A 115343-nucleotide genomic window follows, 5' to 3' on the forward strand; every position below is an offset into this window, starting at 1 on the left:
GCAGGTATCCCAGCCAAGATCGTTGGCGAAGCTGGGTGCGATCAACCTGCAGTCAGTATGAACCATATGTTGGGGCCAAAAGGCTGAAGGTTTTTGTCACTACGATTTTGACGGTTAAGTGACATGAAATGCGTAAGAACAAACAAAGGCCTGACTGAGTATCAGTCAGGCCTTTGTTTTTATTGGTTATGTCAGATCTCTAGGCCAACATGACCATTGGGTTTTCCAAGTTCTCGACGATGGATTGAAGAAGTTGTGCACCCAAGGCACCGTCTATTACACGATGGTCGACCGACAATGTCACAGACATTACCGTTGCAACGGCGAGTTCCCCGTCCTTGCCAACGATTGGCTTTTTAACGCCCGCACCTACCGCAAGGATTGCACCATGAGGTGGGTTGATAACTGCATCAAAGTTATCGATTCCAAACATACCTAAGTTCGAGATGGCAAAGCTGCCCCCCTGATACTCATGAGGTGCCAATTTACGATCTCGTGCGCGACCTGCGAGGTCTTTCATTTCAGCAGATAGTGCTGAAAGGGACTTCATGTCAGCATCTTTCAAAACTGGGGTGAACAGCCCACCTTCGATGGCTACTGCGACTGCTACATCAGAAGGTTTTAGTTTTAGGACGCGATCTCCGGCCCAAACAGAATTGGCATCAGGCACGGATTGAAGCGCTAAAGCGCAGGCTTTGATGATGAAATCATTGACGCTCAGCTTGACGCCGCGTCCCTGCAGTTGAGCATTTAGATCGCCTCGGAATTTTAGCAGAGCATCCAATTGGATATCACGACGCAGATAGAAATGCGGAACTTGCTGTTTTGCTTCGGTCAAACGTGCGGCAATTGTTTTGCGCATACCGTTCAGTGAAATCTCTTCGTATTCACGGTCGGCATACATGCGTGCAACCACATCTGCAGACGGGCCCGCAGAAACGGTAGGTGCCGCAGACGCCGCCGCCGGCGTTGAAACTGCTTGAACTGCATCCGCAACAGGAGTCGGTGCGGTGGCCGAAGCTCCTTCAACATCGGCTTTAACGATCCGACCGTGTGGTCCGCTGCCCTGAAGCTGCGCGAGATCGAGCCCCTTTTGGGCAGCAATACGGCGTGCAAGAGGAGAGGCAAAGATCCGGTTCCCGTCACGCGAGACCGGAGCAGCGGATGCCTCGGCACTTGTCGCAGGAACAGTTTGGGTGGCTGTTTCAGCTACGGCCGCTGGTAAAGTCACCACAGGGGCAGGGGCGGCAGAAATGTCGTCGGCGCTTTCGCCGTCTTCCAAGAGCACGGCGATTGCAGTGTTGACTTTGACTCCTTCGGAACCCTCGGCGATCAGGATCTTTCCAATCACGCCTTCATCAACGGCTTCGAATTCCATCGTCGCTTTGTCGGTTTCGATTTCGGCCAACAGATCACCTGAAGACACAGTGTCGCCCTCTTTGACCAGCCATTTTGCAAGAGTGCCTTCTTCCATCGTAGGGGACAGAGCCGGCATCAGTATTTCGGTAGGCATTTGATAAACTCCTTACCGGTATGTGACTTGCTTCACGGCTGCGATCACATCATCGGTGGTCACCAGCGCGAGCTTTTCTAGGTTTGCGGCATAAGGCATAGGAACGTCCTTGCCGGTGCAATTGATGACGGGTGCGTCAAGGTAATCGAACGCTTCCTGCATCACAACCGATGAGATGTAGCTGCCGACAGACCCTTGGGGCCAACCTTCCTCCACAGTAACCAGCCGGTTTGTTTTCATCACCGATTTGATGATTGAACCTGTGTCCATTGGGCGCAAAGTCCGAAGGTCGATGACCTCAGCACTGACACCATCTTCGGCTAACTTGTCCGCAGCTTCCAACGCGTACTGCATACCAATCCCGAAAGACACGATGGTCACGTCTGTGCCTTCACGCCAGATACGCGCTTTGCCAAACGGGACAGTGAAATCGTCCATTGCTGGCACGTCAAAGCTGCGGCCATACAAAATTTCGTTTTCCAGAAAGATTACCGGGTTCGGGTCGCGGATGGCTGATTTCAAAAGGCCTTTGGCATCGGATGCAGAATAGGGCATCGCAACTTTCAGACCGGGGATCTGCATGTACCAAGCTGCATAATCCTGGCTGTGCTGAGCCCCAACGCGCGCCGCAGCACCGTTCGGTCCACGGAACACCATAGGCGCGCCCATCTGACCACCGGACATATAGAGCGTCTTAGCTGCCGAGTTGATGATGTGGTCAATCGCTTGCATCGCAAAGTTGAAAGTCATGAATTCAACGATTGGCTTCAGCCCGCCAAAGGCCGCTCCAACTGCAATACCGGCAAAACCATGTTCTGTAATAGGGGTGTCAATCACCCGCTTAGAACCAAATTCATCAAGCAAGCCTTGGGAGACCTTGTAGGCGCCTTGGTATTCCGCAACCTCTTCACCCATCAGGTAGACGTCTTCGTCTCCTCGCATTTCTTCGGCCATCGCATCGCGCAAAGCTTCACGAACAGTTTGCTGCTTCATTGATGTGCCTTCGGGCCAATCTGGTGTCAGGTCAACCTGAGGTGCAGCTGGTGCAGCAGCAACCGTTGACGCGGCACTGGTTGGAGCAGGGGCGGTTGCAGGAGCCGGTGCAGCGGCGACATCACCCACCTCTTCGCCTTCTTCGACCATGATGGCGATAGCAGTGTTCACTTTCACGCCTTCGGTGCCCTCTGCAATCAAGATCTTGCCGACGATGCCTTCATCAACGGCCTCGAATTCCATCGTTGCTTTGTCAGTTTCGATCTCGGCCAGAATATCACCCGAGGATACGGTATCGCCTTCTTTGACCAACCATTTGGCCAATGTGCCTTCCTCCATGGTCGGCGACAGGGCGGGCATAAGGATTTCAATTGCCATGTCTAATCTTCCCCTCAGGCGTAAATATCAGTCCAGAGCTCATCAACGTGAGGCACTGGGCTTTCTTTGGCGAAATCAGCGGCGGCGTTTACCACATCTTTGATTTCCTTATCGATGGCCTTGAGGTCATCTTCGGTCGCGTGTTTGCCAGTCAGAAGCAATTCGCGCACCTGTTCGATCGGATCGCGCTCTTCGCGCATCTTTTGAACTTCTTCGCGGGTTCTGTACTTGGCGGGATCTGACATCGAGTGGCCACGATACCGATAGGTTTTGATTTCCAGAATATACGGGCCTTTGCCTGAACGGCAGTGTGCGACGGCTTTTTCACCAGCCTCTTTAACCGCGAGAACACTCATCCCATCAACTGCTTCGCCGGGAATGCCAAAGGCTTCTCCGCGGGTGAAAATGTCTGGGGTCGAGGTAGAACGCGATTGTGCGGTGCCCATGGCGTATTGATTGTTCTCGATGACGAAAATAACCGGCAGATCCCAAATCGCCGCCATGTTAAAGGCTTCATAGACTTGGCCCTGGTTTGCGGCGCCGTCCCCGAAATAGGTAAAGGTGACACGCCCGTTGCCTTTGTATTTGTCGGCAAAAGCCAACCCGGCCCCGAGTGGGACCTGTGCACCCACAATGCCATGACCGCCATAGAAATGCTTCTCTTTGGAGAACATATGCATCGAGCCGCCCTTGCCTTTAGACAGGCCGCCTTCGCGACCAGTCAGTTCGGCCATGACGCCACCTGCATCCATGCCGCAAGCCAGCATGTGGCCGTGGTCACGGTAAGAGGTGATCCGTTTGTCGCCTTCTTCGGCTGCAGCCTCAAGACCAACAACAACGGCTTCTTGTCCGATGTATAGGTGACAGAACCCTCCGATCAGGCCCATGCCATACAGTTGCCCCGCCTTTTCTTCGAATCGACGGATTAACAGCATTTCCCGATAGTAAGTGGTCAGCTCTTCGGCAGAAACATTTGGTTTCTTTGTACTTTTTCGCGCGGCCATCGTGGCGATCTCCCCCTTGCGGCAAGATAGTTTAGCGTTAAACTATCTTTTAAAGCATTTGGGGCGATCTGGCGAGAGCTATTATGACGCGGGGGAAATTCGCCGTTTCTGCTTAGCGAATGACAATCTCGTCCGAGCGAAGCAATCCCAAGACTGAACGCGCTTGCTGATCCAAGAGGTCCAGATCCAGATAGGTATCTGAAAGGCGCCTGGTCAGATTTTCGGATTCTTTGATTTCGGCGGTCAGCGCTTCAAGATCTCGGGACAGAACGTCTTTTTCAGCTGTGATCTCGACACGGCGGAACAGGCCAAAATCCCCCTGCACAGCGGCAAATGTAAAATAAACGCCAAGTGCAAATGCAGAGGCGAAAAACAAGAGAGAGCCGATATTGGGTCGATTAGAACGGGACACGGGGAAACCTGCCTATTTCACTGCCTTACATGCACCCTTTGCGGGCGTCTCTATTCACAATGACACATACGATTCGTTTTGTGAATCCCCAAATCTGGGGATCAAAAACTGCTGTATTGTTTGCGTTTCAAACGCCCCAAGATCAATCAGGACGTCCGAGGATCATTTAGCGAGTGAATTAGCTAAGTGCAGCAACTCCGGGTAGGGTTTTGCCTTCCATCCATTCCAAAAAGGCGCCGCCAGCGGTTGAAATGTACGTGAAATCCGCCGCCGCCCCTGATGCGTTAAGGGCTGCGACTGTGTCGCCTCCGCCGGCAACTGATACAATTTGCCCTGATCGCGTCAAAGCGGCCGCTTTCAAAGCAGCTGCATTTGTAGCAGCGTCAAAAGGTTCCAGCTCAAATGCCCCCAGTGGTCCGTTCCAGATGAGAGTTTTGCTGCTCTCAAGGACCCGGCTGATCTCGGCAATACTTTCAGGGCCCGCATCCAGGATCATGCCTTCATCAGGGCAGTGGTCAGCATCTACAATCAAATGCGGAGCATGAGATTCGAACTTTTCTGCAACGACGATGTCTTTTGGAAGAATGATCTTGCAATTCAGCGCGTCGGCTTTAGCCATGATTTCAAGCGCGGTTTCTTTCATGATACGTTCGGCCAACGATTTCCCGATGTTCATCCCTTTGGCTGCCAAGAATGTATTGGCCATGCCGCCGCCAATGATCAGGTAATCCACTTTTTCGATCAGATTCCCCAGAAGCTCCAGTTTTGAGGAAACTTTGGCGCCGCCAACGACGGCTGTCACAGGGCGGTTGGGAGCACCCAATGCTGTTTCCAGGGCTTCAAGTTCCGCTTGCATCAGGCGGCCTGCGCAGGCCGGTAACAGGCGCGCAATCGCTTCCGTTGAACTGTGTGCACGGTGGGCTGCCGAAAAGGCATCGTTGCAGTAAATTTCACCCAACTTTGCCATGCCCTCTGCCAAGTCTGGATCGTTCTTAGTTTCGGCCGCGTGAAATCGTGTGTTTTCCAACAACAAAACTTCGCCCGGCTGTAGCGCATCAGCCGCCGCCTGAGCACCGGCCCCCACACAATCAGCTGCAAACAGAACCCGCGTTTCAAACGCGCGCTCCAGCGTTGGAATCAGTTGGTTCAGCGAGAGATTCTCGCGGCGTTCACCACCTGGACGGCCAAAATGAGCAAGAAGAATAGGCTTGCCGCCAGCTGCGAGAATATCGCGAACGGAGGGAGCAATCCGGCGAATGCGGGTGGAATCAGTCACAACGCCGTCGACGATCGGCACGTTGATGTCCACACGCACAAGCACGCGCTTACCGTTTAGATCCATATCGTCCAGTGTCTTCCAGCTCATGACCTATAACTCTCCTGAAATACAAGGTTTACGCATTTCTCTAAAGGAAAGTGCGTCCGGGTCAATGGCGTGCCTTGTCGATCCGGTCCCCACTGATTAGTTTCCGCTCAAGTAAATTCACAGGAGAGCCTCATGGCCGAGATCAAAGATCCCGAAAACACCATCATCATCGAACTGAAAGACGGCAACGTTGTTATTGAATTGTTGCCCGATGTCGCGCCTCAGCACAGTGCGCGTATGAAAGAACTGGCCCGTGGCGGCGAATACGATAACGTGGCCTTCCACCGCGTGATCGATGGGTTCATGGCGCAGACTGGTGATGTTGCCAACGGCGACATGGAAGACGACTTTAACCTGCGCATGGCAGGTACCGGCGGATCTTCCTTGCCAAATGTCCCTGCTGAATTTTCCAAGCTGCCACATGATCGTGGAACCATCGGTGCTGCGCGTTCTGCAAGCCCAGACAGCGCGAATTCACAGTTCTTTATCAACTTCAAAGACAACAGTTTCTTGAACGGTCAATACACTGTCTATGGCCGTGTGATCGAAGGCATGGAACATGTTGATGCGATCCAGCGTGGCGAGCCACCCGCGAATCCTGACCGCATGATCAGCGTCAAAGTTGCTGCAGATGCGTAAGCTGGCAGCAGCCGTTGCTTTGATGGCAAGCCCCGCGCTTGCCATCATTGGCAGCACACCCGCGCTCGCAACCGGTCTTAAAATCGAAGTTGAAGGGGAGGCCAATGGCATCATCACTATCGACCTTCTTGAAGACATAGCGCCCAAGCATGCTGAACAAATCGCAGCTCTGGCGAGTGAAGGCAAATACGATGGTGTGGTGTTTCACCGCGTGATCGATGGCTTCATGGCGCAAACCGGTGATGTTGAGTTTGGTAAACTGGGTGGCGATATGCGCCGTGCTGGTACAGGGGGATCTGATCGATCGGATCTCGCGGCAGAGTTTTCAGACGTGCCTTACGAACGTGGCATTGTCGGGATGGCGCGGTCGCAAAACCCAAACAGCGCCAATTCCCAGTTCTTCATTATGTTTGCACCGGGGCATTTCCTGAACGGTCAATACACTGTCGTTGGAAAAGTGACAGGTGGCATGGATGTCGTGGACAAGATCAAGTTGGGCACAGGCCAGAACGGATCCGTTGTTGGGCAGCCAGACGTCATGAAGAAGGTCACAGTGACCGAATAATCCTGTATCTGGCGCCTATTTTACTTATCCGGGCGCCGGATCCCTTTCAAAAGCAACGATACTCCCGGCTGACTTTCGCCGGGCTTTTTAGTGCCAACGCGTGCGCAATCAGCCCTCACCTTCCAAACTGCACAAGACAATTGAAAAAGCGCACGTGGTGGGGTTCACAACGCGCGCTTTCAAAATCTTGTGGTCTGCGAAGGGGCTTAGGCGCCTTCTGGCTTTGCGGCCGGAGCAGCTGCAGCAGGGTTTGCTGCGGGTTTGGTCGAACGACCCGGGTTCAGCGGATCATCTTGGCGCTGGACGGAACCCTCAAAGTGGGCACCGCTTTCGATCGCGATAGTTTTGTGAATGATGTCGCCTTCGACGCGCGCAGTCGACGTCAGGCGCACTTTCAAGCCACGTACGCGACCGACGATACGGCCGTTGATCACTACGTCATCAGCGGTCACTTCGCCTTTGATCGTGGCGGTTTCTCCAATGGTCAGCAGATGAGCGCGAATATCGCCTTCTACTGTGCCTTCGACCTGAATGTCGCCCGTGGTCTTAAGGTTCCCTGTGATATGCAGGTCAGACGACAGAACCGATGCCGGTGGCTTGGGCTTTGGGGCAGAAGCTTTGAAATCGCTCGGAGATGTCTTGGTTGGAGCAGCAGGGGCGGCAGGCTTGGTCGCCTCAGGTGCTTTTGGTGCGGGCTCGTTGATTTTGCTCTTAGAAAACATTGCGTGCAGCCTTGATATAGATCATGGGGTTTACGGGTCTTCCATTGACCCGCACTTCGTAATGGAGGTGCGTGCCGGTTGACCGTCCGGTACTGCCCATATCAGAGATATGATCCCCGCGCGAGACCCTTTGGCCGACCTTTACGCGGATCCTGGTATTATGGGCATAAAGTGTCTCAATGCCAAAGGCGTGTTTGATTTTGATTAAACGTCCGAATCCGGACTGCCAACCCGCATGCGAGACGACGCCATCAGCAGTGGCGAAGATATCGGTACCATGCGCACCAGCAAAGTCGGACCCGTTGTGCATCCGACGTCCACCGGTTTTGGGATCACGACGATACCCAAAGCCGCTTGTGTACCGAACAGCAGAGCGGACAGGGCTTGCAAAAGGCGCCTTTTCCGCAGCAATTCGGTATAGGTTCAGCTGATCCATTTGTTGTAACAATTTATTCGCACGCGCTTCGTCAGCTGAAGGTTCCTCACCGCGCGTGCTGAAGGATAAAGGGGTCAACGGACCCCCCTGACCGCTATATCCGCGCCGAACCTGTTCCAAGATCCGATCGGTTGGCATGCCCGCGCTGCGGAACATCTTATCCAGTGGTTGAACCGAAATGGTCATTGCTTCTTCTAGCTGGCGAAAGATCTGATCATTTTGCTCTTTCATCAGGGCGATATGTTGTTCAAGCGTCGCACGGTCGTCTAGCGCAGCTTGCGCGTCCGTCTGAATTTGATCCCGCTCTTCGGCGGTTTTGGCCAATGCCTCGGCCATGAAATCCATCTGTATCGGGTCAACAGAAACGGACCCATTGTTGGCAAGGTCGCTTTCAGTCTGCTCCGTCAGCTGCGTCAATGATTGGCGTGCGGCTTCGCGCTGCTTCATAGTGCTGCGCAGGGTCGTTTGGATAACCTCGATTCCCGTCTCAAGCTCACGTCGCAACGTTTCTGAGGCTAGCAAATCCGATTGCATCACCGAAATCTGCGACAGGGCAGCATTGAAACGTTGCTGCGCCGCCAGCGCTTCGACGGCCCGGCTGTCACGTTCAAGCGACAGAGCGTTCAAACGCTCTTGGTAGGTGGCTTGATCCCGTTTGGCTTGCTCTCGAAAGTTACCAGAGCCTATGCTGTCCATGAGCAGGATCGCGGTTGAAACGATGCTCCAAGCGACAACTCCAGCAACACCCGCAAAGGCCAACAGCTGGGTTTCAGGTTTGAGCCGGATAAATCGGGTGTCATTGTCCGATTTAAGAAAAACGCGACGCTCTGGAAAAAGCTTCTCCAGGGTCCCGTGTATTTTTATTGCAAGACGTGTTCGCACGCGTCCACCCTTTGTTTCCCCATTCAAGACCACAGGGCAAAGGCCTGTTGGTCCTGAGGCGTGTGAATACCTGTGAGGGGGCGATTGGGCAAGTTTGTTAACAAGATCGGCAGGGTTAGCCGCATTTTGTAACATCAACCGGCGAAAAATCGCCGATCTAGCCAGCTCACAAACATTGAGAGACAGGCTCAGGGATTTTCTTTTTCCAAAGCCTCGGTCAACGGCCAATAAAAATCCGGGGGGATTCCGGCCTCAGCGCGCTTTTCCTCGTTGAAAGGAGGTTTCAGTGCCCCGTGAAAGTAGCGCCGAACAAGGTCATGAAAGGCGTCTTTGGGATCGATGTTGTCGCGTCCGCACAAAAAGTGGAACCATTTAGACCCATAGGCAACGTGACCAACCTCTTCGGCATAAATGATTTCCAGAGCTTCAATTGCTTTGGGCAATTTAGCGCTTCTAAACACATTGATCATCCCTGGGGTTACATCCAAACCACGCGCTTCGAGGACCATTGGAACAACGGCTAAACGTCCCAGCAGATCCTCGGCGGTGTCTTCGGCTGCGCGCCACATGCCTGCATGCGCGGGCAGGGCTCCGTAGAAACTGCCCAAATCTTCCAAACATCCGCAAACCAGATTGAAATGACGAGATTCTTCTTCGGCGCATTTGACCCAGTCGTCGTAGAACCCCATCGGCATTGGCACATGACCAAACCGCGCGATGATATCCCAATGCAGGTCGACGGCGTTCAGTTCGATATGTGCGACCGCATGTAAAAGAGCGATCCGACCAGCGTCTGATCCAGGACGCCGGCGCGGTACGTCACGCGGCGATAGAAGCTCGGGCTTGTCTGGTCGCTTAGGGTGCATCGGAGGCGCAGCAGTCCCGATTTCAATGTTTGGTCCTTCACCCGCTCTGAAGTCTCGCCAAGCTTTGGCATATTTTCGAGACAGATCTGTTTTCGCCTGACCGTCTGCCGTCTGCAGAACATCGACGGCCATTTGTGCAAGGGTCAGTGTCATAGGGCTTTTGCCGCTTCTAGAACCTCTTCAACGTGACCGGGTACTTTGACTTTACGCCAGATTCGCAGAATCTTTCCATCGCTGCCAATCAGAAACGTCGATCGTTCTATGCCCCAGTGCTTTTTGCCATAGAGGTTTTTTTCCTTCCACACGTCATAGTCTTCACATGTGGTGCCATTTTCGTCCGAAAGAAGCGGCGTTGTAAGTTGGTGTTTCGTTATAAACTTCTCGTGTTTGGCGACCGTATCTTTGGAAATTCCGAAAACCTGAACGCCAAGGTCGGCAAAGGCTTGCAAAGCATGTGAAAAGCCAATGGATTCCTTGGTACAGCCCGGGGTATCATCGCGAGGATAGAAAAACAGGACAACGGCACTTCCACGCAGGTCCGATAAATTTACGTCGCTGCCCCCGTCACGTGGCAGGGAAAAATCAGGGGCGAGATCGGAAATTTCGAGCATGAATAAACTCCGGCAAGGATTCAGATGTTGGTGCGCGCATCATAGGTTGCGGTTGAAAAGTTGAAAGAGACCCAAGACAATTCCTTGGCAAAGACCAAGGCAAACGGTGCAACGCCAGTGGTTCGCAAGCGATCTCGGGTGCGTTCAAGTAGCCTATGGGTTCTGCGAGGGACATTGGCACTGATTGTGTTGATGGCGCTGAGCGTCGCCATGGCTGTGGGTCAAAAAATTCATGCCCCTGAATGGCTCCGTCAACAAGTTGAAACGCGAATCGAACAGAACCTCGGAGGTATGGATCTGTCCTTTGGTGAGGTCAGCGTGATCGTCAATAAAGGGTGGCGTCCACGTGTGCGTCTGGAAAACCTGAATTTAAAGGATTCAGAAGGCCGCCAAGTCATACAGCTCAGAGATGTCGAAGCGACGATTGCCGTGCTGCCTTTGCTTTCGGGACAAATCCAACCTGAACGCGTCCAAATGAATGGGGCGTTCATCACGCTGCGCCGTGGGGAGAACGGCAACCTTACGCTAGCCTTTGATAACTTCGATCGCCCCGTCAACAGTGCGCCGAATATGGCTGAGCTGATCGAGGAATGGGATCGTGTTTTTCTCCGTCCGCAGTTTGCGTCGCTTTCCTCCCTAGAGCTAAATGGCATAAATCTGAATTACGAGGATTTGCGACACAAAAGAGCGTGGACGCTGGATGGAGGGCGCATTCAAGTCACTCTGGGAGAAGACAGTTTGCGTCTGGCAACAGGGTTCACCCTTTTGAGTGGTGGGGATACCGTCAGTGCAATTGAGGCGAATTATTCAAGTAAGCTTGGTCAACCCGACGCGTTTTTCGGCGTGTCCGTAACGGATTTACCTGCTGCAGATATTGCGCTCCAAACCCCTGCGTTGGCTTGGATGCAGGTTCTGCGCGCCCCTATTTCCGGGGCTTTGCGCGGCAGCGTGGATGAGGCCGGCACCCTAGGCCCGATATCTGCAACGTTGCAGATTGCAGCTGGGGTGTTGCAGCCAAATGAAAAAACAAAACCAATCCCATTTAACGGGGCACGCACATATTTCACATTTGACCCGCTCAAAAACGAACTGGACTTCAATGAGCTCTCTGTCGATAGCGCTTGGGGAAGCGCAAACGCCGAAGGGAAGGCGTACCTGGATGGGGTTGAGCAAGGTCAGTTGGAAAACCTTGTCGGGCAATTTCAATTTGCAAGCCTGAGTGTAAACCCCGCCGGGTTGTTCAAAGACCCAATCTCACTGGATCGGGTTGATGTCGATTTCCAGATGAAACTGAATCCGTTTCGGTTCCAAGTTGGCCAAATGAACATCGTGGATCAGGATCAGACACTCCGACTTTCTGGGCTGTTGGCCGCGAAACCCGCTGGGTGGCTGTTAGATGTTGATGGTGCGCTAGATCGCACAACACCCGCTCATATTTTGTCCTACTGGCCACCATCTTTGGCGGTAAAACCGCGATTATGGGTTCAGAAGAACTTGATGGAGGGAGAAGCAACCAACGCAGATCTCGCTTTGCGGATACGACCCGGTGTTGAACCTAAACTTTTTGGGAATTTTGATTTCTCTAATGCTAAGGTCAGGTTTGCAAAGACTTTACCCCCTGTTGTCGGTGGTCGTGGGCAAGCCAGTTTAACGGGGAAACGGTTCGCTTTACTTGCCCACGCGGGCACGATTGTCACCGATCATGGCGACACGATTGATGCGACCGGAACATCATTCATCATTCCTAACATTACTATCCCCAAGGCTGCGCCAGGAATCGCCCGGATCATAGGATCGGGCAGTGTGGCTTCGTTTTTGTCCCTCTTGGACCGACCACCATTGAATGTAATGAAAGAGGCCAACCTTCCGGTTGATTTGGCCAAAGGGCAGGTGAATGTCAGCGGGACCTTGGCTTTGCCTCTCAAAGATCGCGTCACGATTGATGACATGGAGTTTCATCTGACGGGTGATGTTTCAAACGTGCACAGTTCAGTACTGGTGCCGGGCGTTGATATCAGTGCGCCTTTGTTGCAGGTCTCCGGAAATCAGACAGGTCTTACATTGTCAGGGGACGGTTTTTTCGGGGCTGTTCCGTTAACCGCCAGTTGGCATCAGCCTATCGGAAAAGTTCGTGGTCAGCGCAGCCGCCTGACCGGGGAAATCGAGGTGTCTCAACGTTTGTTGCAGCAGCTTGAAACGGGCCTACCGCCTGAAATGGTTTCCGGCACCGGAAAGGCTCAACTCACGCTCGAACTGGGGGGGAAGCAGCCGACGACCCTGTCTGTTCTCTCTGATCTCCAAGGGGTTCGGCTCGCACTACCTGATCTGAATTGGGTGAAACCTCCGAACGTCAAAGGGAGTTTGGATCTGAAAGCAACGCTGGGTAAGACAGGCGTGATCGAGACGATCTCAATTGCGGGGAATGGGTTACGAGCCAATGGATCCTTAACGTTTGACGAATCCAGCGGGTTGAAACGTGCGCGCTTCAGAACTTTTGAACTAGGCCAGTCTGTCGCGGTACCAGTTGAACTTATTGGGCAAGGCAAAGGGAATGCCCCGCAGATTCGCATTCTGGGCGGGGTGATCGATTTACGAAAATTACCCGAGACATCAGGGGCCGGTGCTGGCGTTTCGAGCGGCCAGACGTCGGAAAAAATGGATGTGAAACTGGATCGCCTCCAGGTCACCGACTCGATTGCGCTGACGGCTTTCACAGGGCAGTTTTCAGCCAAGGGGGCTCTGTCCGGAAACTTTACAGCACAATTGAATGGTCAAACATCCTTGCAGGGGCAGGTATTGGCTCGCAAGTCAGGGACGGGTGTATTCCTGCAATCCGACGATGCTGGAGGTATTTTACGCGCGTCAGGCATTATGGATCAGGCATTCGGAGGCGATTTTAAACTATCGCTTGAGCCTCTCAAAGGCGCAGGTTTCTACGATGGGCGCTTGAAAATTAACAAAACCAGAATTCGGGATGCACCCGCGATGGCGGCTCTGTTCAATGCGATCAGTGTCGTTGGGCTGGTCGATCAAATGGCGGGACAGGGCATACTTTTCTCTGAAATTGATGGTAAAATGCGTATCAGCCCCAATTCCATTCGTATCCTGGAGGGCAGCGCGGTGGGTCCGTCAATCGGGCTGTCTGTAGATGGATCTGTTGATACTGAGCGTAAGCGTCTAAATCTGCGCGGCGTGGTCTCTCCGATCTATTTGCTGAATGCCATTGGCAGCGTTCTGACCCGCAAGGGCGAAGGCGTAATCGGATTCAATTATACCCTGACAGGCCCGATGGACCGGCCTGATGTTTGGGTCAATCCGCTGTCTGGTTTGGCTCCGGGTTTCTTGCGCAATCTCTTGCGAGCCCCATCAGATTTACCGCCTATTTCGCCAGCACCGGCGCCTACAAAGGGCCCTTCGTCTAGCCCTAAGTCGAGCCCAGGTGGGAACCGCTGAGGGCGATAAGGAGTGGCATTCATATGCCAGCCACATTATAGCGCCGTGCATGAAACTCAGTGATTTTGATTTTGATCTTCCAGAAGATCTGATTGCCACACGTCCGGCGTCTCCGCGTTCGTCGGCGCGCTTACTTGTGGCCGACGTAGGGCAGATAACGGATGCCCATGTATTCGATCTGACGGAATGGCTGCGCCCTGGCGACCGTTTGGTTCTAAATGACACAAAAGTTCTGCCAGCGCGGCTTAGCGGTAAGCGTCATCGCGATAGCGCACAGGGACCGGTGTCCGCCGCGATCGAAGTTACGTTGCTTGATCCCAAAGCAAGCGGCACCTGGACCGCTTTGTTAAAACCACTGAAGAAAATAAAAATTGGTGAAAGCATCATCTTCACCGATCAGTTTTCAGCCGTTCTAGAAGATGTGATCGAAGGGCAGGGCGTATTAAGGTTTAATCTGACTGGGTCAGATTTTGACGGCGCGCTGAGCGAGGCGGGCGCGATGCCCTTGCCTCCGTATATTGCGGCAAAGCGCAAAGCTGATGCACAGGACAAAACGGATTACCAAACTGTTTGGGCCCGCCACGCGGGGGCCGTTGCTGCGCCAACGGCGTCCCTGCATTTTGATGACACTCTATTGTCTAAGCTGACTTCAAAAGGCGTGGAGTTTACACATGTAACGCTACACGTCGGTGCAGGGACCTTCCTACCAGTCAAGGTTGAGGATGTCACAACCCATAAAATGCACGCCGAATGGGGCCATGTCAGTGAGCAGGCGGCAGCCGAGATAAACGAAACCAAGGCTGCCGGTGGGCGTGTTATTCCAGTCGGGACAACCGCCTTGCGCTTGATCGAAAGCGCCGCACGCTCTGGTCGGATCCAAGCTTGGGACGGAGAGACCGATATCTTTATCTACCCTGGGTTTGAATTTCACGTCACCGATGCATTGATGACCAATTTCCACCTGCCAAAATCCACCCTGTTGATGCTTGTTTCAGCCCTGATGGGCAAAGGCCAAATGGACGAGATTTATGCTCACGCGGTAAATTCCCGCTACCGGTTTTTCTCTTATGGGGATGCGTCGCTTTTGTTCCCATCTTAGCCGTTTCCACGAAATCCGACTCTGCAAATGTCGTAGACAAGCGCGCTAGTTCGGGTGTCTGATGACACTTGGAGTTTCAACGCTGTCGGATAATACGGAGACGCCCGATGCTGCAGGTTTTGTCAAACGCTTGGGCTCTATTGCTTGGCATGGGGTTATTGATGGTCGGAAACGGCCTTCAAGGCACTTTGATTGGTGTTCGGGGAGAGATCGAAGGCTTTTCGACCTTTGAAATGTCGGTCGTCATGTCTGGATACTTCATTGGTTTTCTGGGGGGATCGCGGCTTGCCCCTGATATGATCCGACGTGTGGGCCATGTCCGCGTGTTTGCTGCATTAGCGTCGTTCATCTCGGCGGTCATGATCATGTACCCGGCTCTGACAGAACCAGTTGCGTGGTTTATCGGGCGTGTGATGATCGGGTTTTGTTTCTCTGGGGTGTATGTCACGGCTGAGAGCTGGCTCAACAATGCTGCAGACAACGAAAACCGTGGTCAGGCGTTGTCCCTGTATATGATTGTTCAAATGATCGGAATCATCAGTGCGCAAGGCCTGATTCTTGTCGGAGACCCTGCCGGTTATGAAACATTTGTAATTGCGTCGATCCTTGTTTCGATCTCATTCGCGCCCATTCTGTTGTCAATTTCCCCCACACCGGCATTTGAAACAGCCAAACCCATGACGCTTCGCAAAATTCTCCAAACGTCTCCCTTGGGTTGCATCGGGATGTTCTTGCTAGGGGGAGTTTTCTCCGCACAATTCGGAATGGGCGCGGTTTATGGTGCAAAAGTTGGCCTCAATCTGCCACAAATTTCCGTCTTTGTAGCCGCTTTCTATGTTGGTGCTTTGTTGGCGCAATACCCTCTGGGCTGGATCTCAGATCGGATGGATCGTCGGACATTAATCTTGTTAGTGGCTTCTGCGGGCGGGGGCGGGTCAATGTTGGGCATGATCTTTGGAACCGAATTTATTTTGCTCCTCGTTTCGGCTTGCATTATTGGCGGGATGAGTAACCCGTTGTATTCATTGCTTATTGCATACACGAATGACTATTTGGATCATGACGATATGGCCGCTGCATCGGGTGGATTGGTTTTCATCAACGGGTTGGGCGCAATTGCTGGTCCGTTGATTACCGGGTGGCTGATGGGTGAGAATGTATTTGGGCCATCAGGCTATTTCTTGTTCATGGGGATCTTATTGTTCACGCTGGCGGCCTATGCGGTGTATCGCAAAACGCAACGTGCAGCGATCCCAGTGGAAGAGACCAGCCCGATTATGCCGATGTACCCTTCGGCGACGCAAGTTGCCGTAGAGGTTGCTCAGGAAGTTGCAATCGAGGCCGATTTGGAGGAGCAAAACTCGCAAGATGTCGCATAGCGAACAGAATTATGTCGCCTGTGTTGCAAGATGTTACTGTAATTTTTTTGTAAAAGAATCTTTAATACCCATGTGCTTGGGGAAAACAAATGGAGAAAGACCCATGGTCGGTCCCGAAGAGGTTTTAAGTTTCTGGCTGGATGAAGTTGGTCCGGACGGGTGGTATAAACAGGATGAGGCGCTAGATGCTGAAATCCGAAAACGCTTCCTAAGCACATGGGAAGCGGCTTGCGAAGGCAAGTTTTCGTTATGGTTGACATACCCTAGCGGTGCTCTGGCTTACACGATCCTAACAGATCAATTTCCGCGCAATATGTTCCGCAGCGATGGCAAGGCTTTTTCCACAGATCGCGCTGCTTTGTCTGCAGCCAAGGCGGCCATCGACAAAAAATGGGACTTGCGAATTGACGAACCGGCGCGTCAGTTCTTTTACCTTCCGCTAATGCATTCCGAAAATCTCTGCGATCAAGAGCGGTGTGTTCGACTGATGTGCAAAAGGATGTCCAAATCGAGTGAATCGAATTTGCTGCACGCGCGCGCGCATCGCGAAGTTATCCGTCAGTTTGGCCGTTTCCCATATCGGAACGAAGCGCTGCGACGGGAAACAACTGCATGCGAAATGACGTTTGTTACGCAGGGCGGTTACGGTGAAACAGTACGCAGCCTACAAGCTGCTGTGGGTTAACTCACTGGTGTGCATCCCCTAAAATCAGAAATGCTGCGGGCTGCTGTGTCCGCAGCGGTCTCAATTGTATAGTCGATCAGCTTTTCCGGTGCATCTACAAGGGCGGTGATTTTGTCCTGTGCGGCGTCAATCTTCGCTTCGATAACTGTCACCCTGTTCATGAGGCCTTGCGCAGCGGCAGAGGTCAGCTCTGATCCACTGGACTTAAGGGCAGCAAGATCTTGACGTAATCCGGCTAACTCCTCGCGGGTGGCTTTGACCTCGTCGCGTAATGGGGTCACGCGCTGTAATGTAAGGGCAAAGTTCTCCGTCATTGCATCTACAGCCGCTGTCGTTTTCCAGGCTAAGAATAAACATAATGCAACAAGAATGAGTGTTGCGTTGAGCAAGGCCAAGGCAAGGTCTTTAAGGGTTTTCGTCATAATGAACCTCTGAAATTTTGGTGTGCTCTCTTAGTGAGTGAGCATCAGAATTGCGTTTTTTGTTTCAGTTGTAGCCATTCAAGTAGAGCGGGTATAGGCTGGAAGAAAGCCGAATTTAGCATTGTAACCTTGCGTCGCATTTGTCGCGGAAGGTCTCTGTTGATGTGTGTGTGAAATTAGTTTAACGGTAAACTAGTTTTGAAACGACCTGCGTCGAGGGGATAACATGGCTTCGAAATCTTTTGATCTGATCGTTGTTGGCGCGGGGCCAGGCGGCTACGTCGCCGCAATTCGTGGCGCACAATTGGGTTTGTCTGTCGCCGTGGTTGAACGCGAGCATCTTGGCGGAATTTGTCTGAACTGGGGCTGTATCCCGACCAAGGCTCTGTTGCGGTCATCCGAAGTGTTTCACTTGATGGAACGCGCTAAGGATTTTGGCCTTAAGGCTGACAACATCGGGTATGATCTGAATGCAGTTGTAAAACGCTCGCGCGGTGTTGCGGCGCAATTGTCAGGCGGCATTGGACATTTGTTGAAAAAGAACAAAGTCACTGTTGTGATGGGCGAGGCAACGCTGCCCGCCCAAGGGCGAGTGTCGGTGAAGTCTGACAAGGGGACAGAGGAACTGGTAGGCAAGAATATCATTCTGGCGACCGGTGCACGCGCGCGTGAATTGCCTGGCCTAGAAGCGGACGGAGATTTGGTTTGGACCTACAAACATGCGCTTGATCCTGTGCGGATGCCCAAAAAGTTGTTGGTGATTGGGTCGGGTGCGATTGGTATCGAATTCGCCAGTTTTTATAATACGCTTGGGGCGGACACCACCGTGGTCGAAGTTATGGATCGGGTGCTGCCGGTTGAAGATGCTGAGATCAGCGCGTTCGCGAAAAAGGCGTTTACCAAGCAGGGTATGAAGATCATGGAAAAAGCCATGGTCAAGCAATTGGATCGCGGCAACGGTAAAGTCACCGCACATATCGAAACCAACGGCAAAATTGAAAAGCAAGAGTTTGACACCGTGATCTCCGCAGTTGGGATCGTTGGAAATGTCGAAGGTCTGGGTTTAGAGGCACTGGGTGTCACTATTGATCGTACCCATGTCGTGACCGATGAATTCTGTCGTACGGGTATCGAAGGTCTCTATGCGATTGGCGATATCGCGGGTGCGCCTTGGTTGGCTCATAAAGCCAGCCACGAAGGGGTCATGGTCGCCGATTTGATTGCTGGTAAGCACGCGCACCCCGTTAAACCAGAAAGCATCGCAGGCTGTACCTATTGCCATCCGCAAGTCGCGAGCGTTGGGTACTCCGAAGCAAAAGCCAAAGAGCTTGGCTATGATATCAAAGTGGGTCGTTTTCCGTTTATGGGGAATGGCAAAGCCATCGCTTTGGGAGAACCTGACGGGCTGGTCAAAACGATCTTTGATGCCAAGACCGGAGAGTTGCTGGGCGCGCATATGATCGGTGCTGAAGTGACCGAGATGATCCAAGGGTATGTGGTCGGTCGTCAGTTGGAAACAACTGAGGAAGACCTGATGAACACAGTCTTCCCGCACCCAACCCTATCGGAAATGATGCACGAAAGCGTCTTGGACGCCTACGACCGGGTCATTCATATGTAAGACCTAATTTTTCGTTCTGTGTATTGGGCCTTCGCCAGTTTGTGCAGAGGCCCATTTTCGTTTGAACGAGTCCGACAAAGGCCCCGTGCGTTTTGTTCGTCCGTCTTAGATGGCTTCTACGACACCACCTGCACGCCGCCAGTGATCGAGACCTCCGATGTTGTGCACATTCTGATACCCGAGCTTTTTGAGAATACGCTTACCAGCCATGCTGCGCACCCCCGATGCACAATAGAGCGCGATACACGCGTTGGCGTGCAGATCTGTGATGAATTCCGGGTTCTTGGGGTCCGCTTTTTTCTGTAAGCATGACAAGGGGATATGCAAGGCACCCCTCGCCAATCCCGACGTCCGAACTTCGGCCAAATCACGTACATCAACTACGGTAATTGTTCCGTTTCTATGCTTTTCGATCACATCCGCCGCGTCGAGTCCTGTGCCAAAAAGGGCTTTCAGGTTAAACATGTAAGTATCCTGTTTCGCTGTCTGGTGTCCTTGTATGAAATTAACATTCGAGTAATGGAATGTAAATAAACGCAAGCAAAATGTAAAAGTTCACACTTTGTTCACTCTTTTGGCTTGGAGACTCGGCGCCTCTGTCCTATTTCATAGATAACCGGAACCGAGGGCATCATGGCTGAACTGAAAAACATCGAGGTGCGCGGCGCGCGCGAGCATAACCTCAAAGGGATCGACGTGGATATTCCGCGCGATCAGCTGGTGGTGATCACCGGCCTTTCTGGTTCAGGCAAGTCATCGCTGGCGTTTGATACGATCTATGCCGAAGGGCAAAGACGCTATGTTGAATCGCTTAGTGCTTATGCCCGCCAATTCCTTGATATGATGGAAAAACCTGATGTGGATCACATCAGTGGTCTGAGCCCGGCGATTTCGATTGAACAGAAAACCACCTCGAAGAACCCGCGCTCGACCGTCGGGACCGTGACCGAGATCTACGACTATATGCGTCTGCTCTTTGCACGATCTGGAACGCCGTATTCGCCTGCAACCGGCAAGCCGATTGAGGCACAGCAGGTTCAGGACATGGTGGATCGCATCATGACGATGGAGGAGGGCACCCGCGGCTATTTGCTGGCCCCCATCGTTCGCGATCGCAAAGGTGAATACCGCAAAGAGTTTCTCGAGCTGCGTAAACAAGGATTTCAGCGGGTCAAAGTCGATGGCGCGTTCTATGAACTGGACGAACCCCCAACGCTGGACAAAAAATTTCGGCATGACATCGACGTTGTCGTGGACCGGTTGGTGGTACGCGAAGGGATGGAGACGCGTCTGGCTGATAGCTTGCGGACAGCTCTGGATCTGGCTGATGGTATCGCAATTCTGGAAACAGCGCCGCGTGAGGGGGATTCAGAGCGGATTACGTTCAGCGAGAATTTCGCCTGTCCTGTCAGCGGATTCACCATTCCGGAAATTGAACCCCGATTGTTTTCGTTTAACGCACCGTTTGGCGCGTGCCCCGATTGCGATGGGCTGGGGGTCGAACTGTTCTTTGACGAACGCCTTGTTGTGCCTGATCAATCGCTCAAGGTTTATGACGGGGCGCTTGCACCTTGGCGTAAGGGGAAATCTCCATATTTTCTGCAAACCATCGAAGCTATCGCCAAACACTATGAATTTGACAAGAACACGGCTTGGAAAGACCTGCCTGCCCACGTGAAACAGGTTTTCCTATATGGCTCTGGTGAGGAAGAGATTGATTTCCGCTATGACGAAGGTGGGCGCGTCTATCAGGTCAGTCGCGTGTTCGAAGGTGTCATTCCCAATATGGAGCGCCGCTATCGTGAAACGGATTCGAATTGGATCCGCGAAGAATTTGAGCGTTACCAAAACAACCGGTCCTGTGGTGCCTGCGGGGGCTATCGACTGCGGGAAGAGGCGCTAGCGGTCAAGATTGCCCAAATGCATGTGGGGCAGGTGGTTCAGATGTCGATCCGCGAGGCCCTGGCCTGGATCGAAGATGCGCCAAATCACCTGAGCAAACAAAAGAACGAAATCGCGCGCGCAATCTTGAAAGAAATCCGCGAACGGTTGGGATTCCTGAACAATGTTGGACTGGAATACTTAACACTGTCGCGAAATAGCGGGACCTTGTCTGGTGGGGAAAGCCAGCGGATCCGTCTGGCCAGCCAAATTGGATCGGGTTTGACCGGTGTTTTGTACGTCTTGGATGAACCTTCGATTGGTTTGCATCAACGTGACAATGACCGCTTGCTGGGCACGCTGAAGAATCTACGCGATCAGGGCAATACGGTGATCGTCGTCGAACACGATGAAGAGGCGATCCGCGAAGCCGACTATGTCTTTGACATTGGGCCGGGGGCAGGTGTGCATGGGGGGCAGGTGGTAAGCCATGGTACTCCGGAACATGTCACTGCCGACCCTGCATCTATTACAGGGCAATACCTTTCTGGTACCCGCGAGATTTCTGTGCCTGTCAAACGGCGCAAGGGGAACAAGAAAAAGCTAAAGGTTGTCAAAGCGAACGGGAATAACCTTAAGAACGTCACCGCTGAATTCCCACTTGGAAAATTTGTTTGCGTGACGGGGGTTTCTGGCGGTGGGAAATCCACGCTAACGATTGAGACATTGTTCAAAACGGCTTCGATGCGATTGAACGGCGCGCGCCAAACTCCTGCGCCGTGTGAAACGATTAAGGGTCTTGAGCACCTGGATAAAGTTATCGATATCGATCAGCGCGCAATTGGACGTACGCCGCGTTCAAACCCAGCGACTTATACTGGGGCCTTCACACCCATCCGAGATTGGTTTGCGGGTCTGCCCGAGGCAAAAACCCGAGGATATAAGCCGGGCCGTTTTTCATTTAACGTCAAAGGTGGCCGGTGCGAGGCTTGTCAGGGCGATGGTGTGATCAAGATTGAGATGCACTTTTTGCCTGACGTCTACGTCACATGCGAGACGTGCAAAGGTGCGCGCTACAATCGTGAAACACTGGAAGTGACCTTTAAAGGCAAGAGTATTGCTGACGTTCTGGATATGACAGTTGAAGATGCACAAGAGTTCTTCAAGGCGGTACCATCAATCCGGGACAAGATGGATGCGTTAATGCGTGTTGGACTTGGCTACATCAAGGTTGGGCAGCAAGCGACGACATTGTCAGGCGGTGAGGCGCAGCGTGTAAAATTGTCTAAAGAACTGGCCAAACGTTCGACTGGGAGAACACTCTATATTCTTGATGAACCGACCACGGGACTTCATTTTGAAGATGTCCGTAAGCTGTTGGAAGTTCTTCATGAATTGGTGGATCAGGGAAATACGGTTGTTGTCATCGAACACAATTTGGATGTGGTGAAAACAGCAGATCATATCATTGATATCGGCCCCGAAGGTGGCGATGGCGGTGGTATGATTGTCGTCGAAGGGACACCTGAAAAGGTTGCAGAATGCGCGGGCAGTCACACGGGCCAGTATCTGAAACCGATGCTGAAACAGAAACGTGTTGCTGCCGAATGAGAACTCGTGGGGGGGGCAACCCCCACGTTGATGCTGTGAAGCGGGTTGGGACCGCGAATTACCGAACTTTCGTTTCAGATAGGCACAGAGACATAAGCTCTGCAAAGCTATCTGCGTCCAGTGTGTCAAACCGACCAGAGAGGTCTTCGATACGGGTTGCGCGTTCTGTTCCCACAACCGGGTCAGCGAACAGGTGAAACTTATCTGATATGTCTGCATCACTCAGCGGCAAGTCTGTGTCTCCTCGGGGTGTTCGCGGGTCTGCGGTCAAGCGTCTGCCATCTGTCAATTCCAGCGTCACTTCGGCCCAGCGTTTGCCAACACTGATCGCTGTGAAGTGATCATCGTCAATCAATGTTGTTGCTTTGCTCAGGCGCAAAATGTCGGGATCCGTCAAAGTGGCGGTGTCTAGCTCAGATACACCCACCTGGCCGCGTACAATCATCGTCGCCACAGGAAATGCGATAGAATAAGCGAATTCATCCGGAGATGTAGGTGTATGGCCGGCCAAGCGTGTTGCATTATGGAATGTACGGATCTCGACCTTGGCAACCTGATCATGTGTTAGGTTGTGTGTCGCAATCAAATCTGCGGCGGCGTCTAATGCAGGGTGGGCCCAGCGACAACACGGATACGGCTTGTAATGCGTGTCTTCAACCAACCGCCAGCCACTTCCCAGATCCTCCCAGAACTGGCGTGCCTCGGGTCCCTCGCAAGTGAGTGCAGGTGCGCCTGTAAAGCCAAACAGTGCCAAATAACCACCTGTAACACCGGACGGCGCCCCCCAGCCAACACCATCTCGAACCATGGTCGGGTGGTCGATACAACGCATCATTTGACTGCGCGGCCCATGATATTCACTGATACCTGCAGCCTGTCGGATCTGTTCGGCAGAGCCCCCCAGCTGTTGTGCTACGGCTGCGCCAACTCCTACTGCCGTCCATGCGCCAGAGGTATGGTAATCGGCGCAGGTGGCATGTTGTGCCAGCCCTGCGCGATAACTTACCTCATATGCCGCCGCGAGCGTGACAGCAAAGCTGCGCCCATCAACCGGTTTACCCAAAGAAGCATTTGCATCCGCAACAGCCATCAGTGCTGGAAAGATTGCAGACCCTGCGTGGCCTTTGCAGGGAGAGGTCCCGTCATGCGCGTCTATGCTATCGACCGTAGATGCGCCGGCCATGGCTGCGCCAGCTGGGCTGACGCTCGCGCCATGCATCAGGATGCGGGCAGGTCCCGCCTGGGTCACCCCAAACATTGCCTGCGCCCCCTTTCGAGCGATATCTGCCAACGGTGTGGTGGACCCAACTGCTGCGACCCCCATCGTATCGGTAAAACTGCGACGCAATACTTTCAGCACGGCCTCGGGCAAAGCATCATAGGTCAACTCGGCGGTAAAGTCGTGAAAGCGAAGGGGCATTCGGGCATTCTCCAATCAGGTCAAGTCAGACTAGGCTGATCACCCTTTAGAAACTGCCGGTTTGCGACATCAAACGACGCAATTCGCCCGGACACCTTGGATTGTCTTGGGCTGCTTATCGTTGGGCAAAAGACTGAATTTGCAAGTGCGACGCGCCAGCATTGGCGCGTCGCATTCTTAGTTCTTACTCGCGCCCGCGTTTTTCAAAGCGTGGCAACATGGCTGAGAAATCCATGCCCAATCCATCTTCGTTTTCAACAAACTGAGCATAAAGTGCCTGTGCCAAAGCACCCATTGGGGTGTCAGCATCAGCGCTTTCAGCTGCTTGCTGGCTCAGTCGCAGATCTTTCAACATCAGATCAGCGGCAAACCCGGGCTGATAATCATTATCCGCTGGCGATTGCGGCCCCACACCGGGTGCAGGACAGTAGGCGTTCATGGTCCAGCTGTAGCCCGATGATGTGGAAACGACATCAAACATCTTCTGACGGTCCAGACCCAGTTTGTCTGCAAGGGCAAATGCCTCACATGTGGCGATCATGGTGACTCCCAAGATCATATTGTTACAGATCTTGGCGGCTTGCCCGGCACCGGCATCTCCACAATGCACAGCTTTTTGACCCATGATATCGAACAATGGGTCCGCTTTGCCGAACGCCTCAGCTGACCCGCCAGCCATAAACGTCAACGTGCCACCAGACGCGCCGCCAATGCCGCCTGAAACAGGGGCATCGACAAACAACACCCCAGCTGCTTGTGTGTCTGCATCAACAGCACGGGCGCTATCGACGTCTACGGTTGAACAGTCAATCAACACGGCACCCTTAGACATCGCTGGAATGACATCGGCTGCAACAGCGCGCAGAATGTTGCCTTTGGGCAGCATGGTGATAACTGCATCCGCACCTGCGGCTGCTTCGGCCCCAGAGGACACCATTGTTACACCGTCGATGTTGACTTCTGCCATGTCGAACCCAACGACGTCATGGCCTGCTTTGGCAAGATTAGCCGCCATTGGGCCGCCCATGTTACCCAATCCGATGAACCCGATTTTCATGGCTTTCTCCTCTTCAAATGTCAGTGCGTCTGCGCCAAGAGGCTGCAGCATTTTTGACACCGCAACAGTTGGCACTGATATTCCTGCAAACTGCCATTTGGGTGTCCGATCCTTGTCGATGATCTGGGCGCGGATGCCTTCCAGAAAATCACCGTGCTCCATGGCACGATAAGTAAAGCGATACTCCAACTCCAACGCTTTGCGGATACTCAGAGATGGGCCGCGCAAACGATGTATCATCTCAACGGTGCAAGCCATTGAAATCGGGCTGTTGCGGTTGATTGCTTTCAGAGTCTTTTGTGCAAATTCACTTTCATCGCCAGTAAGGCTGTTCTGAATATCACCCAGAGTTTCACCTGCAAAGTGTCGATCAATATCGATCTGAGCCGCACGCAAGGGACCGGGCTCAGGGTCCTGAGCATGCGTTGCGATATGCGCGGGGTCGCCCGAGGCTTCGAGCAGTTCGATTAGATCAGCCCATTGCTCTTGCGGGATATACGTATCGGCAAACCCAGCGAGGATTGCATCATCTGGCCCAAGGCGACCCGCAGTAATGCCCAGATATTCTCCCAAACGACCGGGGGCTAATGCAAGGATGAGCGTGCCACCCACGTCGGGGACAAGGCCGATGCCGCATTCCGGCATAGCGATTTTTGAGCTTTCGCAAACCACTCGATGTGATCCGTGGCAACCTATGCCTACGCCACCACCCATCGTGAAACCCTGCAAGAAGCTGATAACAGGCTTTGGGTATTCAAACAAAAACGCATTCATTCGATATTCGTCGCGCCAAAACGTGCGGCCAAAATCGAAATTCCCGGCAGTGCCAGTTTCATACAGTTCGGCAATATCGCCGCCGGCACAAAACGCTTTGTCGCCCTCGGCATCCAAGATGATCAGGTCTACGGCGTCGTCTTCGCGCCAATTCCGCAAGGCCGTGTCGATTGCCATGCACATGTCATAGCTCATCGCGTTCAAGGCATGGGGGCGGGTTAGGGTGATCCGGCCCGCGCGGCCGGTAACCCTAATGTCGATATCGCTCATGTCAGCTCCGTTACCGATTGGTCAGCATGTGGCGCGCCACGATCACGCGCATGATTTCGTTGGTACCTTCCAAAATTTGGTGAACCCGCAAATCACGTACGATTTTTTCGATGCCATAATCCGCCAGATAGCCATAGCCACCATGCAGCTGCAAACACCCGTTGGCGACCTCAAATGACACATCAGTGACCATCAGTTTAGCCATCGCGCAGAACTTTGACGCATCGTGCGCCCCATTATCCAGCTTCCAAGCGGCTTGGCGGAGGAACGTGCGCGCCGCTTGCAGTTTGGTTTCATATTCGGCCAGACGAAACTGAAGTCCTTGGAATTGGTCGATGGTCTTACCAAATGCCTTACGCTCTGACATATAGTCCATCGTCAGATTGAGCGCAGTCTGTGCGCCACCCAAAGCCCCGGCGGAAATGTTCAGGCGACCACCGTCCAAGCCAGCCATCGCATACGAGAAACCGCGCCCTTCTTCACCGATCAGATTGTCAGCGGGGACTTTGCAATCATCAAACTGAACCTGTGCTGTTGGTTGTGCTTTCCAGCCCATCTTATCTTCGAGCCCGCCGAAACTAAGACCCTCGGCACCATCTTCAACAACAACGGTTGAAATCCCTTTGGGTCCATCCTCGCCGGTGCGAACCATTGTTATATAGGCATCGGAATAGCCACCACCCGAGATGAACGCTTTTGTTCCGTTCAGCTTATAGCCTTCGTTGTCGCGCTCAGCACGCGTGCGCAAGGCGGATGCGTCAGACCCGCTGCCGGGTTCGGTCAAGCAATACGAAAACACTTTGTTCATGGTGCAGAGGTCAGGCAGCCATTTCTGCTTTGTTTCTTCACTGCCGAATTTGTCGATCATGCCGCCGCACATGTTGTGGATCGACAGAAACGAGCCAACGGCGGGGCAGGACATCGCTAGGGCCTCGAACACCATTGTCGCGTCCAAACGAGAGAGACCAGAGCCACCGTATTCTTCGGAAACGTACAAGCCGCCAAACCCGAGTTCCCCAATTTGAGGCCAAAGTTCCTTTGGAATCGTGCCTTGAGATTCCCAAGTTTGCGCGTGCGGGGCGATGTTTTCTTGTCCAAAGGCGTGTGCCATATCGAAAATGGCGCTCTGTTCCTCTGTCAGTGCGAAATCCATGCCTGTCTCCCTCCCGGCGTGATGAATTGAACGAGTGTTTATTTCGTAATCCTTACAGAAGTTTTGCAAGATCAGAAAGAGGCCGGGTTAGAGATCTGCTTGGAATTCGTCGATCAAATGTCGCACCACCGCGCGGCCGGGGTCTTCACCGTTGGTCACGGCGTTTGCATGAACCTGTCTTTGGCGACGAGCAGAGGTGCCAGTCTCTGCGATTTGTTTCAAGCGGCCGATTTCATTAACGGTGCCCAGCATTTCCATATCTTCAGAAAGCATCTGTTCCAACTCTTCCAAGAGAGTGACCATGGGTTTGATCGACCGGTCCCCGAAATCAATCAACCCCTCGCGCACGCCATAGCGTTGCGCGCGCCACCGGTTTTCGCCAACTAGAAACCGGTCATACTGCCGCCAGCGAAGGTTGCCTTCTTTCAGTCGGCATAACATACGCAGCAGCGCTTGGTTGAGCGCGGCCAGAGCGAGCGCGTCTTCCAACCGGGGTTGCACGTCCATGATGCGGGTTTCAAGCGTCGGGAACTGGTGCGAGGGGCGTAAATCCCACCAGATCTTAGTCGTGTCCTCAATCACCCCCAGCTCAATCAGCGCGCCAGTCGTGCGTTCATATTCAGCCCAGCTGCTGAAGTTTGGTGGCAGACCCGTACGGGGTAGATTGTCGAATACGGTCAGACGATAGGAGGACAGGCCGGTGTCTTCTCCGTTCCAGAAGGGAGAGGAGGTTGAAAGCGCCAAGAGATGAGGCAGGAAGTAGCTCAGTTGCGGCATCAGATCGGCGCGCAAGGCTTGATCCTCAATCCCGACGTGCACATGCATGCCGCAGATCAGCATGCGACGCGCGACGCCACCAAGGGCATGTTGCAACGCGTCATACCGGCTTTTCCGGGTGTGATGCTGGTCTTTCCAGTCGGCGAAAGGGTGGCAAGACACGGCAATCGGAGCCAGATTATGGTCTGCTGCATGGCTGGAAACACAGGCGCGCAGGCGCTTTAGATCATCACGCGCGCTGGAGATTGTGGTATGAACGCGCGTCCCCACCTCGATTTGACACTGCAGGAATTCGGGGCTGACCTGACCTTGGAAGTCAGCTTGGCAGGCTTGGATAAGCGCCTCGGGGGCGATGGCCAGGTTCAGTGAATCCTGATCGACCAGCAAATATTCCTCTTCAATGCCGAGTGTAAATTCCTGCTGCATTGCGGTCTCCTGTCTTGTGAAACCAGTGAAACCCGAATGGATCGTTTTGCCAATGGGGCAGTTTCGCGCTGTTGGGGTTGGAACAGCGCGCGAAGGCCGTTATTCAACCTTGGTGAGTGTGAGATGAAAAGGTGTCGGGCCGTGAAGAAACGAAAATTTCCTAAGATCAACGCTTTGCTTGATCCGCTAGACGTTAAGATCATTGATCGCTCAGAAGAGATTGCTGAAAAAGAACGCCTTGTTGCGTTTGAACGGCGAGGGGGTTTAGAAAAACCTGCCTATGCGCTCAGTCCCGGAATGGAGGGGTTCGACATTTCCGGCTTGGTGCGGGAATATGAAACCCACAAAGCTGCGTTGGCTGCGCTACACGACCCTGCACAGAACACCACCGGCTACCGCTCGAACAACGGGTATTATGACACTCCGGATGCCGAGGCGTTGTATCTGATGATCCGCAGGTTCCAGCCCAAACATGTGATCGAGGTGGGGTGTGGGAATTCGACCCGTATTACCCGCCAAGCCATTCGCGACGGCGCGCTAGAAACCAAGATCACGGCGATTGACCCTTATCCACGCGCTGACATCGCCCATGTAGTGGATGACTTTGAGCAGAAGCGCTTGGAAGATGTGGACCCAACCCTGTTTGATACTCTTGGGCCTGGGGATGTGTTGTTTATTGATTCAAGCCATCAGGTCCGCATGAGCAATGATGTAGCGCATCTGTTCTGTCGGATCATTCCGCGATTGGCACCGGGGGTGGTGATCCATGTGCACGACGTCTTTTTGCCCTATGAATATCCGAACCGGTTTTTCCACGATTGCCCGTCGTGGGGCGAACAATATGTCTTGCATACTTTGATCCAGACCAGCGGCTATCAGCTTCTCTGGCCTGGATATTATCTGCAACAAGAACGCCCCGATGCAATCAAGGCGCTTCCGTTTTTAGCAGCTGGTCGGGCTCAGAGTTTTTGGATCCGCAAGACCTGATTAAAGCAGGCGTACCTTGGTGCCGACTTTGACCAAAGGATAGAGCTCTTCAACGTGTTGATTGTACAATCCAATACAGCCTGAAGAGCTCTGCCGTCCGATTTTGCGCGTGTCATGGGTACCATGTACCAGATACGCGGGCCAGCTGAGGTACATTGCGCGTGTACCCAGTGGGTTCCCTTCGCCACCGTCCATGCGCAACGGGAGCGATGGGTCGCGTTCGCGCATCGAAGCGGTCGGGGTCCAGCTGGGATTTTCTGCTTTGCGCACGACTTTTGTATAGCCGCGTTTTGTCAACTCTTCGCTCATAGGCACAGAAGAAGGGTACAGGCGATAGGTTACCCCGTCTCCATCCCAATAATGCACGGCACGGCTGGTGATGTCAGCCAACAGGCAGCCCACACCCAACTCATCAAAATGATCCTGCCAATGCTGTTGTTTGAACGACGAGGCATTCCGACGAACCGCTGGTTGATCCGAGATTGGAGCCTCGACCTGCGGAAATGCATCGGTGCTTTGAGCTGATAGCAATGTGGGCGCGGCCAGAGTGCTTGCAACACCCAAGAGCGCACTGCGGCGGGTCATGATGGACCGAGACATGAGGGTTCTCCGAATTCTGCTCAGACGTTTCGACTTAACTAGGAATGATGGGGTGTGAAAACCAGCCCCTCTTGGTCGAAATTCCAAGGCTTCACGCGTTTGTGTGTGTAGTTTCTGAGAGGCTTGATTTGTACGAAACTCGCGTTGTTTTGTACGAATTACGCGCTCGAGTTGATTGATTTGACGCGCGAGTATTGGAATGTGTTTGAAGCTATCGCGCCATAACCGGCAACATCCGCCGAAGAGGCCAAACCCGACCTTTTTTAGATTGGACACCTGATGATACGTGGCCGGCAACCAAAGCGATTATGTTCGCTCATCAGAAATCTCTAACGAACGGACATCCGAGCGCAATCAGATCCAATGGGCACTAAGAAAAACGGCCCGGCAATATTGCCGGGCCGTTTCTATTTATAACAAAAAAAGGGGCTTATTCCATAACAGGGATAGAGAATTCGCCGCCTTCTTTGATGCCGCTGGGCCAGCGCGCAGTGATAGTTTTGGTGCGTGTGTAGAATTTAAACGCATCGGGACCGTGCTGGTTCAAATCACCAAAGGCCGATTTCTTCCAGCCACCAAAGGTGTGATAGGCCAACGGAACCGGGATCGGTACGTTGATGCCGACCATGCCGATGTTGATCCGGTTGGCAAAGTCACGCGCGGTGTCGCCATCACGAGTGTAGATCGCGGTGCCGTTGCCGTACTCGTGATCCATCGCAAGACCAATGGCTTCTTCGTAGGTTTGCGCGCGTACCGTGGACAGAACCGGACCAAAGATCTCTTTCTTGTAGATATCCATGTCGGGAGTCACGTTGTCGAACAAGTGCGCGCCGACAAAGAACCCTTCCTCATAGCCCTGCAGGCTGAAATCACGTCCATCAACCACCAGCTTGGCACCTTGGTCGATGCCAGTCTGCACCAGTGCTTCGATGTTTGATTTAGCAGCGGCGGTAACAACCGGACCGTAATCAACGTCTGTACCGGCGGTGTAGGGGCCAACTTTAAGCGCCTCAACACGGGGGATCAGCTTTTCGATCAGCTTGTCAGCGGTTTCTTCACCAACGGGAACAGCAACCGAAATCGCCATGCAGCGTTCGCCGGCTGCACCGTAACCGGCCCCAACCAGCGCATCAGCCGCCTGATCCAGATCGGCGTCGGGCATGATGATCATGTGGTTTTTGGCGCCGCCAAAACACTGAACACGCTTACCTTGGGCACAACCTGTACCGTAGATGTATTCCGCAATAGGGGTCGATCCAACAAAGCCAACCGATTGAATGGTGTCGTCATATAGGATCGCGTCAACGGCTTCTTTGTCACCGTTCACCACTTGCAAAATGCCTTTGGGCAGACCGGCTTCTTCGAACAGTTCAGCCAGCATCAAGGGAACAGACGGCGCGCGCTCGGATGGCTTAAGGATAAAGGCGTTGCCGCAGGCAATCGCAGGGGCAAACATCCACATTGGGATCATAGCTGGGAAGTTGAACGGGGTGATACCCGCAGTCACACCCAGGGCCTGACGCATGGAATACATGTCGATGCCGGGGCCAGCGCTGTCGGTGAATTCACCTTTCAGCATCTGGGGGGCTGCGATGCAATATTCGACAACTTCGAGACCGCGCTGCACGTCACCGGCTGCGTCTGGAAGGGTTTTACCGTGCTCGCGGCTCAGAGCCTCGGCCAGTTTGTCCATGTCGCGGTTCAGTAGCGAAACCAGCTTCATCAAAACACGGGCGCGACGCTGCGGGTTGGTTGCAGCCCACGCGGGCTGAGCAGCAGCTGCGACAGCAACCGCTTTGTCCATCTCTTCCTTGCTGGCCAGCGGGCACTTGGCCTGAACTTCGCCGGTGGCGGGGTTAAAGACGTCGGAAAAACGACCCGACGTCCCTTTGACGTGCTCGCCGTTGATGTAGTGCGTCAGTTCCTGCATGGGACATCTCCTCTGAATGTTGCGGGAACAATAGGCTTGCAAAAATAACCTGAAAAGAGGCAAGATTTCAAAAGTGTTTTGCAAAGATGCATGAGGGGCAAGGATGGAACCACATTGGGACGATATGAAGGTCTTTTTGGCAGTCGCCCGCGAGGAAAGCCTCTCGGGAGCGGGTCGGATACTGAAACTGGACCCGGCAACGGTTGGGCGGCGTATCGCAAGACTGGAAAGCGCTCTAAGTGCCCCATTGTTTGTGAAATCTCCCCAAGGATATGCGCTGACCAGCGCTGGTGAGCGTCTGCTTACACATGGTGAACAAGCCGAAGACGCAATGCGCGCTGCGGCCGAAGACATCTCTGGGTCGGCGGATACACTGTCCGGACAAATCCGGATCGGGGCACCGGATGGCTGCGCCAATTATCTATTGCCGCAGGTGTGTTCGCAGATCTGCGATGAAAACCCGGATCTGGATATTCAGATTCTAGCTTTGCCAAGGATGATTAACTTGTCGCGGCGCGAGGCAGATATGGCTGTAACCGTGAGCGCACCAACGGCGGGGCAGCTCTTGGTGCAGAAGATCACGGACTATAAACTGCACCTTGTCGGAACTCGCCGGTATTTAAGACGACACGATGAGATTCTTAAGGTTGAGGACCTCAAGAGCCACCGAATGATCGGCTATATTCCCGATATGATTTTTGATCAGGAGTTAGATTATCTGAAAGATATAGGCGTCCCGAGGGTCTCCTTGTCGTCGAACTCAGTCTCGGTACAGTTGCGGCATGCCACTAACGGGGCAGGGATCTGTATGGCCCATGATTTCACGCTGCCCTATAATCCTCGACTGCGCAAAATCCTGACGGATGTTGTGAGCCTGACCCGAAGCTTTTATCTCGTGCGTCATCAAGGAGATCAGAAAAGCGACCGCTTGAACCGATTTGCACATGCGTTGAACGAAGGCCTCCGCGACGAGGTGGCGCGGTTGGAGGGGTTGTCTTGACATATCAGCTTGTTGCGGCAAGGCTTTGAGATACGAAAGATTATTGCTGAGGTGGTACTATGCTCGTTCAGACGATCCTGAAATCAAAATCCAGTTCCAATGTTGTGACGGTTTCGTCCTCTGCAACTGTTTCAGAGGCGGCTAAACTGCTGTCTGAGATGAAAATCGGGACAGTTGTTGTTTCTGAAGATGGGGAAACGGCCACAGGGATCTTGTCTGAGCGTGACATCGTGCGGGAATTGGCCAATTCAGGTAGCGGTTGCTTGTCGCAGTGTGTGAGCGATTACATGACCACTGAATTGGTTACCTGCACCAGCCAAGCAAGTGTTGAGAATGTTCTGACCCAAATGACCGAGGGCCGTTTTCGCCATATGCCAGTGGTGGAAGATGGGAAATTGGTTGGGATTGTCACGTTGGGGGATGCGGTCAAGGCACAGCTCAAAGAGCTGGCAATGGAGAAGAATGCCCTTGAGGGAATGATCATGGGGCATTGATATCCGGCACTTGAACCTGCTGCGCACATGTGTTTGCGTGCGCAGCATAAAGCTCAAAGTGGGAGGATCTCATGCGTATCGGTCTGTATCCTGGAACATTCGACCCAATTACATTGGGGCATGTAGACATAATTCGCCGCGCTGCCGCGCTCGTAGATAAGTTGGTGATCGGTGTAGCGATCAACCGTGACAAGGGACCGTTGTTCACACTTGAAGAGCGCGTTGCGATGCTCGAGGCGGAATGCGCGAAACTGTCTGAGCAAACAGGTACTGAAATTGTCGCGCATCCTTTCGAAAACTTGCTGATAAATTGCGCTCATGATGTTGGTGCGCAAATTATTGTGCGAGGCCTGCGGGCGGTGGCTGATTTCGAATACGAATACCAGATGGTTGGAATGAATCGATCGTTGGACGATTCGGTCGAAACCGTGTTCTTGATGGCCGAGGCACGTCATCAGGCGATCGCGTCTAAGTTGGTCAAAGAAATCGCCCGGCTTGGCGGAGACGTTTCAAAATTTGTGACACCGCAAGTACGCGAAGCATTGATTGAACGTTTGGCACGCTAAGGAGTGGTTATAGTGCACGCACTTTTGGTGCGGGCACTAATGTGTCCCCTTGGATTGTCGAACCTGCTATCTGAAAGTGCTTGTCGAAGCAGCGCGTTAGCGCCAAAAGGCGAGCCACTGCAGAAACTCAAAGAGTTTCTTGCCTAAGAACAAGACGTGTTCATCCCCAACCAACATCAAATCGAAAATGAGCGCTGATACGATGAACAGTCCGAGCCCAATGGCGATTTGATTTGTCATGTTGACCTCGGTTCAAAGAAAACGCCCGCTCAGATAACCTGAGCGGGCGTTAAATCTCAAGGGATTAGGTTGGTTAACCCAATTTACCCATTGCAACAGCTACGTCCGCCATCCGGACAGAAAAGCCCCATTCGTTGTCATACCAGGCCAAAACGCGCACCAGACGATCACCCACAATGCGGGTTTGATCGGGTGCGAAAATCGAACTTTCGGGGGAGTGGTTGAAATCGGTGGACACCAATGGCGCGGGCTCATAGCCCAGAACACCTTTCATCGGGCCTTCGGCAGCCGCGCGCATCGCGTCGTTGATCTGTTCTACGGTGACGTCTTTGCTGGCACGGAAAGTCAGGTCTACCGCAGAAACGTTTGGCGTAGGAACGCGAATGGCGGAACCGTCCAGGCGACCTTTGAGGTTTGGCAAAACCTCGCCCAATGCTTTCGCAGCACCGGTTGAAGTCGGGATCATCGACATCGCAGCGGCGCGCGCGCGATACAGGTCCTTGTGACGGCGGTCCAGCGTTGGCTGATCGCCGGTGTAGGCGTGGATAGTCGTCATGATGCCATGCTCGATACCAACGGTGTCATCAAGAACTTTGGCAAGCGGGGCCAGACAGTTCGTTGTGCACGATCCATTGGAAACCATACGGTCAGCAGCCGTCAGTTCGCCGGTATTGACGCCATAGACGATGGTCTTATCGACGTTTTTGCCGGGAGCCGACAAAAGGACTTTTTTGGCGCCACGCTCGAAATGGGCGTTTGCTTTGGTGCCGTCGTTGAATTTGCCGGTGCATTCCAGAACAACGTCACAGCCGTCCCAGTCCAGCTCGTTCATGTCATATGTCGAAAACATTTGCATGTCGCCGCGACCCAAGTTCATGGTGCCGTCGCCGATGGTCACATCACCTGGAAAACGACCATGGACACTATCGTACTTGATCAGATGGGCGGCGGTTTCCAGCGGGCCAGTCGCGTTCACCTTGATCACTTCGATATCGTCACGGCCCGAAGCCGCAATGTGAGAAAGGGTGCAACGGCCAATACGGCCAAAACCGTTGATGCCAACCTTGATGGTCATGGTACGACTCCGAAAGACAATAAAATCATTTGCCATATAGACCCGCGCACCTCATGCAGAAAGGGTAAAAAGGGCGTAAATTTGGTAAGTTAGCGCAAACTTCGGTCGGTTGCGCTAACGATTGAGGAATGACAGGGGCCGTGTGGGGTGCTACCTAGGGAAAGTCGAGAATAAGGGTGCGTAAATGAGTGGTCTTCTGGCGCTTTTGGATGATGTGGCGGGGATCGCCAAGGTAGCTGCTGCTTCTATTGATGATGTAGCGGCACAGGCTGTTAAAGCAGGGGCCAAAGCCGCTGGGGCTGTAATTGATGATGCAGCGGTGACGCCCAAATATTTACACGGCTTCGCAGCGCACCGAGAGTTGCCCGTTATCTGGCGGATTGCCAAAGGGTCGTTCAAAAACAAGCTTCTGTTTCTATTGCCAGCAGCGTTGTTGTTGTCCAGTTTTGCGCCTTGGCTGATTTCCCCTCTTTTAATGCTTGGGGGGGCCTATCTGTGTTTTGAGGGTGCGGAAAAGATATATCACGTCTTAGCGCCTCATGATGAACATCATGTCTTTCCAGAAGATGCACCGGGGGACCCGGCCCATTTGGAAGAGGCTAAAGCATCCGGTGCTATCAAGACTGATTTCATTTTGTCAGCTGAGATCATGACTATCGCGCTCGCAGCGATTCCTCCATCGAACATCTGGATGCAGGCGGCGACGCTGGCGTTGGTGGGTATCGGAATTACTGTCGCGGTGTATGGAGCCGTGGCGTTGATCGTAAAGGCCGACGATGTAGGGCTTTATGCGGCTCAGAACGGCAACTTTGCTCTCACGCGCAGTCTTGGGCGTGGGTTGGTTCGGGCAATGCCGGGTTTTATGAAACTGCTGACGATCGTCGGCACGGCTGCGATGCTGTGGGTTGGTGGGTCGATCATCATCCACGGGTTCGAGGTCATGGGCTTTGGAACATTGGGCCATCTGATTCATGATTGGGCCGCTGCTGTGGGACACATGGTTCCGGAAAGCTATAGCGGTTTTGTTGAATGGGCGGCCAAGGCCACGATGGATGGCGTGTTTGGCCTTACTCTGGGGATGCTTTTGATCCCGGTGGCCACCAAGGTGATCGCGCCCATTGTTGGGCTCTTTACGGGTAAATCTGCCCAGCACTGAACTGGTTTCTGACGTGAGGTTACGACTGGCTGATCTGTATAGGGCCGATAGTGTTGAGAAAATCGACATTCGGAGCACGATAGATGAGCGACCTAACCCTTGATACAATTCTAAAGGGCGCAAGCAGTTCGCCCGATGGCATCACCTTTGCGGTTTCCGAAAACTGGAAGCAGGGGCGCACGGCCTTTGGGGGGTATTCTGCCTCGTTGCTATTGGCAGGGGCACGGCAGGCCGCCGATGAATTGCCCCCGATGCGATCTGTCTTGATCAATTTTACTGGCCCAATCAGTAGCCCCCCATTGGTGAGCACACGCATCTTGCGTCAGGGGCGCAACGTGGTGACGGTACAAGCGGACGCCCATTGCGAAGGCAAGCTCTGTGCGCAGGGTACTTTTTCGTTTGGGGTCGCGCAGGACAGCCACGTGAGCCAATCCCTGCCGGCGCCACAGGCACAGGAACCAGAGGCAACCGAGGACTTCTTACCGCCCAACATTCAGCTGCCGATTAATTTTTTCAAGAACTTTGATGTGAAACTGATCGAAGGGGAACGCCCCTTTACCGGAGCAGATCGCGGATACGTGCGGGCCTGGGCGCGTCACAAAGATCCAGCAATTTGGGGCCAGCCCGAGGGATTGATGAGCATCGCTGATGTGTTGCCGCCCGCCGTGTTTTCCAAGGCCAAAAAGATCGGCCCGAATTCATCCATGACATGGATCTGCAATTTCATGACCGAAGAGCTGACCACCCGTGATGGCTGGTGGATGCTCGAGAACGCACTGAGCGTTGCAAGCAATGGCTTTAGTTCTCAGGTGATGCGGGTGTGGAATACGGACGGAGACCTTGTGATCGAAGGTATGCAATCCGTCGTGATCTTTGTCTAAAATCTGAGTGAATGCCTGCCCCGGATGATGACCGGGGCAGGCTGAGTCACTTAGCCCAAAAGGTCTTTGACCTTGGCGACGGTTGCTTCCACCGTAATGCCGAACTTTTCGTACAGTTCGTTTGCGGGCGCGGATGCGCCAAAGCTGTTCATGCCAATAAATCCGGCTTTCGCTTCGCGGCCGCGCTCGCCGAGCAACCAGCGATCCCATCCACCTTCGCGAACGGCGGCTTCGATACCCACGCGAACCGGACCCGCAGGCAGAACCCGCTTGCGATAGGATTCGTCCTGAGCGGCGAACAGTTCCATACACGGCATGGAGACAACACGGGTGCCGATACCTTCGGCTTCCAACGCTTCTTTGGCCTGCATGGCGATTTCGACTTCGGATCCTGTTGCGATCAAGATCGCTTGACGCTTTCCGGTCGCTTCGGCCAGAACATATGCACCCTGAGCGGTCAGGTTCTTTGTCTTATGTTCGGTTCGTACTGTTGGCAGACCCTGACGGGTCAGTGACAATACAGAAGGTGTTTCAGACGTGGTCAGCGCCAATTCCCAAGCTTCGGCCGTTTCAACGGTGTCGGCTGGGCGGAACACCCAAGTGTTGGGCGTCGCGCGTGAAATCGCCAAATGCTCAACAGGCTGGTGTGTTGGGCCATCTTCACCCAAACCAATCGAATCGTGGGTCATTACAAACACTGTCGGGATCTTCATCAGAGCGGCCAAGCGCATTGCTGGGCGCGCATAATCGGTGAAGCACATGAAAGTGCCGCCATAGGGGCGAATGCCACCGTGCAGGGCCATGCCGTTCATTGCGGCAGCCATACCATGTTCACGGATGCCCCAGTGAACGTAACGGCCTTTGCGGTTCTCGGGCAGGAACACGCCCATATCTGCGCTTTTGGTGTTGTTAGATCCGGTCAAGTCAGCCGAACCGCCAACGGTTTCGGTCATGATTGGATTCACAACATTCAGAACCTTTTCCGAGCTGGCACGGGTGGCCAGTTTCGGTTGGGTTTCTGAGGTGTCTTTCTTAAACGCGCGAATTGCGCTGGCGAGTTTCTTGGGGGCCTCAAACGCATAGGCGCGGTTGAATTCACCTTGCTTACGCTCAGAGAGTTGGGCGAAGCGTTCTTTCCAGGCTGCGTGATCTTCGGCGCCGCGCGACCCGATTGTTTCCCATGCGGATTTGACATCTGCGGGGATTTCAAATGGGCCGTGGTTCCAGCCATAGGCTTCTTTGGCGGCCAGCAATTGCTCGGGGTTTGTCAACGCGCCGTGACCCTTGGAGGTGTCCTGTGCAGCGTGGCCCAGAGCGATGTGCGTTTTACAGGCGATCATCGATGGTTTGTTCGATGACTTGGCTTGCGTGATTGCAGAGTCGATTGCTTTGGGATCATGTCCATCGATTTCGATGACGTTCCAACCTGAGGCGGCAAAACGACGAACCTGATCGGTACGGTCAGCAATATCTACGGTGCCATCGATGGTGATGTTGTTGTTGTCCCAGAAAACGATCAGTTTGCTCAGCTCGTGACGGCCTGCAAGGCCAATCGCTTCTTGGCTGACGCCCTCCATCAGGCAACCGTCACCTGCGATTACGTAAGTATAGTGATCAACAACGCGTTTGCCGTAGTGCGCGCGCTGGATCTCTTCGGCCATGGCGAAACCAACGGCGTTGGAAATTCCCTGACCCAGAGGACCAGTTGTGGTTTCAATCCCCGAAGCCAGGAAGTTTTCTGGGTGTCCGGCAGTTTTCGCGCCGCTTTGGCGGAAGTTTTTGATCTCTTCCAGCGTGATATCGGCGTTACCTGTGAGGTGAAGCAGGGAATAGATCAGCATTGAGCCGTGGCCCGCAGACAGGATGAACCGGTCGCGATCAGGCCAGCTTGGCGCGGATGCATCAAATTTGAGGTGCTTTTCGAACAGCACAGTCGCAACATCTGCCATGCCCATGGGCATACCGGAGTGACCGGAATTGGCAGCGGCGATGGCGTCAAGGGTCAGGGCTCGGATGGCAGTGGCTTTGGACCAATGATCAGGGTTTGCAGTACGCAGCGCGTTGAGATCCACGGGTTTTGTTCCTTTGGAGTTCGGGCGAGTTTGCCGCTCAATACCACTCGGCCCCCAAAGATCAAGCAGAACCGGGCGAAACTTTGTTAGTGTACATCAGGAGCGGGCTCCAAGTGCTTGAAAGCAAAGGGGGGGTATTTTACGCTCTGTTTCGTTAGACTACAGCTAACCAGTGCCATGCCTGATTCGGGCAGGTCTGTTCCGAAGGTGAGCAGAACCATGGCCAAAAATTAAGAACGGCAGAAACTGAGGTGAGGGGCATGAGCCAGATCGAGGAATTACAAAGCCGTATTACCGTCGCGATGGAACGCATCGGCGTCGGGATCACGGCAATGTCCGAACGCAGTGCAGGCAGTGCTGCGGCGGACGCGGAATTGAGCCTTGAGCTCGAAGAAGAGAAACTAGCAAACGCACAGCTGCAAGAACGGTTGAAATCGATCAAGGCGAAGCACACCGCTGAGATTGAGGCGCTACAGGCTGGGTCTGTTGCCGGCGAAGGGCAGGCGGACCTGCAATCCGAACTGGACGCACTGAAGGCACAGCTGGCGGATACCGGTGAAGTTGATGGTTTGAAGTCTGAATTGGCCGAAGCAACAGCTAAGCTGATGGCTGCCGAAGCGGCAAAAACCGAATTGACCAAGGCCAAATCCGAGCTTGAAGCCGGAGACGAAAGCCAGTTGCTCAAAGCCGAGATCGATAGCTTAAAGGCACAATTAGATGCGGCTGGTGACACAGATGAGTTGCGGGCCCAAATTGAAACGCTAAAAGCAGAGGCGGCGAATACTGAAGAGCTGGATACCCTCAAAGAACAGCTTGAAGAAATAAAAGAACAGGCTGGAAATACAGAAGAAATTGATGGCTTGCACGTCGAGGTTGCAGCGCTGAAAGCAGAATTGAAAAACTCTGAGCGGCTGGACGATCTGAAATCCGAACTTGAGATGTTGCGTGCCGAACGGGTGAGCCAATCCGAGGCGACTGCGCGTTTGGATATGGATTTGCAGCGGTTGCGCAAATCCAACGATCAAATGCGTCAGGCGAACAATGACCTGCGAGAGGCCAACGAAGCCAATGTCGGAGACCCGAACTTGATCAACCAAGCCATGTTGGCCGAACTTGAAGCTCTGCGCGCGGCTCGCGCCACGGATGCGGCAGAAGCCCATGCAGTTCTGGCCAAGCTTGAGCCTTTGCTGGCGCAGGCCAACCTTGCGGAAGGGGAGGACGAATGATGCCCGAAGTGACCATCCACATTGGCGGTCGTGGATTCGAAGTGTCTTGCCAGGAAGGCGAGGAAAGCTATCTGCACTCAGCAGCCAAGATGCTGGATGATGAGGCACAGGTTCTGTCTGATCAAATCGGGCGGATGCCCGAAGCCCGGATGTTGTTGATGGCCGGGTTGATGCTGGCGGATAAAACCGCTGCCGTAGAAGACAAAATCAAAGAAGTTGAGGCCACATTGGCTGAGCGAGAGGCAGAGCTGGCGCAATTGCGGAGCATGCCGGCCCCAGAACCTGAGCGGGTTGAGGTTGCCGTCGTGCCCCCTTCGGTGACGGACACGCTTGCTGAATTGGCTGCACGTGCCGAAGCAATGGCCGCTGAGGTTGAAGAAAAATCCGCTGACTGAGAAATCAGTATCTAAAACGTAAAACGCCGGGTGCTGAACCCGGCGTTTGTGATTCTGGATCCACCGTCGGCTTTAGCCGTTGGCTTCTCGGATCTTGTTTGCGGCGTCTTTGTCATAGGAAACACCATTGTCATCAAACATGGTGTCCAACTCTCCGGACAGGGTCATTTCAGTAATGATGTCACAGCCACCGACGAATTCGCCTTTGATGTAAAGCTGTGGAATGGTGGGCCAGTCTGAATAGTCCTTGATACCTTGGCGGATTTCTTCGTCGGCCAAACAGTTCACATCAGAATAATCTACGCCCATGTAGTTCAGGACGCCAGCAACGCGCGAAGAAAACCCGCACTGCGGCATTTCTTTGGTGCCTTTCATGAAAAGCACTACGTCGCTGCCTTTGACGGTTTCGTCGATGCGGGTGTTTGCGTCAGTCATTTTGCGCTTCCTTGTGCAGGGCCTCCTCGTCGATAAGGAGGTTGTTGTCATAGCCGCCGAGTGAGGCGTTTGTTTTCTTTTTCTAAGCGAAGGTTTTTCGCATGCGCCGCCGCGACAGGGTTGGGGTCATGTTCTGTGCCCCGCATATTCTGCTTACTTGGCTGAGTATCGATCAATCGGCGTTTGGAGTTTCGTTTCAAATAGGCTTCAAGCATCGCAGCGACAACTATTAAAAGAATAATTCCACCACCGATAAGATATGCCCAATTTGTTGTTGTCATTCGGGGGCCTTGGTTGTGAGCGCAAGGGCATGCAGGTCGCCATTCGACCCGTCCATCTTGCCTTTTAGGGCTGCATAGACTGCGCGTTGCTGCTGAACCCGGTTTTTGCCGCGAAAACTTTCGTCAATAACCATTGCCGCCATGTGGACGCCATCGTTGCCACCGACCTGGATCTCTGCGTCTGGAAAGGACTCGCGCAGCAGGTCTTCGATTTCGTGGGCGGTCATGGGCATGTGGTTTGATCCTCGTGATGGTGTTGGTGAAAATGTAGGGCGGCAAGCGCAGGGGCGCAAGGGGCGCGACCGGACTTGCAAGTGACCCTCGCAATCTGGAAAAGGTATGCGAGGGCTGAGTTTCTAAAAAACGAGTGGATCAGGCGACGGCTGCGGCAAAGCTGGAACGGAAGATGCCCGCCAATTCTGCCAGTGGAGCTTCGGAGCCACCAATTTTTACGTTCTCGCCTGTGAAACGGCCAACGGATGTGACAGTTACACCGTCTTGGCCCGCTGCGATCATCAGTGCTTCGGCTTGATCAAAGTTACAGGCCACAAGATAGCGGGCCTGATCTTCGCCAAATACGAAGTCGGTCGAGCCATCGTCCAGTTGCACCCCAACACCGGCGGATTCAGCCAGCTCAAACGCGGCCAATGCCAGTCCACCATCACTGATGTCTGTGCAAGCTTTGATCAACTCGCGGTTTGCCCGAACGAAATCGCCATTGCGTTTTTCAGCCTCCAGATCGACCGCAGGCGCATCGCCTTCTTCACGGTTGAAGACTTCGGCAAGCAAAGCGGATTGCCCCAGATGCCCCTCGGTCGTGCCGATGATCATCGCCACGTGGCCTTCGCGAACTTCGTTGCCAATGATGTCATCGCTATGGGCCAACAGGCCAACGGCGCCGATTGTAGGCGTTGGCAGAATGCCCTGACCGTCGGTTTCATTGTAGAGCGATACATTGCCCGACACGATCGGCATATCCAAAGCAGAACAGGCCGCGCCGATCCCTTTGATCGCGCCCACAAGTTGACCCATGATCTCGGGCTTTTCTGGGTTGCCGAAGTTCAGGTTATCGGTCGAAGCCAAAGGCGTCGCGCCTACGGCTGTCAGGTTGCGGTATGCTTCGGCAACAGCTTGTTTGCCGCCTTCGACCGGGTTTGCACGCACATAGCGCGGTGTCACGTCTGAGGTAAACGCCAGCACCTTGTCCGTGCCATGAACGCGGACCATGCCAGCGCCCAAACCGGGGGTGCGGGTGCTGTCAGCCATGACCATGGTGTCATACTGCTCATAGACCCATTGTTTGCCGGCGTAATTGGGTGACGCAAGCAAGGCTCGCAGGCCATCGATGGGATCGATCTGAGGTACATCTGCCAAAGGTTCAGCAGCTGGTGTTTCAATCCATGGACGGTCGTATTCAGGGGCTGTCGACGAGAGCTTCGACAGAACCAGATCAGCTTTGACTTCGCCATTGTGGGTGATCAAGAAGCGGTCTTCGGCGATGGTTTCGCCAACGATTGCGAAATCGAGATCCCATTTTTCAAATACTGCACGGGCTTCGGCTTCAAGCTCGGGCTTGAGAACCATCAGCATGCGTTCCTGACTTTCAGAAAGCATCATTTCGTAAGCCGTCATGTTTTCTTCACGCTGTGGTACATCTTCGAGCTTCAGCTTTACGCCTAGTCCGCCTTTGTCGCCCATTTCTACAGCCGAGCATGTGAGACCTGCAGCGCCCATATCCTGGATCGAGATCACAGCACCTGTCTGCATCAGCTCAAGTGTCGCTTCCATCAGGCGTTTTTCAGTGAAGGGATCACCGACCTGTACCGTTGGACGTTTTTCTTCGATTGTATCGTCGAATTCAGCGGAAGCCATGGTTGCGCCACCTACGCCGTCGCGTCCAGTTTTAGCGCCGAGATATACAACGGGCATACCAACACCGGAGGCGGCAGAATAGAAAATCTTATCGGTATCAGCCAGACCAGCGGCAAAAGCATTGACCAGGCAATTGCCGTTGTAGGCCGGGTGAAAGCGAACTTCGCCGCCAACACAGGGAACGCCAAAGCAGTTGCCGTACCCACCGACGCCTTCGACGACGCCGTTGACCAATTGACGGGTTTTGTGGTGTTCGGGTTCACCAAAGCTCAGCGCGTTCATTGATGCAATCGGGCGCGCGCCCATAGTGAACACGTCACGCAAAATGCCGCCAACACCAGTCGCTGCACCTTGATAGGGTTCGATGTATGAGGGGTGGTTGTGGCTTTCCATCTTGAAAACAACCGCCTGACCATCGCCGATATCAACGATGCCTGCGTTTTCGCCGGGGCCACAGATGACCTGAGGGCCTTCGGTGGGTAGTGTGCGAAGCCACTTTTTCGATGACTTGTAGGAACAATGCTCGTTCCACATGGCTGAAAAGATACCCAGCTCGGTGAACGTAGGTTCGCGACCGATGATTTCGAGGACCATTTCGTATTCGTCGGGCTTGAGCCCGTGATTGGCAATCAGTTCGGGCGTGATGGCTGGCTCTTGCATCGGATATCCTGTCCCCAAGGTGTGCGATATTTCGCGCCTTTTAGGGCATGGGATGCGCCGTGGAAAGGGTCAAGAGCGCGCAACCCGCCTGACAACGTTAGAAACGCTGACCAACATAGACATAAAGTTGTTCTTCTTTAAGATTGTTGCGGCTGTAATCCACTGAAAAATCAACCGGGAATTTTTTTGAAACACGATAGCGGATGCCAAGCCCGGCCGCACTGTGGGTTCCATTCGCCGAAAGCTGACTAAGTGTTGGGCCGACTTGACCAGCGCCGGCAAAGGCAACGGCGCCAAAGCGATCGGTAAAACGATGGCGGTATTCGATTTGGGCGGCTGCTGATCTTGCATCAAAGAACTGCATGGCTGAGAAGCCGCGAAATCCGTCAATTGTTCCCAGTCCGCATTGATCAAAAAAGGGCGTGCTGGAGGACGCGCCACAGGCAGATACAATCGCAGCAATGACGCCTTTTTTCGAAATGGAATGAAAATGAGCATAGGTCATATAACCTGTGGTGTAATCGCTTGCGATACCAGAAAGCGAATAGCCATTGGCGACTTCTATATGCAGGCTGGATCCCTTTGTTGGGTAAAGTGTGTCATCGCGTTTGTCCAAATCCATAAACAGACCCAGTGTCGCGATTTCAGTATTAAGGAACTGATCGAGCGGCGGGGGAATAGGCGGCAGCCCATTGACCGACGGAGTGATGACGGTGTCTAAATACCGCAGAGACGCGCCAAAAGACATCTCACTGCTGATACCATACGCGAAGCTGAGTCGGGCGAGCGTTCCTTTTTGACCAATCGGCAGTTTTCCAACAGACGTATACAGATCATACCGCGCATCTGCTTTTGCAAACATGGACTCGATAAGCCAGCGATTGTTGTCAAAGGCAAAATTTGCCGCAAGACCATATCCAGTTGACCCATTATCCGACCGTAATCCCGCAAGCCCGATCATCGAGGGTTTGGAGGTTTCATCTAGGTTGAAGAGATACCCTGCACCTAAAACAAGACCTGCGCCGATTGTTGGATTCGAAAAGGGGATAGGGGCGACAACGACAGACCCATTGCGAAACCCAATAGCTTCTTCGTTTTGAATGGTATCGATTTGGTCCATATGGTTTTCAGTGACTGTCGGGCCAGCGGCTGCCGGTTCGGCAGACATCAATGCAAACAGGCACGTTAGGCTGGCAAGATGCACGGCTGGTTTGGCAAGGCTCTTTGAAAACATATTTCTACTCGTTTTTCCCCGCCATCGAAAACCGATGGCGGGTCGTTGGGTTTAGATCCTATCGAAAGCCGAATTAGCCTTCGGGTTTGATCTGTTGGTTTACAGCTTCGCCTGCGGCAGCCCCGATTGTTGCTTTTTGTTCTTCGGTCAGATGCTCGGCGTCATCCAGACCAGGGATTGCAACACGGACTTCGCGACGGGCAAAGTCGATACCGTTCTCTTTGAAGTTCGCCTTAACGCGATTGTAGATCTCTTTACGGATCGTGAATTGAGTACCGGGTTTAGCCATGAACTTACCTCGGATGATCATGCCAACATCATCAAAGTCAAAGACACCCTGGCTTTTGAACGGCTCGAGGAAGCCCTCGTTGAATAAGGGGTCAGCCATCATGTCAGCACCAATCCGTTTGAAGATCTTCTTAACCTTGTTGGGGTCGGTGTCAAAAGGCACGGTAAACTTGAGCTTCATAATCACCCAATCGCGGCTGTAGTTAGTGAGCTTTGGCACCTCGCCATAGGGGATTGTGTGAACAGGGCCCCGGTGGTGGCGCAGTTGCATTGAGCGGATCGAAATCTTTTCAACGGTCCCTGTGGTACCACCAACGTCGACATATTCACCGACACGGAAGGCATCATCGATCAGGAAGAAGACACCTGAAACGATATCGGTCACCAGTTTTTGGGCGCCAAAACCAATCGCTAGGCCAAGGATACCGGCACCGGCCAAGAGCGGCGTGATGTCGATGCCAAGTGCCCCAAGGGCCAAGAGTCCGAATATGGTGGCAATTGCAACCTGTGCAGATATGCGAACCAAAGGAAGAACTGTGGCAAGACGTGATCCACCGGCGCCACCTCCTTCGCCAGCCGCATCATCTGGACCTGCTGCCGCTGTTTGCTCTTTAGCAAGGCGACGGTTGACCCAGAGCGCAACAAGTTCATTCAGAATATAGCCGATGGCAATGATCATCAGGAATTCAATTATAGCGCCGCCAAAGTCGGCACCGCCACCTGCCGCTGCGACGCTGCGCAGGTCCAAATTCCAAGCGTCTGAAATCTGGAGGATAACAAAGATTCCAGCCAGAACCCTACCGATCCGAATGTAGCTGCGTTTGGTTGAACGGTAGGCTTTTTCTGCAATGCTCCCTTCGCCGATCATCGGGGGAAGAAGGTGGCGAACCATGCCGCGGATCAATGTATCCAAAGCCGGCGCCATCAAGAGCCAGAACATAGTGGTGTAATGTGGGGCCTTACCCAACAGCGCCAAGGTTTCTGGGGTTCCTGCGTAGACGATGACTTCGACCAGCAACCACATGATCACTGAAACACCAATAGCCATGTAGGGGTAAATATTGGCAACGCGGACATCAAATTCAGAACGGTCAGGGTCCGTGCCAAGCATCATATCGGTCAGGCCTTCACGCGCGCGCCATGCGATAACGATGACATAGAGATGCACAAACGTGTTCAACCAGAACCCAAGGCGCGTTTCGCCCATCGGCAACCCGTTGGCCACGTTGAACCCAACAATAAACAGGGTGAAACCGCCGAGCAGGAACAACCCAATCAGGTTGCGGTGCAGATATTTTGCCCAGTGATCCGAAATATTAACCAAGCGCAGATCAGAACGGGCAGGGGCGAGGACAAACCGCGAAATCGCTGCCCCTAGGCGTGGTATCCAGATCAGGTAAAATACGAAAGGTCCGGCAAAAGAGAGTGCCTCTGGCGACAATATCTGTCGGCCAACAGTGCGTAGCACCACATAGAACACGACAAGCCCAAGCAGCTCGCGGCAAAAACGGCGGAACAGAAAAGTAACTGTTGCCCAAAGACTTTCGCCTTCTTCGCCGGTTTCCGGGCGTTGCCAGCGCTTGATGACAAGCATGGTCAAACGCTCAGCTGCAAGACCGGCGAGCAAGGCCAGCAATACAAATCCGAACATTTTCAACATACCGCCGGATTCGAAGCGGTTACTAAAGTTTTCGAGAACCAGACCTTGTCCGGAAATAAGCTCAGGAACTTTGCTAAGAACGCTCCCCCAGCCGACAAGAACCGCCATCCCGGTGTCTTGAATTTTGGTTACGAGGCTTTTTTCGGTAGTAGGTGCCTGTTGGGCCTGAGCGACGGCATCAAGGCGATCCAGCAAGAGCGATCGGACTTGATCATCTGACATCCGGGCGACCATATCGTCGACCATCTCTGGTGTCAGGTCCTCTGGAATGACAACCGCAGAAGGCGCGGAATCGCCCCCCCCAGTGGGAAGGCCTGCGAGTTGAGCTTGTGCTGGCAGGGTTAAAAGTACTGTTGCAACAAGTGCAGCCAGTACCCGTTTTAGGTGAAACATAAAAATGTCCTCGAAAATCAAATATTCATCGAGGTGAGTGTACTCAACCTAAAGAGAATTTCCTAGAAATTTTGGGCGTTTTGGCGCGCAATGCCATCACCGGTTGAAAGCAGCCGCAAAAAAAAAGGCCGAGCACTAAGCTCGGCCGAAGTCCAACAGGGAGGTGAAAGTGATGAGCGTTTAAGCATCATCGCCTTCGAATGTCGATTTAGGTGGCAGAGTGTGTTTGCACAAGAAATAATACACTGCGCCTGGGTAATTTCCGATATGCCCTACGTGCATACCTAGAGTTTTCCCATCTGCCTCAATTGTTTGCGGTGTGAGATGATCTCTTCTTGGACAAACTCTTTGAATGCCGCAATTCGCTGCGAATGTCGCAACTCCTCTGGAAACGCGAGAAAGACGGGCACATCTGCGGATTCGATTTGAGGCAAGACGTGAACCAAATCGGGAAAATCCTGAGTTACGTAATCAGGCAGAACTCCTATGCCAAGGTTGTGCAGGACGCCCTGCAATACGCCAAAATAATTGTTGACCGTCAAAAGCGATGAAGGGTTGAACGTCATTAGATTTTGAACAAGCAAAGCACTTGCACCAACTTGCGCCGCTGATGGGTTTTGACAAATAAGTCGGTGCGAAGAGATGTCGCTGAGCTCGGTCGGCATGCCATTACTTTCGATATAGCTGCGCGACGCGTAAAGCTGCATTTGAACGGTCATCAGGCGTTTGCGGATAAGGTCTGCCTGGCTTGGTTCTTTCATTCGGATAGCCACGTCCGCTTCGCGCATGGGCAAGTCAAGCACGCGTTCCTCGAGCATCAGGTCGACTTTGAGATCGGGATACTTCTCGTACAGGTGCGGCAAGCGAGGGGCTAGCCAGAGCGTTCCAAAGCCAAAGGTTGTTGTGACGCGCAGTTCACCGAATACTTCTTCTTTACTGTCTCGGATGCGTGCCGCCGCTGCGTCCAGTCGTTTGGACATGGCGCTGGTCGCATCAAAAAGCAATTCACCTTGTTCGGTCAGAATCAATCCACGCGCATGACGGTGGAACAAGGTTGAATTCAATGACTCTTCGAGAGCGCGGATTTGACGGCTGACAGCAGATTGTGACAGATTTAACTTGTCACCGGCATGCGTCAGGCTGCCAGCGTCAGCCACCGCATGAAAAATTCTCAATTTGTCCCAGTCCATTGGCATCTCTTTCCGATCTAGAGCCGACGACCTATATCAAAGGGAAGTTGGTCTCCACAATCAACCTTCTTGCGGGGTTGGGATAAAAATATACCTATACAGGTCAGCATTTATGACCTAATATGATTTCAACGCAAACAAATCTGACGAGGGGAGACGTCTGATGAGTCAGCCAAAAATCTCGCTGAACGACCGTTTCGATCTGACCAAAAGCCCGATTCTACTGAATGGTACCCAAGCGCTTGTGCGCCTGATGTTGATGCAAAAAGCACGTGATGTTGCCGATGGGCATAATACTGCGGGTTTGGTCACCGGATACAGAGGGTCACCATTGGGTGCAGTGGATCAACAGATGACCCGGGCGGCAAAATCACTAGCGGATGCCGATGTGCAGTTTCAATTTGGTTTGAACGAAGACTTGGCTGCGACCGCGTTGTGGGGTGCACAACAGGCTGAGTTACGTGGCGACGGTAAGTTCGACGGTGTGTTTGGACTTTGGTACGGCAAAGGTCCCGGTGTGGATCGGTCGGGCGATGTTATCAGGCATGCGAACATGGCTGGTACGTCGGCTTTGGGTGGCGTTGTCATGGCTATGGGCGACGACCATACTGGCGAAAGCTCGACTGTTTTGCATCAATCAGAATGGGCATTGATGGATGCCTATATGCCGATCGTCAGCCCTGCTGGTGTGCAGGAAATTCTGGATTACGGAACATATGCCTTTGCCCTGTCTCGGTTTTCCGGTTTGTGGGTTGGCCTGAAGACGATGAAAGACACGATTGAGGTGACCTCGGTCGTGGATGGTGATCCTAATCGGATGCAGCTGGTGAAGCCTGAATATGATATGCCAGAAGGTGGTTTGAATATACGTCTGGTGGATGATCGCACACCGCAAGAGGCGCGGATCATTGATCACAAGCGGTTCGCGGCGGAAGCCTTTAGTCATGCTAACAAGATGGACAAACGGGTCTGGGGAAAACCCGGGGCCAAGATCGGGTTTGTTGCAGCTGGCAAGAATTGGCTGGATCTTGCGCATGCCATGTCTTTGCTGAACATCGATGAAGCCGAGGCAGAACGGCTGGGGATCACCACGTATAAAGTGGGGCAGGTTTTCCCGCTTGATATGAAGGGTTTTCATGATTGGGCCGAAGATCTGGATCTGATCGTTGTCGTCGAAGAAAAACGCAAGCTAATCGAAGTGCAAATCAAAGAGGCCATTTTTGACGACCGCCGAGGGCGTCGGGTCTGGGGCTGGCACAAAGGTGGCGGTGCTGGGTCGATGCATGGGGAAGAGTTGTTCCCAACCCGCGGCGCGCTTGATCCGATTATGATTGCTGAAAAGCTAGGCCAAATTCTCATTGAAGAAGGGCACGAAACCGATGGTGTGCGCGTCGGGCTGGCTGCTTTGGATGATGCCCGCCGGGCTGATAACGCTCAGGAGATTGCCGCGCGGTTGCCTTACTTCTGCTCTGGGTGTCCGCACAATACGGGAACCAAGGTTCCAGACGGCAGCCGGGCCTACGCCGGGATCGGGTGCCATTTCATGGTTCAGTGGATGGACCGGGAAACGCTTGGTTATACCCACATGGGTGGCGAAGGCGCGAACTGGATTGGTGAAGCACCGTTTTCAAACACCAAACACGTGTTCCAGAACCTTGGCGATGGCACCTACAACCATTCTGGCATTCAGGCCATTCGGGCTGCGGTCGCGGCCAAAACCAACATCACCTACAAAATCCTCTACAATGACGCTGTGGCTATGACCGGTGGACAAGATAACGAAGGCGATCTGGATGCTGCGCGTATTGTGCACGAAGTCAAAGCCATGGGGGTAGGCAACCTTGCTGTTGTGTATGATGAAAAGGAAGACGTTGATTTCAAGGCACTTCCTGCAGGGGTGGAAACCCATGAACGCGCTGAATTGATGAACGTGCAAGACCGGTATCGCGATTTGGAAGGCGTGTCGGTTATCGTGTACATCCAGACCTGTGCTGCCGAAAAACGCCGCCGGCGTAAGCGGGGCACATTCCCCGACCCTGATAAGCGGGTGTTCATCAATACTGACATCTGCGAAGGCTGCGGCGATTGCGGCGTTCAATCGAACTGTGTTTCGATTGTCCCCAAAGAAACCGAATTGGGTCGCAAAAGGGCGATTGACCAATCGAGCTGCAACAAAGATTTCTCTTGTCTCAAAGGGTTTTGCCCGTCGTTCGTAACACTGGAAGGTGCAACTGTTCGTAAAGAGGCGACGACAGATGTCGAGCTGCCGGAACTGCCTTTGCCGGCTTTGCCCGAAATTGATGGCACCCATAACGTTGTGATCACGGGAGTTGGTGGTACAGGTGTTGTGACCATCGGCGCGGTTTTGGCACAAGCGGCTCAGTTTGATGGTAAAGGTGCCGGCATGATGGAGATGGCCGGCCTTGCCCAAAAGGGCGGTGCTGTGCACATTCACTGCCGTTTAGCCAACAGGCCTGAAGATATCAGTGCCATTCGTGTGGCAACCGGCGAAGCACATGCCGTTATCGGCGGAGATCTTGTTGTTTCTGCGGGCGCGAAAACACTGGGGCTGATGCAGACGGGTAAAACCGGTGCAGTTGTTAACAGTCATGAGATTATCACGGGTGATTTCACTCGGGATACTGAGTTCTCTATTCCCACCGACCGGCTAGAGCTGGCTTTAGAAGCTCGGCTCAAAGATCGTCTTGATCTGTTCGATGCTTCAGATTTGGCGCGGGCGCTGATGGGGGACTCGATCTTTTCGAACATGATGGTGTTTGGTGCAGCCTGGCAAAAAGGTTTGTTGCCGCTGAGCCTTGAGGCAATCACAGCAGCGATTGAATTGAATGGGGCCGCGGTGGCCCGAAATCTGCGTGCCTTTGATATCGGGCGTTGGGCGGTTCTTTATCCTAATGATGCCGCTGCCGTCCTGACTCCGAATGTTGTGGCATTGCCAAAATCAGCCGAGGACAAGATCGCTTATCGCGTGGATCACTTGACGGCATATCAAGGCAAACGGTTGGCCAAAAGGTTTACCAAATTTCTGGATGTCATCGAAAACGCTGACCTGAAAGACGCAGTGGCCCACGGGTATCACAAATTGCTGGCTTACAAAGACGAGTACGAAGTGGCTCGCTTGTTGCTGGGCAGTCAGGAAAAGGCAGCGGCTGAGTTTGATGGTGATTTCAAAATGACGTTCCACCTTGCACCACCCATCTTGGGGGGGAAAGGGCCGGATGGTCGTCCTAAGAAGCGTGAATTTGGGCCTTGGATGGCGGGGCCATTGCGACTGATGACCCGATTTAAAGGTTTGCGTGGGACACCTTTGGATCTGTTTGGTTATACCGCCGAACGTCGGATGGAACGCGCCCTAATCAAGCAATATGAAAAGGATATGAAAGAGGTGCTGACTAACGTAAGCTCTGAGACGATGGAGATCGCCATTGCTCTGGCTCGGTTGCCTTTGGATATTCGTGGATTTGGTCCTGTTAAGCTCGCAAATGAAGCCAAAGCTGCGAAACGGCGGGAGGAACTGCTCGCAGCGTTTCGGCAAGGTGATACGCCAATGAAAGCGGCTGCAGAGTAAACCTGTCACATCTGTGTCACAAGGACTAAGCATATATGTTGTCCGCAACTAGGTTGCGGACAACAAGTGGAGTTCAGCATGCTTTCGCGCCATCACATCGCTCGCGATATCTCATATGCCCATTCGGCGGCCACCACGAGTGGACGCACCGTCATTCGTCTAATGGAAAATACTACGGGTCGTTTAGGTCTGATTAAGCGCGCCAACGGGTATGAAGTGGATGTGGCGGCGGGGCGTGATTTCTGGGCTGTGATGGTCGAACGATATGGGTTGTCGTTGGACGTGGTCGGCGGGGCGTTGGCAAATATTCCTCAAGATGGTCCGGTGATCTTAATCGCCAATCACCCTTACGGTATTCTAGACGGGTTGATGATGGGGCATATCCTATCGCAAGCGCGTGGTGATTTCCGAATCTTGGCGCATCGCGTGTTCCGTAAAGCCGAAGATCTTAACAGTGTCATTTTGCCGATCTCGTTTGATCAATCTAAAGAGGCAATGCAGCAAAATCTGGAAACTCGGAAAAATGCACTGGAGTATTTGGGCGAAAGCGGGGCCATTGGCATTTTTCCCGGTGGAACGGTCAGCACAGGCGTGAACCCGTTTGCACACCCTATGGACCCCGGCTGGCGTGGATTTACGGCGCGCATGGTGGGGAAATCAAACGCAACCGTCGTACCGGTGTTTTTTGAAGGGCACACGAGCCGATTGTTCCAGATCGCCAGCCACATGCATAGCACTTTGCGTATGGGGCTGTTGCTCAAAGAGTTTAAGAAACGCGTGGATACTCCGGTCAAAGTGGTGATCGGAGAGCCGATTGGGCGCGACATTCTAGACCCGTTGGCGAAAGACTCTCGCAAGATGATGGATTTCTTGCGCAAAGCCACGTATGAGCTGTCACCGACACCGCTGAAATCTTACGATTACGGCTTTGACTTTGAGGAACGGCATCGCGCCTGAGGGGCACATGGCAGTAGGCATTTTTGATTCAGGATTGGGCGGCTTGACTGTCCTTAACGCAGTACAAGCGCGTCTGCCGGACGTGGATTTCCTGTATTATGCAGACAGTGCTCATGCCCCTTATGGCGTTCGTGATGCCGAAGATATCTTCCAGCTGACAAAGCGCGCGGTTCATCATCTATGGGATGCAGGGTGCAATCTGGTGATTTTGGCCTGCAATACTGCAAGTGCTGCGGCACTGCGTCGAATGCAGGAAGAAGGTGTTCCCGAGGGTAAGCGGGTCTTGGGTGTGTTCGTCCCTTTGATCGAAGCGATGACTGAGCGGGAATGGGGCGACAATTCCCCACCGCGTGAGGTCGAGGTCAAACACGTCGCCCTGTTTGCGACACCTGCAACCGTGTCGAGCCGTGCTTTTCAGCGCGAGCTGGCATTTCGGGCCATCGGGGTCGATGTCGAAGCGCAAGCCTGTGGTGGTGTTGTCGATGCCATCGAAGATGGGGATCTGATCCTTGCAGAAGCCTTGGTCAGGTCTCACGTGGATGCGTTGAAACGCAAAATGCCCCTTCCTCAGGCGGCTATTTTAGGGTGTACGCACTACCCTTTGATGGAGCAGATTTTCCAGCAAGCTTTGGGCGATGATGTTTCGGTCTATAGCCAGGGTAATCTGGTTGCTGACAGCCTTGCTGATTATCTGAGACGTCATCCTGATATGGAAGGCTTGGGAAAAGCTGGATATCTAACCACTGGCAACCCGGCCCGTGTGAGTGATCGTGCGACGCAGTTCCTTCGACGACAAATCTCATTCCAGTCGGCTTGAGACTGTCCTGAATAGCGGACGTTATCCCCATTTCTTCTCTGATCATCGTTGATGATTGTTGACATTGTTACTTCCAAGAAAAGAGGTCTGACATGACCCATAAAATCGCAATCCTAGGTGCCTCTGGTTATACTGGTGCTGAATTGGTTCGGCTGATTGCCCAGCACCCAAACCTTGAAATCGTGGCCCTTTCCGCCGAGCGTAAGGCTGGCATGACAATGGCACAGGTTTTCCCGCATTTGCGTCACATGACCTTGCCAAGCTTGTGCAAGATTTCCGAGATTGATTTCTCCGAAGTCGACCTGTGCTTTTGCGCGTTGCCCCACAAAACCAGCCAAGAAGTGATCCGCGACTTACCTAAGTCTTTGAAAATCGTTGATCTGTCCGCAGATTTTCGCCTGCGGGACGCCGCAGAATATGAAAAGTGGTATGGCAACAGTCACGCCGCGCTCGAGCAGCAAGGCGAAGCGGTTTATGGGCTGACCGAGTTTTACCGTGAAGACATTCGGAACGCACGGCTTGTGGCTGGCACCGGGTGCAATGCGGCAACGGGGCAATTTGTTTTGCGGCCTTTGATTGCTGCGGGTGTGATTGACCTGGATAACATTATTCTGGATCTGATTTGTGCAGTGTCAGGGGCAGGGCGTTCGTTAAAAGAAAACCTGCTACATGCTGAGCTGAGTGAGGGCTACAATGCCTATGCTGTTGGCGGAACGCACCGTCATCTAGGGGAGTTTGATCAGGAGTTTTCCAAGATTGCGGGTCGGCCCGTGCAGGTCCAGTTCACGCCACATCTTGTTCCTGCAAACCGGGGTATTTTGGCGACGACCTATGTGCGTGGGGATGCCCAAGAGATCTACGATACCCTCTGTGCAGCCTATGCGGATGAACCGTTCATCGAAATGTTGCCGTTTGGCGAAGCGCCCTCTACACATCATGTCCGGGGTTCGAATTTTTGCCATATCGGGGTGACGGCTGATCGGATTGCGGGGCGCGCCATTGTGATTGGTGCGTTGGATAACCTGACAAAAGGTAGCAGCGGCCAAGCCTTGCAGAATGCCAATCTGATGTTAGGTGAACCTGAAACGCAGGGGTTGATGATGGCTCCGTTATTCCCATGAGGACGGCATGAAGTCGCTTAAAAAACAACGTCGTATCCAAGTAATCGCGGTGGCAGTGGTTGCCCTGGTTTTGGCGACGGGGTTGATTGGGTATGCCATGCGCGATGGGATCAATTTCTTTCGCGCGCCTAGCCAAATCATGTCGGAGCCACCGGCTCCGACTGAAGTTTTCCGTATTGGCGGCCTTGTTGAAGAAGGGTCATTGGTGCGTGGACAGGGTGGTATTGTCACGTTTGTAGTGACTGACGGTGGTGCCAGTGTTCCCGTCAGCTATGCAGGCGTTTTACCGGACCTTTTTGATGAAAATCAGGGAATGATCGGGACAGGAAAGTACATCAATGGTGTCTTTGAAGCGTCTGAAATCCTTGCTAAACATGACGAAAGTTACATGCCAAAGGAAGTGGTTGATGCTTTGAAGGAGCAAGGGGTTTACCAAGAGGCAGGCGATAGCTGATTTTGTTGACTGACTAGATCGTCGACCTGCTGGTCTTAAATTCCGGGCGTTGCACAGGGCCCTTGTGCAGCGCCCGTTGTCGTTTGAGTAGATTAATAATTTTAGGGTTTGCTGTCGGGCGTATCTGATGGAGGTATCCCAGAATGCAAACGGTAAGACAGATCGCAGAAAACATTGTTGCAAGAGAAGGCGGGTACGTGAATGACCCTGACGATCCGGGCGGTGCAACAAAATATGGTGTGACCATTCATACAATGCGGCGCCTAGGTCTAGACCTGACTGGCGATGATCGTGTCGATGCGAGAGACGTAAAGCGACTTACGAGAGATCAAGCCGTCGACATTTTTGTGCAGTATTATTATTTTAATCCAAAAATCAATGATTTGCCTGAAGCATTGCAAGCGACGGTCTTTGATATGCATGTGAATGCTGGGGCGAATGCTATCAAGATCTTGCAACGCCTTTTGACTGACATGGGGTATAACGTTTCCATTGATGGTGTCATCGGCCCCCAAACGCTGGCGGCTGTTTCTGATGCGGCAATGCCTGATGCAATAGCCCTTCGCGACTCTTATGGTATTGCACGCCGCAACTATTATTTCCGTTTGGCTGATCAGCGAGTCAGAAGCAGGAAATATGCGCGCAGCCGATCAGGTGGTAAGGGCGGCTGGATCAAACGCGCAGAGGAATTCATTTCTGAAAAATTCAAAATGTCCGATGCCGAATTCAAACGGAGGGTTGCAGGATGGGCTTGATAAGCAGTGTGATGGGTTTGCTGTTTGGCGGAAATCGGAATGTAGTGCGGGAAACGGCAGAGCTATTTCGCGAGAACCGCGAGGCGGGGGCGCAGCGCTCCCACAGCATTCAAGAACAGGCGATGATGCAGTTTGGTTCGGAATTTGCGCAGCCCACTCAGAGCGCGTTTGACCGCTTTATCGACGGCTTGAACCGGTTACCGCGTCCTGCTTTGGCGTTGGGAACCTTGGGTTTGTTCGTTTCAGCAATGATTGACCCCTTGTGGTTTGCTGCGCGCATGCAAGGGATTGCCTTGGTTCCCGAACCTCTCTGGTGGTTGCTGGGGGTGATTGTCTCTTTCTATTTTGGGGCGCGTCATCAGGCAAAAATGCAAGGATTGCAGCGTGATATTGCTGCGAGTGTGACGCGTGCGCCCGAGGTGATCGGGAACATTTCGGCCCTGCGGTCGTTACGGTCAGATGATCCGAATGCGGCTGACCCCGGCCCTGAGGCGTCAGTGAATCTGGCGACTGCTCAGCCTGATAGCAATCCTGCACTGACGCACTGGCGCACATTGCGGCAAGCCTAGCGTCCGCGACACTATGGCGTGAGGGCCTTGCCGAAAGGCATTGGCCCGATCAAGCGGGGGGGCTATATCTCGATCTATGATTACAGAACTCGGTCACTTCGCCCTTATTCTTGCCTTTATGGTTGCCATTGTTCAGATGGTCGTTCCCATGATTGGTGCCCAGAAACGTTGGAACAGTTGGATGGCGGTGGCCGAACCAGCCGCCAATGCCCAGTTCTTTCTGACGGCCTTTGCCTTTGGGGCTTTGGTTTGGGCCTTTGTCACTTCTGATTTCTCTCTACGGTTGGTGGTTTTGAACAGTCATTCGGCAAAGCCAATGCTGTACAAGATCAGCGGAACTTGGGGGAACCACGAGGGGTCGATCCTGCTTTGGTTGTTGATTGTGACACTGTTCGGGGCGATGGCTGCGTGGTTTGGCGCAGGATTGCCAGCAACGCTGCGTGCACGGGTGCTGTCTGTTCAATCCGCGATTGCGGTCGCGTTCTTTGCCTTTATCCTGTTCACATCGAACCCGTTTCTGCGTCTTGCAGTTCCGCCGTTTGATGGGCAAGATTTGAATCCCCTGCTGCAAGATCCAGGTTTGGCGTTTCATCCCCCATTTTTGTATCTAGGCTATGTCGGGCTTTCGATGACCTTTTCCTTTGCTGTTGCGGCTTTGATTGAAGGACGCGTTGACGCGGCGTGGGGACGTTGGGTACGCCCTTGGACACTTGCGGCCTGGATTTTCCTGACTATCGGAATCGGATTGGGGTCTTGGTGGGCCTATTACGAATTAGGTTGGGGCGGATTTTGGTTCTGGGACCCAGTTGAAAATGCCTCCTTCATGCCATGGCTTTTGGCCGCTGCACTTTTGCATTCCGCTATTGTTGTCGAAAAGCGGGAGTCGTTGAAAAGCTGGACCATCTTGTTGGCGATCCTGGCTTTTGGGTTTTCTTTGATCGGAACGTTCATTGTGCGGTCTGGTTTGCTGACCTCTGTTCACGCCTTTGCCAACGATCCCGAGCGTGGTGTGTTCATCCTGATGATTTTGGCTGTGTTTACCGGTGGTGCGTTGATACTCTTTGCGATGCGTGCGCAGGCTATGGAAGCCAAGGGCGTTTTTGGCATGGTAAGCCGGGAAAGCGCACTGGTGGTGAACAACATCTTATTGGCGGTGGGGTGCTTTGTGGTTTTCTTTGGAACCATGTGGCCCATCTTGGCCGAGATGTTTTTCGACCGAAAACTGTCGGTCGGACCTCCGTTCTTCAATTCCGCGTTCACGCCGTTCATGGTTGCGCTTGGTTTGGTCATGCCGATCGGGGCTATGTTACCATGGAAACGCGGTAAAATCGGGCGCACGGCTTGGTCATTGCGCTATGCGTTTGCTTTGTCCGTCGCCGTTGCGATGTTGGTTTGGGCTATGCAGACAGGGCGCAGTGCCTTGGGGCCAGTTGGGCTGTTCTTGGGCAGCTGGATGACCATTGGGGCGTTTCTTGATCTGTGGTCCCGAACCGGACGTGGACCAAATCGTTGGGGGCGTTTGGTGCGGTTGCCGCGTGCGGATTGGGGCAAAGCAGTTGCGCATTCCGGGCTTGGCATAACGATGTTCGCAATCGCAGGGCTGACCGCATGGCAGGCCGAAGATATTCGCGTTGCACAAATGGGTGAACCTTTTGATGTAGGTGCGTTCACCTTGACGTTGGAGAAAGTCGAACAGGTCAAAGGACCGAACTACTTTTCCACTATGGGTACGATCTTGTTAGAGAAAGACGGCCAGACGGTAACCGAGTTGTTCCCGGAGAAACGTGACTACCCTGTTGCGCGGATGCCCACGACTGAAGCAGCGATTGATTATCGCATTATGCGCGATGTTTACGTGGTGATCGGTGATCAGCAAAACGATGGTGGCTGGACCGTGCGAACCTATATCAAACCCTTTGCAAATTGGATTTGGGCTGGCTGTTTGTTGATGGCCTTTGGTGGTGCGCTCAGCCTGTCTGATCGACGGTTCCGAGTGGCCGCTGGTGCGCGTAAAGTTTCAACAGGTGGGGTTCCGGCTGAATGAAACGGCTTATCTTAATCATGTGTTTTCTGGCCGGCCCACTTTGGGCCGTCCAGCCTGACGAAGTGCTGGACGATCCGGTGCTGGAATCCCGCGCTAGGGATTTAAGCCAAGAATTGCGATGCCTTGTCTGTCGCAACGAGAGCATTGATGAAAGCAACGCCGAGTTGGCTCGGGATCTGCGATTGCTGGTGCGTGAACGCTTGGTTGCTGGGGACAGCAATGACGAAGCGATTGAATTCATCGTCGACCGCTATGGTGAATATGTCTTGCTCAACCCGACAACAACCGGTGCAAACTGGCTGCTTTGGGGGGCTGGGCCAGCGATGCTTTTGCTTGCTGCGGGAATTGGCATGATCTATCTGCGTGGTCGCGCAAAAGCGCCTCGTCCTCAGGATGATGAACTAAGCAGCAAAGAACAGGAGCGACTGCGTCAAATTCTTGACGAGTGACGCTGGGTCCGCTCTTTTCCTAATCTAATCTGTCGGTCACCTTGGCCGAGATACCGCTTTTTTTAAGGGGCTTTGGCTATGCAGTACGAAACCATTACACTTGAGATCACCGACGGACTGGCTGTTCTGACGCTGAATCGCCCGGACAAAATGAACTCGTTGACGTCACAGATGCGGGCTGAGATCACTCATGCCATGCGAGAGGCCCCAAAGGATGCGCGCGCGATCGTGTTAACTGGGGCGGGACGTGCCTTTTGTACAGGGCAGGATCTGGGGGATGCTGGGTCGTCAGGAAGCATCGATCTGGAACGGACATTGCGCGATGAATATCAACCTATGCTCGAGGCGATCTATGATTGCGCTGTGCCGACATTGGCCGTTGTCAACGGTCCTGCGGCAGGAGCAGGTGCAAATCTTGCGTTGTGCGCCGATGTAGTGATTGCAACTGAAAGTGCGTATTTTTTGCAGGCGTTTTCGCGTATTGGTTTGATGCCGGATGCGGGGGGAACATGGTTCTTGCCACGTCAGATGGGCATGGCCAAAGCGATGGGCGCGGCTTTGTTTGCGGATAAGATCAGTGCAAGTCAGGCATCGGATTGGGGCATGATTTGGGAATCTGTCCCGGACGATCAATTTGATACCCATTGGCGCAAACGCGCGGCCTTTTTGGCCAATGGGCCTACGGCAGCATTTGGCGCGATCAAAAATGCGATCCGGGGAACATACGAAAAGGCTTTGCCAGATCAGTTAGAGACCGAAGCGCATTTGCAAGGCGAGTGCGGGCGTAGTCGTGATTTCCAAGAAGGCGTTGTGGCTTTCATGGAGAAGCGACCGGCCATCTTTGAGGGTCGCTAAACCTTCTACGGCAAGATTATTCGGGAGAGGCGGAAGCGGTTGTCGTTTTCGCCTCTTTTTTTGTGTTGGAATTGAACCCAGAGGGCATCTAGGCCGGACACCAGCAGTTGGGCGAAAAGAAAAAGGCCCCGCAATGCAGGGCCCTTTGTCTTGATTTGATGAGTAGTTAGGCGCGCCGGCGGCGACCACCGCGGCTGCGACGCTCTGGTGTTTCATCATCACCCGTCCCATCCGAGGCTGAGCTGAATGGGCCGAGGGCATCGGTGATTTGATCCAGTGTAGGGCGATCTCCGCGTGGAGTGGAATCTAACGCAGCGCGCATCGAACGCAGGTGTTCGGGCATAGTGCCACAGCAGCCACCGATGACCTTTGCACCGGAATCGCGCGCCATTACGGCGTAATGACCCATCAGCTCAGGCGTGCCGTCATAGTGGATATGACCATCCACATATTTTGGAATGCCAGCGTTACCCTTGGAGATTATCGGACGCTCTGTGCCTTGGGCTGCAAACCCAAGTACTGTGCGTAGAATATCAGATGCACCGGTGCCGCAGTTGGCACCAAATGCCAGCGGCGGGTAATCCAACGCTTCGACCATCTGGACCATATCCGCCGAAGTCATGCCCATCATGGTACGGCCAGCTGTATCAAAACTCATCGTACCTGCCCATGGCATACCTGCCAGTTTGAACGCTTCGGCCGCTGCACGGTATTCTTCGGGGGCTGAAATGGTTTCGAGCCATAGAATGTCAACACCGCCTTCTTTAAGGCCTTCGGCCTGTTCGTGGAACATCTCGACTGCTGCGGCGTGGCTCAGCGATCCGACAGGTTCCATAATTTCGCCAGTCGGGCCCACGGACCCTGCAACGATGATTTTACGGCCTGCCTTGTCGGCAACATTGCGACCCAGTTCGGCCCCAACGCGGCTGAGTTCGCGCACGCGGTCCTGCGCGTCATGCAGTTTTAAGCGCGCAGAGGTGCCACCAAAGGTGTTTGTCAGGAACATATCACTGCCCGCATCCACAGACCCCTGATACAAGGCAGTGATCTTGGCGGGTTCGTCTGTGTTCCACAATTCAGGTGCATCACCTGATTGCAGGCCCATGTTGAACAGGTTTGTTCCTGTCGCTCCATCGGCAAGGATGACGTCGTGACTTTGCAGCATGTCAGCAAAAGCGTTGGTCATGGTCTTATTCCCGGTCTGAATGTCGCGAGCAGGCGACACATACAAATAGACGCCCCGTCTGTCATGGACGAGGCGTCAAATCAAATTCGGATATTTCATGATGATCATGAATCCGAGGGCAAAAGGTCAGAGCGCAGTGCTCAGTCTGTTTCGCTCATGATCTCTTGTTGTGCTTGTGGCAGCAGTTCGGCCATTTTCGCGCGAATTGCATCTGCGTCAGCCAAACCGTTCAGATCGCCTTCGACCTTGCGAACAACATCCTCGTGGCCAGCTTCTTCGAAGTCGGACAAAACAACGGTTTTTGCGTATTCAGCAGCGTCTGCGTCAGATTTACCCATCAACCCTGCAGCCCAGAGACCAACAAGCTTGTTGCGGCGCGCAACGGCTTTGAACTGCATCTCTTCGTCATGTGCATACTTGGACTCAAACGCGTTTTCGCGGTCGTCGAACGTGGTCATTGAATCGGACCTCTTTCAAAAGTGATATCTTTGTTCAAAGATATGACAATGCTACTGCAGGCGTGCAAGGGGATAAGTCTGCGGCAAAGCCGCCCGGGAACCACAAAGCAACAAAGATAGGCAGGGAAATGACAGTTGGGGTCTATTGTGCAGACCGCTCTGACATTAGAAGATAAACGAGCAGGGCGCGAACATCGGGAATCATTGGTGGCATTTTTTGTAAAATCGCGTCAGCACGAGGCTTGGCCTGAAGATAAGGCATCCGATGACCCCCAGTTCGTTCTGGCGATTCCACTGTTGGTCATCGCAGGGTCGAATTTGCCCGGTGAAAGGGATGTAGATCAGCTTGTCCAACTCTTGAAGATAAGCCCTATCTTTAGGGGGTATCCAGAGGACGAGTTGCAGAGCTTAATTCACGATTGCGTACAAGCAAAATCTGAAATGAATGTTGAGCAGACCTGTGCCAATGTTTCTAAATCGTTGAGCTTGCCGTTGCGGGAAACGGCCTTGAGCTTAGCAATGCAGGTGGTGTTGATAGACGGTTCGTATGACGAAATCGAACACGACAAGCTTTTTGAGATAGCGATGGCCCTCGGTATCGAGTCAGACCGATTTCTGCATATGTTTGAAGTGTTAGTGATCTTGCATCGCACTTTGGACTAAGCAAGCGGCGACTTTTCCATTCAGGAATGCGAGCCAGGGACGTGCGCCCAGCTTGCGACACAGGGTTGCTTGCACTATGAGGGCGGCAAGAACGGGGACTCATTCCCCAATATTAGCCTGAAAGGGTCACAGATGGCGCGTCGCAAGAAAATCTATGAAGGCAAGGCAAAGACCCTGTACGAAGGTCCCGAGCCGGGCACAATCGTGCAGTATTTCAAAGATGACGCCACTGCCTTTAATGCTGAAAAGAAAGACGTGATCGAAGGCAAGGGCGTCTTGAACAACCTGCTGAGTGAATACTTCATGCTAGGCTTGGGACAGGTCGGCGTTCCGACGCACTTTATCAAGCGTCTGAATATGCGCGAACAATTGGTGCGGTCCTGCGAAATTGTTCCCTTGGAAGTGATCGTGCGTAACTATGCTGCGGGCACTATGTCCAAGCGTTTGGGCATCGAAGAAGGCACGCAGTTGCCGCGCCCGATTGTGGAGTATTGCTACAAAGACGACAGCCTTGGCGATCCACTGGTCACCGAAGAGCACATCGCTGCCTTTGGCTGGGCCAGCCAGCAAGACATGGAAGATATCCTTAGCCTTGCTTTGCGGGTGAACGACTTCCTTTCGGGAATCATGTTTGGTGTCGGCATCAAGCTGGTAGATTTCAAAATCGAAATCGGCCGGGTCTATGACGGTGATTTCCAGCGTCTGGTCGTTGCGGATGAAATCAGCCCGGACAGCTGCCGCCTGTGGGACATGGAAACCAATCAGAAACTGGACAAAGATGTGTTCCGTCGTGATCTGGGCAACCTTACGGATGCCTATACCGAGGTTGCGCGCCGGTTGGGTGTAATGCCCAAGAACCAAACGCCGGTTACAAAGCCCACTTTGATTAACTGAGATGAGCTTGGGCCCGGCTTTGGGCCCAAACCAAGACCAATTGCAAAACGATGGAGCCCCGAGGGTCTCCAAGCTGAACCGAAGGACGACGCGACATGAAAGCACGGGTGCATGTGATGCTGAAGAACGGGGTTCTGGACCCGCAGGGCGAAGCAGTTCGTCACGCGCTAGGGGCCATGGGCTTTGACAAGGTCGAAGGTGTGCGTCAGGGCAAGGTGATTGACCTCAACCTGGCCGAAGGCGCGAGCGAAGCGGACGTCAATGAGATGTGCGAAAAGCTGTTGGCCAACACCGTGATTGAATCCTACAGCGTCGAGATGCTGTGATGAAGGCCGCGGTTGTTGTTTTCCCCGGATCGAATTGTGATCGCGATCTCGCGGTTGCTTTCGAACGCGCCGGGTTTGACGTGTCGATGGTCTGGCACAAAGACAATGCCCTGCCCGAAGGGGTGGACATTGTTGGGGTGCCAGGTGGGTTCTCTTATGGCGATTATCTGCGATGCGGTGCAATTGCGGCCCAATCACCGATCTGCAAAGCCGTGGCGGCACATGCCGATCGCGGTGGGTATGCGATGGGAATCTGCAACGGCTTCCAAGTTCTGACAGAAACCGGTGTTCTGCCAGGCGCTTTACTGCGGAATGCGGGCCTGAAGTACATCTGCAAAACTGTTGGGCTTAAGGTCGAAACCGCCGACAGCGCCTTCACCGAAGGTTATACCGCTGATGAGGTGATCGATATTCCAATCGCGCACCACGATGGCAACTATTTCGCAGATGACGAAACGCTTGCTCAGTTGCGGGATCAGAATCGTATTGCCTTTACCTATGCTGAAAATCCGAACGGGTCCCGCGATGATATCGCTGGCATTCTGTCAGAAAACCGCCGGGTTCTCGGCATGATGCCACACCCGGAACGCGCCGCTGACGAAGCACATGGCGGTACCGACGGGGCGGCGTTCTTTCGCGCATTGGCTGGCGTTCTGACACCAGCATGACTTGAGCTCATGGCCCGGGGCGCGTAGCTTGGGGTCATGACTGACACTCCTAAAAAGACACGAGGGCAAGCCCTGTCTTGGCCTCGATCCGGACCCATCTCATGGCGGGTCCGTATTGCGCTTGTAGTGCTGTTGGTGGTTGCCTCGACCACCGTGTGGGTGACCAACCGCCTGTTGACGGATCGGTTTACACAAAGCACACGCAACCATGCTGAGCTGAGGCTGGCGCTATATTCAGGTAACTTGTTGAGTGAGTTGCGGCGGAACGCAATTGTTCCCCAACTGCTATCGCGTGATCCTACTCTGATCGGTGCCCTCCAATCTGGTGATTTCTCACAGTCCACACAGCGATTGATTTCTTTTGTAGAAGAAATCGGGGCTGCCTCTTTGATGCTGTTGGATAAAGAAGGGCGAACCGTTGCAGCAACCAACCGAAACAGGTTGGGGGAACAACACCGCAACGCGACCTATTTTGTCGACCCGATCAGATCAAACGCCACGATATTCTCAGTTATGCAGCGCGAAGTTGGCGGATACAGCTTTACCTATGCGCGCCGGCTTGAAGCAGGGTCACAGGTTCTGGGTGTCATTGTTGTCGAGGTGGATCTTCACAAATTCGAACGGGCTTGGGCTGGGATTTCGGATGCGGTTCTGGTCACGGACAGCACAGGTGCCATCATCCTTGCAACCGAGCCCCGGTGGCGCGGTTTGAATGAGAAAGAGGCGCTGCGCCGTCAAACCCCGCAAGGCGCGATTCAGCGTGCGATCCGGGCAACGGCAGATTGGACCGCGTTGCCTGCGGATGCCTATCTGCAAGGCGAAGCGGTGATGCGGATGGAGAGCCGTATCCCGTTTCGTGGCTGGCAGATGACCTCGTATACGACCTATGCCTCGATCCGTGAGCGTGTGAATGGGGTGCTGGCGTTAGAAATCATGGGATTCGCGATTCTGTTGGCACTGGCGTTCTATGCACTTAGCCGAAAGACCGCGCTTCGGATGGCTTTGTTCCAACGAGAATCGGCAGAGCTTCGCGTGCTGAACACGCGACTACAGCGAGAAATCGCCGAGCGGGAACGCGTTCAAAAGACCTTGGAAGTGGCGGAACAGAGCCTTGCTCAAAGTTCGAAATTAGCCGCCTTGGGAGAGATGTCAGCGGCCGTGAGTCACGAGTTGAACCAGCCCCTTGCCGCGATGAAAACATACTTGGCCGGAGCGCGCTTGTTGTTGCGCCGTAATCGCGCTGAAGAGGCTCTGGCGAGTTTCGGGCGGATTGATGATTTGATCGAACGCATGGGTGCGATCACACGACAGCTGAAATCCTATGCCCGCAAAGGTGCAGATACGTTTTCGCCTGTGAATATGGGTGATGCGCTGGCATCTGCACTGTCCATGATGGAACCACAGTTGCGTCAGAGGCACGTTCAGATCAGCCAGATTTTGCCCGAAGCGCCGGTGCGGGTCATGGGTGACCGGATGCGGATCGAACAGGTTATGGTCAACCTCTTGCGCAATGCTTTGGATGCCACCAAATCTGTAAGTGACCCCGAGGTGGAAATCATCCTTGCCTATGGTGAAACGGCGACGTTGACGGTGCGGGATAACGGGGCAGGGATCGAAGATTTTGATGCCCTGTTTGAACCCTTTTACACCACGAAACAGCCCGGTGACGGCGTTGGCTTGGGGCTTGCTATCTCTTCGGGGATCGTAAACGACCTAGGGGGGCGCCTAACGGCGCGCAATGGGCAGAACGGAGGTGCAGTGTTTGAAATGCAGCTACCGATTTTGGAAGACAGCCTTGAGGCTGCGGAATAACGAGGATTGCTTATGGCACAGGCCATGAAAATTGCGATTGTGGACGACGAACAGGATATGCGCCAATCGATCAGCCAATGGCTGGCGTTGTCCGGGTATGACACCGAAACGTTTGGCAGTGCCGAAGACGCACTTAAGGTTCTTGGATCTGATTATCCGGGGATCGTAATTTCTGACATCAAAATGCCCGGCATGGATGGAATGCAGTTCCTCAAAAAGTTGATGGGGTCTGATAGCACCTTGCCCGTGATCATGATCACGGGACATGGCGATGTTCCGATGGCGGTCGAAGCAATGCGCGTGGGGGCTTTTGATTTTCTTGAAAAACCATTCAACCCGGATCGTATGTCCGAGTTGGCAAAACGTGCGACGATTGCTCGCCGCCTGGTGTTGGATAACCGGGCGCTGCGCCGTGAACTGAGCGATGGCACGCAGTTGATGAGCAAGTTGATTGGTGCGAGCCCCGTGATGGAACGTCTGAAGGAAGACATTCTGGATCTGGGTCAAGCGGACGGCCATGTTTTGATCGACGGTGAAACTGGGACTGGCAAAACACTGGTGGCCCATGCCTTACATGCGGTGGGCAGCCGGGCAGGTCGGAAGTTCGTTCTCGTTTCCTGTGCAGCCTTGGAAGAAGAAGCGCTGTCCAAGCGCTTGTTTGGCCCAATGTTGCCCGAAGACGCCCAGTTGCCAGCAATCGAAGAAGCGCGTGGCGGAACGTTGGTGTTGGAAGACATCGAAGCCCTGAGCGATACGCTTCAGGCGCGTCTTCTAAGCGTGATGAACGAGCAGGGCACGCCAGCGGAAACGCGGATTGTTGCGATTTCAAATTTGCAAGAAGCGGGAAAAAGTTGCGAAGACGTCCTGCGTCCGGATTTGTTTTACCGGTTGGCGGCGCTGCGGATCACGATGCCGCCGCTGCGCCAGCGGGGGGAAGATATCTTGTCGTTGTTCACCCGATTGTCCGAACAATTCGCCGAAGAATATGGTTGTGACGCGCCCCAAGTCAGTGCCCAAGAAGCGGCACAGTTGTTGCAGGCGCCTTGGCCCGGAAATGTGCGTCAGCTGATCAATATTGCGGAGCGCGCCGTTTTGCAGGCTCGACGCGGCTCAGGAACGATTGCGTCTTTGTTGATGTCTGATCACGAAGAAATGCAGCCGGTTATGACAACCGAAGGCAAGCCGCTCAAAGAATATGTCGAAGCCTTTGAACGAATGCTGATCGACAACACGATGCGTCGACACAAGGGCTCTATCGCTTCGGTCATGGAAGAACTTTGTCTGCCGCGAAGAACGCTGAACGAGAAAATGGCCAAGTACGGGCTTCAGCGCTCTGACTATCTTTGATCCGCGAGTTCTTTGTTAACCGTCACACGTTTAACGATTGTTGTATCTGACGTGTGACGTTTGCCCATTGTCTTTTCCACAGGACTGCCCTTATGTTGGTAAGACGGGCTGAACCAACTTGGTTCTTATGTGGCCCGTTTTGAGTTTCGCTGTTTCAGGTGCTGGTTGGCATTGATCCGCCACCCTGAGCAGACCGATTGTGCCCCAAATGGGGTAACGTAGTGCCTTCGCCTACAAATGGGCGAAAGGAATAAATGGGCAGGTGCCGGGACAAACCCCACCTGTCGGAGAAGAACCGCGATGACGCGCGCGAACGCATTGAGCATAGAGGCAGGGGGCCAGTTGGCCGACCCCCTCGGCGCGCCGTTTAACATCGCCCTGACAAGACACCACCCCAAACGCGCCCGTCCGCCTGGACAGGGCCGATTTGCGCGGTTGCGGTTGTGCACCAAGGACACATGGCTAAGAAAATGCTTATCGATGCCACCCACGCGGAAGAAACCCGCGTTGTGGTGGTCGACGGAAACAAGGTCGAGGAATTTGATTTTGAATCCGAAAACAAACGTCAGCTTGCTGGCAACATCTATCTGGCAAAAGTAACACGGGTCGAGCCCTCTCTTCAGGCTGCTTTTGTTGACTATGGCGGGAACCGTCATGGCTTCCTCGCGTTTTCCGAAATTCATCCGGACTACTATCAGATTCCTGTCGCGGACCGCGAAGCTCTGATGGAAGAAGAACGTGCCTACGCGGATGCAATGCGCGCACGGGACGACGATGATGAACCAAAGCCCAAGCGGAAATCACGCTCGCGGTCCAAATCGAAATCGGCGGCGCCAAAACCCGTGGAAGCGGTCGAGGTCACCGAAGCAGAATCCAAGGACGCTGTTTCGAAAGAGGCTGAGCCTCAGATCAGCGGAATGGAAACCATCGATTTAACCGAAGGGGACGATGCGAACATCGTTGACACCCTTGAGGGTAGCTCACCGATGGAACGGGTTGCTGAAACTCCGGTAGAAGAACCCATTGATTCAGCTAGCGAAGCTGGTGAACAACCTGTCGCTGAAGTCGCTGAAGTCGCTGAAGTCGCTGAAGTCGCTGAAGTCGCTGAAGTCGCTGAAGTCGCTGAAGTCGCTGAAGTCGCTGAAGTTGAGGAAGCGGAAAGCGCCGTTGCCTCAGATGAAGCATCTGTAGCTGCGGAAGACGTTGCACCGGTAGCTGTTGATGAAACTGCTGTGGCTGAAACAGAGTCTGCTGACGCGTCTGAAACGAGTGAAACCGATGCGGACGATAAGCCGCAAGGTAGCGGCCGTACGATGGCTGCGGACATCGTGTCCAAGGATGCGGTCATTGCTTCTGACGACGTCACCCCTGACACAGATGCCAAAGCCGAGGATCAAAGCCCTGAGGCAGAGGCGGAAGAGGTGGTTTCTGACCTCGTCGAAGAGGCCACCCCTCAAGATGCAGTTGAAGCAAGCTCACAGCCCGAGGCGGTTGCTGATGACACGCAAGAGCCTGCAGTTGAAGCCGTTGCTGTAGAGCAAACCGAAACACCTGAAAACACGGATGCTTCCTCCAAAGCTGATCCGGTTGAAGAAGACGCTGAATCTGAAGAGGCGGCGCCTGAGGAAACCGGTCGCCGCTCGGATGCGACATCCAAGGACGAAAGTATCGAGTCCGTCGCGGACGAAGATGACAGCGAAGACATTCGCCCGCCACGTAAGCCCCGCCCGCGCCGGTACAAAATTCAAGAAGTTATCAAGGTGCGCCAGATTTTGCTGGTGCAGGTTGTTAAAGAAGAACGCGGCAACAAAGGCGCGGCTCTCACCACGTACCTGTCTTTGGCAGGTCGGTATTGCGTCCTGATGCCAAACACCGCACGGGGTGGTGGCATTAGCCGTAAAATCACCAATGTGGTTGATCGCAAAAAGCTCAAGGAAATTGCCGCCGAGATTGATGTGCCGCAGGGCGCAGGCCTCATTGTGCGCACCGCGGGTGCCAAACGGACCAAAGCAGAAATCAAACGTGACTATGAATATCTGCAACGGTTGTGGGAACAAATCCGTGCCCTGACGCTTAAATCCATAGCGCCAGCAAAGATCTATGAAGAAGGCGATCTGATTAAACGGTCGATCCGGGACTTGTACAACCGGGACATCGACGAAGTGATTGTCGAAGGCGAGCGCGGATACCGTATCGCCAAAGACTTTATGAAAATGATCATGCCGTCTCACGCTAAAAACGTGAAACGCCATGACGAAGGCGGCTTGCCGTTGTTTGCGCGCTACCAAGTGGAAAGCTACTTGGCGGGAATGTTCAACCCAACGGTTCAGTTACGCTCGGGTGGGTACATCGTGATTGGCGTCACCGAGGCGCTGGTTGCTATTGACGTGAACTCGGGCCGGGCGACCAAAGAAGGGTCGATCGAAGAAACCGCACTTAAGACCAACCTGGAAGCTGCCGAAGAAGTGGCCCGCCAGTTGCGGTTGCGCGACCTTGCCGGTCTGATCGTGATCGATTTCATCGATATGGATGAGCGCAAGAACAATGCGGCTGTTGAAAAGAAGATCAAAGACAAGCTGAAAACAGACCGGGCTCGGATCCAAATCGGCCGGATCTCTGGCTTTGGGTTGATGGAAATGTCACGCCAGCGCCTGCGCCCCGGCATGATCGAAGCGACCACACAGCCTTGTTCGGCGTGTCACGGAACGGGCTTGATCCGTTCAGACGACAGCATGGCGTTGAACATTCTGCGTCAGATCGAAGAAGAAGGCACGCGCCGTCGCTCACGCGAAGTGCTTGTTCGATGCCCGGTGAATATCGCCAACTTCCTGATGAACCAGAAACGGGAGCACATTGCGCAGCTTGAAGCGCGTTATGGGTTGTCGATTCGGATCGAAGGTGACGTGCATTTGGTGAGCCCCGACTTCTCGATCGAGAAGTTCAAAACGGCCACACGCACGGTGCCAGAAGCACCAGCACCTGTTGTTTCGGTTGATACGTCGTTGATGGAACAGATCGACGCGGCAGAGCCAGCAGCAGAAGCAGAAGTTGAAGACGTTTCCGAGACGCCAGTTGTGGAAGAAGAGGGTGAAACCAAACCCAAGCGTAAACGTCGGCGTCGGCGTCGGCGTAAGGGGAATGGCAACGAAGATGGGGCCGACGAGGAAGCAAATGGCAATTCCGATGCAAGCGGGGATTCCGAGTCTTCTGACACTTCTGAAGAAAGCCGGGACGAAACAGCGGTTGAAGGTGAGGTGACAGAGGATGCACCAAAACCAAAACGCCGGCGTCGGTCTCGTAAGAAGTCTGCTCAAGTCGAAGAAAACTCTGAAGGTGCAGATGCTCCGGCTGTAGCTGAAGAGACCTCAGAAGACGAAGCTGAAAAGCCCAAGCGTAAACGGACGCGGGCGCCGCGTCGCAAGAACACAAGTGTTACGGAAGAGCCGGCAATTGCCGAATCTACTGAGGCACCTGTTGAGGTTGTCGCTGATGCGCCAGTTTCCGAACCTGAACAGACCGCTGAAAGCGTATCTGAAGGGGGCGAAACACCAGCATCAGACAGCTCGATAGAAATTGTGGCTGAACCCGTGATCGCCGAAGCGGTGCAAGAGGTTGAGGTGCCTGAGTTCACACATAGCGAGGCGGCCGACTCTCAGACTGCTGCAGATCCTGTTGTTGAGCCCGAGATTGCTGAACCAGAGACCGTGGCATTTGTTGAAGCTGCTACTGAGGAAACTGCACCAGTTGCAGAAGAGCCTGCACTTGAACCAGAGGCGGTGGAACCTGCCAAGCCCAAACGGCGCGGTTGGTGGTCCTTAGGAAGCTAGAATAAGGGCCAAACCTCAATTTTGGCTCATTCCGGAATACGGGATATTACAAAGACACCTATCGAGATTTTTCTCGGTAGGTGTTGCTCTTTTTTGTAAGAACGAAGTTAGAGAGGGCGAAAGTCCTTCCGCTAAACCTTTCCAAAGGCTGCCAGAGTTGTGAATTTTCGAATTCTTGCCTCTCTAACAGTCTGCTAATGGAGGCCATCTTGTTGTTCAATGAACGAGAAGGTCTGATGATCAAGAGTATTCATCACTTTCGTAGCAAGTAATGCATTCTATATTTTCAGCCTGAATCACCCTGAGGCATAGTCTAAGTGAGTTTTATGAGTAGTTTGTTGCCTCGTTCGCGAATGAGAATTCCACAACAGCTAAACTTTAATGCCGATTTCGAGTTCTGCCAAAAAGGGTGGATAAAGAAACAAGCCGAGAAAATCTCTGATTGTGAAACCAAACCAAGGGCTTAGTGCATCTTTCCTTGAATCCCCTCACTGCCTTGTTTCTCAGAGCGGCCACCTATCACCTGAGTGTCAGGCCTTTTTGCGGATCACATAAATTTGGTGATCTGGAGCATCGGTTTGTTCCACTAAAGTATGGCCCGATTCTGCACAAAAATGGGGAACATCCACGATGGCCGCGGGATCATCCGCGAGCATGCAGAGGTTTTCACCCGGCAAAAGTGATTTGAGACGCTTGCGCGCTTTGAGGACGGGTAAAGGGCAAAGCAACCCGCGCGCGTCGAGCTTTTCAGGTGTATCAGTCATGAGATAGGGAATATTCTGCCTTGGTGCCTGTGTCCATAACGCACCCACAAGGATGTGACCGGATGGCCCCGTGACCTCGGACTGGGGATAGCATATGTGCTAATGCATGTTCGGAATTGATATCATCGATGCGGGGCTGATCCCTGCCATGACTGTGGCGCTGATTGCTGGAATGTTCAGCTTTCTAAGCCCGTGCGTATTGCCCATTGTACCGCCGTATTTGGCCTATATGAGTGGTGTATCCATAGGCGAGATGCAGAGCGAAGCAAGCGCGCGTCGGAAGTCTATTATCGCCGCGTTGTTTTTTGTGCTGGGCCTGTCCACTGTGTTCTTGCTGCTTGGCTTTACAGCGTCGGTTTTTGGTTCGTTCTTTTTGCAAAACCAAGAGCTTATGGCGCAAATCTCAGGCGTTGTTGTTATAATCTTTGGCCTCCATTTCCTGAGTGTTTTTCGTATTCCTTTGCTGGACCGAGAAGCGCGTTTGGAAACAGGTGACGCAGGTGGGTCGACATTTGGGGCTTATGTGCTTGGGCTTGCGTTTGCCTTTGGCTGGACACCATGCATCGGCCCTCAGTTGGGCGCGATTCTTTCGCTCGCGGCGACAGAGGTCTCGGTGGCGCGCGGGACATTGCTTTTGGGGGTTTATGCCGCTGGTTTAGGCATTCCATTCCTACTTGCTGCAATGTTTCTGAGCCGGTCAATGCGGATCATGAACAAGCTTAAGCGTCATATGGGGTTGATCGAAAAGTGTATGGGCGCGTTGCTTTTGCTCGTCGGCATCATGTTGGTCACCGGTCTGTTCTCAAGCGTTTCGTTCTGGCTGCTTGAAACCTTTCCCTCGTTGGCGACACTTGGCTGACTTTTTCTCGCCTGAATAAGCCTTTATGATCCCCTTCAAAGCAAGAGGAGTGTCATGGCGTCCGAGCAGCAACAGGCAAGTCAGGTGAAACGTCGCCGGGTTTTTTACATTCCTGGTTATGACCCGATTCATCCACGCCGCTATCGCGAACTCTACCGAAAAGAAGGGGCCGAACAGGCTGAGATTTCTGGTTATGACATTGGCCTCAAACCTAAAGCAACCAAAGGTCCCTATGGTTGGCATGTGACCGCGACGCAGGAGGGTGCGCGGGTCGAGGCCGATATCGAGGTTCTCGTTTGGTCAGATATCGTTCGCGACAGCATGTCGTCCACAATTCCGGCCACCTATATTCAGTTGGTTCGGACGGCTTGGACCTATATTGGTTCGGGGGCGTTGTGGCGGTTGATGAAACTACGCAAAGGGCCAGTGATTGCCGCATTGTATCCTGTTGGAATGTTACTGTTACAATTGGTTTTGGCGCTGGCCATTGCTTTTGGGGTCTATAGCGCGCTGTTCACGGCGGCCCTTTGGTTGCCGATGGATCCGAACCTTCTTTTACAGATCATCGCACTGTGCGCGGGGGCAGGCGTAGGCGTCGCGGTGTTGCGGTGGTTTCGCGCAAGAGACGGCAAGTTCTTTGCCTATTACCTCATGCACGATTATGCGTATTCCGCGCAATCCAACGGCGCGAACCCACCCGAATTGGAAGCCCGGATCGCTGAGTTTACCGATTTGATTGCCGAAGCACTGACGCAAGACGTCGATGAGGTTCTGGTTGTTGGTCACAGCTCTGGCGCCCATGTGGGGGTGAGTGTTTTGGCCGATTTGATCCGTGCAGGACGTGTGCCACCGTCAGGACCTGCATTGGGGTTTCTGTCACTGGGGCAGGTGGTTCCAATGGTGTCATTTTTGCCAAAAGCCGAGCGGCTTCGCACGGATCTCAAGTATCTGAGTGCGCGCGCCGAGTTGAATTGGGTGGATGTGTCTGCGCCGGGCGATGGATGTGCCTTTGCACTTTGTGACCCAGTCACCGTCAGCGGTGTAGCTCCGGCAGATAAGCGATGGCCACTGGTCTTTTCAGCAGCGTTTACCCAAACACTGTCACCTAAACGCTGGACAGAGTTACGGTGGAGGTTCTTTAGACTACATTTTCAATATCTGTGTGCTTTTGATCAGCCCGGCGACTATGATTATTTTCGTATCACAGCCGGCCCGATGACGTTGGCAGAACGGTACAAAGACCGTGCACCGTCAAAATCTCGGATAGATGTGGCAATCTCAAAATATACTTCGGTTGGTTCTTGATGCTCCCTCCCAAACCCCCCGCGCGCCCGGACAAAGTGTCCTTGTTTCGGTACCTTCGCCTGTTTCGACAGGATTTGTTATCGGCGCAGCCCAAGCGATTGTATCGCGCTTGGATGGCTGAGTTTCGCACGCCGTTTTTCCGGTCTTTTTTGGTGAACCAGCCGGATCTTGTGGAAACGGTTCTCAAGACGCGTCCTGATGATTTCCCCAAATCGGGCCGGATCAGCGAGGGCCTCAGGCCTTTGTTGGGAAATTCCGTGTTTTTGACCAACGGTGAGACGTGGAAACGGCAGCGGCGGATTATTGACCCCTCGTTCGAAGGGGGCCGTTTGCGAGATACTTTCCCTGCGATGTGGGAGGCGGCACAGGCTTGTGTGACGCGCTTGCAAGGGCAAGTTGGGCAAGAGGTCGAATTTGAAGAGGTGACAAGCCACGCCGCTGCAGATGTGATTTTTCGTACTCTGTTTTCTATCCCGATAGAGCATGAAATCGCCGGGCAAGTGTTTACGCGGTTTCGCGATTATCAGCGTCAGCAACCTTTGTTGAACTTGGCGGCTTTCGTGCCTTTGCCCAGTTGGATGCCTCGGTTTCATGCGCGTCAAACCAAACGCGCAGCCAAGGAAATCCGTGGGTTGATTGCGCAGCTGACATCCACGCGTATGGCTGAAATCGAGGCGGGAACGGCCCCAGATGATCTTGCGACCAAGATCATGACTACCAAAGATCCCCAAACCGGCGAACGGTTTGATACCGAAGAAATGATTGATCAGGTTGCGATCTTTTTTCTGGCGGGCCATGAAACCAGTGCGTCAGCTTTGGCGTGGACTTTGTACCTGATGGCTCTTTACCCTGAATGGCAGGACCGACTGGCAGAAGAGGCGAACGCTCTGGACCAAGAAGGGTTTGGCGTGATGTCCAAACTCCGCCTCAGTCGTGATGTGTTTCGCGAGGCACTACGGCTCTACCCACCAGTTCCAATGATGGTGCGCGAAGCCAGTTGTCCTGAGAAGTTTCGGGATCGTGCGGTCCCCAAAGGGGCACAGATTGTATTGAGCCCATGGCATTTGCACCGTCAGGAACGTTTGTGGGACAATCCGGACGGGTTTGATCCCGCCCGGTGGCACACTGAAAACGGCAAAACCTGTCAACGCACGGCCTATATCCCTTTTTCCACTGGTCCTCGTGTGTGTCCGGGGGCAGGCTTTGCCATGGTCGAAGGGCCACTGATCCTGTCGATGATTTTACGTCGTTTCCGAATTGAACGTGTGGCGGGCAAAGACCCGGTTCCTGTGGCACATCTGACTGTTCGTGCGGCGGATGGTATCTGGTTGCGGTTGGTTGAGCGCTAACAAACTACCATCTGTCAGAGCCTTGCTGTATGCGGGGCGCAAAGCGGAATCAATTCACAGGAATTTATTATGGCGAACGCAGATCAGCGTGAACAGATGACGAAGGGCGCAGGCTTCATTGCAGCTTTGGATCAAAGCGGTGGCTCAACTCCAAAAGCGCTGGCGCTCTATGGTGTGGATGCCTCTGATTACAATTCAGAAGAAGAAATGTTCGCCGAAGTGCAGAACATGCGCGCACGGATCATTCTGGCTGACGATTTTACCAATGCGAAAGTCATCGCAGCCATATTGTTTGAACGTACTCTTGGTGAAAGCATCGACGGTAAATCTGTTGCAGATTACTTGTGGTCTGAAAAGAACGTTGTGCCGTTTCTAAAGATCGATAAAGGTCTGGAAAACGAAGCAAACGGCGTTCAACTGATGAAGCCAATCCCGGGTCTGGCAGGTACACTCGCCAAGGCGACCGGCGTATTCGGCACCAAAGAGCGCTCTGTCATCAACGAAGCAAACGCCGAAGGAATTGCTGCCGTCGTTGCGCAGCAGTTTGACGTTGCGCGCGAAGTTGTTGCTGCCGGAATGGTTCCAATCGTTGAACCCGAGGTGAACATCCACTCGGCAACCAAATCAGAAGCCGAAGCCATCCTGAAGGCAGAGATCCTTAAGAACCTCGATACCTTGGATGAGGGTCAGGATATCATGCTGAAATTGACCATTCCGAACGAAGCCAACCTGTATGATGCACTCGCCGATCACCCCCGCGTGATGCGTGTTGTGGCACTATCGGGTGGGTATTCCACAGAACAAGCTTGTGATCTGCTCAGCCAGAATGGCAAAATGATCGCGTCTTTCTCGCGGGCTTTGACCGAAGGTCTTTCCAAGCAAATGTCTGATGCGGAATTCAACACTGCATTGGGCAGCAACATCGACAAGATCTACCAAGCTTCGATCTAATAAGATTATTAACCAGTCGGTTACAGATTTAAGGAAATGGCCCCGCTGGTTTCAGCGGGGCCATTTTTGTTACAGTGAATATCACCATCGGTCGATGTGAGACCTACACAATTCAGCGATTTTGGACACGAAAGAGACTGTTGATAGGTGTGGAAGGCAGGTAAGATTCGGCTGAATAGGCGTGCCGCTTATGCTGATATAGGTTTCTCCATGATTCACACTGCTAAACCGATGGCTATTACGATGGGCGACCCGGCGGGTATTGGCCCTGAGATTATCGTTAAATTGCTATCTGCCGCACCGGAAACGGAAAGATATGTGGTCTTTGGGTGTCCAAATGTCATGCAGCGGGCAGTTGATGTCGTTGGTGCTGATTTCACCATACAAGCGCGTGACCGAGTTCAAGACGCGCAATTCGAAAGCGGGACGATAGACGTTGTCGAGACAACCCGATTTGCCCCCTTACCACCCTTTGGTGAAATCCGCGCAGATTGTGGGCAGGCGGCTTTTGATGCCATCAAAGCGGGTATCGAATGCGCATTAGAGGGCAGCGTTTCTGGCATCGTAACTGCTCCTATTCATAAAGAAGCCTTATCTGCTGCCGGAGTGAAATACCCTGGTCACACGGAAATGCTTGCGGATTTCGGCGGCGCAGACAAAGTGGCCATGTTGCTTGGAAATGACGTTATCCGCACGGTCTTGGTAACCATTCACTGTTCGCTTTTGGATGCGATCAAGGGTGCGGATTTTGAGGCTCAGATGGCCGCAATACGTTTGGCGGATCAGGGGGCACGGGCACTGGGCTATGAAAACCCGCGTGTCGCCGTGGCGGGGCTAAACCCCCATGCTGGCGAAGGGGGGCTGTTTGGGCGCGAGGAAATCGAAATTATTTCACCTGCGATTAAGGCCGCTCAAGCCGAAGGAATAAATGCTTCGGGCCCTTGGCCTGGGGATACTGTATTCATGCAAGCCCGTCAGGGGCATTTCGATATTGTCGTTGCACAATATCACGATCAGGGGCTTATCCCGGTCAAATACATGGGGCTGGATCAAGGGGTAAATATTACCCTTGGATTGCCGTTTATACGGACCAGTCCTGATCACGGTACTGCCTTTGACATCGCAGGGCAGGGTATCGCGAGCGAGGCAAGTCTCGTAACCGCGATGCAGTACGCCTTACGGCTTCAAAACAGCTCTTTACAAGATGACAACCAGAGGCACTAAACACGACCTAAGCTGTTACACGACTCCGCGTTCCGCGTTGCAAGGTACCGTGATCAATCAAGTAGGTCAGGCAATTTGCATGGATGAGATTACGGTCATCGCAGATCAGGTTTTGACCAAGGTTGTTCACCGATGTGATCGTCAAAGCGACGTCTATTTGTAATCACATCTGAAGGTGTTTCCCAGTTGGCAACCCTATCCGCGTTGCAAGATCAATAAGTAGCGCCGCATTCCAATTTGGAAGCTGCGTGATTTGGCGTTCAAGCGTGACAGATGGGCGGGGACAAACAAACATGTTTCCCGATCACGATTTTTCTGAGAAGATTGTGCATGAGTTCCTCTGTTTCAAGTTGGCTGGATCACTTGGGTCTCGGCGTTTATGCTGAGGTTTTTTCCGAAAACGATGTCGATATGCGTGTTTTGCCGCTTTTGGAGGAAGCCGATCTTCGCGAATTGGGAGTTTCCCTTGGTCATCGCAAAGTTCTGCTGGCTGCGATCGCCGACATTGGATCTGAGTCTCCTCCGGAGACCATACCAGAGATCGAAACCGCTGCTGCACCGAAACTGGAAACGACCCCCACTGATGACGCTGAACACCGGCTGTTAACTATACTATTCGCTGACATCGTTGGATCCACAGAATTATCTCAGCAGTTAACGCCTGAGCAGATGCGGGAAATTCTGCGCAGTTTTCAGGACGCTGTGACCGGCGTCGTTTCAAAATATGGCGGCTACGTCGCAAAGTATTTGGGCGATGGGGCTTTGACCTATTTCGGATGGCCCACGGCCTACGAAGATCATGCTAGCCGGGCAGTCCACGCTGGTTTGGAAATCATTGAAGCAATAGAAGATATTCGGTTCAATGACATTGCGATGCCGGCGCGGGTGGGTATTGCAACGGGCCACGTCGTGGTTGGAGATCTAGTCAGCGCAGGCGGCATCGAAACAGGTGCAATTGCAGGAGACACGCCAAACCTAGCAGCCCGTTTACAGGCTCAGGCCCGCCCAGGCGAAGTTGTAATCGGACCCGACACCCAAAGGCTTTGCGGTGGAGAGTTCATACTAGAAACCTTGGGTGAAACGCGTCTCAAAGGGTACGAAAATGAAATCGTACCGCACCGTGTTGTCGAGTTGAAGAAATTGGAAAGTCGATTTTCGGCGCAAGCTAGATCTGGTTCAGCAGAATTGGTGGGGCGGGTCGGCGAATTGCAAATTTTGCTTGATCGTTGGCAGAGCGCGTTAAAAGGCAAAGGCCAGATGGTGCTGATTTCTGGCGACGCTGGTATTGGCAAATCCCGCCTAGTCGAAGAACTAATGCGAGCGGTGGTTCAAACACCGCACGAATTAGTGCGAATGCAGTGTTCCCCCTACCATTCCACCAGCGCGTTTCACCCCATCGCCGAGCGCATCCTAAGATTATCGGGAATTAAGCCTGACGACGCAGCGGACATCAGGGCTGCGAAAATCAGGTCGATGTTGAAGGTTGCCCCGCCGCAGGTTCCGCATGCCGTAGAGGTCTATGCTGAATTGCTGTCTATTGAGCTGGCAAAATCTCCTGAAACCCTGTCGCTTGCACCGCAAGATCTGAAAGATCTAACAATACAAACAATTGTCGAACGTATGGCCGCGATGGCCAATAACCAACCGGTTCTGATGGTGCTAGAAGATAGTCATTGGATTGATCCATCAACACAAGAAGTGCTTGAAAGATTGGCATCAAGAATTTCTGATCTTCCTGCTCTAGTGGTTGTTACGCAAAGACCAGAAGGCGCATCTGACTGGACGCTAGATTTTGACAATGCGACGCAGCTACCGATTGGCTTACTGACCCGGGAACAGACTGCCGAAATGATGTCGGGCATTTTGGGGCAAACGCCTGACACTACATTTATTGATTACATGGAAACCCGGGCCGCAGGCATCCCTCTATTTGTCGAAGAATTAACCCGCTCTGTTGCTGAACGCAGCGATAGTGACAGCGATGCGACCATTCCGGATACGCTGCAAGGCTCTCTGATGGCGCGGTTGGACAAGCTGTCATCCGGTGCGAGAAACGTTGCTTTAGTTGCATCTGTCATAGGCCGCGATTTTGAGCCGCAATTACTGGCAAGCGTTCTTTCCACAAAAGTCGATGACCTAGAAACCCATCTAGGAGAGCTGGCTCGTGCTCGCATCCTGGTGTCTGGCGTGTCTGGACCAGGAGCCCGCATGTTTCGTCACGCGCTTATACAGGACACAGCATATCAATCGCTTTTGTCTCGCACGAGACAGGCGCATCATCTGGCCATTGGCCGAGCACTAGAAGCAGGTATCGGTGGTGTGGTTGAGCGTGAACCCGAGGTTCTCGCTCGTCATTTTACCGAGGCGGGTAATCCCAGAGACGCGATAGGCTACTGGATCAAGGCCGCTGAACGGGCACTTGCTCGCTCAGCAAATTTTGAGGCCGTTGAACATGCAAAAGCAGCGATTTCACTTGCAGATCAACTTGAAGATAAAGCTGAGCAATTGAGCGCCAAAATCGCCACGGGTGTTCTTTTGGGCCGCGCGCTTGATAGTGCAGGTGAGATACACCAGGCGTGCCAGGTGCTAAAAGCAGCTGTCGACCTAGCAGATAAGCACGCTGATCTCGAACGTTTCGCTGATGCAGTCATACATTTTAGTAGCTCGCTGTTTCTGTCTTCGTTACCCGTCGCGTCCTCGATTGACCTTCTCGAAGAGGCTTTGGCCAGGACACCCAAGGATAACCAGAAATTGCGGTGCCAGCTGCTCAGCACATTGGCCCGCGGCTGCCAGATGGAAGGCGCACCTAGAAAGAGCGCGCGTTATCGTGCTGAGGCTCTAACGCTCGTGCGCCAATTGGACGACAAGGCATCTCTTTGTAGTCTCTTGTTCTCTGAATTTCTGACTCCAATAAGTGTACGCGAAGTGATTGAACTTGGGTCATGGCGCTCAAAATTGGACGAAATGCTTCTTGTTTCTGATGAGGTCAATGATACGGAACGCGCGCGCGCGCGCTCTTTAGAGGTTTTCGTGTGCGCTGAAATGGGCGACCGCGACCGCATGGATCAAGCACTGACCCATTTGGCCCAGCTCGGCGAAAACCGGCAACACATGCATTTCGAAGTCATATTGTCTCATGGGATGGCAATGAAGGCGATTTTGGACGGCGATTTCCAAGCGGCAGAACAATTGACGAACAGGGCATTTGACCTTGGTCAGAAAACATACGGTGGAGCGATGGAAGGTGTACATGGGATGCAAATGTTCACCATTCGCCGCGAGCAGGGGCGTTTGACGCAGATTGCGCCAATCATCAAGAAAATGCTGGACGATGATCCGACTGACACGACGTGGAAGCCCGGTTTCGCCATTGTCGCTAGCGATTTAGGGCATAGAGAAGCATCCAGTCGTATGCTTCGAGAAATGGCAGAAGATGACTTTTCTTTTGCTTTGGATGCCAAATACAGCACGACCTTGGCTTATCTTGCAGAGGTTAGCGCAGTATCGGATGCAGGGGATCTTTCAGAGCGTCTCTACGATCTTTTGACCCCTTACGAAGACATGACGATAACGGCGGGTGTGACCACGGTTTGTCTGGGCGCAGCCGCTCGCCAACTGGGGATATTGTCATCTGCACTCGGTGAATGGCAACGAGCAGAGCGGCACTTTGAAGAAGCGCTCCAGTTAAACCGACGAATGCGGTCAGCGCCCTGGCAAGCTTGGACAAAATACGATTTGGCCGAGATGTTATTGAGGCGCGGCCGGCCCGAAGATCGCAACAGAGCTGACGCCGCAATTAACGATTCTATAGACGTGGCGGCTAAGTTGAGTATGGTTAGATTAACGAAAAACTGTGAAAACCTATTGAAATTTTGACTTTTGCGAAACCGGACTGACCCCTGATTGATTGGAGATGCCAATGCCGAAGTTTATTATTGAACGAAACTTTGCCGAGAAATTGGTCCTTACTGCGGACGACACGGCGGGTATCCAGCGGATCAACGATGACGAAGAAGTTCGCTGGATCGTTTCATTTCTAAGTGCAGATCAACGAAAATCGTATTGTCTTTACGAAGCGCAAGACGCCGCCGCAATCAAGCGCGCTGCAAATCGGGCAGGCGTGCCTGCGGACGTTATCGTTTCCGTTGATGAGTTTGATCCTGCGATTTTTGCTTGATCTGAATACGTCGATTTGGCGTGTATCGATTAGCCCCTTGTTTCGAAAAATTGAACGCAATCCATGATGCCGGTCGCAGAACTGGCGCATCCCATCTTTGGTGAGGCAAAATTCACCAGGTAATGAACCTCCACTTTTTATTGGAGGCGAAAATGACAATTGAAGTTACTGCTAGCAACGGCAACGCAGTCGAGATTTCGACAGACACGATTGAAGCACTGAATATGTCCTTACGCGGTGACGTGGTGACCCCGGGTACCCCCGGGTACGACGAAGCGCGGACTATCTGGAACGCTATGCATGATCGCCAACCCGGGTTAGTAATACGCGCACTTGGGGCCAGCGACATCCAGAGAGCCGTGAATTTTGCACGCGACAACGGGCTTTTAATTTCGATCCGCAGTGGTGGTCACCAGATTGCAGGCCATGCGGTCCGGGACGGGGTGTTGATGTTGGACCTTTCAAATATGAAGTCGGTATATGTCGATCCGAATTCGCGTCGTGCCCGTGTTGAACCTGGGGCAACACTGGGGGACGTAGACAAAGAAACGCAGGTCCATGGTTTGGCAGTACCAGTGGGGATCAACTCTACCACTGGGATTGCGGGCCTGACATTGGGCGGCGGCTTTGGCTGGATCACTCGTAAATACGGCATGACGATCGACAACCTGATATCAGCAGATGTCGTGCTTGCGGATGGTTCAATGATCCGGGCCAGCGCGGACGAGAACTCTGATTTGTTCTGGGCAATCCGCGGTGGAGGGGGAAATTTCGGCGTCATTTCATCCTTCGAATTTATGCTTCATCCGGTTGGTCCAGAGGTGACGGCCGGCCTTATTGTGCATCCGCTTGAGGCGGCCGCCGATCTATTGCCGCACTACGAGCGTATCGCCAATACGGCCCCTGACGAACTGACTGTGTGGGTCGTCATGCGCAAGGCACCACCTCTTCCGTTCCTTCCACCCGAATGGCATGGCCGCGACGTGTTAATCTTTGCAGCCTGCCTCTGCGAAGAAACAGAAGAAGGTCGGAAATCTTTAACTGAACTCCAGGCACTGGGAGAGCCAATTGTCGATGTCATGGGTCCCAATCCGTTTGTCGGATGGGAAGCGGCATTTGACCCGCTATTGACACCCGGTGCTCGCAATTACTGGAAAAGTCATGACTTGATTTCGCTACCTGTCAACGCAACGGACCTCATAATTGAGGCTGTGCGAAATACGCCCAGCCTAGATTGTGAAATCTTTCTCGCGCATCTGGGCGGTGCAATGTCTCAGGTGGAGGCAGGAGCAACAGCTTATCCTCAGCGGAATTCTCACTTTATCATGAATGTACACACGAGGTGGCATAGCCCAGATGATGATGACATCTGTCGCACATGGGCGCGGACCCTGTTTGACGATGTATCTCCATTTTCAGCGGGTACAGCATATGTGAATTTCGTCCCCGATGACGAACCCGAGCGTATGGCCGATGTTTATGGCACAAATTATGAAAAGTTGATCCAGGCAAAGAACACGTATGACCCCAAGAATTTGTTCCGCATAAATCACAACATTGCCCCTCAGGTGTAGCTACACATCCAGGTAACTACGGGGTCGCAGTTCTCGGTAAGTTGCTATGACAAAAGCACTGTAGGTCACCGGAAACGAGGATCATGCAAATATCGCAGACCGAGTTGCCGGGGCTAGGTATTTTTCGCGTTCACCACCAGCCCAGAGGGGGGCGGTCCGCACAGGAAAGTCCAGCCTCTCTAACTTGGTTAGAGAGGTTTCCCTCCTGAGCCAGTAAAGAGACGAGACAACATCCGCTCCGTGCGGGAATTTGCGACAACAACATGGACGTCTGGCCCGGCCCTCTGAGGGACATTCAGATAGTTTTCAATCCGAACAATAACGCCATTCTCGTGTGGTGTGGTCGTAAGATCTATAACGATCTGAGGCAAATCATCTATGTGACCATCATAAGATAGAATCGCAGCTGCGGTTTCATCGGGGGACATGTTTATCCTGCATTGTATGTGCGATTCGGATTTACGAATAAAGCTGGCTGGCGGTTGCGAACACCGCTGTGTGAAAGCATTAATCAGCGGTTCAGGCTTGCTTTCGAACACCGCTGCTTGTGACGATGATCCCGTTATTTGTGGTGCACAGGCGCTGGTGGCCAACAATAGGATAATGGTTTTGACGTGATTCATGGTGTCTTTCGAAGTGAACAGAAGAATCCAGTTTGGGATCAAACGTAAGGTATTTATGACACAAGGTATGTAGCTGGATTCGGAAGCTTTGCGAGGTATTTCGCTCGTTTGTCTTGTGAGTAATTTTTACGGCTGGCCAAGATAATCAAGGAATTTCCGTGCCTTCACTGGCAAACGTGCAAGGCACAACCCTAGGTTTATCCTGTGGAGGAATCGGGTTTTGCCGCATAGCTCAATTGCGACAGGGGTGGGTCAACAGAAAAGTTTCGCTTCGGAGTGTGAATTTTGCGTTGACCAAGTATGTCCAAGTACGCCAAATTGTGGATGTCGATTGCGGTGGCACTATATCTAGCGTCTTGAGCCTGGTCGGTAACAAGGATGGGACCTTTTACTTCTGAACTTCTTTGGCACTCCGTGTCGATTTTGTGCTGTGTTGCAAGCAGTGCACACAGAAGGCTTGTCCTGTCAAATCGACCTAAGAGGTTGGTGCATCACTGGGGGGCCAATTCGGCCAAGACGAATAGCTGGAATGTAGGGGCAGCGGACTATGAAAATTGATAGAAAATTCACGAAAGCAGGGCAGGACGCTTATGCAGAATTGGATTTCATCTCGGCAACTTCAGAGATTCGCAACCCAGACGGCACCATAGTTTTCCGGCTTGAGAATATCGAGGTTCCCAACACATGGAGCCAAGTTGCCAGCGATGTCATCGCGCAGAAATATTTCCGTAAGGCTGGCGTTCCAACACGCTTGAAGAAAGTCCGGGAAAAAGACGTTCCTGAGTTTTTGTGGCGGTCGGTTCCAGACGGAGAAGTCGAGTTTGGCGGCGAGACGTCCTCCAAACAGGTTTTCGATCGTCTCGCAGGCGCTTGGGCGTATTGGGGCTGGAAAGGTGGTTACTTTTCTAACGAAGATGACGCGCGCGCTTATTATGATGAGATGCGGTTCATGCTGGCGACACAACGTGCCGCTCCGAACTCCCCGCAGTGGTTCAACACGGGTCTACACTGGGCTTACGGTATCGATGGTCCGGCACAGGGACACCATTATGTCGATTACAAAACTGGTAAACTGACAAAGTCCAAATCCTCTTACGAGCACCCACAACCGCATGCTTGCTTTATTCAAGGTGTGCAGGATGATCTGGTAAACGAAGGCGGCATCATGGATTTGTGGGTGCGCGAAGCGCGCCTGTTTAAATATGGGTCAGGTACTGGCACCAACTTCTCGCACCTTCGTGGCGAAGGGGAATCCTTGTCGGGTGGCGGCAAATCTTCAGGCCTCATGGGCTTTTTGAAAATCGGTGACCGTGCTGCAGGAGCCATCAAATCCGGCGGCACCACACGGCGTGCAGCGAAAATGGTTATCGTTGACGCAGATCACCCAGATATTCAGGATTTCATCAACTGGAAAGTCATAGAAGAGCAGAAAGTCGCGAGCATCGTGGCTGGCTCCAAGATGCACGAAGCCAAGTTGAATGGTATTTTCGATGCGTTGAAGCTTTGGGATGGAAAGGCGCAAGACGCCTATGACCCTGCGCACAATGACGCCCTCAAAACCGCGATCCGCGAAGCGAAAAAAGTCGCAATTCCAGAAACTTACATCAAGCGCGTGCTGGACTATGCCAAGCAAGGTCACACAAGCATTGAGTTTCCTACCTATGATACAGATTGGGACAGCGAAGCCTACAGCTCTGTGTCAGGGCAAAACTCGAACAACTCAATCCGGGTGACAAACGGTTTTCTCAAAGCGATTGAAAAAGACGCGGATTGGGAATTGATCAACCGCACTGATGGCAAAGTTGCCAAAGTCGTCAAAGCACGCGACCTCTGGGCTCAGGTTGGGCATGCTGCGTGGGCCTGTGCCGACCCTGGTATTCAGTACCACGACACAGTGAACGAATGGCACACATGCCCCGAAGACGGTGAAATTCGCGGTTCAAATCCTTGCTCCGAATACATGTTCCTTGATGACACTGCATGCAATCTTGCGTCCATGAACCTGCTGACTTTCCTCAAGGATGGGAAGTTTCAAGCAGAGGATTACATGCATGCGGCACGCCTGTGGACGCTGACGCTCGAAGTGTCTGTGACTATGGCGCAGTTCCCCTCGAAAGAAATCGCGCAGCTTTCCTATGATTTCCGGACATTGGGTCTGGGGTACGCAAATATCGGTGGCCTGTTGATGAACATGGGTCATGGCTACGACAGTGACGAGGGACGAGCGCTCTGTGGTGCGCTGACCGCGATCATGACAGGTGTTGCTTATGCGACATCGGCTGAAATCGCTGGCGAACTGGGACCGTTTGCTGGATATGAACGCAATGCAGAGCACATGCTGCGTGTGATCAGAAACCACCGCAAAGCGGCACACGGTGCAAGCACTGGCTACGAAAAACTGGCGGTCAAGCCGGTCCCTCTGGATCATGACAATTGCCCGGATGTACGATTGATCGATCTTGCCATGTCCGCATGGGATGAAGCGCTGAGCCTTGGTGAAAAAAATGGCTATCGCAACGCACAATCGACTGTAATTGCGCCGACCGGGACCATTGGTCTGGTTATGGATTGCGACACCACGGGGATTGAGCCGGATTTTGCGCTTGTTAAGTTCAAAAAACTGGCTGGCGGCGGCTATTTCAAGATCATCAACCGGTCTGTGCCGTCTGCTCTGGAAAACCTGGGCTACAGCTCGTCCGAGATTGAAGAAATCGTATCGTCAGCTGTGGGACACGGGTCCATCGGAAATGCGCCTGCAATCAATCACACCTCGCTCACCGGGCACGGGTTTGGTCCCAACGAATTGTCCAAGATTGATGCCGCTCTCGAAAGCGCGTTTGATATCCGGTTTGTGTTCAATCAGTGGACACTAGGCGAAGAGTTCTGCACTCAGGTGTTGGGTATTCCTGCACCTAAATTGAATGACCCGACTTTCGATTTGCTGCGTCATCTGGGCTTTACCCGGGCTGACATTGATGCCGCGAACGACCATGTTTGTGGAACGATGACACTGGAAGGGGCGCCGTTCCTCAAGGAAGAGCACTATCACATCTTTGATTGTGCAAACCCTTGTGGGAAGAAAGGCAAGCGGTTCCTGAATGTTGACAGCCACATCACCATGATGGCGGCAGCGCAGTCCTTTATTTCGGGTGCGATCTCCAAAACCATCAATATGCCCAACGATGCGACAATCGAAGATTGTCAAAAAGCATATGAGCTGAGCTGGTCTTTGGGGGTAAAGGCGAACGCACTTTATCGCGACGGATCCAAGTTGAGCCAGCCATTGGCTGCCGCACTGGTCGAAGATGATGACGATGCCGCAGACGTTCTAGAAAGTGGTACACCCACTGAAAAGGCAACTGTTTTGGCGGAAAAGATCATCGAAAAGGTGATCGTCAAAGAAGTAATCCGCTCGCACCGCGAAAAGATGCCCGAACGACGCAAAGGGTATACGCAAAAAGCAGTCGTTGGTGGCCACAAGGTCTATCTGCGGACAGGCGAATACTCGGATGGGGCATTGGGTGAAATCTTCATCGATATGCACAAAGAGGGCGCAGGCTTTCGTGCAATGATGAACAACTTCGCCATCGCTGTGTCTGTTGGGCTGCAATATGGCGTCCCGCTCGAAGAATTTGTGGATGCGTTTACGTTTACCAAGTTCGAACCGGCTGGCATGGTGCAGGGCAATGACTCGATCAAAAACGCCACATCCATCCTGGATTACATTTTCCGTGAGTTGGCTGTCAGCTATTTGGACCGAACCGATCTGGCACATGTGAAACCCGAAGGGGCATCGTTCGATGACATCGGACGTGGGGTCGATGAAGGTCTGTCAAACGTCGACAAGGTGAGTGAAACTGCGGCCTCCAAGTCGTTGGAAGTACTTAAGCAAATCAGTTCCACAGGGTATCTTCGGAAACGTCTGCCTCAGGATTTGGTTGTGTTGCAGGGTGGTCAGGCCGAAACGGGTTTGACGGGTACAGATCCGGTATCGAACCTGCAGACTTTGGTCCCTGAAACTGGGCCAGCTCCTACCACGGCCGTTGGTGGTGGTATGGATGCACGAGTAAAGGCCAAGATGCAGGGCTACGAAGGCGAAGCCTGCGGGGAATGCGGAAACTACACATTGGTGCGCAATGGGACTTGCATGAAATGCAATACCTGCGGCTCAACAAGCGGGTGCAGCTAAAGCTGCTCCATTACAAAATCGCGTCAGGAATGGCGCGTAAGGGACTGAGTTCGCTCTGATAACTTTGTTCCTTATGAATGGGTGGGCGACAGTTTTGTCCTTCCCACTCTGTCACGGAACGGGTGCGCTCGTTCCATGCGACGTCCAGGCCGCAGGCAAAAAACACCGGGCGGTTAATAAAATGAGCTTGGATGGCGAAACTGGGGGGGCTTGTGCCTCCCCATTTTTCGTTTGATATGAAGGGGCAATCAGGTGCCATAAACAAGGTCGCGAACATGCCAAAACTCAGCATTTGTATTCCTGCATATGATATGGGCGGACACGGTGCGCAATTTCTCGCAGAGTCGTTTGAGCGCCTGAAGGAACAAACCTTTCGCGATTTCGAAGTGATTGTATCGGATCAGTCCAAAGATGATGCCGTTCAGAAAATATGTGCCGGGGTTGAGGGGATCAAAGTTCATCACGTGTGGTTTCGCGATGGGCCTAAACAGGCGTCGGCAAATTCCAACAATGCGATGCGTCATGCCAGTGGTGAAATCCTCAAAATCCTGTTCCAAGATGACCTCATAAACGGAACAGACGCCTTACAAAAAATGAGTGATGCATTTTCGGACACTGGTGTGGTTTGGTTGGTGTGTGGATCGGGGGTAACGCGCGATGGGCAGATGATTGAGCGCCCGATGGTTCCGCGTTTGCACCCACAAATTCAGTTTGGAAAGAACACGATAAGCAGCCCGTCAGTTCTGGCGTTTCGCACGACCAACAAGTTGGACTTTGATGAAGAACTGATTTGGTTGATGGATGTCGATATCTACAAGCGGTTTGCGCAAAAATACGGTGCGCCTTGTGTTGTACCAGACACTCTCGTTTTGAACCGGCTACATATGGGCCAGGTCAGTGCAAGTGTTTCCCCCGAACTGCGACGGAAAGAGTTGAAGTATATCCGGAAAAAGTTTCTACCTCATGAGACAATGAAAGACCGCATTCAGTATTATAAGCAGATCCTCAAAGCGCGCTGAGGCGTGATTTTGAGAAGATCCAGACTTGAAAGACTTGGAGACCCAGATGGACCCAATTACATCGACCATACGATTTCTGCGCCGTGCACTGACCGGTGCTCCTTATCGGTATGACTATTTTGGGGATCATTTAGCGGTCCGGAAAAAGTACATCCCGTTTTTGCACGATGACAAATTTCAAGGCAGCTGGGATCAGGTGTGTAAAGAGAGCGCACCGCACTGGATTGGTGGGACCCCGGACATTCGCTGGCGGATCCATGTGTGCCTATGGGCTGCTGAGTGTTGTCTGCGCATTCCCGGAGATTTTGCTGAATTCGGTGTGAACACGGGGCTGCTTTCGACGATGATTGTACGCAACAGCGATTTCGATCAAAGCGGGAAAAAGTTCTTTTTGTTCGACACTTACGAGGGCATTCCGGTGGACATGGCCAGCGAGGCCGAAATGGCTGGTGTCGCGAAGATGAACAAAAATATGTACACTGGGAATCCGGCGAATACGAACATCATCGAATTTGCACGAAAGCAGTTCGCGCCGCACCCAAATGTGGTTTTGGTCCAGGGTCTGTTGCCGGGATCCATCGATCAGGTGGAGTTTGAAAGCCTGAGCTATATCTCGATCGATCTTAATATCACCTCTGCTGAAATGGGGACTATTGAGGCAATCTGGGATCGGATCACACCAGGTGGAATCATTGTGCTCGATGATTATGGCTTAAGCGGGCATGAAGAACAGAATACAGCGTGGAATGAGTTCGCCCGCCGTAAAGAGCGGACAATCATGGGTTTGCCGACCGGTCAGGGTATTTTGATGCGGTGATCAGGCCCGACCGGCCGAGCTGTTTTATGTGGGCAGGTGGATGTTGAACTGCGCTCTGAGTTGAGCGTCAAGATCCGCATCAAACCGCGCTGGGGATCGTTCGGCCAAAATCGCTTCTTTCTTGGCGATGGCTTTTTCGATCAGGTCAGGTTTATCCAGCTCTGCCCATTCTTTGGGGGACGTCCGATCACCCAGAGTTGGGTATACATAGTCTGCCTGCATCCGGCTGAGCGTTTGTTCGGTTCCCAGATAGTGACCTGTGCCACCCAGACAAACCTCAGCAATCTGACTCAGAGCCAACGTTTCGTCGCTCACTTCGATTCCGCGAACACATCGCATGGCTTGCCCCAACAGATCATCGCTTAGAATTAGGCTTTCATGACAGAACCCTAAGAGCGAGGCGTGCATTCCAGCCGCTTCGTAAACCATGTTCAAACCTGAAAGCCCGGTCATGACAGCGGAACACATTTGTTCCCAGCCTGCCTGCATATCGGGGAGTTTTGAATCCGCCGCCCCAGCTGCAGCCCCACCGGGCAAATCATAAAAGCGGTGCATCTGGGCGCAACCTGCACTCAGCAGGGCTTGTTCACCGGATCCTACGGTCATCGCACCAGTGCGCAGGTCAAGGCCGAAGGGCCACGTGCCCATGATGGCCGGGTGCCCGGGCTTTACCGCGTTCACATAGACCAGACCCGCCAAACATTCAGCTGTTGCCTGCATAATGGCGCCTGCAATGGTGGATGGTGCTGTCGCGCCAGCCATACCGGCAGAGAGCAACAACACAGGCATGCCGCCTTTGATACATTCCTCCATCACTTCGCAAGCTTCGGTGGCAAACTTCATTGGGGGAACAACGAAACAATTTGAGTTAGACATGAAGGGGCGTTCGCGCCACTTGTCTTCTCCACCTGCAATGGTTTGCAACATTTCCAGTGCGGGTTTGACATACGATGGTTCAGTGAACGACGTGCCGATGTGTTTGAAGGTTCCCGAAGTGCAGGCGTAAATGGTGTTTAGGTCCATCTCACGGTTGTCTGGGATGTCACGGCATACCATCGGCCGCTGCACAAAGTGGATATTGTCCAGGTGGTTACAGATGCGTGCGGCGTCATGCAAATCTTGAACTGTTGAATCCCGGTAATTGCGGCCATGCACATCGACCATACTTACAGCAGCCCCAGCGGTGCCATAATGGACTTTGGTTCCAGAGAGGTCCAAATCGGTCTTGCCATCCCGGCTGTACAGAACAACCGAACGGTTCGCCTTAGCCAGTGTATCTTCTACCAAGGCGCGGGGAAATCGAATGCGCCCATCCTCGCCCAGACTACACCCGGCATTGACTAAATATTCAATGCCGGTCGGGGGGGCATCCGCCAGCCCGATCTGTTCCAATGCATCCAACGCACCACTGTGGATACGTTCCATGTCTTGTTGGCTCAGCAGATTGAGCGCGCCGCCTTCTAAACCGGGACGGATAGGGCGGAGGTGATCGGGCAGGGCTGCGGCACGGGCAGCACGACGGGCAGAGCGCCCACCGCTCCGAGCAGAGGCACGAGATTGATCGTTCATTTTTGAATTCCGAGTAGAGTAAAAGTTAGATGTTTTGACTCAACTCACACAGGGACGCCCACGCGCGGCACGGCCACGGTCCGCACCAATCGTGCGGCTGACCAAACAGATTTTCCACTGCTCGTTGTGCATCGTTTCTCCCTTGTCTTGATGTACACGATGGCATTCAACACCGACCCGGTCTGTCCTGTTTGCGACCAAATGAATTTCCGGTTCTGCGCAGTTTTTTGCTGAGGGATCGGCGGATAACTGACGCTCTGATTTGCGCAGTCAGAGATGTTGGTTGAATGCCTGCCTACCTCTTCCCATCTGTCTGACATGACGAACCGAGTTGAAGTAAGCCATTGAAAAGATGGCGCACCGTGTTCGTCCTAACGAAGGTGGAGTAAGAATATGAAACTCTTGATTTCTGCAGTTACAGGTCTGTCCATTGCGGCTGCGGCCCCGGTTATGGCGGCAGACTGGACAGGCGCATATGCCGGTTTTGGTGTTGGTTATGGCGACACGGATGGCCCTGGCTCACAAGACGGAGACAACGCAACATTTGGTGGTCACATCGGATACAACTATGATTTCGGCAACAATATCGTCGTGGGTGCTGAGTTGGAATATGACCGGGTCGGAATCGATCTGGGGGGAGCCGGCGGCTCGATCGACAATATCGGACGGTTTAAGCTGAAGGGTGGATATGATTTCGGCCCGGCCCTTGGCTATGCGGTCGTTGGCGCGGCCCGGGCCGATACATCATTCGGCAACGACACCGGCGCGGTATATGGAATCGGGATGGCTTTTCCAGTCACCGATCAATGGACGGTCAGCGGCGAAGTACTGCGTCATGACTTTAGCAATTTGAACGGCTCTGGTTCTGATTTTGATACGAATACGTTCAATCTTAGGGCCTCGTTCCGGTTCTGACACAGAGCCGATGCGGGCTTGAATGGCGTGGCCTTTGAGAGGGGCCGCGCCAGATCTTATTCAGCTGCGCGTTTGTTGGATATTTCTGCCGCCATATCACAGAGTGTTTTTAGTGCCGCTAGAAACTGGTCGTCAGGAATGGTCATCGCCACACGAATATGTCCGTGCGCGGCCTGTCCAAAACTTTCGCCGGGCATGACCGCAATCTTGTGCGTATCAAGTAGCATGTTGGCGAATTCCTCACCGCTCAGGCCGGTCGCGCGCATATCCAACATCAGATACATCGCACCTTGGGCTGGCACCAATCCAACGGTGTTCTGGTTCGCCAATAGGTCCCGTGCCAACGCACGGCGTCGTTCAAAGGGCGCAGCGACCTCTTTTTCCAATTCATCCCCTGCGTTCAGGGCAAAATCGGCGGCATCCTGAATAAACCCAGGCACCCCATAGGTGGTGTGTGTGGCCAGGTTGATGAGATGTTCGATCACCTCTTCGGGGCCAACGATCCAACCACAGCGCGATCCGGTCATCGCATGGGATTTTGACATGGACCCAACAACCAGCGTGCGCTCCGCCATGTCAGGCAGTGCACGCGGTGAGATATGTTCGCCTTCCCAAACCTGCGTGTCGTAAACTTCGTCCGAAATCAGCCACAAATCGTACGTTTTACAAACCTCAGCGATCCCTTCCAAAGTTTCGCGGGAATAAACGACACCGGTTGGGTTGTTGGGGGAGTTGACCAACAACGACGCGGCGCCTTTGCTCGCAACGGCGGCAATGTCCGCGGCGCGCGGCTGAAACGCATTATCGGCGTGCGCTTGAACCGCGACAGGAACAGCACCAACACCGCGAATTGTGCCGGGGTAGGTGGCATAATAGGGATCAATGAACAATGCGGTGTCGCCCGCGTTGCAGGTCGCGTTATGGGCTGCAAACAGGGCAGACTGACCACCGGGCGTAATCAATACGTTGTGCCGGGTCGTTGGCACGCCGCTTTGGGCCTGAACGCGCGCGGCGACGGTATCACGCAGGGTATCGATGCCCGGAACCATGGCATATCCTGTATGCCCACCGACCGCAGCCGCGTTCATCGCAGCCAAAATCGAAGGATCAGTTCCAATGTCGTGTTCGCCGATCGTCAGCTCTGTCACGGGAATACCGTCGGCCTTCATCTGACGTGCGCGATAAAAAACCTCCCACCCGTCAGATCCACCGCCGGTAAGATGTGTGATGCGATGTGACAACTGCATGTTGACCTCCTCAAAACCGAATTGACCGGAGAGGGGCAGAGGTGCGCTGATTTGTCAATCAGCTTCGCGCTGGCATTGTCGCTTGCAGTTTTTTCGTCAGGCTTGCCCGGATGATATCATATGAGACCTCTAGACGGTGGCGCATCTCATCAGCGTCTGTGCCCCAAGGCAAACGGATCCAGCTTTTGTGGAAATAGGGCGCTTTGACGCCAACACCGGCCTCGATCAGCATCGCAGCTGTTTCAACATCAGGTGTTTTGACAGACACACCGTCATCGGCCGTCCCAATGCAGGCGAACATCTTGCCGCCCACCTTCCATGCATCATGGCCACCGCCCCAAGGGTCCGAGACTTCGGCCCCCGGAAAGGTTTCACAGATGGAATTGACGATCTTTCGGCTCATACAAGCAGTGTGACGCAGGTCGCGGATGTACTCAAGGGTTGGCGCGCGCGAATTCTCGTGCTATCCGGTCCTCATGAACCAGACCATTTGCATTATTATCTGCTGCATTCCCTGCTGACATCGTCGCGGGCTGGTTTCTTTCGTTTTCATTGCTGAGACAACTTGCTAAGCCCGCGGCCATAAGCGCCCTGTGGTGGCCTGAGCCTGTGTAAGGACCAAAGACATGACGACGATCAAACTGCACAACACCAAGAGCCGGAAGAAAGAAGACTTTGTTCCGATCGATGCCAACAATGTGCGGATGTATGTCTGTGGACCAACTGTTTACGACCGCGCCCATATCGGCAACGCGCGCCCCGTTGTGGTGTTTGATGTGCTCTATCGATTGCTGCGCGAGGTCTATGGTGCCGATCACGTCACCTATGTGCGCAATTTCACCGACGTGGATGACAAAATCAACGCAACCGCGCAGGCCCGCAAAGAGGCGGGTGCTAAGGGCACGTTGGAAGAGCTAGTGCGCGAGCGGACCGAAGAGACCATTGATTGGTATCTGAAGGACATGGGCGAGTTGGGCGCGATGCAGCCCAATCACATGCCACGCGCCACGCAATACATCGCGCAGATGATCGCGATGAACGAAGATCTGATTGCTAAGGGCCATGCCTATGCTGCCGAGGGACATGTCCTGTTTGCGGTGGATTCTTGGAAAGAGCATTACGGCAAGCTGTCGGGCCGCTCAGTTGACGATATGATCGCCGGAGCCCGGGTTGAGGTCGCGCCCTATAAGCGCAACCCGATGGATTTCGTATTGTGGAAACCGTCAACCGACGAACAGCCGGGATGGGATAGCCCATGGGGCCGGGGGCGTCCCGGTTGGCATATCGAATGCTCGGCCATGGCCAAAGAGCTGCTGGGGGTGAATTTTGACATTCACGGCGGCGGCAATGACTTGATGTTTCCGCATCACGAGAATGAAATCGCGCAAAGCTGCTGTGCTGATCCCGAGGGCGGATTTGCGAATTACTGGCTGCACAACGAGATGTTGCAGGTCGAAGGTAAGAAGATGTCCAAGTCGCTGGGCAACTTTTTCACCGTGCGCGATTTGCTGGAAAAGGGCGTACCGGGCGAAGTGATCCGCTTTGTGTTTTTATCGACGCATTATCGCAAGCCGATGGATTGGACTGAGAAGAAAGCCCAAGAAGCTGAGGCTGTGCTGCGTAAATGGCGAGTGCTGACCGCGGGCATCGAGCCCGCGCCCACCCCTGCTTTCGCAGTCATTAATGCGCTGTCGGATGATCTGAACACCGCCGGCGCTATGACAGAACTGCACAAATTGGCAGCTGCAGGGGACGCAGCCGGGTTGTTGGCTTCGGCTCAGACGCTGGGTTTGCTGACAGAAGATTTAGGTTCTTGGCTGGAGCGCGAGAAAGAACTGGATAAGTCCTTTTTTGCAGAGGAAATTGAAGAGTGGATGGTTCTGAGGGCAAATCTCAAGAGCCAGGCCAAAGAATTCATGAAAGCCGGAGACAAAGAGAACGGTGGTCTGTTCTTCACTTGGGCAGATGCAATGCGAGACGATGACCTTCCTCACTTCGGATTCGAAATAAAGGATACAAAGGACGGTTATGAATGGGAACTAACTTCAAAGCTCCGAAGCGTTGGTGAAACGTGCATTAGCGCCGGAAACACTGAGAGAACATTCACACAAAAAGACCGATGGGACGAAACGTTGGATCGGATGAAAATATTTCGCGCAGGTCTGAAGAAGCAGTTCGCCGAACTGACTACCTAGTCGCTGTTGCCCCGCCCGGGCCCGCCCGGGCAGCGCCCGACCGCCCCCATGGGCGGGCGCTTTGCACCCACCCGCGGACGGGCGCTGCCCGAACTAGCCAGAGAGCCAAAAGACCATGACCAAGGAACGCCTCTATCTATATGACACCACTCTGCGTGACGGGCAGCAAACGCAGGGTGTTCAGTTCTCGACCGCTGAAAAGGTGCAGATTACCGACGCGTTGGATGGTCTGGGCATTGACTACATCGAAGGGGGATGGCCCGGAGCAAACCCAACGGATTCGGCGTTTTTCGACGCGGCCCCCAAGACAAATGCGCAGTTGACCGCATTCGGCATGACCAAACGGTCCGGGCGTTCGGCGGAAAACGACGATGTTCTGGCTGCGGTCCTGAATGCCGGAACCGGGGCGGTGTGTCTGGTTGGAAAGGCGCATGATTATCACGTGACCGAGGCGCTTGGTATTCCATTGGACGAGAATGTTGAAAATGTGCGGGCCTCGATGGCGCATATCGTCGCGCAGGGGCGTGAGGCGTTGTATGACGCGGAACATTTCTTTGACGGTTATAAAGACAACCCTGCCTATGCCGTTCAGGTGTGCAAGGCCGCGTTAGAGGCGGGGGCGCGTTGGATTGTATTGTGCGACACCAATGGAGGCGCATTGCCGTCAGAGGTTGGGCGCATTGTGGCCGAGGTGATCGCGGCAGGTATTCCCGGTGATCATCTAGCGATCCACACGCATAATGACACAGAACAGGCGGTTGCCTGTTCTTTAGCGGCGGTTGACGCAGGTGCGCGTCAAATCCAAGGAACACTGAACGGGTTAGGGGAACGCTGTGGCAATGCCAATTTAACGTCGTTAATCCCGACTTTGTTGCTGAAGGAACCGTATGCCAGCCAGTTTGAAACCGGGATCAATCGGGATTCGCTGGCAAGTCTAACGCGCATCAGCCGGATGCTGGATGACACGCTGAACCGGGTGCCGAGCAAGCAATCGGCTTATGTTGGGGCGTCGGCGTTTGCTCATAAAGCGGGATTGCATGCGAGTGCGATCCTGAAAGACCCCTCGACCTATGAACATATTGATCCGTCGGTGGTTGGAAACGAACGCATCATCCCGATGTCAAATCAGGCTGGTCAATCAAACCTGCGCAAGCGGTTGTCTGATGCGGGCATGGTCGTGGAAAAAGGCGATCCGGCGCTTGGTCGGATTTTAGACCGGATCAAAGCTCGTGAAGGTGAGGGATATTCCTATGATACCGCGCAGGCTTCGTTCGAGTTGTTGGCGCGCGAAGAGCTAGGGCAGATGCCAAAGTTCTTTGAGGTGAAGCGGTATAAGGTCACCGTTGAACGGCGCAAGAATAAGTACAACAAAATGGTCAGCCTTTCCGAGGCGGTAGTTGTGGTCAAAGTCGACGGTGAAAAGAAACTGTCGGTCAGTGAATCCATGGATGAAACTGGCAACGACCGCGGCCCGGTGAACGCATTGTCCAAAGCGCTGGCCAAGGATCTGGGGCAATATTCCGAGACATTGACCGACATGAAGCTGGTCGATTTCAAAGTGCGCATAACTCAGGGCGGTACCGAAGCGGTGACGCGTGTGATCATCGACAGCGAAGATGGTCAGGGGCGGCGTTGGTCTACGGTCGGTGTGTCGGCAAACATAGTGGATGCCTCGTTCGAGGCGCTGTTGGATGCTATCCAGTGGAAGCTGATCCGTGACCGAGGTGTGGTTGCGTGATTGGAATGATCCTGAAATCGGTGGGTATCGGTTTCGGGGGCGCCGGATTGGTCGCCTTGGGTCTGATCGCTTCGCAGTACCCAAACGGGGGTGGGGCTGGAAAAACGCTGGATTTTTCGGGCGTTAAGACGGGTGCACTGCTTCCTGATCCGCAGGATGTGATCATGCGCGATGGCTATGCGCTGCAGGTGCGTCATATCCCGGCCAATACGGGTCCGCTGGTTGTGATGGTGCATGGATCCAGTTGGAATGGGTTGCAATTCGACGGGCTGGCGCGATCTTTGCAGGCCGAAATCCTGATCCCTGATTTACGGGGGCATGGGGCCAAGCCCGGTCGACGCGGCGATGTTGACCACATTGGGCAGCTAGAGGAAGATCTGGCTGATCTGATCTCTGCCAAAACCAAAGAGGGACAAAAAGTCGTGCTGCTTGGGCATTCATCCGGCGGCGGCTTGGTGGTGCGGATGGCGGGTGGGGCTTATGCCAACCAAATTGATGCGGCGGTTTTGTTGGCTCCGTTCCTGAAATACAATGCGCCCACGACACGAGTTCAAGTCGGGGGATGGGCGCGTGCGCTGACGCGGCGGATCATCGGTTTGTCGATGTTGAACGGTGTTGGCATCAGGGCGCTGAACCATCTGAAGGTCATTGAATTCAATATGCCTAAATCGGTGTTGGATGGGTCGTATGGGGATTTGGCCACGCTGTCGTATTCCTACCGTTTGAATACATCCTATGCGCCACGCATGGATTACATGTCAGACATCGCAGCCTTACCCCCGTTTCTATTGATAGCAGGCGTTGAAGACGAAGCATTTGCTGCCGACCAATATGAGCCTTTGATGTCTGAAGCGACCAACCAGGGCGCTTATCGAATAGTCCCCAATACAAATCACCTGGGGGTTGTGGATGCCCCTGCGACTGCAGCGGCGATCAGCGAGTTCCTGAATGATCTATGATGACGATCTCAAATCCTGTGCCGAACTTGTTCAGAAGGGCGATCCAGATCGCTTTTTGGCGACGATGGCTGCCCCGGCGAAAGCGCGTGCTGTCTTGTTCCCGCTTTATGCGATGAATGTCGAGGTGTCGCGGGCCCCTTGGGTCACACAGGAACCGATGATTGCCGAAATGCGCCTTCAATGGTGGCGCGACGTAGCTGAAGAAATTGCCAAAGGTGGGGCTGTGCGCAGACATCAGGTCGCGACGCCTTTGGCACGTGAAATTTCAGTGCATCTCGCTGAGTCTTTGGATGAATATGTCGCTGTAAGGCGCTGGGATATTTATAAAGATCCGTTTGAGGATGTTGCGCATTTTGAGAATTATATTGATCAGAGCGCGGGAACGTTGATGCTGGTGGCGGCGCAATCGCTTGGTCCTGCGGACGAAGAAGTTGTGCGGGACTTTGGGTATGCATCAGGTGTAGCCAGTTGGTTGCGTGCCATTCCAGAGCTCGAATCGCGCGGCCGGATTCCTCTGGTGGATGGAACTACGACAGGGGTTCAGGCATTGGCCCAACAGGCGCTTGAGCGTTTGAACGCTGCGCAGGCCCGCCGCAATCTGGTTTCCAAAGACGCGGCCCCAGCCTTGCTGACTGGGTGGCAAACCCGGGCCGTATTGAAACAGGCGATTGCTCAACCCGAACGGGTTGCCGCAGGTGCACTTGGTCAAAGTGAATTTCGCCGCCGCACCCGATTGATGTGGGGTGCGGCGACCGGGTATTGGTAGGCGAGTTAGTTCCAGCCACCAGCGCGCATTTCAGCCGAAATCTCCAAACGCACGACATCGGATGTTCCTGGGGCAAACATGCCAACGCCATATTCGCTTCGCAGCAATGTGCCCGAGGCCTCAACGCCGACCCAATCGCCTTTGTAATAGTCAAAGAACCCACCCAGTGGGTGCGTGCCCATGAACTTCATGGACACATCCAATGTTGTAGGCTTTGTTTGATCCTTGATCGTCAGGTCGCCGATCAACCGCAGGGTTTGAGCCCCGGTTTGGATGGCTGATGTAGAAACGAAAGTCGCTTTTGGGAAGGCTTCAATATCAAAGAAATCAGCGCTTTTCAGGTGATCATCCAGCGGTGAAACGCCTGTGGCAAGGCTGCTGGTGTCGATGCTGATGTTTGCAGATGTGGCGTTTACGTTTTCTGGATCAAAGTCGATCGTGCCGGACATGCCCGTCCATTCCCCTGATTGTTCAGTCAGCCCAGCGTGGTTGTAGTAAAACCGGATCTCGGTATGAGTGGGATCCAGATGATATGTTTCTGCTATGACTGGGGCTGTCATGGTAAAAAGAAGGGCGGTTGCAGAGAGCGTTTTCATTTCGTTTCCCTCAGGATATGAATGTAGATGCAAATGCATGTATATATGTGAGAGTAGTCCGGCAAGGGGTTGATGAGCGTGTCACAGGGTTGTGAAATGGACGAATTTAAAACGCGCGAGGCGGCGTGGATTGCCTTAAACCGTGTTCGCACACAAATTTTTCACGACACAGAGCGTGCTTTGGCGGCGGCGGGGCTGCCTAAGTTGAACTGGTATGATGTGTTGTGGGAGCTAGACCAAAACCCTGATGGTTTGCGCCCGTTTCAGCTGGAACAACAATTGTTGTTCGATCAATCCAGTTTTTCCCGCCAAGTGGCACGTATGGCAGAACAGGGATTGTTAAGCCGAGAGTCTGCGAATGGGGATGGGCGTGGCAAGGTGTTGCGGATCACCGAAAAGGGGCGCGCGTTACGGGCCCAAATGTGGGTGATCTACCGTGCCCATATAGACAATGGAATGAGCACGGCTGTTGCATCAGGTGATTTGGCACCGGTTGGACAGGTGCTTGATTAATCCTCGGCCGGACGCAGGGCGAGCCAGATGAGCGCCCCCCCAGCGAGTACCAGAAACGGCCCCATCGCCAAGTTGACTGCTGTCCAGCCTTCGACAGGGGTGCCGCCGGAACAGTTCATCAACCCGCCCGAAGCGAGCGAGGCCAAGGTGACGCCGCCAAAGACCAAGAGGTCATTCAGGCCCTGCATGCGCCCGCGTTCGTGAGGTTCGTGAGCACCAGCCAGCATGGTCGTGGCCCCGATAAAGCCAAAGTTCCAACCCAAGCCAAGTAAGACCAAGGCAATGAAGAAGCTGTTGAGGTCGACGCCCTGCAATGCGACGGCACCGGCCCCCGCTAGAATGATCAATCCAAGCGCCACAATCTTTTCAACGCCAAATCGTGCGATTAGGTGCCCAGTGAAAAAGCTGGGCGCAAACATTGCCAGAACATGAGATGTCACAACGTCTGCTGCATCCCCTTCGGTGAAACCACAACCGACCACAGCCAAGGGCGTTGATGTCATAACCAGGTTCATCAGGGCGTATGAAACCATGCCGCAAATAACCGCAACAGCAATGCGAGGGGTCGTGATCAATTCCCAACGGGTGCGTCCTTTGGGGGCGTCCGCTGCGGGTTCCGGTGGTTTTGGGATGTCGATCATTAAGAACAACAGAGAGCCAATTACGTTAATGGCGATCACTGTCAGGTAGGTTCCCAGAAAGGGAACGACAAAGGCTTGGCTGGTGGCTTTGACGAGCTGTGGTCCAATGATGGCAGACGCTAGTCCACCGGCCATGACATATGAAATCGCTTTGGGTCTAAACGCATCAGAGGCGGTGTCTGCCGCTGCAAAGCGATAGAACCCTTGGGCGCTCATATAGATACCGGTCATGAAGCTGCCGATAAGGAAAACCGGGAACGACCCGAGGTACAGGCCATAGGCGCCAACCAGACCGCCTCCGGCACCGCCAACAGTGCCGATCAAAAACCCAGCCCGCCGACCCCAACGTTGCATGATCGCGGAAATCGGAGTTGCCGAAAGCATCGATCCAAGAACAATCAACGAGATGGGCAGAGTCGCCAAACACACGTTGCTTGCCAACGACTGACCCGCAAGGCCACCGATGGTGAAAATCATTGGCATTTGCGCACCCAAGAAAGCTTGGGCAGCTACCAAAACGGCCACGTTGCGTTTGGCCTTGCTATCGTCGGGGGCGGATATGGACATGGTCATGACGCATGCGTATCGGTGAATCTGTTTGTGCACAAGCAGCTTGAATCTCAAAATGAGTGACTTAGGGTACAGAGCCAACATCCCGGATAAAACATGAGGCGTGGAATGACGGTGGGACGGATCATCGAGACGCCAGAATGTGTGTCTGAAGGGGCGGAATGGTTGGCTCTGGCTTGTCCTCGCATGGCCTATGCGATCGATCAAACGGGGCCGCTGCCGTTACGACGCAGACTGGATGGCTTTGCACAATTGCTGAGCGCGATTGTCAGCCAACAGGTGAGTGTGGCGTCGGCCAATGCGATTTGGGGGCGCATGAAAGATGCGGGTCTGATCGGTCCTCGGAAAATCCAATGGGCTAGCGACGATGATATGCGTGCGGTGGGGTTGAGCAGACAGAAAATTCGCTACGCGCGGGCGCTCGCAGCGGCAGGGATCAATTTCAAAGCCCTGCGAGACGTGTCAGATGATGAGGTGATCACGACGTTGACCCAAGTCTCGGGGATAGGTCCGTGGACGGCCGAGGTATATGCGATGTTTTCGCTGGGGCGGGCTGATGTGTTTGCACCCGGCGATCTGGCACTGCAGGAAGCTGCGCGTGTTTTGTACGATTTGCCGGGGCGACCAACGGAAAAAGAATTTCGTCAAATGGCGCTTGCATGGTCGCCATGGCGATCGGTTGCGGCGCGCGTGTTGTGGGCCTATTACCGCATTGTTAAAGACAGAGAAGGTATCCGATGACCAGAGTATTGAATGCAGGGCGAAAAGAGCCGATTTCAGGAAGCACACGGTCAATCGTCGTGTTTCTGCACGGCTATGGCGCCAATGGTGCCGATCTACTTGGGCTTGCCGACCCTTTGGGGGAACATCTGCCTGACACGTTGTTTGTCGCGCCCGATGCGCCGGAAACGATTCCCGGCATGCCTGGTGCCTTTCAATGGTTCCCGATCCCTTGGATTGATGGATCTTCGGAAGAGGAATCCATGCGGGGAATGGTGTCGGCTGTAGACGATCTGAATGCCTTTTTAGATGCCTTGATGGTGGACGAAGATGTTCTACCCGAACAGGTCGTCTTGTTTGGCTTTAGCCAAGGTACGATGATGAGCCTGCATGTGGCCCCACGTCGAGAAGATGCCGTAGCGGGGGTTGTGGCCTTTTCTGGACGTCTGTTGGACCCGGAATCTTTGCCAGAGCAAGTGGTCAGCCGCATGCCTGTGTTGTTGGTGCATGGCGATTCTGATGACGTGGTCCCACCGCAGTCGTTGCCCGAAGCCGCCGAGGGTTTGCAGGCCGCTGGCTTTGAAGAGGTCTATGCGCATGTGATGAAAGGAACAGCTCACGGGATTGCGCCGGATGGTCTTAGCGTGGCGTTGGCCTTTATTCGCGACAAGCTGAGTTTTTAAACTGAACGCTCCCGCCGTTTTGTGGATCAATCAATAGATTGATCCAGACACGTTGGGCCACGCAGCGCGCCTGAAGGCGCGCTGCGTTTGCGCATTGAAGATAGGTTTTCGCGATCCGAGAGGTCCGCGTCGCACCACTGCGGATCAGCGCTGCCGACGGTCGGTGTGCGTTGGGGAGGTTACGGTTTGCCAGGTTCCAGTGTCGAGCCCGTCAAGCGTCCAGTTTCCGATGCGGTAACGGATCAATCGCAAAGTCGGATGCCCAACAGCTGCTGTCATCCGGCGGACTTGCCGGTTGCGCCCTTCGTGGATCGTCAAGGAGATCCAACTGTCAGGGACGGATTTGCGTACCCGAATGGGCGGTGTTCTGGGCCAAATAATGTCGGGTTCGGCGATCCGTTTTGCCTGTGCAGGCTTGGTCGGTCCGTCCTTGAGCATAAGGCCTGAGCAGAGGGCCTCGATCGCTGACTGGTCTGGTTCGCCTTCAACCTGAACCCAATAGGTTTTTGGCATCTTATGTTTGGGGTCCGTGATCCGGGCCTGAAGTGCCCCGTCATCCGTGAGCAACATTAAGCCTTCGCTGTCACGATCCAATCGACCAGCGGGATAGACACCGGGCATTTCGATGAAATCAGACAGCGTCCGACGGGGAGTGCCCTGAGTTCCACGATCCGTGAATTGCGGAAGTACATCAAAGGGTTTGTTGAAACGGATCAATTTGGTCATGCCCTGTGCCATACCGCTTTGCGCTTTGAAAAAGCAACTGTTCTCTGATCCTGTGGATAACTGTCATGTGGATGTTACCGAAGCCGATTAGCTGAGGCCGAGATATTGTGGTGCAACGGGACTTGTCACGATCCAACCACGATATATAGTTATCAATATGCCGGGGCGGGGTTCCCCGCCTTGGGGCCAATCAGTGGCGACGCAGGGCGAGGAGAGAGTCTTTGAAGGGTGCAATTCACAGTAGAGCTTGTGACAATGAACCTATTTCGTATGGCGAAATAGGTATCGGTCGTCCTTCTGATGGGAGCCTGCGCTGTCGAATAGTTTGCTCACCTACGGATTTCAGATCTCAGGCCAATATGGTTTTGCGATATTTCAGTGACAGGCCAGTGTTGCCAAGTCCGGGGATGCAGGAGAAAAATCCGAACCTTGAGGCCATTGTTATTGCCAGTTGGGACTCCAGTCAGATCACAGTTTTGAAACGAGATAGGGCGCGTGTGCAACACGCGCCTTTTGTTTTTCATGGGGAGGGGTGAGCAGAATGTCCCTTAGCACATATGAAACCCGGCCCGATTTCCACCAAGGCCCAAACCACTCAAGCGCCAATGATGGCAGCCCAGAGATCGAAGGAAACCGAATGAAACAGGTGGGGTCTCATTTGCGTACCCTGGTATTGAATGCGAACATGCAACCACTCAGCTGGGCCCCTTTGTCAGTTTGGAGCTGGCAGAGCGCATTTGTTGCTGTGCACCAAGAGCGGGTGATCCAGATAAAGACTTATGAAGATTGCATCGTACACTCGGCGACGCAGTCGTTCGAAGTGCCAGCAGTGGTCGCGCTCAGAAATTATCACAAACGAAAGCGGGTTGGTTTCACCCGCTACAATCTATTTCTAAGGGACGAATTCAGGTGCCAATATTGCGGTCACCGGTTCCCAGTGAAAGAACTGACATTCGATCATGTTGTTCCACGTAGTAAAGGTGGGGGATCAAATTGGTCAAACATCGTTGCCTGTTGCAGCAAAGATAACTTGCGAAAAGCAAACAGGACACCCAAGCAAGCAGGTATGAAGCTGTTGCGTCAACCCTATGCGCCGACAGGTTATCAACTAGATGCCGCCGCGCGTCGGCAACCTTTGGTTAACGGTGAGTTGCATCAAACGTGGATGGACTATCTCTATTGGGGGGCTGAACTGGAAGATTGAAGAGCCTACATAGACGAACCGGTTACACTTCGAATGTCACTCGGTGAGATTGGCTTACACTGCTGGCAAATAAAAAGGGCTGGCAAGTGCCAACCCTTTTATTCTGCGCGTACAAGCGGTGATATTTTACACTCGCAGAGTATTGCCCGTTAAAACGGGATTTCATCATCGTCGATCCCACCGGACGCAGGCCCACGGCCACCACCACCGCCACCTTGGGGGGCGCCGCCGCCATATGGGTCGCCCTGGGGACCGCTGTCATAGCCGCCACCGTAGCCTCCGCCTTGGTTATCGCCACCGTAGCCGCCACCGCCACCACCTTGGCCCCCGCCTTCGCCGCGTCCATCCAGCATGGTCAGTGTGGAGCCAAAGCCCTGCAGCACGACTTCGGTGGAATAGCGGTCTTGACCGGATTGATCCTGCCATTTGCGGGTTTGCAATTGACCCTCGATATATACCTTGGAGCCTTTGCGCAGATACTGTTCTGCGACACGCACAAGACCTTCGTTAAAGATTGCAACCGAGTGCCATTCCGTACGTTCCCGACGTTCGCCGGTGTTGCGATCTTTCCAGTTTTCCGAGGTGGCAATGCGAAGGTTGCAGACTTTGCCGCCGTTCTGAAACGACCGAACCTCGGGGTCTCGGCCAAGGTTACCGATTAGAATGACTTTATTGACTGAGCCCGCCATGGATTTCCCCGTGTGTTGTTATACTGATGTCCGAATCTGAGGGACCCGGCCTTAAGATCATATAATGTGCCACGCCAAGGCGAGACAAGCGAAAGCACCTGCAGCTTTATGCCGACGGGGAAATTTGAAAATTGGGGATACTTTCAATCTTGTTTGAAACGCGTATAGTGCGGGGCGAGGATGAACGAACAGGTTCTAAGAATGCGCAGGCTCATTTCTGGGGTGGTTCTTGCATCGTTTGCGATGGCAGCGATGCCGGCGTCGGCCGATATGTTTTCGACAAAGAATCGACGCGACCTGTTTAAAAATCAGGCTCGTTTGCTCGATACGCGTGGGGCTACCCAATACAAAGGCTCCAAACGGCTCAAGCCATCGTCCTCTCAGAGCACAACAAGTCAGCGTTACACCGGCAGTTATCGGGGGGCTTATCTGAACATGGCCCGCGAGGCCGCACGTCGTCACAGTGTGCCTGAAGAGCTTTTTCTGCGATTGGTTCAACAGGAAAGCAATTGGAATCCTAACGCAAAGTCCCACAAAGGCGCATTGGGTTTGGCTCAGTTGATGCCTGCTACGGCCAGGGGGCTGGGCGTCGATCCAACCGATCCTTATCAGAATCTTGACGGGGGCGCGCGCTACCTTCAGCGCCAGTTCCGCAAATTCAAATCCTGGCGTCTGGCTTTGGCTGCCTACAATGCAGGTCCCGAAGCGGTTTCAAAATACGGTGGGGTGCCACCATATAAAGAGACAAAGAACTACGTCAAAAAGATCTGGGGCAGCTGACAGAAAATTTGTCACCTTGCGTTGCATCAATTCCTGAGTATTTCAGTCTGATAGCTTGATTGAAACCGACTCACTCTCAGGGAATTTAAATGACTTCGCCCGCACATCTCTCGGCTATCTTGTTGTTCGCCGCCACACCCACCTTAGCTGGACCTTTTGACACGCTGGAACAATTGGGCGAAGCCCTGTTTTTTGATACCAATTTGTCAGCAAACCGTTCGCAGTCCTGTGCGTCCTGTCATAGCCCGGATCAGGGGTTTTCTGATCCACGTGTGACTGCCGCTGGTAAGGCCGTATCGGTAGGGGACGATGGTTTGTCCTTGGGGGATAGGAATGCGCCGACGGCTTCTTATGCAGTCCTAACCCCGGAGTTTCACATAAACGTCGAGGGCGAGTGGATTGGTGGGCAGTTTTGGGACGGGCGCGCAACTACGTTAGAGGATCAAGCGGGTGGGCCGCCTTTGAACCCCATCGAAATGGGGATGGAAAGTAAGGCGGCCGTCGTTGCTCGGTTGGCTGAAAATCCAGCCTATGTCACCTCGTTCCAAGTCTTGTTTGGTGCGAACATTCTGAACGATCCGTCCGCGACGTATGCGGCTATGTCCAAAGCGCTGGCTGCATTTGAGCGGACCGCGGCTTTTGCCCCATTTGATAGCAAATATGATCGGTTTTTACGTGGTGAGTATGAGCTAACCCGAGACGAGGAACTGGGCCGTTTGTTGTTCTTTTCCGAGCAGTTCACGAATTGCAATCAGTGCCATCAGCTCAAGTCTTCGCTTCTTGATCCGGCTGAGACATTCACCAATTACGAATACCATAACATCGGGATTCCAACGAATAGGTCTGTGCGGTCAGCCAATGGCGTTTCGATTGAAACAAAAGATGTTGGTTTGTTTGCCAACCCGGCTGTGGATGACCCGGCGCAAAGAGGCAAATTCAGGGTTCCTACATTGCGCAATGTTGCCGTGACAGGACCCTATATGCACAATGGAATGTTCGATGAATTGCGAACTGTTGTGTTGTTTTATAACAAATACAACACCTTGAATGAGAAGCGCCAAATTAACCCCGAAACAGGGAAACCTTGGGCAAGGCCTGAAATTCCACAAAACCTATCGGTTTCGGATTTAACACATGGGCCTGCGCTGGATGATCAGCGCATCGATGCATTGGTCGCGTTTATGAAGACCCTCACAGACGCTAAATACGAGCATCTGCTTGATTGACCATAGGGTAGAATGAAACAAGGGGCGCCTCGGATTTCGGGCGCCCCTTTTTCGGTGTTCGTAGATAGGTTTATTCAGCTGCGATTTTGATGACAGGTTCCATCCGATCCAAGATATCCTGTGCAAGGTGACACTTGACCTGATGTCCATCTTCCAGTGTCCGAACCGGGGGGATTTCCTGATCACACAGGCCGCCCGGTACTTCGGATTTCCACCGGCAACGGGTTTGGAATGGACATCCTGAAGGCGGGTTCATCGCCGAAGGAATATCCCCTTCGAGAACAATATGCTGTTTCTCGATCGAGGTGTCAGCGATGGGAACAGCGGACAGCAAGGCCTCGGTATACGGGTGGTATGGTGGGCTGAATACCTGATCCGTCGTACCCAGTTCCACCACGTGCCCAAGGTACATAACCATAACACGATCAGATAGATAACGCACAATGCTCAAGTCGTGACTGATGAACAAAAGCGTGGTTTTCTGTTCCCGCTGAATCTCCATCAGAAGATCAGTCACCGCCGCCTGAACGGAAACGTCGAGGGCTGACACAGGTTCATCTGCAACAACAATCCGGGCATCGCCTGCAAAGGCACGCGCGATACCAACGCGCTGTTTCTGACCGCCTGACAACTGTCGCGGCATGCGTTCGGCAAAAGCTCGGGGGAGCTTAACGAGGTCAAGCAGCTCAAGCATCCGCTTACGCCGTTCTGCTTCGTTTTTCCCAATGCCAAAGATCTCCAAAGCCCGGATGATCTGACGACCCACTGTCATGGAAGGGTTCAATGTATCAAACGGGTTCTGGAACACCATCTGCACGTCCGAGACCGTTTTGGTATCGCGTTCTTCGATGGGCGTGCTTTCGATGTTGCGATTGTCCAGCAATATCTGGCCTTCGGTTGCGGTTTCCAATCCCATCAGAACTTTGGCAAATGTGGATTTACCACAGCCAGATTCCCCAACAATTGCGAGCGTTTCAGATTCCCGAGCTTCGAACGACAGGGTCTCGTTGGCTTTGACAACCTTTTTGTCGCCCCCTCCAAAGAGAGCGTTGGCCGCAACTTCGTAGTATTTTTTGAGGTTCTCCATCTTGAGAACAACCTCACCAACGGGGGCTTTTTCTTTCTGTTCTCCGACCGTGATTGGCGCGTTCCAGTCGATTTCATCGAACTTGAGGCACCGCGTATGGTGTCGATCATTTCCAGGCACTGCGTCCATCATGATGTCACCAGCGTCACATCGACCTTCTTCGAAATAGTCGCATCGTGGACCAAAGTTACACCCAGGCGGGCGTTCATGGGGCAGGGGAAAGTTGCCCGGAATGGCCACTAGCGGGCGCGAGTTCTTGTCAGCGCCCGGCAGAGGGATCGAGCGGAACAAAGCCTGTGTGTAGGGGTGCTGCATCTCGTCAAAGACGTCCGAAATCGAACCGCGCTCAACCGCTTCACCAGAATACATGACACAGAGGCGGTCGCAGGTTTCCAAGATCAAACCAAGGTTGTGCGAAATAAACAGCATCGATGTGCCGTATTTCTTGCCCAGATCCCGGACCAGTTCAACCACCGCAGCCTCGACCGTTACATCCAAAGCTGTTGTGGGCTCATCAAGGATCAGCAGTGCTGGTTTGGACATCAACGCCATCGCAATAACGATCCGTTGCTGTTGACCACCAGATAATTGGTGTGGGAACGAATTCAGCATCCGTTCAGGATCGGGCAGCCGTACGTCAGTGACAACTTCCAAAGCCCGACGATAGGCCTCTTCCTTGTTGACCCCCTCGTGAATCATCGGGACTTCCATCAGCTGTTTGCCGATTTTCATGGCTGGGTTCAGCGATGCCATGGGTTCCTGATAGATCATGGCGATTTCGTTGCCACGGACATCGCGCAACTCATCTGGTGTCATTTCGGCCAGATCACGCCCTTTGAATTTGATCGAGCCACCTACGACACGACCGTTCTTTCCAAGGTCTTGCATAACACCAAGCGCCACCGTGGACTTACCGCAGCCGGACTCACCAACAAGACCGACGGCTTCGCCGGGTTGAACTGCGACTGAAAAATCCATGACCGCTGGGATTTCCCGCAGTCGGGTGAAAAAGGAAATCGAGAGTTTGTCGATCTCTAGAATGGGGCCGTCATATTCTGCCAGCTTATTCATTTTCTTGTCTCCCTGTTGGAGCGGGTGAAACCTTGGTCTCTGCCTGACGCTCCAAATTTGTCGGGGGCTCGGGGGCATTGCCCCCGAACACGTTATCATCAGTCACGCAGGCTTTCTTCGCGTAGACCATCTGCCAGTAGGTTCAGACCCAACACCAAGCTCAGCAAGGCCAGAGCGGGCGGCAGGGCTGGGTGCGGATAAATCTTAAGCAGCTTGCGGCCTTCGTTGATGGTTGATCCCCAATCCGGGCTTTCCGGTGGCAGACCCAGACCAAAGAAACCCAAGGTTCCCAGCAGGATTGTGGTGTATCCAATGCGCAGACAGAAATCGACGATCAGCGGTCCACGTGCGTTTGGCAGGATTTCCCACAGCATAATGTACCACGGACCTTCGCCCCGGGTTTGCGCGGCTGCCACATAGTCCCGTGTTTTGATGTCCAATGTCAGACCACGCACGATACGAAAGACCGTGGGTGAGTTCACAAAGACAACTGACACAAAGACCACCAGAACGCCGCTTGGGACATCGAAGAGATCCAAAATAGCAGGCAAGCCGGGAATGGTGTTTTCAACCACGTCGCCATTAGTCGAGATCAGCGACAGATACAGCCAGATCGCGACCCCAAGGACCCCAATCAACAGAGGCGTGCGCAACCTTGGCTGTGTGTAGAACCGAGAGTTGAGCAGCACCGCAAGAAAGATGATGGGAAAGACGAACAAGACCGTCGCCATATAGTTCGGCACACCGGCTGTGATGATTTCCGGCGTTACCAACAGGTAGAACAGCAGGATCACAGGGAAGGCGAGGATCAGGTTGGCCATGAAAGAGATCAACGTGTCCAAACGACCGCCATAATATCCCGCTGGCAGGCCCAGTGTGATGCCAACCATAAAGGCAAACAGAGTGGCCAAGGGGGCAATTTGAACAACGATCCAAGCACCTTTGATCACACGGCTGAATACGTCGCGTGCAAGATTGTCGCCACCCAGGAGGTACCAGGCGTATTCACCTTCCTCTGCGCCACGCAGCGGCGTTCCTGGGACTTTGTTTTTCATGCCTGAGGCTTGCGCCAGTGGGTCATGGGTAATGATCAGATCCATTGCCCCGAATATGCCGGTAAAGACCCAGAACATAACCAAAGCAAACCCGACCATGCCGATGGGGCTGTCAAAGAGCTTCCCGTACAGGCCGAGCCGCCGCTTAAAGGCGATCGACAGGGCAAACAGGATGACAAGGGCAATCCATACCGAAGACAGTTGGTAAAAGATGCGCCAGATAATTTCGAATGTACCGAGAGGTTCCATAGTCCGTCTCCTCCCTTAAGAAATTCGAATGCGTGGGTTGAGGTAGACATAGCCGATATCGGAAATCAGCTGGGTCACCAGAACCACGACAACAGAAACAACGGAAACGGCAAGCAGCAACTGGATATCGTTGTTACCGGCAGCCTGTACAAGAACCCAGCCGAAGCCTTTGTAATTGAACAGGGTTTCCACGATGACAACACCGTTCAACAGCCACGGGAACTGCAACATGATCACCGTAAAGGGGGCAATCAAAGCATTCCGTAGGGCGTGCTTCATAACGATATTGGGGAACGTAACGCCCTTGAGCCGGGCCGTCCGGATATATTGCGCGGTCATAACCTCGGCCATCGACGCGCGTGTCATCCGGGCGATATAGCCCATGCCATAGAGTGCAATTGTCAGCACAGGCAAAAAGAAGTTGCTGAAATTGGCTTCCTTCATCGCGGATGTTGCGGTGCCCTTGAACAGAGTTTTGCTTTCGATCCAGCCCCATTCATACAGTATTGGGCTCAACCCGAATTTCGATGATGCCAAGAGTGCGATGAAGATGACGCCTGATACATATTCAGGTGTAGCGGTTGTAGTGATGGCGAATGTGGAAAGGGTACGGTCAGTTTTGCTGCCTTCTTTCATGCCCGCCAGAACGCCCAAGATTAGTGCGCTGGGGATCATGAGAAGCATAACCCATAACATCAACTTCCCGGTTAGGGCCAAGCGTGTTCCGACGATCTTGCCAACACTGTCTTTGAAAACGGTTGAATAGCCCCAGTACCCTTGCAGAATTCCACAGAAGTTAGGGGCGTCAGCCGCCTCCATTCCGGGTTCAATACAACGGCCCGTAACAGTTCCGTCTTCGGCTGTGTGCCGATAAGAGGGAGCAACACCGATCCATTCGGCGTATTTCCGGGGTGTGGATTGCAAATATCCGCCGCGTTCAAGCCAAGAGGCGACCGCCTCGTCAGACATACGGAAGTTGCCTTGTGTTTTGGCAAGCTTTTCAAGGTTCGGATAGAGGTTCGTCATAAAGAAGACGATGAATGTCAGACAAAGCGCGGTCAAAATCATGACCCCGACTCTGCGTAGGATGAAGAGTCCCATGGCTGCCCCTGTAGGTGGCTGCGACAAACGCCCGACGTGAGGAGATGTCACTATTTTATTGCTGGACCGATTGGATCGGACAAATGGACCGCGCCAGATGGCGCGGTCCTGTTTGGTTTAGGAAATTAGGCTTTGAGGCCCCATTTGTAGATCTGCGGCAGATAGGCGATGTGCATATCAACACCCACAACAGCATCTGTGTGGTGACGCTGGATTGAGCGCCAGTATGGCTGAATGGTCACGCCTTCTTCGATCACGATGGCCTGGATTTTGCCCATTACAACGCGACGTGCATCTGCATCCGCGATGGAGTTGGCTTCGGCCAGCAAGGCGTCGAATTCAGCATTTGCCCAACCAAATTCATTCCACGCCTCACCGGAGCGATACGCCAGACCCAGAACCTGTGTGCCCAAGGGACGGTGGTTCCAGTTGGTGGACGAGAACGGATATTTGACCCAGTCGTTCCAGAACGTAGACCCAGGCAGAACTGTCCGCTTCACTTTGATACCAGCGTCACGCAGTTGCGCGGCAACGGCGTCAGTGGTGTCACGACGATAGCCATCGTCGATCGAAATCAACTCGTGCTCATAGTCTAGCATGCCAGCTTCTTCCATCAGGGCCTTGGCCTTGGCTGGATCAAACGGCAAACGTGTTACGTCTGGGTTGTACTCTGGGTGAACAGGACCAACGTGGCAGTTGTCTGCAGCAGCGCCATTGTTGCTATAGCCCAACTCGAGACAAACATTGTTGTCTACGGCCATTGAGATCGCCTGACGGACACGTTTGTCAGCATAGATCTTGTTGCCATTTTCGTCTTCGGCAAGCTGGTTGGGGCGGATTACAATGGTAGATCCAGAAACAACGGTCGATTTGGTCAGGTCCAAACCATCGAGAACTTCGATGAATTCACCTTCGGATTCCCAGTTCATGTCGATTTCTTCGGACTCATAAGCCGAAACAACCGCAGCTGGGTCAGTGCCGTAGTCAATGAATTCAATGCGATCAAGGTGACCGCCTTTGCCTGCCGCGTAGCCCCACCATTCGTGGTCTTCGTTGCGCACCAAAGTACCTTTGACGCCAACTTCGAGTTCAGCTGGAACCATGTAACCGGTGCCAACAGGCTTATCGAGCATCGTATCAGCGCTGAAACCTGCCGGAGTGATGGCCGCCGGATAGTCCGCCATGCCTGGAATAATCGTAATGTCCGGAACGGGCAGGGTCAGTTTGACGGTGTGGCTATCCACAACTGAGATTGAGCCATCTTTCGCTTTGCTTGTATCCGCATCGATCAAGGAGGCCATACGACCAGCCATCGAGTTGCCCTCGACGCCTTTGTCACACCAACCTTCGATGTTGCGTGCGACGTCTTCGGCCGTGAAATCAGAACCATCGTTCCACTTCACGCCTTTGCGTACATGCAATGTGTATTCGGTGGCGTCTGCGTTGGCTTCCCAGCTTTCAAGCAGCATGGGCTCAAACGATCCATCCGAGTTGTATTCAACTAGATATTCCAACCAACCTGCTGAGAAGGTCGCGATTTGGGTCCAGTCGTATGTACGTGGATCTTTTAGAGCGCGGACCTCCATCTGCATACGCAGTGTGCCGCCCTTTTGAGCATGCGCGGCCGCTTGCACGGGGGATGCCATGCCGATCATCGCATAGGCTGCTGTCGCCGTTACACCAAGAGCCGTGGCGCGGGTCAGAAACTCGCGGCGGCTGAGTTGTCCGTCGCGCACTTCTTTCGCGTGCATTTTTACAGCCCAGTGTACGGGGCCGCCTGTGAGTGTTTGCTTTGTCATGTAGAACTCCCTGTGACGTATTTTATTGGAAGACGATGGAAGAGCATCGGTCCTCTTGGTCCGGTTTGGACCTAATTTCGCAATATGTGGATATCTTTGAACCCCATGCCCTTCATTCCGCACCAGATTTTGTGAGAGGTCAATGATTGGTTTCGTCATATCCTGTACCAAAAACGACATTTCCTGAGAAGAAAAACGACTGGACAGGGTGATTCCCGCTTAGGATCCGGAAACGGGGTGCTGTGCTGCTCGACGGAGTGCCGTCGGGGATTGGCCCGTATGGACCTGAATGAACCGACTGAAATAGGCAGAGCTGCCAAACCCCAAACGTTGTGCAATATCTTTGGATTGATCTGGTGTGCTGATCAATTCCGTGCGGGCGGCATAAAGCAATCTTTGAGTTAGCAGGGAAGCCGCAGTATGCCCGGTTTCTGATTTACAAACACGGGTCAAATGGGTGGGTGTTACGTTCAACGCGTTGGCATGACCCGCCATCGATTCCCCGCTGCCATAAGCGTGAACAAGACGGCGGCAATATCGTTGCATCAACTTGCG

The 115343-nt window shown here is 53.4% G+C and carries 99 protein-coding genes and 1 pseudogene (2 of these 100 only partly in view); 56 read left to right on the forward strand and 44 right to left on the reverse strand.

Annotation, left to right across the window (positions count from 1 at the left end; genetic code table 11):
- Window positions 1-87: the end of a serine O-acetyltransferase gene (gene cysE, locus ABWV33_RS11070; RefSeq protein ID WP_121997073.1), read on the forward strand. The gene continues 723 nt to the left of window position 1, outside the view; the window shows 87 of its 810 coding nt (coding positions 724-810); its start codon lies beyond the left edge, outside the window; its stop codon occupies window positions 85-87.
- A gap of 112 nt (window positions 88-199) precedes the next feature.
- Here cysE and ABWV33_RS11075 read toward each other — a convergent pair whose 3' ends face one another.
- The 5 genes from ABWV33_RS11075 to ABWV33_RS11095 form a co-directional block, all read right to left on the reverse strand.
- Window positions 200-1513 carry a pyruvate dehydrogenase complex dihydrolipoamide acetyltransferase gene (locus tag ABWV33_RS11075; RefSeq protein ID WP_353330743.1) on the reverse strand — a complete coding sequence of 438 codons (1314 nt, stop codon included), beginning with the start codon at window positions 1511-1513 and terminating at the stop codon, window positions 200-202.
- A 12-nt stretch (window positions 1514-1525) separates the two neighbouring features.
- Window positions 1526-2884 (reverse strand): pyruvate dehydrogenase complex E1 component subunit beta, encoded by a 1359-nt coding sequence (locus ABWV33_RS11080; RefSeq protein ID WP_353330745.1) that lies wholly within the window; start codon window positions 2882-2884, stop codon window positions 1526-1528.
- 14 nt (window positions 2885-2898) lie between these two features.
- Window positions 2899-3888 (reverse strand): pyruvate dehydrogenase (acetyl-transferring) E1 component subunit alpha, encoded by a 990-nt coding sequence (pdhA, locus tag ABWV33_RS11085; RefSeq protein WP_113824394.1) that lies wholly within the window; start codon window positions 3886-3888, stop codon window positions 2899-2901.
- A gap of 112 nt (window positions 3889-4000) precedes the next feature.
- Window positions 4001-4300 (reverse strand): FtsB family cell division protein, encoded by a 300-nt coding sequence (locus ABWV33_RS11090; protein ID WP_113824393.1) that lies wholly within the window; start codon window positions 4298-4300, stop codon window positions 4001-4003.
- A 178-nt stretch (window positions 4301-4478) separates the two neighbouring features.
- Entirely contained in the window at window positions 4479-5666 is a 1188-nt protein-coding gene (locus tag ABWV33_RS11095) for a phosphoglycerate kinase (RefSeq protein WP_353330747.1), read from the reverse strand.
- 132 nt (window positions 5667-5798) lie between these two features.
- Here ABWV33_RS11095 and ABWV33_RS11100 point away from each other — a divergent pair, with 132 nt between their 5' ends.
- Both ABWV33_RS11100 and ABWV33_RS11105 read left to right on the forward strand, forming a co-directional pair.
- The gene (locus ABWV33_RS11100; RefSeq protein WP_121997078.1) at window positions 5799-6305 is read left to right on the forward strand and encodes a peptidylprolyl isomerase; all 507 of its coding nucleotides are present in this window, start codon (window positions 5799-5801) and stop codon (window positions 6303-6305) included.
- On the forward strand, window positions 6298-6870 hold the full coding sequence (locus ABWV33_RS11105) for a peptidylprolyl isomerase (RefSeq protein WP_113824390.1): 573 nt from the start codon (window positions 6298-6300) through the stop codon (window positions 6868-6870). Before ABWV33_RS11100 ends, ABWV33_RS11105 begins: the two co-directional genes overlap by 8 nt.
- A gap of 206 nt (window positions 6871-7076) precedes the next feature.
- Here the strand turns inward: ABWV33_RS11105 and ABWV33_RS11110 are convergent, their stop codons facing one another.
- The 4 genes from ABWV33_RS11110 to ABWV33_RS11125 all read right to left on the reverse strand — a co-directional run bounded on the left by ABWV33_RS11110 (window position 7077) and on the right by ABWV33_RS11125 (window position 10387).
- Window positions 7077-7592, reverse strand: a complete 516-nt coding sequence (locus tag ABWV33_RS11110) for a bactofilin family protein (protein WP_113824389.1) — start codon at window positions 7590-7592, stop codon at window positions 7077-7079.
- Complete coding sequence (locus tag ABWV33_RS11115; protein ID WP_353330750.1) at window positions 7582-8910, reverse strand: DUF5930 domain-containing protein; 1329 nt, start codon at window positions 8908-8910, stop codon at window positions 7582-7584. Before ABWV33_RS11115 ends, ABWV33_RS11110 begins: the two co-directional genes overlap by 11 nt.
- 188 nt (window positions 8911-9098) lie before the next feature.
- Complete coding sequence (locus tag ABWV33_RS11120; RefSeq protein WP_353330752.1) at window positions 9099-9929, reverse strand: ferritin-like domain-containing protein; 831 nt, start codon at window positions 9927-9929, stop codon at window positions 9099-9101.
- Window positions 9926-10387: a peroxiredoxin gene (locus ABWV33_RS11125; protein ID WP_113824387.1), complete on the reverse strand. Its 462-nt coding sequence runs from the start codon at window positions 10385-10387 to the stop codon at window positions 9926-9928. The genes ABWV33_RS11120 and ABWV33_RS11125 overlap by 4 nt, the downstream gene beginning before the upstream one ends.
- Before the next feature lie 84 nt (window positions 10388-10471).
- Here ABWV33_RS11125 and ABWV33_RS11130 point away from each other — a divergent pair, with 84 nt between their 5' ends.
- The 4 genes from ABWV33_RS11130 (at window position 10472) to ABWV33_RS11145 (ending at window position 17003) form a co-directional block, all read left to right on the forward strand.
- Window positions 10472-13840: a YhdP family protein gene (locus tag ABWV33_RS11130; RefSeq protein WP_353330754.1), complete on the forward strand. Its 3369-nt coding sequence runs from the start codon at window positions 10472-10474 to the stop codon at window positions 13838-13840.
- A 49-nt stretch (window positions 13841-13889) separates the two neighbouring features.
- Window positions 13890-14939, forward strand: a complete 1050-nt coding sequence (gene queA / locus ABWV33_RS11135) for a tRNA preQ1(34) S-adenosylmethionine ribosyltransferase-isomerase QueA (protein ID WP_353330756.1) — start codon at window positions 13890-13892, stop codon at window positions 14937-14939.
- Window positions 14940-15046: 107 nt separating this feature from the next.
- The gene (locus ABWV33_RS11140) at window positions 15047-16318 is read left to right on the forward strand and encodes an MFS transporter (RefSeq protein ID WP_113824385.1); all 1272 of its coding nucleotides are present in this window, start codon (window positions 15047-15049) and stop codon (window positions 16316-16318) included.
- 103 nt (window positions 16319-16421) lie between these two features.
- Window positions 16422-17003: a DUF924 family protein gene (locus tag ABWV33_RS11145; protein ID WP_164617431.1), complete on the forward strand. Its 582-nt coding sequence runs from the start codon at window positions 16422-16424 to the stop codon at window positions 17001-17003.
- Here the strand turns inward: ABWV33_RS11145 and ABWV33_RS11150 are convergent.
- Window positions 17000-17425, reverse strand: a complete 426-nt coding sequence (locus ABWV33_RS11150) for a hypothetical protein (protein WP_121997085.1) — start codon at window positions 17423-17425, stop codon at window positions 17000-17002. The genes ABWV33_RS11145 and ABWV33_RS11150 overlap by 4 nt on opposite strands.
- Before the next feature lie 226 nt (window positions 17426-17651).
- Between ABWV33_RS11150 and lpdA the strand changes: the two genes are divergently transcribed.
- The gene (gene lpdA / locus ABWV33_RS11155) at window positions 17652-19046 is read left to right on the forward strand and encodes a dihydrolipoyl dehydrogenase (RefSeq protein ID WP_113824382.1); all 1395 of its coding nucleotides are present in this window, start codon (window positions 17652-17654) and stop codon (window positions 19044-19046) included.
- 105 nt (window positions 19047-19151) lie between these two features.
- Here the strand turns inward: lpdA and ABWV33_RS11160 are convergent, their stop codons facing one another.
- Window positions 19152-19511 (reverse strand): rhodanese-like domain-containing protein, encoded by a 360-nt coding sequence (locus ABWV33_RS11160; RefSeq protein ID WP_353330759.1) that lies wholly within the window; start codon window positions 19509-19511, stop codon window positions 19152-19154.
- Between the two features lie 168 nt (window positions 19512-19679).
- On the opposite strand from ABWV33_RS11160, the gene uvrA reads away from it, so the two are divergent.
- Complete coding sequence (gene uvrA / locus ABWV33_RS11165; protein ID WP_353330761.1) at window positions 19680-22538, forward strand: excinuclease ABC subunit UvrA; 2859 nt, start codon at window positions 19680-19682, stop codon at window positions 22536-22538.
- Between the two features lie 58 nt (window positions 22539-22596).
- On the opposite strand, the gene ABWV33_RS11170 is transcribed toward uvrA, so the two are convergent.
- From ABWV33_RS11170 to ABWV33_RS11190, 5 genes and pseudogenes are all read right to left on the reverse strand, one after another.
- Window positions 22597-23958 (reverse strand): MmgE/PrpD family protein, encoded by a 1362-nt coding sequence (locus ABWV33_RS11170; protein WP_353330763.1) that lies wholly within the window; start codon window positions 23956-23958, stop codon window positions 22597-22599.
- A 184-nt stretch (window positions 23959-24142) separates the two neighbouring features.
- Entirely contained in the window at window positions 24143-25066 is a 924-nt protein-coding gene (mmsB, locus tag ABWV33_RS11175; RefSeq protein ID WP_502930911.1) for a 3-hydroxyisobutyrate dehydrogenase, read from the reverse strand.
- Window positions 25067-25096: 30 nt separating this feature from the next.
- Window positions 25097-26059 (reverse strand): annotated as a pseudogene (locus tag ABWV33_RS11180) (enoyl-CoA hydratase/isomerase family protein); the annotation flags it as partial.
- 10 nt (window positions 26060-26069) lie between these two features.
- On the reverse strand, window positions 26070-27212 hold the full coding sequence (locus ABWV33_RS11185) for an acyl-CoA dehydrogenase family protein (RefSeq protein ID WP_113824377.1): 1143 nt from the start codon (window positions 27210-27212) through the stop codon (window positions 26070-26072).
- Between the two features lie 87 nt (window positions 27213-27299).
- Window positions 27300-28415 carry a carboxylate-amine ligase gene (locus ABWV33_RS11190; RefSeq protein ID WP_353330765.1) on the reverse strand — a complete coding sequence of 372 codons (1116 nt, stop codon included), beginning with the start codon at window positions 28413-28415 and terminating at the stop codon, window positions 27300-27302.
- 141 nt (window positions 28416-28556) lie between these two features.
- On the opposite strand from ABWV33_RS11190, the gene ABWV33_RS11195 reads away from it, so the two are divergent.
- On the forward strand, window positions 28557-29402 hold the full coding sequence (locus tag ABWV33_RS11195) for a class I SAM-dependent methyltransferase (protein WP_113824375.1): 846 nt from the start codon (window positions 28557-28559) through the stop codon (window positions 29400-29402).
- On the opposite strand, the gene ABWV33_RS11200 is transcribed toward ABWV33_RS11195, so the two are convergent.
- Together ABWV33_RS11200 and ABWV33_RS11205 are read right to left on the reverse strand one after the other, a co-directional pair.
- Window positions 29403-30002 carry a L,D-transpeptidase gene (locus ABWV33_RS11200; RefSeq protein ID WP_113824374.1) on the reverse strand — a complete coding sequence of 200 codons (600 nt, stop codon included), beginning with the start codon at window positions 30000-30002 and terminating at the stop codon, window positions 29403-29405.
- A 430-nt stretch (window positions 30003-30432) separates the two neighbouring features.
- Window positions 30433-31932, reverse strand: a complete 1500-nt coding sequence (locus ABWV33_RS11205) for a CoA-acylating methylmalonate-semialdehyde dehydrogenase (protein WP_164617417.1) — start codon at window positions 31930-31932, stop codon at window positions 30433-30435.
- A 103-nt stretch (window positions 31933-32035) separates the two neighbouring features.
- On the opposite strand from ABWV33_RS11205, the gene ABWV33_RS11210 reads away from it, so the two are divergent.
- The 3 genes from ABWV33_RS11210 (at window position 32036) to coaD (ending at window position 33992) form a co-directional block, all read left to right on the forward strand.
- Window positions 32036-32932, forward strand: a complete 897-nt coding sequence (locus tag ABWV33_RS11210) for a LysR family transcriptional regulator (protein WP_113824372.1) — start codon at window positions 32036-32038, stop codon at window positions 32930-32932.
- Between the two features lie 59 nt (window positions 32933-32991).
- The gene (locus ABWV33_RS11215) at window positions 32992-33426 is read left to right on the forward strand and encodes a CBS domain-containing protein (protein ID WP_113824371.1); all 435 of its coding nucleotides are present in this window, start codon (window positions 32992-32994) and stop codon (window positions 33424-33426) included.
- A gap of 71 nt (window positions 33427-33497) precedes the next feature.
- Window positions 33498-33992 carry a pantetheine-phosphate adenylyltransferase gene (gene coaD, locus ABWV33_RS11220; RefSeq protein ID WP_113824370.1) on the forward strand — a complete coding sequence of 165 codons (495 nt, stop codon included), beginning with the start codon at window positions 33498-33500 and terminating at the stop codon, window positions 33990-33992.
- A gap of 96 nt (window positions 33993-34088) precedes the next feature.
- Here coaD and ABWV33_RS11225 read toward each other — a convergent pair whose 3' ends face one another.
- Both ABWV33_RS11225 and gap read right to left on the reverse strand, forming a co-directional pair.
- Window positions 34089-34232, reverse strand: coding sequence for a hypothetical protein (locus ABWV33_RS11225; protein WP_162930599.1), 144 nt, complete (start codon window positions 34230-34232; stop codon window positions 34089-34091).
- A gap of 73 nt (window positions 34233-34305) precedes the next feature.
- Window positions 34306-35307: a type I glyceraldehyde-3-phosphate dehydrogenase gene (gap, locus tag ABWV33_RS11230; RefSeq protein WP_353330769.1), complete on the reverse strand. Its 1002-nt coding sequence runs from the start codon at window positions 35305-35307 to the stop codon at window positions 34306-34308.
- 184 nt (window positions 35308-35491) lie between these two features.
- On the opposite strand from gap, the gene ABWV33_RS11235 reads away from it, so the two are divergent.
- On the forward strand, window positions 35492-36463 hold the full coding sequence (locus tag ABWV33_RS11235) for a DUF808 domain-containing protein (protein ID WP_353330771.1): 972 nt from the start codon (window positions 35492-35494) through the stop codon (window positions 36461-36463).
- An 83-nt stretch (window positions 36464-36546) separates the two neighbouring features.
- Window positions 36547-37344 (forward strand): thioesterase family protein, encoded by a 798-nt coding sequence (locus tag ABWV33_RS11240; protein ID WP_353330773.1) that lies wholly within the window; start codon window positions 36547-36549, stop codon window positions 37342-37344.
- 50 nt (window positions 37345-37394) lie between these two features.
- On the opposite strand, the gene tkt is transcribed toward ABWV33_RS11240, so the two are convergent.
- Window positions 37395-39416, reverse strand: coding sequence for a transketolase (gene tkt / locus ABWV33_RS11245; RefSeq protein ID WP_353330775.1), 2022 nt, complete (start codon window positions 39414-39416; stop codon window positions 37395-37397).
- A 260-nt stretch (window positions 39417-39676) separates the two neighbouring features.
- On the opposite strand from tkt, the gene ABWV33_RS11250 reads away from it, so the two are divergent.
- Together ABWV33_RS11250 and ABWV33_RS11255 are read left to right on the forward strand one after the other, a co-directional pair.
- Window positions 39677-40642: a hypothetical protein gene (locus tag ABWV33_RS11250; protein ID WP_353330777.1), complete on the forward strand. Its 966-nt coding sequence runs from the start codon at window positions 39677-39679 to the stop codon at window positions 40640-40642.
- Window positions 40642-41037, forward strand: coding sequence for a cell division protein ZapA (locus tag ABWV33_RS11255; RefSeq protein WP_113824660.1), 396 nt, complete (start codon window positions 40642-40644; stop codon window positions 41035-41037). The genes ABWV33_RS11250 and ABWV33_RS11255 overlap by 1 nt, the downstream gene beginning before the upstream one ends.
- Before the next feature lie 72 nt (window positions 41038-41109).
- Here the strand turns inward: ABWV33_RS11255 and grxD are convergent, their stop codons facing one another.
- The 7 genes from grxD to ABWV33_RS11290 all read right to left on the reverse strand — a co-directional run bounded on the left by grxD (window position 41110) and on the right by ABWV33_RS11290 (window position 49050).
- Window positions 41110-41472 (reverse strand): Grx4 family monothiol glutaredoxin, encoded by a 363-nt coding sequence (grxD, locus tag ABWV33_RS11260; protein ID WP_121997099.1) that lies wholly within the window; start codon window positions 41470-41472, stop codon window positions 41110-41112.
- A 47-nt stretch (window positions 41473-41519) separates the two neighbouring features.
- Window positions 41520-41753: a hypothetical protein gene (locus ABWV33_RS11265; RefSeq protein ID WP_353330779.1), complete on the reverse strand. Its 234-nt coding sequence runs from the start codon at window positions 41751-41753 to the stop codon at window positions 41520-41522.
- A complete protein-coding gene (locus ABWV33_RS11270) occupies window positions 41750-41986 on the reverse strand; it encodes a BolA/IbaG family iron-sulfur metabolism protein (RefSeq protein WP_113824362.1) in 237 nt (78 codons plus the stop codon). The genes ABWV33_RS11265 and ABWV33_RS11270 overlap by 4 nt, the downstream gene beginning before the upstream one ends.
- Before the next feature lie 139 nt (window positions 41987-42125).
- On the reverse strand, window positions 42126-44285 hold the full coding sequence (gene purL, locus ABWV33_RS11275) for a phosphoribosylformylglycinamidine synthase subunit PurL (RefSeq protein WP_353330781.1): 2160 nt from the start codon (window positions 44283-44285) through the stop codon (window positions 42126-42128).
- Between the two features lie 97 nt (window positions 44286-44382).
- Window positions 44383-45519, reverse strand: coding sequence for a BamA/TamA family outer membrane protein (locus tag ABWV33_RS11280; RefSeq protein ID WP_353330783.1), 1137 nt, complete (start codon window positions 45517-45519; stop codon window positions 44383-44385).
- Window positions 45520-45592: 73 nt separating this feature from the next.
- Window positions 45593-47860 carry a mechanosensitive ion channel family protein gene (locus ABWV33_RS11285; RefSeq protein WP_353330785.1) on the reverse strand — a complete coding sequence of 756 codons (2268 nt, stop codon included), beginning with the start codon at window positions 47858-47860 and terminating at the stop codon, window positions 45593-45595.
- 284 nt (window positions 47861-48144) lie between these two features.
- Entirely contained in the window at window positions 48145-49050 is a 906-nt protein-coding gene (locus ABWV33_RS11290) for a LysR family transcriptional regulator (RefSeq protein WP_121997103.1), read from the reverse strand.
- A gap of 163 nt (window positions 49051-49213) precedes the next feature.
- Here ABWV33_RS11290 and ABWV33_RS11295 point away from each other — a divergent pair, with 163 nt between their 5' ends.
- The 10 genes from ABWV33_RS11295 to ABWV33_RS11340 all read left to right on the forward strand — a co-directional run bounded on the left by ABWV33_RS11295 (window position 49214) and on the right by ABWV33_RS11340 (window position 60657).
- Complete coding sequence (locus tag ABWV33_RS11295) at window positions 49214-52636, forward strand: indolepyruvate ferredoxin oxidoreductase family protein (protein WP_353330787.1); 3423 nt, start codon at window positions 49214-49216, stop codon at window positions 52634-52636.
- Window positions 52637-52714: 78 nt separating this feature from the next.
- Window positions 52715-53593 (forward strand): lysophospholipid acyltransferase family protein, encoded by an 879-nt coding sequence (locus ABWV33_RS11300; RefSeq protein ID WP_353330789.1) that lies wholly within the window; start codon window positions 52715-52717, stop codon window positions 53591-53593.
- Window positions 53594-53600: 7 nt separating this feature from the next.
- Complete coding sequence (locus tag ABWV33_RS11305) at window positions 53601-54410, forward strand: glutamate racemase (protein ID WP_113824355.1); 810 nt, start codon at window positions 53601-53603, stop codon at window positions 54408-54410.
- Window positions 54411-54502: 92 nt separating this feature from the next.
- On the forward strand, window positions 54503-55531 hold the full coding sequence (argC, locus tag ABWV33_RS11310; RefSeq protein ID WP_164617388.1) for an N-acetyl-gamma-glutamyl-phosphate reductase: 1029 nt from the start codon (window positions 54503-54505) through the stop codon (window positions 55529-55531).
- Window positions 55532-55538: 7 nt separating this feature from the next.
- On the forward strand, window positions 55539-55985 hold the full coding sequence (gene ccmE / locus ABWV33_RS11315) for a cytochrome c maturation protein CcmE (RefSeq protein WP_121997106.1): 447 nt from the start codon (window positions 55539-55541) through the stop codon (window positions 55983-55985).
- 143 nt (window positions 55986-56128) lie between these two features.
- Window positions 56129-56740: a holin-associated N-acetylmuramidase gene (locus tag ABWV33_RS11320; protein ID WP_353330792.1), complete on the forward strand. Its 612-nt coding sequence runs from the start codon at window positions 56129-56131 to the stop codon at window positions 56738-56740.
- Window positions 56731-57309, forward strand: coding sequence for a holin family protein (locus tag ABWV33_RS11325; protein WP_353330794.1), 579 nt, complete (start codon window positions 56731-56733; stop codon window positions 57307-57309). The genes ABWV33_RS11320 and ABWV33_RS11325 overlap by 10 nt, the downstream gene beginning before the upstream one ends.
- A gap of 76 nt (window positions 57310-57385) precedes the next feature.
- Window positions 57386-59353 (forward strand): heme lyase CcmF/NrfE family subunit, encoded by a 1968-nt coding sequence (locus ABWV33_RS11330; RefSeq protein WP_353330796.1) that lies wholly within the window; start codon window positions 57386-57388, stop codon window positions 59351-59353.
- Window positions 59350-59802 (forward strand): cytochrome c-type biogenesis protein, encoded by a 453-nt coding sequence (locus ABWV33_RS11335; RefSeq protein ID WP_353330798.1) that lies wholly within the window; start codon window positions 59350-59352, stop codon window positions 59800-59802. Before ABWV33_RS11330 ends, ABWV33_RS11335 begins: the two co-directional genes overlap by 4 nt.
- Window positions 59803-59880: 78 nt before the next feature.
- A complete protein-coding gene (locus tag ABWV33_RS11340; protein ID WP_113824348.1) occupies window positions 59881-60657 on the forward strand; it encodes an enoyl-CoA hydratase-related protein in 777 nt (258 codons plus the stop codon).
- A 166-nt stretch (window positions 60658-60823) separates the two neighbouring features.
- Here ABWV33_RS11340 and bmt read toward each other — a convergent pair whose 3' ends face one another.
- Both bmt and ABWV33_RS11350 read right to left on the reverse strand, forming a co-directional pair.
- Window positions 60824-61843, reverse strand: a complete 1020-nt coding sequence (gene bmt, locus ABWV33_RS11345) for a betaine--homocysteine S-methyltransferase (RefSeq protein ID WP_113824347.1) — start codon at window positions 61841-61843, stop codon at window positions 60824-60826.
- A gap of 140 nt (window positions 61844-61983) precedes the next feature.
- Window positions 61984-62301, reverse strand: a complete 318-nt coding sequence (locus tag ABWV33_RS11350) for a DUF1476 domain-containing protein (protein WP_113824346.1) — start codon at window positions 62299-62301, stop codon at window positions 61984-61986.
- Between the two features lie 147 nt (window positions 62302-62448).
- On the opposite strand from ABWV33_RS11350, the gene ABWV33_RS11355 reads away from it, so the two are divergent.
- From ABWV33_RS11355 to ABWV33_RS11385, 7 genes are all read left to right on the forward strand, one after another.
- Complete coding sequence (locus ABWV33_RS11355) at window positions 62449-62964, forward strand: tellurite resistance TerB family protein (RefSeq protein ID WP_353330801.1); 516 nt, start codon at window positions 62449-62451, stop codon at window positions 62962-62964.
- 132 nt (window positions 62965-63096) lie between these two features.
- Window positions 63097-63858, forward strand: coding sequence for a phosphoribosylaminoimidazolesuccinocarboxamide synthase (gene purC / locus ABWV33_RS11360; protein WP_121997113.1), 762 nt, complete (start codon window positions 63097-63099; stop codon window positions 63856-63858).
- A gap of 95 nt (window positions 63859-63953) precedes the next feature.
- Window positions 63954-64184, forward strand: a complete 231-nt coding sequence (gene purS / locus ABWV33_RS11365) for a phosphoribosylformylglycinamidine synthase subunit PurS (protein WP_121997114.1) — start codon at window positions 63954-63956, stop codon at window positions 64182-64184.
- Window positions 64184-64852, forward strand: a complete 669-nt coding sequence (gene purQ, locus ABWV33_RS11370) for a phosphoribosylformylglycinamidine synthase subunit PurQ (protein ID WP_113824342.1) — start codon at window positions 64184-64186, stop codon at window positions 64850-64852. Before purS ends, purQ begins: the two co-directional genes overlap by 1 nt.
- 36 nt (window positions 64853-64888) lie before the next feature.
- Window positions 64889-66664 carry a sensor histidine kinase gene (locus tag ABWV33_RS11375; RefSeq protein ID WP_113824341.1) on the forward strand — a complete coding sequence of 592 codons (1776 nt, stop codon included), beginning with the start codon at window positions 64889-64891 and terminating at the stop codon, window positions 66662-66664.
- Window positions 66665-66676: 12 nt separating this feature from the next.
- Window positions 66677-68011 carry a sigma-54-dependent transcriptional regulator gene (locus ABWV33_RS11380; RefSeq protein WP_113824340.1) on the forward strand — a complete coding sequence of 445 codons (1335 nt, stop codon included), beginning with the start codon at window positions 66677-66679 and terminating at the stop codon, window positions 68009-68011.
- A gap of 458 nt (window positions 68012-68469) precedes the next feature.
- Window positions 68470-71838: an Rne/Rng family ribonuclease gene (locus ABWV33_RS11385; RefSeq protein ID WP_353330804.1), complete on the forward strand. Its 3369-nt coding sequence runs from the start codon at window positions 68470-68472 to the stop codon at window positions 71836-71838.
- 530 nt (window positions 71839-72368) lie between these two features.
- Here the strand turns inward: ABWV33_RS11385 and ABWV33_RS11390 are convergent.
- Window positions 72369-72602: a sulfurtransferase TusA family protein gene (locus ABWV33_RS11390; protein ID WP_121997117.1), complete on the reverse strand. Its 234-nt coding sequence runs from the start codon at window positions 72600-72602 to the stop codon at window positions 72369-72371.
- Window positions 72603-72708: 106 nt separating this feature from the next.
- Here ABWV33_RS11390 and ABWV33_RS11395 point away from each other — a divergent pair, with 106 nt between their 5' ends.
- The 8 genes from ABWV33_RS11395 to ABWV33_RS11430 all read left to right on the forward strand — a co-directional run bounded on the left by ABWV33_RS11395 (window position 72709) and on the right by ABWV33_RS11430 (window position 84041).
- Window positions 72709-73461, forward strand: coding sequence for a cytochrome c biogenesis CcdA family protein (locus ABWV33_RS11395; RefSeq protein WP_113824337.1), 753 nt, complete (start codon window positions 72709-72711; stop codon window positions 73459-73461).
- Window positions 73462-73515: 54 nt separating this feature from the next.
- Window positions 73516-74766 carry a hypothetical protein gene (locus ABWV33_RS11400; protein ID WP_353330807.1) on the forward strand — a complete coding sequence of 417 codons (1251 nt, stop codon included), beginning with the start codon at window positions 73516-73518 and terminating at the stop codon, window positions 74764-74766.
- Complete coding sequence (locus ABWV33_RS11405; protein WP_353330809.1) at window positions 74766-76115, forward strand: cytochrome P450; 1350 nt, start codon at window positions 74766-74768, stop codon at window positions 76113-76115. The genes ABWV33_RS11400 and ABWV33_RS11405 overlap by 1 nt, the downstream gene beginning before the upstream one ends.
- A gap of 69 nt (window positions 76116-76184) precedes the next feature.
- Window positions 76185-77066, forward strand: coding sequence for a fructose bisphosphate aldolase (locus ABWV33_RS11410; RefSeq protein ID WP_353330811.1), 882 nt, complete (start codon window positions 76185-76187; stop codon window positions 77064-77066).
- A 210-nt stretch (window positions 77067-77276) separates the two neighbouring features.
- Entirely contained in the window at window positions 77277-78290 is a 1014-nt protein-coding gene (gene pdxA, locus ABWV33_RS11415; RefSeq protein WP_353330813.1) for a 4-hydroxythreonine-4-phosphate dehydrogenase PdxA, read from the forward strand.
- 330 nt (window positions 78291-78620) lie between these two features.
- Window positions 78621-82166, forward strand: a complete 3546-nt coding sequence (locus ABWV33_RS11420; protein ID WP_353330815.1) for an AAA family ATPase — start codon at window positions 78621-78623, stop codon at window positions 82164-82166.
- 43 nt (window positions 82167-82209) lie between these two features.
- Window positions 82210-82467, forward strand: a complete 258-nt coding sequence (locus tag ABWV33_RS11425; RefSeq protein WP_113824331.1) for a DUF4242 domain-containing protein — start codon at window positions 82210-82212, stop codon at window positions 82465-82467.
- 152 nt (window positions 82468-82619) lie between these two features.
- Window positions 82620-84041 (forward strand): FAD-binding oxidoreductase, encoded by a 1422-nt coding sequence (locus ABWV33_RS11430; protein WP_353330817.1) that lies wholly within the window; start codon window positions 82620-82622, stop codon window positions 84039-84041.
- A gap of 188 nt (window positions 84042-84229) precedes the next feature.
- Here ABWV33_RS11430 and ABWV33_RS11435 read toward each other — a convergent pair whose 3' ends face one another.
- Window positions 84230-84469 carry a hypothetical protein gene (locus tag ABWV33_RS11435; protein WP_147232883.1) on the reverse strand — a complete coding sequence of 80 codons (240 nt, stop codon included), beginning with the start codon at window positions 84467-84469 and terminating at the stop codon, window positions 84230-84232.
- Between the two features lie 742 nt (window positions 84470-85211).
- Here ABWV33_RS11435 and ABWV33_RS11440 point away from each other — a divergent pair.
- From ABWV33_RS11440 to ABWV33_RS11450, 3 genes are all read left to right on the forward strand, one after another.
- Window positions 85212-88853 carry a vitamin B12-dependent ribonucleotide reductase gene (locus ABWV33_RS11440; RefSeq protein ID WP_113824328.1) on the forward strand — a complete coding sequence of 1214 codons (3642 nt, stop codon included), beginning with the start codon at window positions 85212-85214 and terminating at the stop codon, window positions 88851-88853.
- 275 nt (window positions 88854-89128) lie between these two features.
- Complete coding sequence (locus ABWV33_RS11445; protein WP_353330819.1) at window positions 89129-89872, forward strand: glycosyltransferase family 2 protein; 744 nt, start codon at window positions 89129-89131, stop codon at window positions 89870-89872.
- A gap of 46 nt (window positions 89873-89918) precedes the next feature.
- Complete coding sequence (locus tag ABWV33_RS11450) at window positions 89919-90689, forward strand: TylF/MycF/NovP-related O-methyltransferase (protein ID WP_121997127.1); 771 nt, start codon at window positions 89919-89921, stop codon at window positions 90687-90689.
- A 24-nt stretch (window positions 90690-90713) separates the two neighbouring features.
- On the opposite strand, the gene ABWV33_RS11455 is transcribed toward ABWV33_RS11450, so the two are convergent.
- Complete coding sequence (locus tag ABWV33_RS11455; protein WP_353330821.1) at window positions 90714-92258, reverse strand: trimethylamine methyltransferase family protein; 1545 nt, start codon at window positions 92256-92258, stop codon at window positions 90714-90716.
- Window positions 92259-92651: 393 nt separating this feature from the next.
- On the opposite strand from ABWV33_RS11455, the gene ABWV33_RS11460 reads away from it, so the two are divergent.
- Window positions 92652-93173, forward strand: a complete 522-nt coding sequence (locus tag ABWV33_RS11460) for an outer membrane protein (RefSeq protein WP_113824325.1) — start codon at window positions 92652-92654, stop codon at window positions 93171-93173.
- A 56-nt stretch (window positions 93174-93229) separates the two neighbouring features.
- Here ABWV33_RS11460 and ABWV33_RS11465 read toward each other — a convergent pair whose 3' ends face one another.
- A complete protein-coding gene (locus ABWV33_RS11465; RefSeq protein WP_121997129.1) occupies window positions 93230-94420 on the reverse strand; it encodes a pyridoxal phosphate-dependent aminotransferase in 1191 nt (396 codons plus the stop codon).
- Window positions 94421-94478: 58 nt separating this feature from the next.
- Window positions 94479-94823, reverse strand: coding sequence for an MmcQ/YjbR family DNA-binding protein (locus ABWV33_RS11470; protein WP_353330824.1), 345 nt, complete (start codon window positions 94821-94823; stop codon window positions 94479-94481).
- A gap of 223 nt (window positions 94824-95046) precedes the next feature.
- Here ABWV33_RS11470 and cysS point away from each other — a divergent pair, with 223 nt between their 5' ends.
- The 4 genes from cysS (at window position 95047) to ABWV33_RS11490 (ending at window position 100078) form a co-directional block, all read left to right on the forward strand.
- Window positions 95047-96615 (forward strand): cysteine--tRNA ligase, encoded by a 1569-nt coding sequence (gene cysS, locus ABWV33_RS11475; RefSeq protein ID WP_353330826.1) that lies wholly within the window; start codon window positions 95047-95049, stop codon window positions 96613-96615.
- 115 nt (window positions 96616-96730) lie between these two features.
- Window positions 96731-98353: a citramalate synthase gene (cimA, locus tag ABWV33_RS11480; protein WP_353330828.1), complete on the forward strand. Its 1623-nt coding sequence runs from the start codon at window positions 96731-96733 to the stop codon at window positions 98351-98353.
- A 5-nt stretch (window positions 98354-98358) separates the two neighbouring features.
- Window positions 98359-99312, forward strand: coding sequence for an alpha/beta hydrolase (locus ABWV33_RS11485; protein WP_353330938.1), 954 nt, complete (start codon window positions 98359-98361; stop codon window positions 99310-99312).
- Window positions 99302-100078 carry a squalene/phytoene synthase family protein gene (locus ABWV33_RS11490; RefSeq protein WP_113824320.1) on the forward strand — a complete coding sequence of 259 codons (777 nt, stop codon included), beginning with the start codon at window positions 99302-99304 and terminating at the stop codon, window positions 100076-100078. The genes ABWV33_RS11485 and ABWV33_RS11490 overlap by 11 nt, the downstream gene beginning before the upstream one ends.
- 5 nt (window positions 100079-100083) lie before the next feature.
- On the opposite strand, the gene ABWV33_RS11495 is transcribed toward ABWV33_RS11490, so the two are convergent.
- Complete coding sequence (locus ABWV33_RS11495; RefSeq protein ID WP_353330830.1) at window positions 100084-100674, reverse strand: YceI family protein; 591 nt, start codon at window positions 100672-100674, stop codon at window positions 100084-100086.
- 96 nt (window positions 100675-100770) lie between these two features.
- Here ABWV33_RS11495 and ABWV33_RS11500 point away from each other — a divergent pair, with 96 nt between their 5' ends.
- Complete coding sequence (locus ABWV33_RS11500; RefSeq protein WP_181824696.1) at window positions 100771-101187, forward strand: MarR family winged helix-turn-helix transcriptional regulator; 417 nt, start codon at window positions 100771-100773, stop codon at window positions 101185-101187.
- On the opposite strand, the gene ABWV33_RS11505 is transcribed toward ABWV33_RS11500, so the two are convergent.
- The gene (locus ABWV33_RS11505; protein ID WP_353330832.1) at window positions 101184-102401 is read right to left on the reverse strand and encodes an MFS transporter; all 1218 of its coding nucleotides are present in this window, start codon (window positions 102399-102401) and stop codon (window positions 101184-101186) included. The two genes, ABWV33_RS11500 and ABWV33_RS11505, sit on opposite strands and share 4 nt — an antisense overlap.
- Before the next feature lie 105 nt (window positions 102402-102506).
- Between ABWV33_RS11505 and ABWV33_RS11510 the strand changes: the two genes are divergently transcribed.
- Both ABWV33_RS11510 and ABWV33_RS11515 read left to right on the forward strand, forming a co-directional pair.
- Window positions 102507-103139, forward strand: a complete 633-nt coding sequence (locus ABWV33_RS11510) for a DNA-3-methyladenine glycosylase family protein (protein WP_353330834.1) — start codon at window positions 102507-102509, stop codon at window positions 103137-103139.
- Entirely contained in the window at window positions 103136-103801 is a 666-nt protein-coding gene (locus tag ABWV33_RS11515) for an alpha/beta hydrolase (RefSeq protein WP_113824315.1), read from the forward strand. Before ABWV33_RS11510 ends, ABWV33_RS11515 begins: the two co-directional genes overlap by 4 nt.
- Before the next feature lie 144 nt (window positions 103802-103945).
- Here the strand turns inward: ABWV33_RS11515 and ABWV33_RS11520 are convergent, their stop codons facing one another.
- Window positions 103946-104527 (reverse strand): pseudouridine synthase, encoded by a 582-nt coding sequence (locus tag ABWV33_RS11520; RefSeq protein WP_353330836.1) that lies wholly within the window; start codon window positions 104525-104527, stop codon window positions 103946-103948.
- 541 nt (window positions 104528-105068) lie between these two features.
- Here ABWV33_RS11520 and ABWV33_RS11525 point away from each other — a divergent pair.
- Window positions 105069-105731 (forward strand): HNH endonuclease, encoded by a 663-nt coding sequence (locus ABWV33_RS11525; protein WP_353330838.1) that lies wholly within the window; start codon window positions 105069-105071, stop codon window positions 105729-105731.
- Window positions 105732-105880: 149 nt separating this feature from the next.
- Here the strand turns inward: ABWV33_RS11525 and ssb are convergent, their stop codons facing one another.
- A complete protein-coding gene (ssb, locus tag ABWV33_RS11530) occupies window positions 105881-106420 on the reverse strand; it encodes a single-stranded DNA-binding protein (RefSeq protein ID WP_113824314.1) in 540 nt (179 codons plus the stop codon).
- A gap of 201 nt (window positions 106421-106621) precedes the next feature.
- On the opposite strand from ssb, the gene ABWV33_RS11535 reads away from it, so the two are divergent.
- Window positions 106622-107200 (forward strand): lytic transglycosylase domain-containing protein, encoded by a 579-nt coding sequence (locus ABWV33_RS11535; RefSeq protein WP_113824313.1) that lies wholly within the window; start codon window positions 106622-106624, stop codon window positions 107198-107200.
- A gap of 89 nt (window positions 107201-107289) precedes the next feature.
- Window positions 107290-108426 (forward strand): cytochrome-c peroxidase, encoded by a 1137-nt coding sequence (locus tag ABWV33_RS11540; protein ID WP_353330841.1) that lies wholly within the window; start codon window positions 107290-107292, stop codon window positions 108424-108426.
- 70 nt (window positions 108427-108496) lie between these two features.
- Here the strand turns inward: ABWV33_RS11540 and ABWV33_RS11545 are convergent, their stop codons facing one another.
- The 5 genes from ABWV33_RS11545 to ABWV33_RS11565 form a co-directional block, all read right to left on the reverse strand.
- Window positions 108497-110584, reverse strand: coding sequence for a dipeptide ABC transporter ATP-binding protein (locus ABWV33_RS11545; RefSeq protein ID WP_353330843.1), 2088 nt, complete (start codon window positions 110582-110584; stop codon window positions 108497-108499).
- 98 nt (window positions 110585-110682) lie between these two features.
- On the reverse strand, window positions 110683-111888 hold the full coding sequence (locus ABWV33_RS11550) for an ABC transporter permease (protein WP_113824310.1): 1206 nt from the start codon (window positions 111886-111888) through the stop codon (window positions 110683-110685).
- Between the two features lie 15 nt (window positions 111889-111903).
- Window positions 111904-112989, reverse strand: a complete 1086-nt coding sequence (locus ABWV33_RS11555) for an ABC transporter permease (RefSeq protein ID WP_164617328.1) — start codon at window positions 112987-112989, stop codon at window positions 111904-111906.
- 125 nt (window positions 112990-113114) lie between these two features.
- Window positions 113115-114788, reverse strand: a complete 1674-nt coding sequence (locus ABWV33_RS11560) for an ABC transporter substrate-binding protein (RefSeq protein ID WP_353330846.1) — start codon at window positions 114786-114788, stop codon at window positions 113115-113117.
- Window positions 114789-115007: 219 nt separating this feature from the next.
- A protein-coding gene (locus tag ABWV33_RS11565; protein ID WP_353330848.1) for an AraC family transcriptional regulator crosses the window boundary here: on the reverse strand, window positions 115008-115343 show its 3' end. It continues 438 nt past the right edge of the window; the window shows 336 of its 774 coding nt (coding positions 439-774); its start codon lies beyond the right edge, outside the window; it ends in the stop codon at window positions 115008-115010.

This window comes from Phaeobacter sp. NW0010-22 (assembly GCF_040365955.1).
GTDB lineage: Bacteria > Pseudomonadota > Alphaproteobacteria > Rhodobacterales > Rhodobacteraceae > OMPR01.

Bases quoted from the DNA above. Each gene is read 5' to 3' on its own strand.
- ABWV33_RS11075 (WP_353330743.1), bottom strand. From the start codon at position 1,513: ATGCCTACCGAAATACTGATGCCGGCTCTGTCCCCTACGATGGAAGAA.
- ABWV33_RS11080 (WP_353330745.1), bottom strand. From the start codon at position 2,884: ATGGCAATTGAAATCCTTATGCCCGCCCTGTCGCCGACCATGGAGGAA.
- pdhA (WP_113824394.1), bottom strand. From the start codon at position 3,888: ATGGCCGCGCGAAAAAGTACAAAGAAACCAAATGTTTCTGCCGAAGAG.
- ABWV33_RS11095 (WP_353330747.1), bottom strand. From the start codon at position 5,666: ATGAGCTGGAAGACACTGGACGATATGGATCTAAACGGTAAGCGCGTG.
- ABWV33_RS11100 (WP_121997078.1), top strand. From the start codon at position 5,799: ATGGCCGAGATCAAAGATCCCGAAAACACCATCATCATCGAACTGAAA.
- ABWV33_RS11105 (WP_113824390.1), top strand. From the start codon at position 6,298: ATGCGTAAGCTGGCAGCAGCCGTTGCTTTGATGGCAAGCCCCGCGCTT.
- ABWV33_RS11110 (WP_113824389.1), bottom strand. From the start codon at position 7,592: ATGTTTTCTAAGAGCAAAATCAACGAGCCCGCACCAAAAGCACCTGAG.
- ABWV33_RS11120 (WP_353330752.1), bottom strand. From the start codon at position 9,929: ATGACACTGACCCTTGCACAAATGGCCGTCGATGTTCTGCAGACGGCA.
- ABWV33_RS11125 (WP_113824387.1), bottom strand. From the start codon at position 10,387: ATGCTCGAAATTTCCGATCTCGCCCCTGATTTTTCCCTGCCACGTGAC.
- queA (WP_353330756.1), top strand. From the start codon at position 13,890: ATGAAACTCAGTGATTTTGATTTTGATCTTCCAGAAGATCTGATTGCC.
- ABWV33_RS11140 (WP_113824385.1), top strand. From the start codon at position 15,047: ATGCTGCAGGTTTTGTCAAACGCTTGGGCTCTATTGCTTGGCATGGGG.
- ABWV33_RS11145 (WP_164617431.1), top strand. From the start codon at position 16,422: ATGGTCGGTCCCGAAGAGGTTTTAAGTTTCTGGCTGGATGAAGTTGGT.
- ABWV33_RS11150 (WP_121997085.1), bottom strand. From the start codon at position 17,425: ATGACGAAAACCCTTAAAGACCTTGCCTTGGCCTTGCTCAACGCAACA.
- lpdA (WP_113824382.1), top strand. From the start codon at position 17,652: ATGGCTTCGAAATCTTTTGATCTGATCGTTGTTGGCGCGGGGCCAGGC.
- ABWV33_RS11160 (WP_353330759.1), bottom strand. From the start codon at position 19,511: ATGTTTAACCTGAAAGCCCTTTTTGGCACAGGACTCGACGCGGCGGAT.
- uvrA (WP_353330761.1), top strand. From the start codon at position 19,680: ATGGCTGAACTGAAAAACATCGAGGTGCGCGGCGCGCGCGAGCATAAC.
- ABWV33_RS11170 (WP_353330763.1), bottom strand. From the start codon at position 23,958: ATGCCCCTTCGCTTTCACGACTTTACCGCCGAGTTGACCTATGATGCT.
- mmsB (WP_502930911.1), bottom strand. From the start codon at position 25,066: ATGCTGCAGCCTCTTGGCGCAGACGCACTGACATTTGAAGAGGAGAAA.
- ABWV33_RS11185 (WP_113824377.1), bottom strand. From the start codon at position 27,212: ATGGATTTCGCACTGACAGAGGAACAGAGCGCCATTTTCGATATGGCA.
- ABWV33_RS11190 (WP_353330765.1), bottom strand. From the start codon at position 28,415: ATGCAGCAGGAATTTACACTCGGCATTGAAGAGGAATATTTGCTGGTC.
- ABWV33_RS11200 (WP_113824374.1), bottom strand. From the start codon at position 30,002: ATGTCTCGGTCCATCATGACCCGCCGCAGTGCGCTCTTGGGTGTTGCA.
- ABWV33_RS11205 (WP_164617417.1), bottom strand. From the start codon at position 31,932: ATGCAGGAACTGACGCACTACATCAACGGCGAGCACGTCAAAGGGACG.
- ABWV33_RS11210 (WP_113824372.1), top strand. From the start codon at position 32,036: ATGGAACCACATTGGGACGATATGAAGGTCTTTTTGGCAGTCGCCCGC.
- ABWV33_RS11215 (WP_113824371.1), top strand. From the start codon at position 32,992: ATGCTCGTTCAGACGATCCTGAAATCAAAATCCAGTTCCAATGTTGTG.
- coaD (WP_113824370.1), top strand. From the start codon at position 33,498: ATGCGTATCGGTCTGTATCCTGGAACATTCGACCCAATTACATTGGGG.
- ABWV33_RS11225 (WP_162930599.1), bottom strand. From the start codon at position 34,232: ATGACAAATCAAATCGCCATTGGGCTCGGACTGTTCATCGTATCAGCG.
- gap (WP_353330769.1), bottom strand. From the start codon at position 35,307: ATGACCATCAAGGTTGGCATCAACGGTTTTGGCCGTATTGGCCGTTGC.
- ABWV33_RS11235 (WP_353330771.1), top strand. From the start codon at position 35,492: ATGAGTGGTCTTCTGGCGCTTTTGGATGATGTGGCGGGGATCGCCAAG.
- ABWV33_RS11240 (WP_353330773.1), top strand. From the start codon at position 36,547: ATGAGCGACCTAACCCTTGATACAATTCTAAAGGGCGCAAGCAGTTCG.
- ABWV33_RS11250 (WP_353330777.1), top strand. From the start codon at position 39,677: ATGAGCCAGATCGAGGAATTACAAAGCCGTATTACCGTCGCGATGGAA.
- ABWV33_RS11255 (WP_113824660.1), top strand. From the start codon at position 40,642: ATGCCCGAAGTGACCATCCACATTGGCGGTCGTGGATTCGAAGTGTCT.
- grxD (WP_121997099.1), bottom strand. From the start codon at position 41,472: ATGACTGACGCAAACACCCGCATCGACGAAACCGTCAAAGGCAGCGAC.
- ABWV33_RS11265 (WP_353330779.1), bottom strand. From the start codon at position 41,753: ATGACAACAACAAATTGGGCATATCTTATCGGTGGTGGAATTATTCTT.
- ABWV33_RS11270 (WP_113824362.1), bottom strand. From the start codon at position 41,986: ATGCCCATGACCGCCCACGAAATCGAAGACCTGCTGCGCGAGTCCTTT.
- purL (WP_353330781.1), bottom strand. From the start codon at position 44,285: ATGCAAGAGCCAGCCATCACGCCCGAACTGATTGCCAATCACGGGCTC.
- ABWV33_RS11280 (WP_353330783.1), bottom strand. From the start codon at position 45,519: ATGTTTTCAAAGAGCCTTGCCAAACCAGCCGTGCATCTTGCCAGCCTA.
- ABWV33_RS11285 (WP_353330785.1), bottom strand. From the start codon at position 47,860: ATGTTTCACCTAAAACGGGTACTGGCTGCACTTGTTGCAACAGTACTT.
- ABWV33_RS11290 (WP_121997103.1), bottom strand. From the start codon at position 49,050: ATGGACTGGGACAAATTGAGAATTTTTCATGCGGTGGCTGACGCTGGC.
- ABWV33_RS11295 (WP_353330787.1), top strand. From the start codon at position 49,214: ATGAGTCAGCCAAAAATCTCGCTGAACGACCGTTTCGATCTGACCAAA.
- ABWV33_RS11300 (WP_353330789.1), top strand. From the start codon at position 52,715: ATGCTTTCGCGCCATCACATCGCTCGCGATATCTCATATGCCCATTCG.
- ABWV33_RS11305 (WP_113824355.1), top strand. From the start codon at position 53,601: ATGGCAGTAGGCATTTTTGATTCAGGATTGGGCGGCTTGACTGTCCTT.
- argC (WP_164617388.1), top strand. From the start codon at position 54,503: ATGACCCATAAAATCGCAATCCTAGGTGCCTCTGGTTATACTGGTGCT.
- ccmE (WP_121997106.1), top strand. From the start codon at position 55,539: ATGAAGTCGCTTAAAAAACAACGTCGTATCCAAGTAATCGCGGTGGCA.
- ABWV33_RS11320 (WP_353330792.1), top strand. From the start codon at position 56,129: ATGCAAACGGTAAGACAGATCGCAGAAAACATTGTTGCAAGAGAAGGC.
- ABWV33_RS11325 (WP_353330794.1), top strand. From the start codon at position 56,731: ATGGGCTTGATAAGCAGTGTGATGGGTTTGCTGTTTGGCGGAAATCGG.
- ABWV33_RS11330 (WP_353330796.1), top strand. From the start codon at position 57,386: ATGATTACAGAACTCGGTCACTTCGCCCTTATTCTTGCCTTTATGGTT.
- ABWV33_RS11335 (WP_353330798.1), top strand. From the start codon at position 59,350: ATGAAACGGCTTATCTTAATCATGTGTTTTCTGGCCGGCCCACTTTGG.
- ABWV33_RS11340 (WP_113824348.1), top strand. From the start codon at position 59,881: ATGCAGTACGAAACCATTACACTTGAGATCACCGACGGACTGGCTGTT.
- bmt (WP_113824347.1), bottom strand. From the start codon at position 61,843: ATGACCAACGCTTTTGCTGACATGCTGCAAAGTCACGACGTCATCCTT.
- ABWV33_RS11350 (WP_113824346.1), bottom strand. From the start codon at position 62,301: ATGACCACGTTCGACGACCGCGAAAACGCGTTTGAGTCCAAGTATGCA.
- purC (WP_121997113.1), top strand. From the start codon at position 63,097: ATGGCGCGTCGCAAGAAAATCTATGAAGGCAAGGCAAAGACCCTGTAC.
- purS (WP_121997114.1), top strand. From the start codon at position 63,954: ATGAAAGCACGGGTGCATGTGATGCTGAAGAACGGGGTTCTGGACCCG.
- purQ (WP_113824342.1), top strand. From the start codon at position 64,184: ATGAAGGCCGCGGTTGTTGTTTTCCCCGGATCGAATTGTGATCGCGAT.
- ABWV33_RS11375 (WP_113824341.1), top strand. From the start codon at position 64,889: ATGACTGACACTCCTAAAAAGACACGAGGGCAAGCCCTGTCTTGGCCT.
- ABWV33_RS11380 (WP_113824340.1), top strand. From the start codon at position 66,677: ATGGCACAGGCCATGAAAATTGCGATTGTGGACGACGAACAGGATATG.
- ABWV33_RS11385 (WP_353330804.1), top strand. From the start codon at position 68,470: ATGGCTAAGAAAATGCTTATCGATGCCACCCACGCGGAAGAAACCCGC.
- ABWV33_RS11390 (WP_121997117.1), bottom strand. From the start codon at position 72,602: ATGACTGATACACCTGAAAAGCTCGACGCGCGCGGGTTGCTTTGCCCT.
- ABWV33_RS11395 (WP_113824337.1), top strand. From the start codon at position 72,709: ATGTTCGGAATTGATATCATCGATGCGGGGCTGATCCCTGCCATGACT.
- ABWV33_RS11400 (WP_353330807.1), top strand. From the start codon at position 73,516: ATGGCGTCCGAGCAGCAACAGGCAAGTCAGGTGAAACGTCGCCGGGTT.
- ABWV33_RS11405 (WP_353330809.1), top strand. From the start codon at position 74,766: ATGCTCCCTCCCAAACCCCCCGCGCGCCCGGACAAAGTGTCCTTGTTT.
- ABWV33_RS11410 (WP_353330811.1), top strand. From the start codon at position 76,185: ATGGCGAACGCAGATCAGCGTGAACAGATGACGAAGGGCGCAGGCTTC.
- pdxA (WP_353330813.1), top strand. From the start codon at position 77,277: ATGATTCACACTGCTAAACCGATGGCTATTACGATGGGCGACCCGGCG.
- ABWV33_RS11420 (WP_353330815.1), top strand. From the start codon at position 78,621: ATGAGTTCCTCTGTTTCAAGTTGGCTGGATCACTTGGGTCTCGGCGTT.
- ABWV33_RS11425 (WP_113824331.1), top strand. From the start codon at position 82,210: ATGCCGAAGTTTATTATTGAACGAAACTTTGCCGAGAAATTGGTCCTT.
- ABWV33_RS11430 (WP_353330817.1), top strand. From the start codon at position 82,620: ATGACAATTGAAGTTACTGCTAGCAACGGCAACGCAGTCGAGATTTCG.
- ABWV33_RS11435 (WP_147232883.1), bottom strand. From the start codon at position 84,469: ATGTCCCCCGATGAAACCGCAGCTGCGATTCTATCTTATGATGGTCAC.
- ABWV33_RS11440 (WP_113824328.1), top strand. From the start codon at position 85,212: ATGAAAATTGATAGAAAATTCACGAAAGCAGGGCAGGACGCTTATGCA.
- ABWV33_RS11445 (WP_353330819.1), top strand. From the start codon at position 89,129: ATGCCAAAACTCAGCATTTGTATTCCTGCATATGATATGGGCGGACAC.
- ABWV33_RS11450 (WP_121997127.1), top strand. From the start codon at position 89,919: ATGGACCCAATTACATCGACCATACGATTTCTGCGCCGTGCACTGACC.
- ABWV33_RS11455 (WP_353330821.1), bottom strand. From the start codon at position 92,258: ATGAACGATCAATCTCGTGCCTCTGCTCGGAGCGGTGGGCGCTCTGCC.
- ABWV33_RS11460 (WP_113824325.1), top strand. From the start codon at position 92,652: ATGAAACTCTTGATTTCTGCAGTTACAGGTCTGTCCATTGCGGCTGCG.
- ABWV33_RS11465 (WP_121997129.1), bottom strand. From the start codon at position 94,420: ATGCAGTTGTCACATCGCATCACACATCTTACCGGCGGTGGATCTGAC.
- ABWV33_RS11470 (WP_353330824.1), bottom strand. From the start codon at position 94,823: ATGAGCCGAAAGATCGTCAATTCCATCTGTGAAACCTTTCCGGGGGCC.
- cysS (WP_353330826.1), top strand. From the start codon at position 95,047: ATGACGACGATCAAACTGCACAACACCAAGAGCCGGAAGAAAGAAGAC.
- cimA (WP_353330828.1), top strand. From the start codon at position 96,731: ATGACCAAGGAACGCCTCTATCTATATGACACCACTCTGCGTGACGGG.
- ABWV33_RS11485 (WP_353330938.1), top strand. From the start codon at position 98,359: ATGATCCTGAAATCGGTGGGTATCGGTTTCGGGGGCGCCGGATTGGTC.
- ABWV33_RS11490 (WP_113824320.1), top strand. From the start codon at position 99,302: ATGATCTATGATGACGATCTCAAATCCTGTGCCGAACTTGTTCAGAAG.
- ABWV33_RS11495 (WP_353330830.1), bottom strand. From the start codon at position 100,674: ATGAAAACGCTCTCTGCAACCGCCCTTCTTTTTACCATGACAGCCCCA.
- ABWV33_RS11500 (WP_181824696.1), top strand. From the start codon at position 100,771: ATGGACGAATTTAAAACGCGCGAGGCGGCGTGGATTGCCTTAAACCGT.
- ABWV33_RS11505 (WP_353330832.1), bottom strand. From the start codon at position 102,401: ATGACCATGTCCATATCCGCCCCCGACGATAGCAAGGCCAAACGCAAC.
- ABWV33_RS11510 (WP_353330834.1), top strand. From the start codon at position 102,507: ATGACGGTGGGACGGATCATCGAGACGCCAGAATGTGTGTCTGAAGGG.
- ABWV33_RS11515 (WP_113824315.1), top strand. From the start codon at position 103,136: ATGACCAGAGTATTGAATGCAGGGCGAAAAGAGCCGATTTCAGGAAGC.
- ABWV33_RS11520 (WP_353330836.1), bottom strand. From the start codon at position 104,527: ATGACCAAATTGATCCGTTTCAACAAACCCTTTGATGTACTTCCGCAA.
- ABWV33_RS11525 (WP_353330838.1), top strand. From the start codon at position 105,069: ATGTCCCTTAGCACATATGAAACCCGGCCCGATTTCCACCAAGGCCCA.
- ssb (WP_113824314.1), bottom strand. From the start codon at position 106,420: ATGGCGGGCTCAGTCAATAAAGTCATTCTAATCGGTAACCTTGGCCGA.
- ABWV33_RS11535 (WP_113824313.1), top strand. From the start codon at position 106,622: ATGCGCAGGCTCATTTCTGGGGTGGTTCTTGCATCGTTTGCGATGGCA.
- ABWV33_RS11540 (WP_353330841.1), top strand. From the start codon at position 107,290: ATGACTTCGCCCGCACATCTCTCGGCTATCTTGTTGTTCGCCGCCACA.
- ABWV33_RS11545 (WP_353330843.1), bottom strand. From the start codon at position 110,584: ATGAATAAGCTGGCAGAATATGACGGCCCCATTCTAGAGATCGACAAA.
- ABWV33_RS11550 (WP_113824310.1), bottom strand. From the start codon at position 111,888: ATGGAACCTCTCGGTACATTCGAAATTATCTGGCGCATCTTTTACCAA.
- ABWV33_RS11555 (WP_164617328.1), bottom strand. From the start codon at position 112,989: ATGGGACTCTTCATCCTACGCAGAGTCGGGGTCATGATTTTGACCGCG.
- ABWV33_RS11560 (WP_353330846.1), bottom strand. From the start codon at position 114,788: ATGACAAAGCAAACACTCACAGGCGGCCCCGTACACTGGGCTGTAAAA.